This is a genomic window from Dyadobacter sp. SRI_021 (assembly GCF_057586235.1).
In genome coordinates, this window is the sequence record NZ_JBYCZM010000005.1 from 230,686 (window position 1) to 346,028 (window position 115,343).

At 50.5% G+C, this 115,343-nt stretch carries 94 protein-coding genes (2 of these 94 only partly in view); 45 read left to right on the forward strand and 49 right to left on the reverse strand.

Annotation, left to right across the window (positions count from 1 at the left end; genetic code table 11):
* Positions 1-652 carry the 3' portion of a hypothetical protein gene (locus tag AC2YIT_RS17080; protein WP_487279948.1) on the forward strand. The gene continues 35 nt to the left of window position 1, outside the view, so only the last 652 of its 687 coding nucleotides appear in the window; its start codon lies off the left edge, out of view; it ends in the stop codon at positions 650-652.
* Positions 653-654: 2 nt separating this feature from the next.
* Positions 655-2,859 carry a TonB-dependent receptor plug domain-containing protein gene (locus AC2YIT_RS17085; RefSeq protein WP_487279949.1) on the forward strand — a complete coding sequence of 735 codons (2,205 nt, stop codon included), beginning with the start codon at positions 655-657 and terminating at the stop codon, positions 2,857-2,859.
* Between the two features lie 11 nt (positions 2,860-2,870).
* Here AC2YIT_RS17085 and AC2YIT_RS17090 read toward each other — a convergent pair whose 3' ends face one another.
* Positions 2,871-3,059: a hypothetical protein gene (locus AC2YIT_RS17090; protein WP_430848969.1), complete on the reverse strand. Its 189-nt coding sequence runs from the start codon at positions 3,057-3,059 to the stop codon at positions 2,871-2,873.
* Between the two features lie 81 nt (positions 3,060-3,140).
* On the opposite strand from AC2YIT_RS17090, the gene AC2YIT_RS17095 reads away from it, so the two are divergent.
* Positions 3,141-3,317: a hypothetical protein gene (locus tag AC2YIT_RS17095; RefSeq protein ID WP_430848971.1), complete on the forward strand. Its 177-nt coding sequence runs from the start codon at positions 3,141-3,143 to the stop codon at positions 3,315-3,317.
* 69 nt (positions 3,318-3,386) lie between these two features.
* Here AC2YIT_RS17095 and AC2YIT_RS17100 read toward each other — a convergent pair whose 3' ends face one another.
* The 5 genes from AC2YIT_RS17100 to AC2YIT_RS17120 all read right to left on the reverse strand — a co-directional run bounded on the left by AC2YIT_RS17100 (position 3,387) and on the right by AC2YIT_RS17120 (position 11,364).
* A complete protein-coding gene (locus AC2YIT_RS17100) occupies positions 3,387-4,871 on the reverse strand; it encodes a SusD/RagB family nutrient-binding outer membrane lipoprotein (protein ID WP_487279950.1) in 1,485 nt (494 codons plus the stop codon).
* Positions 4,872-4,883: 12 nt separating this feature from the next.
* Entirely contained in the window at positions 4,884-8,099 is a 3,216-nt protein-coding gene (locus AC2YIT_RS17105) for a SusC/RagA family TonB-linked outer membrane protein (RefSeq protein ID WP_487279951.1), read from the reverse strand.
* A gap of 132 nt (positions 8,100-8,231) precedes the next feature.
* Positions 8,232-9,155, reverse strand: a complete 924-nt coding sequence (locus tag AC2YIT_RS17110; RefSeq protein WP_487279952.1) for a nuclear transport factor 2 family protein — start codon at positions 9,153-9,155, stop codon at positions 8,232-8,234.
* Positions 9,156-9,389: 234 nt separating this feature from the next.
* On the reverse strand, positions 9,390-10,238 hold the full coding sequence (locus AC2YIT_RS17115) for a CHRD domain-containing protein (RefSeq protein WP_487279953.1): 849 nt from the start codon (positions 10,236-10,238) through the stop codon (positions 9,390-9,392).
* A 136-nt stretch (positions 10,239-10,374) separates the two neighbouring features.
* On the reverse strand, positions 10,375-11,364 hold the full coding sequence (locus AC2YIT_RS17120; protein ID WP_487279954.1) for a hypothetical protein: 990 nt from the start codon (positions 11,362-11,364) through the stop codon (positions 10,375-10,377).
* 155 nt (positions 11,365-11,519) lie between these two features.
* Here AC2YIT_RS17120 and AC2YIT_RS17125 point away from each other — a divergent pair, with 155 nt between their 5' ends.
* Genes AC2YIT_RS17125 through AC2YIT_RS17140 form a run of 4 tightly spaced genes read left to right on the forward strand, consistent with a single transcriptional unit; the run spans position 11,520 to position 14,436 of the window.
* Positions 11,520-12,608, forward strand: coding sequence for a sensor histidine kinase (locus AC2YIT_RS17125; RefSeq protein ID WP_430848983.1), 1,089 nt, complete (start codon positions 11,520-11,522; stop codon positions 12,606-12,608).
* Between the two features lie 12 nt (positions 12,609-12,620).
* Entirely contained in the window at positions 12,621-13,127 is a 507-nt protein-coding gene (locus AC2YIT_RS17130) for a hypothetical protein (RefSeq protein ID WP_487279955.1), read from the forward strand.
* A gap of 16 nt (positions 13,128-13,143) precedes the next feature.
* Positions 13,144-13,704: a hypothetical protein gene (locus AC2YIT_RS17135; protein WP_487279956.1), complete on the forward strand. Its 561-nt coding sequence runs from the start codon at positions 13,144-13,146 to the stop codon at positions 13,702-13,704.
* Between the two features lie 24 nt (positions 13,705-13,728).
* Entirely contained in the window at positions 13,729-14,436 is a 708-nt protein-coding gene (locus tag AC2YIT_RS17140) for a LytR/AlgR family response regulator transcription factor (protein WP_487279957.1), read from the forward strand.
* Positions 14,437-14,510: 74 nt separating this feature from the next.
* On the opposite strand, the gene AC2YIT_RS17145 is transcribed toward AC2YIT_RS17140, so the two are convergent.
* The 4 genes from AC2YIT_RS17145 to AC2YIT_RS17160 form a co-directional block, all read right to left on the reverse strand.
* Complete coding sequence (locus AC2YIT_RS17145; RefSeq protein ID WP_487279958.1) at positions 14,511-17,015, reverse strand: glycoside hydrolase family 95 protein; 2,505 nt, start codon at positions 17,013-17,015, stop codon at positions 14,511-14,513.
* Positions 17,016-17,327: 312 nt separating this feature from the next.
* Positions 17,328-18,566 carry an RNA polymerase sigma factor gene (locus AC2YIT_RS17150; protein WP_487279959.1) on the reverse strand — a complete coding sequence of 413 codons (1,239 nt, stop codon included), beginning with the start codon at positions 18,564-18,566 and terminating at the stop codon, positions 17,328-17,330.
* Between the two features lie 59 nt (positions 18,567-18,625).
* A complete protein-coding gene (locus AC2YIT_RS17155) occupies positions 18,626-18,967 on the reverse strand; it encodes a YciI family protein (protein WP_430848995.1) in 342 nt (113 codons plus the stop codon).
* A 143-nt stretch (positions 18,968-19,110) separates the two neighbouring features.
* Complete coding sequence (locus AC2YIT_RS17160) at positions 19,111-19,452, reverse strand: YciI family protein (protein ID WP_487279960.1); 342 nt, start codon at positions 19,450-19,452, stop codon at positions 19,111-19,113.
* A gap of 180 nt (positions 19,453-19,632) precedes the next feature.
* Here AC2YIT_RS17160 and AC2YIT_RS17165 point away from each other — a divergent pair, with 180 nt between their 5' ends.
* Positions 19,633-20,820 (forward strand): DUF748 domain-containing protein, encoded by a 1,188-nt coding sequence (locus AC2YIT_RS17165; RefSeq protein ID WP_487279961.1) that lies wholly within the window; start codon positions 19,633-19,635, stop codon positions 20,818-20,820.
* On the opposite strand, the gene AC2YIT_RS17170 is transcribed toward AC2YIT_RS17165, so the two are convergent.
* A complete protein-coding gene (locus tag AC2YIT_RS17170) occupies positions 20,821-21,303 on the reverse strand; it encodes a low affinity iron permease family protein (RefSeq protein WP_430849001.1) in 483 nt (160 codons plus the stop codon). It lies immediately after the preceding gene.
* A 255-nt stretch (positions 21,304-21,558) separates the two neighbouring features.
* On the reverse strand, positions 21,559-24,414 hold the full coding sequence (locus tag AC2YIT_RS17175) for a PVC-type heme-binding CxxCH protein (protein WP_487279962.1): 2,856 nt from the start codon (positions 24,412-24,414) through the stop codon (positions 21,559-21,561).
* Between the two features lie 134 nt (positions 24,415-24,548).
* Between AC2YIT_RS17175 and AC2YIT_RS17180 the strand changes: the two genes are divergently transcribed.
* Together AC2YIT_RS17180 and AC2YIT_RS17185 are read left to right on the forward strand one after the other, a co-directional pair.
* A complete protein-coding gene (locus tag AC2YIT_RS17180; RefSeq protein ID WP_487279963.1) occupies positions 24,549-24,980 on the forward strand; it encodes an antitoxin Xre-like helix-turn-helix domain-containing protein in 432 nt (143 codons plus the stop codon).
* A 3-nt stretch (positions 24,981-24,983) separates the two neighbouring features.
* On the forward strand, positions 24,984-25,466 hold the full coding sequence (locus AC2YIT_RS17185; RefSeq protein ID WP_487279964.1) for an RES family NAD+ phosphorylase: 483 nt from the start codon (positions 24,984-24,986) through the stop codon (positions 25,464-25,466).
* Here the strand turns inward: AC2YIT_RS17185 and AC2YIT_RS17190 are convergent.
* On the reverse strand, positions 25,463-25,843 hold the full coding sequence (locus tag AC2YIT_RS17190) for an iron chaperone (protein ID WP_487279965.1): 381 nt from the start codon (positions 25,841-25,843) through the stop codon (positions 25,463-25,465). The two genes, AC2YIT_RS17185 and AC2YIT_RS17190, sit on opposite strands and share 4 nt — an antisense overlap.
* A 51-nt stretch (positions 25,844-25,894) precedes the next feature.
* Here AC2YIT_RS17190 and AC2YIT_RS17195 point away from each other — a divergent pair, with 51 nt between their 5' ends.
* Positions 25,895-27,610 (forward strand): arylsulfatase, encoded by a 1,716-nt coding sequence (locus tag AC2YIT_RS17195; RefSeq protein WP_487279966.1) that lies wholly within the window; start codon positions 25,895-25,897, stop codon positions 27,608-27,610.
* A 411-nt stretch (positions 27,611-28,021) separates the two neighbouring features.
* Here AC2YIT_RS17195 and AC2YIT_RS17200 read toward each other — a convergent pair whose 3' ends face one another.
* The 5 genes from AC2YIT_RS17200 to AC2YIT_RS17220 form a co-directional block, all read right to left on the reverse strand.
* A complete protein-coding gene (locus tag AC2YIT_RS17200; protein ID WP_430849014.1) occupies positions 28,022-28,348 on the reverse strand; it encodes a hypothetical protein in 327 nt (108 codons plus the stop codon).
* Positions 28,345-28,548 carry a hypothetical protein gene (locus AC2YIT_RS17205; RefSeq protein WP_430849016.1) on the reverse strand — a complete coding sequence of 68 codons (204 nt, stop codon included), beginning with the start codon at positions 28,546-28,548 and terminating at the stop codon, positions 28,345-28,347. The genes AC2YIT_RS17200 and AC2YIT_RS17205 overlap by 4 nt, the downstream gene beginning before the upstream one ends.
* 37 nt (positions 28,549-28,585) lie before the next feature.
* On the reverse strand, positions 28,586-29,260 hold the full coding sequence (locus AC2YIT_RS17210) for a response regulator transcription factor (RefSeq protein ID WP_487279967.1): 675 nt from the start codon (positions 29,258-29,260) through the stop codon (positions 28,586-28,588).
* Positions 29,261-29,262: 2 nt separating this feature from the next.
* Positions 29,263-30,723, reverse strand: coding sequence for a sensor histidine kinase (locus AC2YIT_RS17215; protein WP_430849020.1), 1,461 nt, complete (start codon positions 30,721-30,723; stop codon positions 29,263-29,265).
* 84 nt (positions 30,724-30,807) lie between these two features.
* The gene (locus AC2YIT_RS17220; RefSeq protein ID WP_430849022.1) at positions 30,808-32,451 is read right to left on the reverse strand and encodes a hypothetical protein; all 1,644 of its coding nucleotides are present in this window, start codon (positions 32,449-32,451) and stop codon (positions 30,808-30,810) included.
* A gap of 233 nt (positions 32,452-32,684) precedes the next feature.
* Between AC2YIT_RS17220 and AC2YIT_RS17225 the strand changes: the two genes are divergently transcribed.
* Positions 32,685-33,461 carry a GLPGLI family protein gene (locus tag AC2YIT_RS17225; protein ID WP_487279968.1) on the forward strand — a complete coding sequence of 259 codons (777 nt, stop codon included), beginning with the start codon at positions 32,685-32,687 and terminating at the stop codon, positions 33,459-33,461.
* Positions 33,448-36,216 carry a TonB-dependent receptor gene (locus AC2YIT_RS17230; protein ID WP_487279969.1) on the forward strand — a complete coding sequence of 923 codons (2,769 nt, stop codon included), beginning with the start codon at positions 33,448-33,450 and terminating at the stop codon, positions 36,214-36,216. The genes AC2YIT_RS17225 and AC2YIT_RS17230 overlap by 14 nt, the downstream gene beginning before the upstream one ends.
* Before the next feature lie 2 nt (positions 36,217-36,218).
* On the opposite strand, the gene AC2YIT_RS17235 is transcribed toward AC2YIT_RS17230, so the two are convergent.
* Positions 36,219-37,481: a T9SS type A sorting domain-containing protein gene (locus tag AC2YIT_RS17235; protein WP_487279970.1), complete on the reverse strand. Its 1,263-nt coding sequence runs from the start codon at positions 37,479-37,481 to the stop codon at positions 36,219-36,221.
* Positions 37,482-37,917: 436 nt separating this feature from the next.
* On the opposite strand from AC2YIT_RS17235, the gene AC2YIT_RS17240 reads away from it, so the two are divergent.
* On the forward strand, positions 37,918-38,262 hold the full coding sequence (locus AC2YIT_RS17240) for a winged helix-turn-helix domain-containing protein (protein ID WP_430849030.1): 345 nt from the start codon (positions 37,918-37,920) through the stop codon (positions 38,260-38,262).
* 85 nt (positions 38,263-38,347) lie between these two features.
* Here AC2YIT_RS17240 and AC2YIT_RS17245 read toward each other — a convergent pair whose 3' ends face one another.
* On the reverse strand, positions 38,348-39,889 hold the full coding sequence (locus AC2YIT_RS17245; RefSeq protein WP_487279971.1) for an alkaline phosphatase family protein: 1,542 nt from the start codon (positions 39,887-39,889) through the stop codon (positions 38,348-38,350).
* A gap of 8 nt (positions 39,890-39,897) precedes the next feature.
* Complete coding sequence (locus AC2YIT_RS17250; RefSeq protein WP_487279972.1) at positions 39,898-40,704, reverse strand: hypothetical protein; 807 nt, start codon at positions 40,702-40,704, stop codon at positions 39,898-39,900.
* Positions 40,705-40,962: 258 nt separating this feature from the next.
* Between AC2YIT_RS17250 and AC2YIT_RS17255 the strand changes: the two genes are divergently transcribed.
* A complete protein-coding gene (locus AC2YIT_RS17255) occupies positions 40,963-41,484 on the forward strand; it encodes a hypothetical protein (protein ID WP_487279973.1) in 522 nt (173 codons plus the stop codon).
* Between the two features lie 110 nt (positions 41,485-41,594).
* Positions 41,595-43,961, forward strand: coding sequence for a hypothetical protein (locus tag AC2YIT_RS17260; protein WP_487279974.1), 2,367 nt, complete (start codon positions 41,595-41,597; stop codon positions 43,959-43,961).
* A gap of 198 nt (positions 43,962-44,159) precedes the next feature.
* Here the strand turns inward: AC2YIT_RS17260 and AC2YIT_RS17265 are convergent, their stop codons facing one another.
* The 8 genes from AC2YIT_RS17265 to AC2YIT_RS17300 all read right to left on the reverse strand — a co-directional run bounded on the left by AC2YIT_RS17265 (position 44,160) and on the right by AC2YIT_RS17300 (position 58,113).
* Positions 44,160-45,365, reverse strand: a complete 1,206-nt coding sequence (locus AC2YIT_RS17265) for an ROK family transcriptional regulator (protein ID WP_487279975.1) — start codon at positions 45,363-45,365, stop codon at positions 44,160-44,162.
* Positions 45,366-45,406: 41 nt separating this feature from the next.
* Positions 45,407-46,627 carry a sugar MFS transporter gene (locus AC2YIT_RS17270; protein WP_487279976.1) on the reverse strand — a complete coding sequence of 407 codons (1,221 nt, stop codon included), beginning with the start codon at positions 46,625-46,627 and terminating at the stop codon, positions 45,407-45,409.
* 2 nt (positions 46,628-46,629) lie between these two features.
* Entirely contained in the window at positions 46,630-47,838 is a 1,209-nt protein-coding gene (locus tag AC2YIT_RS17275) for a n-acyl-d-glucosamine 2-epimerase (RefSeq protein ID WP_487279977.1), read from the reverse strand.
* A 44-nt stretch (positions 47,839-47,882) separates the two neighbouring features.
* Positions 47,883-50,597, reverse strand: coding sequence for a PQQ-dependent sugar dehydrogenase (locus tag AC2YIT_RS17280; protein ID WP_487279978.1), 2,715 nt, complete (start codon positions 50,595-50,597; stop codon positions 47,883-47,885).
* A gap of 228 nt (positions 50,598-50,825) precedes the next feature.
* Positions 50,826-52,430: a RagB/SusD family nutrient uptake outer membrane protein gene (locus tag AC2YIT_RS17285; protein WP_487279979.1), complete on the reverse strand. Its 1,605-nt coding sequence runs from the start codon at positions 52,428-52,430 to the stop codon at positions 50,826-50,828.
* A 10-nt stretch (positions 52,431-52,440) separates the two neighbouring features.
* Positions 52,441-56,007 (reverse strand): SusC/RagA family TonB-linked outer membrane protein, encoded by a 3,567-nt coding sequence (locus AC2YIT_RS17290; protein ID WP_487279980.1) that lies wholly within the window; start codon positions 56,005-56,007, stop codon positions 52,441-52,443.
* A 379-nt stretch (positions 56,008-56,386) separates the two neighbouring features.
* Positions 56,387-57,358, reverse strand: a complete 972-nt coding sequence (locus tag AC2YIT_RS17295; RefSeq protein WP_487279981.1) for a FecR family protein — start codon at positions 57,356-57,358, stop codon at positions 56,387-56,389.
* A gap of 77 nt (positions 57,359-57,435) precedes the next feature.
* Positions 57,436-58,113, reverse strand: coding sequence for an RNA polymerase sigma factor (locus AC2YIT_RS17300; RefSeq protein ID WP_430849055.1), 678 nt, complete (start codon positions 58,111-58,113; stop codon positions 57,436-57,438).
* Between the two features lie 69 nt (positions 58,114-58,182).
* On the opposite strand from AC2YIT_RS17300, the gene AC2YIT_RS17305 reads away from it, so the two are divergent.
* The 14 genes from AC2YIT_RS17305 (at position 58,183) to AC2YIT_RS17370 (ending at position 72,733) form a co-directional block, all read left to right on the forward strand.
* Positions 58,183-58,776, forward strand: coding sequence for an OmpH/Skp family outer membrane protein (locus tag AC2YIT_RS17305; protein ID WP_487279982.1), 594 nt, complete (start codon positions 58,183-58,185; stop codon positions 58,774-58,776).
* A gap of 232 nt (positions 58,777-59,008) precedes the next feature.
* Positions 59,009-61,477 carry a heavy metal translocating P-type ATPase gene (locus AC2YIT_RS17310; RefSeq protein ID WP_487279983.1) on the forward strand — a complete coding sequence of 823 codons (2,469 nt, stop codon included), beginning with the start codon at positions 59,009-59,011 and terminating at the stop codon, positions 61,475-61,477.
* Between the two features lie 71 nt (positions 61,478-61,548).
* Positions 61,549-61,698: a cbb3-type cytochrome oxidase assembly protein CcoS gene (ccoS, locus tag AC2YIT_RS17315; RefSeq protein ID WP_106596734.1), complete on the forward strand. Its 150-nt coding sequence runs from the start codon at positions 61,549-61,551 to the stop codon at positions 61,696-61,698.
* Positions 61,699-61,743: 45 nt separating this feature from the next.
* A complete protein-coding gene (gene ccoN, locus AC2YIT_RS17320; RefSeq protein WP_430849062.1) occupies positions 61,744-63,888 on the forward strand; it encodes a cytochrome-c oxidase, cbb3-type subunit I in 2,145 nt (714 codons plus the stop codon).
* A gap of 106 nt (positions 63,889-63,994) precedes the next feature.
* Complete coding sequence (locus tag AC2YIT_RS17325) at positions 63,995-65,032, forward strand: cbb3-type cytochrome c oxidase N-terminal domain-containing protein (protein ID WP_430849064.1); 1,038 nt, start codon at positions 63,995-63,997, stop codon at positions 65,030-65,032.
* Positions 65,033-65,082: 50 nt separating this feature from the next.
* Positions 65,083-66,504, forward strand: coding sequence for a cytochrome c oxidase accessory protein CcoG (ccoG, locus tag AC2YIT_RS17330; protein ID WP_430849066.1), 1,422 nt, complete (start codon positions 65,083-65,085; stop codon positions 66,502-66,504).
* A gap of 25 nt (positions 66,505-66,529) precedes the next feature.
* Positions 66,530-66,982: a FixH family protein gene (locus AC2YIT_RS17335; RefSeq protein ID WP_487279984.1), complete on the forward strand. Its 453-nt coding sequence runs from the start codon at positions 66,530-66,532 to the stop codon at positions 66,980-66,982.
* A 3-nt stretch (positions 66,983-66,985) separates the two neighbouring features.
* Positions 66,986-67,684: a sulfite exporter TauE/SafE family protein gene (locus AC2YIT_RS17340; protein ID WP_487279985.1), complete on the forward strand. Its 699-nt coding sequence runs from the start codon at positions 66,986-66,988 to the stop codon at positions 67,682-67,684.
* Between the two features lie 22 nt (positions 67,685-67,706).
* Entirely contained in the window at positions 67,707-68,072 is a 366-nt protein-coding gene (locus tag AC2YIT_RS17345) for a DsrE family protein (protein WP_487279986.1), read from the forward strand.
* An 88-nt stretch (positions 68,073-68,160) separates the two neighbouring features.
* A complete protein-coding gene (gene hemN, locus AC2YIT_RS17350; RefSeq protein WP_430849074.1) occupies positions 68,161-69,525 on the forward strand; it encodes an oxygen-independent coproporphyrinogen III oxidase in 1,365 nt (454 codons plus the stop codon).
* Positions 69,526-69,603: 78 nt separating this feature from the next.
* Complete coding sequence (locus AC2YIT_RS17355) at positions 69,604-70,839, forward strand: PAS domain-containing sensor histidine kinase (RefSeq protein ID WP_487279987.1); 1,236 nt, start codon at positions 69,604-69,606, stop codon at positions 70,837-70,839.
* A 17-nt stretch (positions 70,840-70,856) separates the two neighbouring features.
* The gene (locus tag AC2YIT_RS17360) at positions 70,857-71,921 is read left to right on the forward strand and encodes a response regulator (RefSeq protein ID WP_487279988.1); all 1,065 of its coding nucleotides are present in this window, start codon (positions 70,857-70,859) and stop codon (positions 71,919-71,921) included.
* A gap of 121 nt (positions 71,922-72,042) precedes the next feature.
* On the forward strand, positions 72,043-72,231 hold the full coding sequence (locus tag AC2YIT_RS17365) for a hypothetical protein (protein WP_430849080.1): 189 nt from the start codon (positions 72,043-72,045) through the stop codon (positions 72,229-72,231).
* Positions 72,224-72,733, forward strand: coding sequence for a DUF6169 family protein (locus tag AC2YIT_RS17370; protein WP_487279989.1), 510 nt, complete (start codon positions 72,224-72,226; stop codon positions 72,731-72,733). The genes AC2YIT_RS17365 and AC2YIT_RS17370 overlap by 8 nt, the downstream gene beginning before the upstream one ends.
* Here the strand turns inward: AC2YIT_RS17370 and AC2YIT_RS17375 are convergent.
* Positions 72,728-74,500 (reverse strand): hypothetical protein, encoded by a 1,773-nt coding sequence (locus AC2YIT_RS17375; protein ID WP_487279990.1) that lies wholly within the window; start codon positions 74,498-74,500, stop codon positions 72,728-72,730. The genes AC2YIT_RS17370 and AC2YIT_RS17375 overlap by 6 nt on opposite strands.
* 108 nt (positions 74,501-74,608) lie before the next feature.
* On the reverse strand, positions 74,609-75,004 hold the full coding sequence (locus AC2YIT_RS17380) for an iron chaperone (protein ID WP_487279991.1): 396 nt from the start codon (positions 75,002-75,004) through the stop codon (positions 74,609-74,611).
* Between the two features lie 171 nt (positions 75,005-75,175).
* On the opposite strand from AC2YIT_RS17380, the gene AC2YIT_RS17385 reads away from it, so the two are divergent.
* A complete protein-coding gene (locus AC2YIT_RS17385; protein WP_487279992.1) occupies positions 75,176-76,540 on the forward strand; it encodes a hypothetical protein in 1,365 nt (454 codons plus the stop codon).
* 11 nt (positions 76,541-76,551) lie between these two features.
* Here the strand turns inward: AC2YIT_RS17385 and AC2YIT_RS17390 are convergent, their stop codons facing one another.
* The 5 genes from AC2YIT_RS17390 to AC2YIT_RS17410 all read right to left on the reverse strand — a co-directional run bounded on the left by AC2YIT_RS17390 (position 76,552) and on the right by AC2YIT_RS17410 (position 84,674).
* A complete protein-coding gene (locus AC2YIT_RS17390) occupies positions 76,552-78,669 on the reverse strand; it encodes an ATP-binding protein (RefSeq protein WP_430849091.1) in 2,118 nt (705 codons plus the stop codon).
* A gap of 162 nt (positions 78,670-78,831) precedes the next feature.
* On the reverse strand, positions 78,832-79,599 hold the full coding sequence (locus tag AC2YIT_RS17395) for a LytR/AlgR family response regulator transcription factor (RefSeq protein WP_487279993.1): 768 nt from the start codon (positions 79,597-79,599) through the stop codon (positions 78,832-78,834).
* 26 nt (positions 79,600-79,625) lie between these two features.
* A complete protein-coding gene (locus AC2YIT_RS17400) occupies positions 79,626-80,657 on the reverse strand; it encodes a sensor histidine kinase (protein ID WP_487279994.1) in 1,032 nt (343 codons plus the stop codon).
* A 50-nt stretch (positions 80,658-80,707) separates the two neighbouring features.
* Entirely contained in the window at positions 80,708-83,083 is a 2,376-nt protein-coding gene (locus AC2YIT_RS17405) for a TonB-dependent receptor (protein ID WP_487279995.1), read from the reverse strand.
* Between the two features lie 328 nt (positions 83,084-83,411).
* On the reverse strand, positions 83,412-84,674 hold the full coding sequence (locus AC2YIT_RS17410; protein WP_430849099.1) for a YdcF family protein: 1,263 nt from the start codon (positions 84,672-84,674) through the stop codon (positions 83,412-83,414).
* An 896-nt stretch (positions 84,675-85,570) separates the two neighbouring features.
* Between AC2YIT_RS17410 and AC2YIT_RS17415 the strand changes: the two genes are divergently transcribed.
* From AC2YIT_RS17415 to AC2YIT_RS17425, 3 genes are all read left to right on the forward strand, one after another.
* A complete protein-coding gene (locus AC2YIT_RS17415; protein WP_487279996.1) occupies positions 85,571-86,290 on the forward strand; it encodes a LytR/AlgR family response regulator transcription factor in 720 nt (239 codons plus the stop codon).
* Positions 86,291-86,296: 6 nt separating this feature from the next.
* Positions 86,297-87,520 carry a sensor histidine kinase gene (locus tag AC2YIT_RS17420; RefSeq protein WP_487279997.1) on the forward strand — a complete coding sequence of 408 codons (1,224 nt, stop codon included), beginning with the start codon at positions 86,297-86,299 and terminating at the stop codon, positions 87,518-87,520.
* A 342-nt stretch (positions 87,521-87,862) separates the two neighbouring features.
* A complete protein-coding gene (locus tag AC2YIT_RS17425; RefSeq protein ID WP_487279998.1) occupies positions 87,863-88,501 on the forward strand; it encodes a response regulator in 639 nt (212 codons plus the stop codon).
* Here the strand turns inward: AC2YIT_RS17425 and AC2YIT_RS17430 are convergent.
* Positions 88,483-88,842 (reverse strand): winged helix-turn-helix transcriptional regulator, encoded by a 360-nt coding sequence (locus AC2YIT_RS17430; protein ID WP_430849107.1) that lies wholly within the window; start codon positions 88,840-88,842, stop codon positions 88,483-88,485. The genes AC2YIT_RS17425 and AC2YIT_RS17430 overlap by 19 nt on opposite strands.
* Before the next feature lie 151 nt (positions 88,843-88,993).
* On the opposite strand from AC2YIT_RS17430, the gene AC2YIT_RS17435 reads away from it, so the two are divergent.
* The gene (locus AC2YIT_RS17435; protein ID WP_487279999.1) at positions 88,994-89,857 is read left to right on the forward strand and encodes an NAD(P)-dependent oxidoreductase; all 864 of its coding nucleotides are present in this window, start codon (positions 88,994-88,996) and stop codon (positions 89,855-89,857) included.
* Between the two features lie 118 nt (positions 89,858-89,975).
* Here the strand turns inward: AC2YIT_RS17435 and AC2YIT_RS17440 are convergent, their stop codons facing one another.
* Positions 89,976-90,443, reverse strand: coding sequence for a carboxymuconolactone decarboxylase family protein (locus AC2YIT_RS17440; protein WP_430849111.1), 468 nt, complete (start codon positions 90,441-90,443; stop codon positions 89,976-89,978).
* A 406-nt stretch (positions 90,444-90,849) separates the two neighbouring features.
* Here AC2YIT_RS17440 and AC2YIT_RS17445 point away from each other — a divergent pair, with 406 nt between their 5' ends.
* Entirely contained in the window at positions 90,850-94,056 is a 3,207-nt protein-coding gene (locus tag AC2YIT_RS17445; RefSeq protein WP_487280000.1) for an outer membrane beta-barrel protein, read from the forward strand.
* Between the two features lie 382 nt (positions 94,057-94,438).
* Positions 94,439-94,879, forward strand: coding sequence for a methyltransferase family protein (locus AC2YIT_RS17450; protein WP_487280001.1), 441 nt, complete (start codon positions 94,439-94,441; stop codon positions 94,877-94,879).
* A gap of 12 nt (positions 94,880-94,891) precedes the next feature.
* On the opposite strand, the gene AC2YIT_RS17455 is transcribed toward AC2YIT_RS17450, so the two are convergent.
* Positions 94,892-95,083: a hypothetical protein gene (locus AC2YIT_RS17455; protein ID WP_430849117.1), complete on the reverse strand. Its 192-nt coding sequence runs from the start codon at positions 95,081-95,083 to the stop codon at positions 94,892-94,894.
* A 31-nt stretch (positions 95,084-95,114) separates the two neighbouring features.
* Positions 95,115-95,561, reverse strand: coding sequence for a DUF6934 family protein (locus AC2YIT_RS17460; RefSeq protein WP_430849119.1), 447 nt, complete (start codon positions 95,559-95,561; stop codon positions 95,115-95,117).
* A gap of 327 nt (positions 95,562-95,888) precedes the next feature.
* On the opposite strand from AC2YIT_RS17460, the gene AC2YIT_RS17465 reads away from it, so the two are divergent.
* Together AC2YIT_RS17465 and AC2YIT_RS17470 are read left to right on the forward strand one after the other, a co-directional pair.
* On the forward strand, positions 95,889-96,350 hold the full coding sequence (locus AC2YIT_RS17465; protein ID WP_430849121.1) for a (2Fe-2S)-binding protein: 462 nt from the start codon (positions 95,889-95,891) through the stop codon (positions 96,348-96,350).
* An 8-nt stretch (positions 96,351-96,358) separates the two neighbouring features.
* Positions 96,359-98,530 (forward strand): xanthine dehydrogenase family protein molybdopterin-binding subunit, encoded by a 2,172-nt coding sequence (locus AC2YIT_RS17470; protein ID WP_487280002.1) that lies wholly within the window; start codon positions 96,359-96,361, stop codon positions 98,528-98,530.
* A 2-nt stretch (positions 98,531-98,532) separates the two neighbouring features.
* On the opposite strand, the gene AC2YIT_RS17475 is transcribed toward AC2YIT_RS17470, so the two are convergent.
* On the reverse strand, positions 98,533-101,295 hold the full coding sequence (locus tag AC2YIT_RS17475) for a DUF6797 domain-containing protein (RefSeq protein WP_487280003.1): 2,763 nt from the start codon (positions 101,293-101,295) through the stop codon (positions 98,533-98,535).
* Between the two features lie 158 nt (positions 101,296-101,453).
* Here AC2YIT_RS17475 and AC2YIT_RS17480 point away from each other — a divergent pair, with 158 nt between their 5' ends.
* Entirely contained in the window at positions 101,454-102,746 is a 1,293-nt protein-coding gene (locus AC2YIT_RS17480; RefSeq protein WP_487280004.1) for an NCS2 family permease, read from the forward strand.
* A 7-nt stretch (positions 102,747-102,753) separates the two neighbouring features.
* Positions 102,754-103,560, forward strand: a complete 807-nt coding sequence (locus AC2YIT_RS17485; RefSeq protein WP_487280005.1) for a 5'-methylthioadenosine/adenosylhomocysteine nucleosidase — start codon at positions 102,754-102,756, stop codon at positions 103,558-103,560.
* Here the strand turns inward: AC2YIT_RS17485 and AC2YIT_RS17490 are convergent.
* The 5 genes from AC2YIT_RS17490 to AC2YIT_RS17510 form a co-directional block, all read right to left on the reverse strand.
* Complete coding sequence (locus AC2YIT_RS17490; protein ID WP_487280006.1) at positions 103,535-104,845, reverse strand: chloride channel protein; 1,311 nt, start codon at positions 104,843-104,845, stop codon at positions 103,535-103,537. The genes AC2YIT_RS17485 and AC2YIT_RS17490 overlap by 26 nt on opposite strands.
* 107 nt (positions 104,846-104,952) lie before the next feature.
* On the reverse strand, positions 104,953-105,672 hold the full coding sequence (locus tag AC2YIT_RS17495) for a LytR/AlgR family response regulator transcription factor (RefSeq protein WP_430849133.1): 720 nt from the start codon (positions 105,670-105,672) through the stop codon (positions 104,953-104,955).
* Positions 105,673-106,833, reverse strand: a complete 1,161-nt coding sequence (locus AC2YIT_RS17500) for a sensor histidine kinase (protein WP_487280007.1) — start codon at positions 106,831-106,833, stop codon at positions 105,673-105,675.
* 167 nt (positions 106,834-107,000) lie between these two features.
* Positions 107,001-107,237: a hypothetical protein gene (locus AC2YIT_RS17505; RefSeq protein WP_430849137.1), complete on the reverse strand. Its 237-nt coding sequence runs from the start codon at positions 107,235-107,237 to the stop codon at positions 107,001-107,003.
* Positions 107,238-107,384: 147 nt separating this feature from the next.
* Positions 107,385-108,017 (reverse strand): START domain-containing protein, encoded by a 633-nt coding sequence (locus AC2YIT_RS17510; protein ID WP_487280008.1) that lies wholly within the window; start codon positions 108,015-108,017, stop codon positions 107,385-107,387.
* 210 nt (positions 108,018-108,227) lie between these two features.
* On the opposite strand from AC2YIT_RS17510, the gene AC2YIT_RS17515 reads away from it, so the two are divergent.
* Positions 108,228-108,458 carry a hypothetical protein gene (locus tag AC2YIT_RS17515; protein WP_487280009.1) on the forward strand — a complete coding sequence of 77 codons (231 nt, stop codon included), beginning with the start codon at positions 108,228-108,230 and terminating at the stop codon, positions 108,456-108,458.
* Positions 108,459-108,528: 70 nt separating this feature from the next.
* Here AC2YIT_RS17515 and porV read toward each other — a convergent pair whose 3' ends face one another.
* Together porV and AC2YIT_RS17525 are read right to left on the reverse strand one after the other, a co-directional pair.
* The gene (gene porV, locus AC2YIT_RS17520) at positions 108,529-109,611 is read right to left on the reverse strand and encodes a type IX secretion system outer membrane channel protein PorV (RefSeq protein WP_487280010.1); all 1,083 of its coding nucleotides are present in this window, start codon (positions 109,609-109,611) and stop codon (positions 108,529-108,531) included.
* Positions 109,612-109,710: 99 nt separating this feature from the next.
* Positions 109,711-110,682: a phytanoyl-CoA dioxygenase family protein gene (locus tag AC2YIT_RS17525; RefSeq protein WP_487280011.1), complete on the reverse strand. Its 972-nt coding sequence runs from the start codon at positions 110,680-110,682 to the stop codon at positions 109,711-109,713.
* Between the two features lie 157 nt (positions 110,683-110,839).
* Between AC2YIT_RS17525 and AC2YIT_RS17530 the strand changes: the two genes are divergently transcribed.
* The 3 genes from AC2YIT_RS17530 (at position 110,840) to AC2YIT_RS17540 (ending at position 114,471) form a co-directional block, all read left to right on the forward strand.
* The gene (locus tag AC2YIT_RS17530; protein ID WP_430849147.1) at positions 110,840-111,682 is read left to right on the forward strand and encodes an AraC family transcriptional regulator; all 843 of its coding nucleotides are present in this window, start codon (positions 110,840-110,842) and stop codon (positions 111,680-111,682) included.
* Positions 111,683-111,787: 105 nt separating this feature from the next.
* A complete protein-coding gene (locus AC2YIT_RS17535) occupies positions 111,788-112,435 on the forward strand; it encodes a 2'-5' RNA ligase family protein (RefSeq protein ID WP_430849149.1) in 648 nt (215 codons plus the stop codon).
* 164 nt (positions 112,436-112,599) lie between these two features.
* Positions 112,600-114,471, forward strand: a complete 1,872-nt coding sequence (locus AC2YIT_RS17540; protein ID WP_487280012.1) for a gamma-glutamyltransferase family protein — start codon at positions 112,600-112,602, stop codon at positions 114,469-114,471.
* Positions 114,472-114,523: 52 nt separating this feature from the next.
* Here the strand turns inward: AC2YIT_RS17540 and AC2YIT_RS17545 are convergent, their stop codons facing one another.
* Positions 114,524-115,343: the 3' portion of a GNAT family N-acetyltransferase gene (locus AC2YIT_RS17545; protein ID WP_487280013.1), read on the reverse strand. It continues 17 nt past the right edge of the window; 820 of the gene's 837 nt are visible here — the last part of the coding sequence; the start codon falls outside the window, past its right edge — the gene reads right to left on this strand; its stop codon occupies positions 114,524-114,526.

A 115,343-nucleotide genomic window follows, 5' to 3' on the forward strand; every position in this document is an offset into this window, starting at 1 on the left:
GGGTGTGCAGCATTCCTTCGAACCCGACCATATGGCTGCGGTTTCGGTTCTTGCCACGGAAGAAAACAATAGTGCGGCCCCAGGAGCGGTCCGGCCGGGAGCGGCCCAGCCGGGGGTGACCCCACTGAACCCGGCCATTCGATGGAAACTCATTTGGCGATCCTCCCACTGGGCGCTGGGGCATTCACTCACACTAATTCTATTCGCCGTTCTGGTGCTTTTGCTCAAATCTACGATGTCGCTGCACATTGCCGACCAGGTTGAGCTATTAGTCGGCCCGCTGATGATCTGGCTCGGCATTATGGCGATCCGCCGGAATTTCAAAACAGACGCTCCCGTACCGGCGCCAGTCGAACGCAGGGTGAGCCGCTCATTCTGGGTAGGCATGGTGCACGGTCTTGCCGGTACGGGCGGGGCGTGCGCAGTGGCACTTACACTCGCGGCCCGCGATGCCATGACCGCCGTTTGGATCATTGTACTGCAAAGTATCGGCATTATCCTCTCCATGTCAGCGTACGGCTATTTTTTCGCCTTTTCCATCGGCCGTTTCGCCGGGAAACGCGAACGTTTTCTGATGATCGTCAACTACGCGGTCGGTGTATTCTCGATTCTGATCGGCGGTATCACTCTTTTTGAATCATTTCAATTCTAACAATGTATACCCAATTCTACCGCCCCGCCCACATTTCAGTCGGCGGCTTATTGCTCTCACTACTAGCCATTTCAACCGTAGCGCAGTCGGCAGCATCCGCCCAGGAAAGCAACGCGGATTCGACGGCTAAAAAGCTGCTCGATCCGATCGTGGTAACTGCCACCCGTTTTGAAACCAAAAAGGAAAAGATCGCTCAGAAGCTGGATATTATTTCCAAAGAGGATATTCAGATGACGCCCTCCGCCGACCTGACCGATATTGTCCGAAAAGCAGCCGCGGTGGATGTGATCCAGTACCCCAATCTGTCTTCCGGCATCGGTATCAGGGGATTTCGTCCGCAGTTTTCAGGATTAAACCAGCGGACGCTGTTGCTCATCGATGGCCGCCCGGCGGGTGCAACCAACCTTTCCCAGATCAATCTGAATGGTGTTGAACGGATTGAAGTACTGAAAGGCCCCGCGTCGTCACTGTACGGCTCGCAAGCCATGGGCGGTGTGATCAACGTCATTACCCAACGCTCCAAAGGTACGCCCGGCGGCAATGCATTTCTGGAATATGGAAGTTTCAAGACATTACAGGCCGGCCTCAACACAGGCGGCAATATTACTTCCAAACTGGATTACGATTTGTCATTCAGCTATCTGGAAAGATCCAAGGATTACAAAATCGGTGAGGATAACTGGCTCCGCAATGCATTCGGCTACAAACATGCGCAAAAGAACTACACCGACCGTCCCGTCGTTGAAACTAACGAAACAACCGGTGACGGCAACCGGCGGCCGTTCACCAAGCTGCATTATTTTTCCGGTGCGTTAAGGTTGGGTTATCAGATCAACGATCGCTGGCGGGTGGATGTGCGTGGGGAGCAATTCCAGGCGCGGGATGTAGAATCACCAGGAGAGCTGTCCTCGGGCAGTACAGAAGCCAGTACCAAGGATATTGATCGTCAGGCGCTTGATATCTCATTAACCGGGCAAGTCGGGCAACATAGCCCGAGCGTGAAAGTGTATACTTCGGAAGAGAACACCAAAAACTACACCCAGAATGTGTCGGGTAAACCGGTGGTGCCATTCCGTTCCGCACAAGGACATAATGCATGGAAAGGCATACAGGTGAAAGACGTCTGGAAGCTCGGCCGGCATTCGGTGATATGGGGCTACGATTATCTCAATGCATCCACTAACAGCCGCCGCTGGACCAACGACACTACCGAACGTGCTCCTACTCAGCCCGAATATGCATTGATTTCCAGTGCATTCTTCGCACAGGCATTATTGAGTTTTGGAAAACTTACGTTACAACCAGGAATCCGCCTCGACCACGTTACCTTCGACGTACGCGAAACGCCGTTGCTGCCTACCTACAAAGCCGGTAAAAAAACAACGCCTTTCGCCAGCCCGAGCCTGGGAGCTACCTATGCCCTTCTGCCATCGCTCCGCGCGAAAGCCAACATCGGCCGGGCCTTCGTCACCACCGACGCATACAGCGTAGCTGGTTACAACGAAGTACGCGATTCCAAGGGCCGCATTGCCGTCACAGCCGGTAATCCTGACCTGAAAAACGAAAGCAGCCTGAGTTGGGACCTGGGCCTGGATTTCGCCAAACCACAATCCGGTTTCGCGGCCAATGTGACGTTCTACAGTACCAACGTCGATAACCGCATTGCTAAAATCATCAGAGTCGTAAACGAGCCTTTGGAAAACGGCGACGTGATTGTTTCCCGCGCCACATTTGTTAACGCAGCAGATGCTGAAATCACAGGTCTTGAAACCGAGCTGTCTTATGATTTTGGGGCAAAAAGCGATTATCGCTATTCATTGAAGGCATTCTGGAACGGTAATTCCATAATTAAAGCGAAAGAACTCATCGTAGGCACCGATGCCTCCGAAATACGCCGCGACATTCAGAATGTCGCCCGCAATACTTTCAATTTTGGATGGGCTTATGACAACTTGAAATGGCTGCAAGTACGGCTCTCAGGAAGGGCGGTTGGGGTAAGGAAGGATATCGACTACACTGATCCCATCAATCCTGAGATCGAGTATCCACAATATATGGTGTTGGATTTCGCCGCACAATTCAAAATCCCCGGCGGCCACACTATCGCATTGAAACTAAACAATGCGACCGACGAAAATTACTACGAGAAGCGCGGCTATAACCTTCCTGGGAGAGCGCTTTCCGTGCGGTATTTGAAGAGTTTTTGATATAATAGCGCCTAATCGGTTTTACCGGCCGATTGGGCTTTTTCTTTTTCTAGCTCGATTTTTCTTGCCATCGCCCAATTGCTCATAAATTCGACATCCTCCTTCGATCTCGGGCCATTCCAGACCATCATAGGACCTTTCGGATCTTCATCTTCCCACGAGACCTCTTTGTAGCTTCTATTTTTCACTGTTCGTTCCATATATCTAAAATTAAGCATTTTTAAAGTACAAATCAACTAACGTTTTTGCCGCGAGTCGGCCTGAAAGCAACAAGTCCATGAATGACAGGATCTGATCCGACTTGGAGTTTGTACACCGTATACTCCTTCAAAAGAGAAAGGAAATTAAACTGGAAAGCGCCTCTCGAAGCCACTATCTCCGAACGGCTGGCAGGCGACGCCACCGCATCTACTTTTTCACCCGTCGCATTAAAAGTAAAGGCTGATGATAGTGTGTAAATTTTTGTCATGCAACAAAATTACCAAACCCGGTCGCAACGAACGGTTACCGTTGCGACCGGCTGATAATTAGTACTTATCCCACCAATTCTTCGTCCCCTTACTATTTCTACCGCCCAGTTTCTCCAACGCGGTCCGGTAATGCGCGCCGTTGAGTGAGGCTTCGACGAGTGGATAGGTCATACGCTTGGAGATGTCGGTAACGTCCGGATCGAGGGAACCGTCCGCAGGGAGAGCGAAAATGGCCTTGCCCGTGATCGGGTCCTTGAAGTCCAGCCGGAGGCGTTCGAGCCAGCCCTGAATGCCCTGGGTGTACATGGCTATCCATTTCTGTGAGCCGATGCTGTCCTTCCATTTAGCGACATTGTAAGGCACTTTTTTGAGGTAAACTGTAACGCTTTCCTCGCGTACGCCAGCGAAGCGCATAGAGGCAGTGATACCCTCCTGGTAATATTGGGCCGCGGTGCCGGTAAGCCCGACTTTCAGCTCCCTGGCCTGGATTTCAGCGAGCATGAATTTCACTTCGGCCAGATCCAGCCAGATAGTCGGGGCAGTAGCGCCTACTGCATAGTTCGATGGTAAACTCACCAACGTCGGGTCGCCGTTGGAGCTTGCATCACTGCTTTCCTGCCCGTACACTTCGCCTACATAATCATTGGTATTCAGGCGCGGTTGCGCGAAAACAGGCAGCCGGGGATCGTCGTAGAGTTTGAGATAATCAATAAACGGCTTCGACATCGAGAAATCCACACGCACTTTGAACGACTGGTTCATCGGGTTGTTGTTCGGCGGCGAAGGCAACCAGCGGAACAGGGCACTTTGTTCCTGCGTACTGATAATGCCTCCATTGGCCGAATCCAGCGATTTTTTGATCGCTTCTGTGGCTTCTGCAGGTTTCGCGTCGATCATGCGTAACGCGATGCGTAGCCGAAGCGAGTTGGCGAAGCGTTTCCAGGCATTCACGTCGCCGCCATATAAAACATCGCCTGTGGCGTAGCTCGGTTCGGCAGCATCGAGATTCTCGATGTGCTCGTCCAGGCTGGTCAGCAAGCCGGCGTAAACCTCCTCTCCCGTATTATATGCAGGCGTGACGTCGTCGGCATTCAACGCCTCGGCATAAGGAATGGGGCCACCGTAAATATCGGTCAGGAAATGGTAGGTATATGCCTTCACGATCCCGGCGATGGCAATGCGGTTTTTATATCCCGCCCATTGCGATTCCTGCTCCACTTTTTGCGCTTCGTGTAACTCACTCAGTACATCGGTGTAAAAGGAGTTCCACATGATCTGGTTGGTACTTTCACGGATCTGGTAGCGGCTCTCATCCGAGTAGTAGGTCGACGACCAGTATTGGGCATAATACATTCCAAAGCGGCCATTGTTCCACTCATCGGTAATGTTGGTGGAAAAATTGTATTGCGCATTCGTGAGCAACTGCGCCGAAGTAGCATGTTCTGCACGGTTAGGGTCCTTGTTCATTTCCTCAAAACCGTCGGTACAGGCCAACGCCGAGGTTAGCAGTAATGCGCTGGTTATTTTCCTGATATTTTTCATAGCTGTTCTCATTTAAAATCCGAAAGAAACATTCACGCCCATCGAGCGGACGGACGGCAGCGCGCCGCCTTCGAGCCCCTGCCAGTTGGAAATGGAATTGGTGATCGCAGTAGGATCGACGTGTTTGGAATTCGATTTGATCAACCACAAATTCCTGCCGGTGAGCGCCACACGCACTTTGCTGAACGGCGTTCTGGAAACCCATCCCTCAGGCAGGTTATATCCCAGGCTGACCTCGCGCAGGTAAATATAGCTGGCGTCAATTACGTCGATCGAGTTGATATTATAGCCACCGTTCCCGTTGCTGCTATAATGATCACGCGCTGAAATAACTACGTCGTTAGGCGTGCCGTCCTGCTTCACGCCTTCGGCGATGATACCATCTTCACGAATCCTCCCCGCTGCGGTTTCTTCCAGGATACCCGTCTCACGGCCAAACATTTGCGTAGTCGAGAAGAAGCTGCCGCCTTTCTGAAAATCGACCAGCGCCGAGAGGTTAAAACCTTTGTAGCGGAACGCATTGATCACCCCGCCGGTAAATGACGGCAGCACTGAACCCAGCACTTTCTGCTCGTCGGATCGCAGGTACACCCCGTCCTCATTCACTACTTTCTGGCCTTTTTCGTTGTATACAAAATCATAACCCACAATGGAGCCGAACGACTCTCCTTCGCGGGCTTCCAACTGCACAGCGAACGGCGCGCTGGCTAACACCATCGTCTTCTGATCGGTGGTAAGGCGCACGATCTTGTTATGATTCTTCGCCCAGTTCAGCGTAACGTCCCATTTGAAGTTGCCGGCGGAAACCGGTGACGCATTCAGGCTCAGCTCAATACCTTTGTTTTGAAGCAAACCTGCATTCACATACTTATAGGTGGCACCCGTAGCAGCCGAGCGGCTCAGCGGGATAATCTGGTTCCGGGTGCGGCGGTTGTAATACGACAAATTCAGCCCCAACCGGTTGTTGAGCACTTTCAGCTCGGTACCAAACTCGTATTCTGAGGTAATTTCCGGTTTCAGATCCGGGTTGGGCAACGTATTGGGCACCGAAACGCGCGAATCCGTACCGAATGGCTGGTAAAGCAGATATGCCAGCGTCACATTGTACGGATCGGTGTCGTTGCCCACCTGGGCGAGCGCCGCGCGGACTTTCAGGAAATTCAGCCAGTTTGCGTCGATCAGCCCGGAGGCGATCCACGATACCGAACCGGAGGGGTAGAAATACGAATTGTGCTTCACCGGCAATGTCGATGACCAGTCGTTTCGCGCACCCAGATCGAGGAAAAGCATGTCCTTGTATCCCAATGAAGAGCTCGCGAATACGGAATTAATGCGTTTTTTGGTTTTCAAGTCCGTAATATCCGGCCGGCCCATCGATGCTTCCAGGCTGAAAACATTCGAGCTCAGCCCGTCCACCGTTTTCGAAATGAGCGTAGAGCCGGTGCGGGTCATACGGTTCACACCCACGTTGGCATTCCAGGAAAAGTCTTTGGTAAAAAGCTTATTATAGGACAGCAATCCCTGAATATTGTTTTCCAAATGCCCGTATTTACTCAGCCAGTATTGCGACGTGTACTGCGAGCCAATGGCAACCCTCTCTTCCTGCGTTTCAAAATAAGTGTCCGTCATATATTTCACCTCTGCGGTGAGCCCTTCGGCCAGTTTGTAACTCGCAGCGAGGTTACCAAAAACGCGCGTGCGGCCGTCGGTTTCGTAGTTTTTGTGCCTTACCCAATACGGGTTGTTCGAATACCGGGGCGTGGGGTTGAACCACGATGAGCGGTTCCAGGTAAGCTGTGTGCCGTCGGGCAGTTCGTATTCCTTCATTTTGTTGAAATCGATCTGCCGCTGGCCCCACTGAGTAAACTGTACCATCACGTTCGCACCATCGTCGCCATAACCGGTTCCGGGCCTGCCTTTGGCCGAATGTGTCACAAAGTTCGCGGCGCCTGAGATCGTCAGGTTCTTGATGGCCTCATAGCTGGCATTGATGCTCGCATTATGGCGCGTTAGCTTGGAATTCGGCAGGATGAATTTCTGGTCGAAATTGGAATAGGAAATACGGTACGAGCCTTTATCGGTAGCGCCGTCGAGGGAAATGTTGTGGTTAAAGGTGCTTCCGGTCTCAAAGAAACTCCTGATATTGTTCGGCTGCGCTTCCCAGGGTACCACTTTGCCGAAATCCGGATTCTTGCTATCTCTGTCCCAGCTCCAATACGGCCTGTAAAGCTGCCCCTCGAATTTCGGACCCCACGATTCGTCGGTGGCGTATTGCGGAAGCAAATCATAGCGACCTTTCCCGTCGTTATCGTCATAACTGCCCTTGCGGTCATCGGGGAAAGCCTCCGGGTTATCATTGTAATACAGCTTCTGAAAACGGTAGCCGCCGCCATATTTATTCTGGTAACGCGGCAGTTTATACACCTTGTCGATATTGTAGCCGAAAGTGTAGCTCAGGTTAGGCTTCCGCGATTTGCCGCCTTTTTTAGTAGTAATCACAATCACCCCGTTCGAACCCCGGCTGCCATACAATGCCGTGGCTGCCGCTCCTTTGAGCACCGTCACATTCTCGACGTCGTTCGGGTTTAAGTCCTGGATGGAATTCCCGAAGTCATAGCCGCCCGCCCCGCGTTGTTGTTCGAGCGAGTTGGTATTCCGGTTTTCCATCGGCATTCCGTCCACAACGAAGAGCGGGTTATTGTTACCGTAAATCGAATTGATACCCCTGATATTGATCTTCGCCGAGCCGCCCATCGAGCCCGTGTTACCCGCTACCTGCACGCCCGCGAGCTTGCCCGAGAGCGAATGCACCAGGTTTGCCTCCCGTACATTGCTCAGCTCTCCGCCGTCGAGTTTCTGAGCCCCGAAACCGATCGACTTTTCTTCCCGCCGGATGCCTAATGCCGTTACCACCACTTCGCCCAGTTGCCGCGTGTCCTGCGCAAGCGAAATGTCGAGTTTCGAGCGGCCGCCTACCTTTATTTCCTGTGTTTCAAAACCGATATAACTAAAAACGAGCACGGTAGTATCACTTCCCACTTTAATAGAATACTCCCCATTTCCGTTGGTCTGCGTACCGATGTGGGCATTCCTGACCTTGATATTAACCCCCGCGAGCGCGGTACCGTCGTCCTTCGCGGTCACCGAACCGGTCACCGTCCTGTCTTGTGCGATCGCATGAATTGCCGGCAGCAATAGCATGCACCAGAGTGAATAGATATTTTTCATGGTATATATGGATTGGTAAAAAATACGCACGTGTTGCCTGCGCGAAGGCGCGGCAAAGGCTTGAAGCAATGCAGCGGGCACAATGCTCCCATTCTCCGGTTTTGGCCGGCGTGAAAATGAATGCGTTAGTTTTTAACGAAACAGGTTAACCTGCTCGGCAACGATCTTCCAGCCTTCGGGCCGGTGCTGCCAGACGCGGGTAAAGAACCCTTCCACAGTTTTGTCGCCCTTCACAGCCTTAGCTTTGCCGAAACAATAAGCGAGGTCACCTGCTTTGGAAATAACTTGTCCTGACCTGATAAATTGGTATGATTGAATTGACTGCTGCGCTAGTGTACCAAGTGCTTCCGCTTTGGTTTTACCAAACGGTCGGTCACTCCTCAATAACACGACTTCATCGGCCAAGAATTGCTTGTAGGCTTGATCGGCGTCTTTTCCGGCCGCTTCGGAAAATGCATCTTCCGCCTTCCAGGGCTGAGGAGAGCGCTCATTTACCTTCGGAATCGGCGAAATATACGCGTATGCCGCATTGCTTTGCGGTTCAGGATCGCGCTGGAATGCTTCCGTCGCATTACCGGAATGGATCACGCCGCCGTCGAGCATTACCTTGAACCGCCCGGCAGTATTCTTCTTCCAAACCGAAAAAAAGTAACCCGAACCCACTGCCTCCTGCGCCCGATCAGACAAAAATTGAAACGGACCGGATGTAAAACCCATGTCACCATCCTGCGAAACATGGCCGATAGTGGGATACCATTTCAACAGGTCCTTGCCGCCTTTCGGGACATTGCTGTATTGCGCTATGCCGTTCACGGCCCCTTCCCCATTGAATATCACGCCTGCACTATCCAGGTATGCCAGAAAGGCGGTCGGCACATCCGTTCTCTCCGCTTTGGCCGCAAATGCTTTTTCCTCTCGAATCAATGTTGCCAGATCGGGGTCGATCTGCTGTGACCTTACGCTATATACGCAGCCCAAACCCAACGCGAAACAAAGCATCCAGCGCCACCGGAAAAACCGCGCGCTTTGATGCGGAATATGTACAAGTCGGGACATTGCGAACGATCTAGTCAGGAGTTATAACACAATGATACAGCATCTTAAGCAATAGTAAAAGCAGCGGACAGTACCATCGACGAACGACCCAAAGTATCGGCAAAATGCCTTTGTAGAATAAAATCGTCGTATCAATACCGGACTATGCCGTTCGTCAGTTCTTAGGTGTATTTAAATAAAACAATCCCGCCCCATGCATAAGGAGCGGGATTGCGTTTAAATGCTTGAAAAAGATCAGAACACAATCTGCGCGCGGATTTCTCCGGCCGGATGCAGCACGTTATGAATGTTGAAATAATACAGCCCATTGAGCAGCTCCGCTTCCTTGATCTTCACCTCATCCACAATCACTGAGTTGGAGAATTCCCCTGATAGTGTTTTAGGAAAATTGGTAAAAAAGTCATGCTGAACCGGTGCATTGGAGCCCGGGGCCGCCGTTCCGTGAATATGAGAGCCTGTCGGCGTAGCTTCCAGGTCTTTCCATTTGATGAAATAGCTCAGCAATTTTGTCGATTTGTTGTACATCACATCTACCGTTCCCGCCGCAGCTGAAACAACAGGCGGCACTTGCTGCGTCCCCTGGAGCATCAGACCTTTAGCGACAACAATATGCGGCTGATCGTAAAACTCGATTTGCCCGCGGATCTCACCACCGGGATTGGTCGGAGTGTGAATATTGAAATAGTACAGCCCGTTCAGCAGGTCGTTTTCGTTGATCATCGTTCCGTCCACGACTACTGAAGTCGAATAGGTGCCCGTCGTAGTCTTTGGAATAGCCGAAAAGAAATCGAATTTGACAGCAGCATTGGTTCCACGCGCCGCGATCCCGTGTATATGCGCGCCTGTGGGAATCCCTGTCAGATTGGCCCAATTGAGCGTAAATGTGAGCAAGTGGGTCGTTTTGTTATACGATACATCGGCCCAGCCGGTAGCCTGAGTTTCCTTTGCCGGCATCTCCTGCGAACCGCTCAGCGGTAAACCATTCTGCCTGACAACATCCTGCGGGGTATCGTGGTCATCACATGCCGTAAACAGCGCGACGAGCAGCCATACCAGTCCAAACTTACATAGAACTTTCATCATTTGGCTTTGTTGGATTGAGTTGAAAGATTTATATAAAGCATTCCTCTAAAATTACAATTAAATACCCACAGTTACGGATAACCGAAATGAATAAAATATTAAGGAATAATTTATCAAACCACAACTGACCAAGGTGTTACTCCCGTCGTATTATCTGTAATAAGGCTTCCCGAAACGGCGCCACCAGAGCAAAGATAAAATGATAGGAAAACAATAGGCTACCCAGAAAAAGCGGCCATCGGTATGGGCGGAAAAAAAGCGTGTAAAACCAAAGCAGGTAGCCTCCTATGGTACCTACCCATAACGGCAGTTCGTCTTTCCAGGCACTTTTTACAGCGTTCCCGAATTTTAACAGGTAATAACAGCATAAAACCCCCGGAATGCCGAAACTCAGAATCGAGCTTAGATAGGCATGTGAGCGGGTGAAGTTATCGACAATGCGCCACGTAATTGGCTGCCAAAAAAGCACCGGCGTGCTGCCATGGCCATTGGGAATGTACTTCTTTACCAGGCCCCATGCTACCAGGTAAAGCAATAATCCGGCGATGGCCGAATAATACCATCGGTTATCCTTTTTGGTAAATCCATAGGCAACCGCAACGGGGATTAACAGCACAATCCCTTCCTTGGCAATGGTCCCCAAAACCACGGCAAGCAGAAACAGCAGGTGGTTTTCCTTATAAATAGCGTAGGTTCCGGCAAAAATCATCAGCAAAACACCTGAGTCGACATAGCCGATCGTACTATAATAAAATGTCGGAAAAGAAATTACGAACAGGTATAAACCTGTCCAAATAAGCTTGTTGTCCAGCTTGAAATGTTCCAGAAGCTTGTAAAGAAGCCAGATCGCCGCAAGCAGGAAGATAACGTTAATGATATTGATGGATGTCATCGGATCAAACGGTAATTGTGATGCCGCAATCGTCACAAGCAAGCGTTCATTAAAGGGGGCCTGTAAGTAAAACGCTACATGCTCACCTCTCAGAAACTGCACGTTTCCGATATAAAAAGCGGCATCTCCCAGCGAGCGCTTTACCAGCAGATCGTTCCGGTTGAAACGTACCGCCACAACAAGAAAAAAACAGATCAGCAACGCAGCAGGGCTTCGCCAAAAATTAGAAGGCATGTGTGTAAATTAAAATTATAAATACAACCAAATAAGCGGATCCGAAATTAACGCAGTTACCATTACTTTCCTCTACTTTTTCATGCGTTGGTCGATATAATTTCATTCCCGGCGATCTTTTCCATTCATTTACCACATCATTTCAAAACACGCCTATGGAAACGCCCTTCCTGGAAAAGCAAGTAAGGCTTCCGTTCTCAAACCGAACGGTTTCTGTCAAGTATGCGCTGGTACATGCCTGCTACTGGCTGCTGGTGACGGGCTTTTTCCTGTATGAAAAACGCTACCTGATTTTCAAGGCAAGCCTCAACTATTTCGCGATCTGCGTCGCCGCCCGCGTGGTCCTGCTGATCGTCATTGCGTACTTGAACCTGCATTACTTTTTACCTAAATACCTTTCAAGGAAAAAGTACGGCCAGTATTTCGGAATGGTGCTGCTGTCAATCCTGGGGTACCTCTTCATTCAATCTTTCTTTGATTACTATCTGTACGGGTACGTGATCGGTCCGATGCGGAACAGCAATATCGTGGAAGCACTGTCCTATAACTTTTTCAGCACACTCTGGTACCTGGCGCTGATGGTCGCGCTCAAACTAAGCATCGATTGGTATGAGCAACAACGCATCCTGCAACAGATCGTGGTCGAAAAACTGAATGCGGAAGTCAATTTCCTCCGCTCGCAAGTGAACCCGCATTTCCTTTTCAACATACTCAACAACCTGTACGCATTAACTTTAAAGAAATCGGATCTGGCGCCGGAAATGGTACTGAAATTATCCGAAATGATGGAGTATATGCTCTACGACAGCGACGACAGCACGGTTTCGCTCGACAAGGAGATCAGCTATTTGCACAACTACATTGAGCTCGAAAGGATCCGCTACGACAATAACCCGGATATTTCGCTGGAAATTGCCGGCGATCCCGACGGAAAAGAAATCGCCCCGCTCCTGCTACTGCCGTTGGTCGAAAACGCATTCAAGCACGGTGTAAGCCGTAAATCCGAAAAAGGCTGGCTGCATGGAAAGATACACGTCGGCCCGTCGGCCCTGAAAGTAACGATTGAAAACAGCAAATCGAATCCTGCGGGGAAAGCTGCGACGAATGATAGCAAAGGAGGCATCGGCCTTGCCAACCTCCGCAAGCGGTTGGAACTGCTGTACCCGTCACGCCACAGCCTGCAAATCGATGATCAAAAGGAACGTTTCAGTGTTTTTATGGAAATCAATTTGGCCAACACATAATCAGAACTTGCCATGAAAAAGTACATCCTGCTTCCGCTTTTAATATCCACAATTGGCGCTGCAATAAGCTGGGTCACACCCGGCCTCGTATCGCCCGAACCTGAAATATTCGTCGCCGCCACACCCTGCGACGCCGTCCCGAGGCATCTGCTGGCGATCCCTGCTAACCTGGATTGCGAAATGATCAAATGGCGCCTCACGCTCCGCCGCGATCCGCGCAACCTGGGCCGCGACGATTTCAAACTGCAATACACCTACGGCATGACCAAGCCCGGCACGCAGGGCTTCATGAATGATGGGTTCAGTAAGGAGATTTCGGGGAAATGGGTTATCTCCAAAAACACCGGCAAAATACCAGGCAAGCAGATCTTCACCTTGCAGCCAACTGCCTCGGAAGGTGCTATTACCCTTTTGCAGATGAGCGATCGTATGCTGCATTTATTGGATACGCAAGGTCATTTAATGATCGGCAATGCGGGTTTCAGTTATACTTTCAACAAACAGAACGCTAATCTGTAATAAACGTCCGTCAGCCATGAAAGCATTGTTTTTCCTCTCCGCTTGCGTCATAACGCTGCAAAACGTGTCGGCACAATCTACAATACCCGCCAATGTGCCTTCCCAAACGACCACTCGTAGTCCCATCGCCGAAGGGCCGGATGTATGGGGCGTATTCCATGGCCGCGTGCCTTGCCAGACGATGGCGTCCATCATGCACATTTCTGTCCAGTCCAACTGCGAAAAACTGAAATGGGGGTTTACGTTCTACCAAGACCCTCAAACCAAAAATCCGACTACTTACCAATGGAATGGCTCACTTTTCCGGGACAAACCGCGAACCGGTAAATGGACGCTCGTGAAAGGCTCCGCCGAAAACCCGGATGCAACCGTCATCCAACTCGATCCCGATCAGCCCGAAAAATCGATCTTCCTGCTGAAAGGCGACGAAAATGTGTTATTTATACTCGACGGTTCGAAAAAACTCATGGTCGGCGGCGACTATCTGAGCTACACCTTCAACCGGGTTTCCAACCGGGTCTCCAACCGGGTCTCCAACCGGGTCTCCAACCGGGTCTCCAACCGGGCCACTGACTGATTTTCCGGACAAAAATCCTGACGTATGCTGCAATGCGTGATCATCGATGACGAACCTCTCGCGAGGGGAATACTGGAAGAATACCTGTGCAAATCGGGCATTACGGGTGCCGTGCAGTTCGGCAATGCCCGTGACGCGCTCGGGTACCTGCAAGCGCACGAGCCGGATGTCCTGTTTCTGGATATTGAAATGCCTGAAATGAACGGCATCGACTTCCTGAAATCACTACCGCAACCGCCCATTACCGTTTTCACCACCGCCTACCGCGACTATGCCTTCGAAGGTTACGAACTTGGCGTCATTGATTTTCTCTTAAAGCCCATTTCATTTCCCCGTTTCCAGCATTCCCTCGAAAAAGTGCGTGATTTCCTGCAATTGAAAGAACAGAATGCCGACCTGGAACAGAACCTGTCGGAAGAGAAACCAGACTTTGTATTTGTCAAAAGCGGCGTCCAGCGCGTCCGCCTTGCTTTCGACGATATTTCCCATATCCAGGGACTGAAAGATTACGCCATTATCCATACCAGCACCGGTAAAGTCGTCATCAAAGGCTCCGTGAAGGCCATGCTCGATATCTTTCCGCCCGCCCGCTTCCTGCGCGTGCACAAGTCGTTCATTATGGCCATCGACAAAATCCGGCGGATAGAAAGAAACCGGATTATCTGGGGCAGTCATCAGATTCCGATCGGGAGGAATTACAAGGAGGAGGTGATTCAGTTGACAGGCCGCTGATATTCGCCGGCCATAGTTAGTATTTGGTCAGATACCTTTTGAGAATCACAGAGCCATTCATAATAACGGTTAGGTCAGCGGGTAAAAGTGTAAGTCTTTCCTTTTTCTGTTTTGAAATCGTACAAAGCCGTTTCCGGCAACTTTAAAGCGGTAATCTGGGCAGCAGGAGAAACTATTGGCTTGGGAATATCCATCAGTTGATAAAATGGATTGCTATTCGGGTTGCCTCCGGCGAGCGCCAGCGAATGGCCTTTCAGTGCATTAGGCAATCTCAACCGGCAGTTTCCACCCAGATTTGATTTAATAACCAACTTTGAAACCTTTCCCTCTTTCCATTCCAATGTCACAATTTCGAAACCGCCACGCGCCCGCAAGCCGCTGATCGACCCGTTTTTCCAGCTGTCGGGAATGGCTGGGAGCAAATGAATGGCGCCGTCGTGGCTTTGCATAAGCATTTCGGCAATGCCGGCCGTACATCCGAAGTTACCGTCAATCTGAAAAGGCGGGTGTGCATCGAATAGGTTGGTGTAAGTACCGCCACCGCCTTTCTTGCCAGGCGCGTTCACGGGTGAAAGCTGGTCGGTAATGAGTTTGTAAGCACGGTTGCCATCGAGCAGGCGGGCCCACCAATTCACTTTCCAGCCCATCGACCAGCCGGTAGAAACGTCTCCCCGGTGTTCCAGCGAAGTCCTCGCCGCGCTGAAAAGCTCAGGCGTGCGGTAAGCCGAAAGCTGATGCGAAGGGTACAATCCGTATAAATGCGAAATATGGCGATGCTTGTCCTCGGGGCTGTCGAGGTCTTCGAGCCATTCCTGCAACTGTCCGAATTTCCCGACTTGCATGGGAGGCAGCTGCGCGCGTTTGGTTTTCAATGTTTTGACAAAATCGGAATCGGTTCCAAGCGCCTCCGCCGCACGGATCGTGGCAGTAAAAATGTCGTACACGATCTGGTTATCCATCGTATTCCCTGCACCGATCGTCGTCTTCGGGCGAATCGCCGGGGCATTTTCAGGCGACATCCCAGGTACCACTACCAGCCATTGATGTGTGGGCTCGGGCACCAGGAAGTCGACAAAGAACTGCGCCGATCCTTTCAGCGCCGGGTATACCGATCTGAGGTACTCCTTATCACCCGAATAGCAATATTTTTCCCACAAATGCGTACTCAGCCAGGCTCCGCCCATCGGCCACATGGCGTAAAAAATCGGGTCAACCGGGCCGGTAATGCGCCATAAGTCGGTGTTGTGGTGTGCAAGCCAGCCTTTCGCGCCATACATTACACGGGCCGTCTCCTGCCCCGTCTCCGACAGTTCTTTCACCATTTGAACCAGCGGTTCGTGCAGTTCGGTGAGGTTGGTAACCTCCGCGGGCCAATAATTCATTTCGGTATTGATATTGATGGTATACTTACTGCCCCACGGCGGGTTCATTTGCTGGTTCCAGATGCCTTGCAAATTAGCCGGCTGCCCTACCGGCATTCCATTGCCACCCGGCTGCGAGGAAGAAATCAGCAAATACCGCCCAAACTGGAAGTACAATGCCACCAATTGCGGATCGTACCCCGAAGCGAATTTCACAATACGCTCATCCGTAGGCCATTGAGCGGCTTCCGAAGTCCCCAAATCGAGTTTTACCCTATTGAAATAATGCTGATAGGCAGCAATGTGGCTTTTCAGAATTGTATGAAATGGCTTTGCGGCGGCTTTGCCCAGGTACTGGTCCGCTTTGGCTTGCGGGTTCGCCGTCAGCGTTTTGTAATTCACGAAATTGGTGGCAATAGAAATGTAAATCGTGGCCGCATTCGCCTTACTTACCGTCAGCGAGGTATCTCCCCCGCTCATTTGCCCGCCCTCGGGCGCTACCAGCACATGCGCGCGAAACGCTACCTGGCCCTTAATTCCTTCCTTATCTCCGCTGATTCCTGCAAAAATCATCCTTCCTCCTTTCTCCATCCTCCTTTCTCCCTTCTGCGGACTGTTCAAAAACGAAGTGAATGTGAGTTTGCCAGGTTTATCGGCCGTCAGCCGAATTGCAATCACCTGATCCGGCACCGATGCGATGACCTGCCGGGTATATTTCACGCCGTCGACGGTGTAGGAAGTGGTCGCCACTGCTTGCTCAATGTCGAGTTCGCGGTAATAATTTGTGAAATTGTCGTGACCCGGAAAGGCGATATTCAAGTTACCGACGGGTTGGTACATCATCCCGTTCGTTGTCTTCGACTCGATTTTCTCCGCGGCGAGCTTGGCAGCCTCATCGTGTTTGCCTTCGAAGATCAGCCTGCGCACCTCGGGTAATGCGGCAAGAGCATTCGGGTTGTCGTTCCGGTTGGGACCACCTGCCCACACCGTCGATTCGTTGAGTTTAAGTACCTCTTTTTCGGGATTACCATACACCATGGCGCCCAGCCGGCCATTCCCCACCGGCAATGCGTCGGTCCAGGTATTTCCGGCAGGCTTTTTATACCAGAGCTTCAATGCGTCGGGCGTCGCTACGTCGGGCGTCGCCACGCCGGGCGTTTGCGCAAAAATCTGATTGGTGAAAACAAAAAGAGTGAGACTTAGTAGTAGGTGTTTCATGCAAAAGTGTATTTGTTATCCTTTGCGTTAAGAGGACACAAATGGAGATTTTTAATGCTCTCGCTTGTTAAAGTTTGGTTAACCGGTCTCAAACACAGCTCGGAAATAGCTGATGCGAGCTAGCAGAGTAAAACGATGGGCAAATTAGGCGGGCAGGATTAACAGGGGTATTAATAAAAGCTTAATGAGGCGGGTGAATGTGAAAAAGGTTGATCTAATCCAGTATTTTGCCGGTAACATCAGGATCTGCATTCAAATATGCTTCGCTCACCACCGAAAAAAAGATACTATCTGCATGCATTAAAATAGATGTTATCCAACCTCGCTTACCTTCCTTATCTTCTCCACCAATAGCTGACGGTCCGCGCGCGACTTCGCCAGACCAACCGCCGCATTGAAATATCCCAGCGCTTTCGCATCGTCGATCCCCAAATACAATTCTCCCAACAGCGAGTGGTATAAATGGTTGTCGGCAAGATTCAGTTTCTCGGCTTCACGGATGGCCTCGGCTTTGGACCGGGCTTTGGCCAAAGCATAGGTGCGGTTCAGCGCGGCGATGGGCGAATATTCCAGAATGAGCAACTGGTTGTAGTATTGAAGAATACGCTCCCATTTTTCAGGAGTGTCGGCCTTGATAGTGTGCCAATAGCCGATCGCGGCTTCGAGGTGGTAGCGGGAAAGCTGCTGGCCAATGGATGCGCGGTTGAGGTAGCACTCGCCCCGGTTGATCAACGCCGCGTCCCAGAGGCTATCGTCCTGATCCTGGTAGAGCACGGTTTCACCCTGGGGATTAATGCGTGCCTCGAAACGCGATGCATGAAAACACATCAGCGCAAGCAGTGCGTTAACGGGCGGCCGGTCGGTGCCCGGATTTTCTGTCAGCATTTTTGTGAGCCACATGGCTTCAATGCAAACATCCTTTCGCAACGTGACATCTTTTCCTGCCGAGTAAAAACCTTCGTTGAAAAGCAGGTACAACGTTTTTAAAACCGCTTCCAGGCGCGCCTCAATCTCGGTTTCATCGGGAAACTCCATTTTCACCTGCTCGGCACGCAGTTTTTCCCTGGCCCGGTAAAGCCGCTTATTGATGGTCTCCTTATTAGTCAGAAACGCGCTGGCGATCTCGTTAATCCCGAAGCCGCACAAAACATTGAGCGCGAGGCCAATTTGCGATTCGACAGGGAGAGACGGATGGCATATGGCGAACATCATCTGCAACTGGCTGTCGGTAATGTTCCGGGCCGATAGATCGACATCTATTTCATCACCCACCGGGCTGTTCCGCACCACCTGACCACTGACTTTCTCTTTAAAAAGCTTGTCACGCCGAAGGTAATCGAGTGTTTTATTGCGTGCCACGGTGTAAAGCCACGCCACGGGATTATCCGGTATTCCCTTAATCGCCCACATTTCGGAAGCGAGCAAAAATGTATCACTGGCGATATCCTGGGCAATTTCGATGTGCTCCAAACCGAATGTCTTACCTAATACCGCCGTGATCTTGCGGTATTCTGTCCTGAACAAGTGTGGTATCAACTCCTGGTTTTCCATGGCGTTAAATTAAAAAAGCCTTTGCTGGTTACAAAGGCTTGTGGAACATGCGGGTACGGTTATATACGGTCTATCTCTCTCACTTCGACATTGCCGCCGAAGAGCAGGATCGGACAGCCCTTGGCCATTTCGGTTGCTTCGTCCAGCGACTCCGCCCGCACCATTGTGTAGCCGCCTACTGACTCCTTCGTTTCGATATACGGACCGTCGGTGATGGCCAGCGAGGGTTTTACCACCTTACCTGCCGGATTCAACCGGTTGCCCCGGTCGATCAGCTTGCCTTGCGCAGCAATTCCTCCGATCCAGTCCATCCATTTCTGCATGCTGGCCTGCATTTCCTCGGGTGAGCGATCGGCCAAAGTGGAAGGATCATTTCTGAAAACAAACATGAAGTCTTTCATTTTGATCTAAAGTTTAAGTTTTAAAGCTTGTTGACGAACAGCCGGCACCAGACTGGACAGAAGTTTAATTTTTTATTGAAAAAATTTCGGATGCTTGTAAAAGACCCTTGCTGGTAAAAGGACTTATCTCCGTTCCGACAAAGTTATACTTTGATAATCGGTCGTACTTCGACATTACCTCCGGCAACCAGGATCGGGCAGCCTTTGGCCATTTCGGTTGCTTCGCCCAATGATTCCGCCCGCACCATGATGAAGCCTCCGATGGACTCCTTTGTTTCGATATAAGGACCGTCAGTGACGACCTTCGCCGGCCTTACCACATTGCCCTCGTTCGCCAGTTGGTTTCCGCGGTCCACGAGTTTGCCCTGGGCCGCAATGCCACCAATCCAGTCCATCCATTTCTGCATGCTGGTTTGCAGTTCGTCGGGAGACATTCCAGCCATTATCCCCGGATCATTTCTAAAAACAAACAGAAAATCATTCATTTCGATATAAGGTTTAAGTTTTAAAGCCTGTTGACGAATGGCCGGCGCAAGGCTGGACAAAAATTTAACTTTTTCTCAAAAAAAATTACGAAACCTGCAAAAGTGTGTAGCTGCCTTGGTACGATTGTTTCAATAAGCGGCCTAAAAATCAATCGCATCTCATTGCAAACAGAATTTGGAATGACCACCACACGCACGCATTCAAAAAAAAGACGCACGACCAAAATATTAATCGGGATTGTAATCGCCATTGTAATAATCCGACTGATTCTACCGTACGTCGTCCTCCATTTTGCCAACAAAAGCCTCGCCAATATGAACGGGTATTACGGACATATTGACGATATCGACCTTGCCATTATCCGTGGAGCTTACCGGATCGACAGCATTTACATCAACAAGATGGATGGCCCGGGCGAAGACTCCGTTAGCCAGACGCCCTTTTTCGCATCCAAAGAGATCGACCTGTCGATCGAATGGAAGGCACTGCTCAAAGGTTCCATCGTGGGCGAAATGGTTTTTCAGAGACCTTACCTTCGCTTCACCAAAGATAAAGTCGAGCCGAAAGAGGTGGTGAAAGACTCCGCCGATTTCCGTAAGATACTGGACCAGTTCATGCCTTTGAACATCAACCGCTGCGAGCTGCGGGGAGGGGCGATCCAATATAAGGATTTCAGCTCCAAACCAAATGTCGACATTGCCATGACCAACGTGAATCTGCTTGCCCAAAACCTCCGTAATAGCTACGATTCATCGGCTGTACTGCCGGCAACCATTCACGCAACCGCGGATGTGTATGAGGGGAAGCTCCGTTTTGATGCCAGGCTCAACCCGCTGGCCAACGCTCCCACCTTCGATATGAGTGCCGAACTGACCCATACCAATCTGGTAAAGCTAAACGACTTTTTCCAGGCATATGCCAAAGTGGATGTCAACGATGGGCGCTTCGGGCTGTATACAGAGGTGGCGGCGAAAGACGAGGAATTCAAGGGATATGTAAAGCCGGTAATCAAAAATCTGGATATTTTGGGTAAGGAAGACCGGAAGGACAACCTACTGAGGAAGCTGTGGGAAGCCGTTGCGGGAGGCGCAGGCAAGTTGTTTGAAAACAAAAATAAAGACCAGGTAGCAACCAAAATCCCCTTTCAGGGCAGGCTCGACGATCCCAAAACGAATGTATGGGTGGCCATCGTCAATATTCTGCAGAATGCATTTATACACGCTATCCAGCCTTCCATCGACAATGAGATCAGCATTGCGTCGGTGAAGGAGGATAAAAAAGAGAAGAAGACCTTTTTTCAAAAGATCTTCTCCAAAGATGACGACGAAAACAAGAAGGGAAAAAAGGGCAAGAAAAAAGATAAATAGCTATTCCTGTGAGCCGGTATCGCCATTTGTGAGTCCAGAAAATCCGCCCTGCTTGTGCTTATGCAGTCGTTGAGCGGCATCGATGGAATGCGAAGTATGAATGTCGCCGTCCTCTTCCGACATTTCCGCCAGTTTCTGGTAAAACTTACGCAGCACGTCGAGTTCCGCCTCACTCAGGTCTTCAATATCGACCATCCGGTTGCTTGCATAACGGCTGGCTCCAATCAGTTCATTCAGTTTCAATTGAATGGCTTTCGAGTCTTTGTTCTGTGATTTTTGGATCAGGAAAACCATCAGAAAAGTGACGATCGTCGTACCGGTATTGATCACCAGCTGCCACGTATCGGAATACCCAAAGATCGGTCCGGTAATCCCCCAGACAAGTATGATCCCGAATGCTACGCCGAATGCCGTTGAACTACCCGTCCATGCTGTGATGCGGGTAGCCATTTTCTCAAAAAAATTAATTTTTCCCCTTTCCATAAATAAGCAATGTTGATAAAGGCAATCTCCGATCTTTCGGGCGGAAATTCTATTTCTCTGCCTGGTTTTCCAATAAAAAATATGCCAGTCTGACGAGTAGTTAATGCGCCATTGTTCATCCATAGACAATTAAAATCACCATTATGACTTTCGTCATGTTTTTAAATAAATTTCTTCGCATATATTTGTAGTATTACTTCACTATTCTACTCAACGTTATTAAAAAAGGGCTTCTACGTGAAGCCCTTTTGATTCTCAATGGTTCATTGCGGTTCCGGTTGCATGGTCAACGTGAGGATGCAGGCTTTCGGTTTTACCCACCTTTTGATAGTCTTTCAGCACTTTTTTAGATTCCTCAGTACCAATCGCTTCCACGCGCTGGATCATGTAAGGCAGCATCTTCGGAAACCTGGATTTTTCGGCCAGCTGCAATGCCCGTTTGGCATCAATCGGCGCCAGAGGCTCGGCGGCATACCACTCCATGAGCGGCAGGTTGTGGTCGTCCTTATCATCGGTCTTTTGTACCAATGCATCCAGCACGTCCCAGCGTTGGGAAGGGTCGAGACGGAGCATTCCGGAGGTTAAATACAGCCTCACCAGCTTCGAATTATCTTTTTGCGCCATTTCAACAAACTTTTTCAACGTTTCCGGCGAGACCGATTTACTTTCCGTCAGCAGTTGTATCGACCAGCTGCGAATGTATTCGCTGTCATTTGAAAGCAAATCGGCCAGCTCCTTTTCGGTGAGCCCTTTGGTCACGTGGAGCGTCCATAATGCGCGGAGCTTCCTGGTTTCATCCGGATTCTTCGCGAGTATTTCTTTCAATGCCTTGTGCACCTTTTTATTTGGCCCCCGCTCCTGCAAAATGGTCCGTGCCTGCCGAACGTACCATTCATTGGGGTTCAATTGATGATTCACCAGCTCCATATCGGATGCTTTGGATAAGTCCACCTGTACCCATTTATCGTTGTCATGGCTTATTTTAAATATCCGGCCCATGGTTTTGTTGTGCACGTCGGGATTCGGGCTGTGGCACTGGTTCTTGTCGTACCAGTCGATCGCCCAAACGGATCCGCTCGCGTCATACTTAAAGTTCAGCCACTGCGACCAGGAATCGTTCATGGCCATGAAGTCCTTCTTGTGGGTTGCTTCATAACCGGATCCCGAGCGGGTAAGGTGATCTATATTGAGACGCGCGCCGTTGATATTGTTCATGAAAATATCATTGCGGTACTCCTTCGGCCAGCTGTTGCCGAGGTAGATCATCGCTCCCGCATGCGCGTGCCCGCCTCCCGCGGATGCGGAGCGGAAGTTACCCGCATGCGGCCCGCGCTCACCTACCCAATGCACGTGGTCGGCGATGGTCTTAATGTCGTCGTAAGTGTAGGGATTGAAGTGCTTTCCTGCCTGCCGCTGGTAGCGTGCCCCCTGTATCACATGATACATATGCGGGATCACGCACACGGTAATGAACGGGTGCCCGTAGTCATTGAAATCAATACCCCACGGATTGCTCGATCCTTCCGCGAAAACTTCGAATTTGTGCGACGTCGGGTGATAGCGCCATACGCCGGCATTGATTTTGGTCCGTTCCGAGTCCGGCGCTCCGGGCTTGCCTACATTGGAATGCGTAAACACGCCGTGTGTGCCATACAGCCAGCCGTCTGGTCCCCAGCGAAGGTTGTTGAGGACTTCATGCGTATCTTCCAGGCCCCAGCCATCGAGCAATATCTGCGGTGGACCAGCGGGCTTGTCATTTTTAAAATCCGCAGGAATAAACAGCAGGTTAGGCGCCGAACCCAGCCACACCCCTCCCATTCCCACTTCGATACCGCTGATGAGGTTCAGGTTTTCCGCAAATACCTTGCGTTTGTCGAGCGTACCGTCGCCGTTAGTATCTTCAAAAATCAGGATTTTGTCCCTGCCCTGCCCTTCCGCAGCGCGTACCGGGTAAGTATGTCCTTCAACCACCCAAAGCCTTCCTCGGTAATCGACAGTGAAGCTGATGGGCCTGATAATATCCGGTTCTGCGGCTGCCAACGTGATCTTGAAGCCCTGCGGAGGCGTCATGGCCCTAGCCGCATCCGTTCCCGACAAGCCCGCGTTCAAGACAGGATCCAACGGCGGAAGAATGATGATATCCTTCTGTTTCAACTCATTGGGGAAATCAGGCCGGCTGGGGTAAAAGCGAAAATCATCAAAATTAATATGCGCCCATTTGTCGTTGGGAATGTAAGGAATCTGAGAAATGCCGGTCTCGTTATCGACGATGCGGATAAAAATCTCCTTGTTCAGGTACGGTTGCAGGTCCACGACCGCTGGCTGCAATGTAGCCCGGCCCTGGCCGGTAATGTGGTAAATGACCTTGTTATCAGCGGCCGTCACGATTTCCACGCGGGTATCCTGCAACGCGCCGCCCGATACCCGAAATGCCGCGAATGGATGCGTAACCTGAAATGGCACGGAAGTCAGGGTACCGGTTTGCTTGTAGTTAAGCGTACCACCGCTGCTGAGGAAATACTTCCCTTCATAGCCTATGTTCATTTCCTTTTCATGGACCGGGGAAGGATCGGAGCTGAAAAGCGCATTCGCGAATGCGTCGCCCGTTGCCGTCCAGTTTTTCAGGTCGCCTGTTTCAAAACCCAGGTTCAGTGGCTGCCCGTCTTTCACAGGAAGCTGTCCCGCCACCGTTTCGTTGGAGATAACCCCTTCTACCACTTCAAAACTGCCAACCATCCCCGCAGCACGGTGCCCGGGCACTGAACAGAAATAGGTATCGCTCTGCTCGGCTTTGAACGTAATGCTGGTACTGGTCCCTTTTTCAATAATCACTTTGCTTTTGATACCCAGCTTTTCGAGCGCGATATCGTGTGTCATCAATTCGCCATTCGTGATGGTGATCCGCACGCGGTCTCCTTTGTTCGCTTTCAATGTGGGGTTCCGGGAGCCATCCTTGGCAAAAAAACCGAGCATGGTCGCTTCCAGGGCATAGTCCCGATCGAACTTCTCAGTAGGTTGTGTGGTAGTTGTTTTTTGCGCGAGGAGGTCCTGCGCCGGGAGGGTCACGATGGCCAATGCCAACGGAACGAGCATGTGTGTCAACCTGATCATACTTAACTGTTTAGGAATTTCGGTTTTAAAAGTTGAGGAATAAAGGAGGACAACACTATGTTTATACTTACTGGAAAAAATTCAGTTTTGATTTTGAAAAAATTCCTATATTTGAGTACCTAATCTTCTTTGCCATGAAAGCCTTTGCTCAACCCGGGTCCAATTTGAAATCCAAATTCAATCACATCGCCATGGACAGCAATTTTTCCATTGCGCTCTCTGCCCGAAAAGGTCTACACACCAAAGTTTTCTATGATTTCGCGGAGGCAATCAAAATGCCGGAACGGAGATTGGCAGCCATCATGAACGTGTCTGCCCGTACTATCAGCAACTACAAAGAGGCTCAAAAACCGTTGGAACCGCTTTATGGAGAGCATCTTTTGAAACTGATCGCGCTTTTTGAAAAGGGGGAAGAGTTTTTCGGAACGATCGACGAGTTCAACTACTGGCTGCAAAAACCATTCTGGAATTCGACGGAAAAACCCGCGGACTGGCTGACGACAGGCGGTGGTGTGGATTTTCTAAGCGAGGAACTCGATAAAATGGCCGAAGGTTATCCGGCGTAAACGATGCTAGTATTCCGGATTGTCCACACGCTTTATGCGAATACGTTGTTCGCTTCCGGCATGCGCGGCAGATGGAACAGTGCTGGCAATAAAGTGATTTACACATCTGAAACAGTCACGCTGGCACTACTCGAAAACTTGGTCAGAAGGCAGGGAGTCGGATTCAATAGTGATTTCAAGATCATGTTTATTGAAATACCCGACGATGCCGTGATCGAATCGATCGCGCCAACCGACCTTGAAGCCGGTTGGCGTGACCCGAACGATTACTCGCAATGCCAGCCATTAGGGGATCGGTGGTTCAGCGCGGGCGAAGCACTTGTGCTGAAAGTACCTTCGGCATTGATACCTCTTTCATACAATTTTGTCGTCAATACCCTCCATCCAGACTATCCGCGTGTGTCGCTCGTCGGGGTCACCGATCTGATGCCTGATCCACGGATTGAGGATATCTTAAAGAAGTATGGTTTCAAAACAGGCGCTTAATCCGCACCTTGTTTCGCAGCATTCGCCTGATTTTCGGCAATCCGCAATTCCGTAATCTTTCTGATCAGGTCAAGCGGCATGGGTTTGTTCAATGGGAAGTGCACCGAGCCTTTGGTCCCCTTATAACCCGAAAGTTCAGTAGCAAGCGTCTCGGAGATCTTTCCTGTAACCGGGTAAAGTGCAACGTGCCTTTTCCAGCCGGCAAAATAAATAAGGTACGTCCCGTTCAGATTGAATGTGGGCATGTCGTATGAAATCGTCTCCGCGGCCTCAGGCGCAGCATTCCTGATTACCGTCCGAATTTCCTGTAATACTTTCTGTACATCGTCCGGAAAAGTAGCGATGTATTCGTCTACTGAGTGGTGTTTCGTGGCCATTTCCAAGTCTTTTACGGCTGAATAAGTTAGCGAAAATTTCTACTTTCGGAAATGACTAAAACCAAACTATCCTTGATCTCTCTCGCATTCATGGCGGGCATGGGCCTTGTTGCCCTCAAAAGCGGGAACGTTCCTGTAAAATCTAATGCTGCCAAACGTCCCAATATCATCGTGATACTTGCCGATGACATGGGCTATTCGGACATGGGCTGTTACGGAGGCGAAGTGCACACGCCAAACCTCGACTACCTCGCTCAAAACGGCCTGCGTTACCGGCAATTTTACAATACGTCGCGCTGCTGCCCCACGCGCGCATCCCTGCTCACGGGCTTGTACAACCAGCAGGCGGGAATCGGAAAAATGACGGAGGCCGAAAACCAGCCGGGTTATCGGGGCCATATCACCGAAAATACCGTCACGCTGGCCGAAGTCCTTAAAACCGCAGGTTACCAAACAGGAATGACTGGCAAATGGCACGTCTCCAACACTTTTACGCAAAAGACCCCGCACGAACAGCTCGCCTGGCTGAATCATCAAAAGGAAGCGGGCCCTTTTTCTCCCATCGAGCAGTATCCGACGAGCCGTGGTTTCGATAAGTACTTTGGAACGATCTGGGGCGTCATCGATTTTTTTGACCCTTTCAGCCTGGTGAATGGCAAAGAAGCGGTCAAAAGTGTTCCCAAGGACTATTATCATACTGACGCCATCAACGACACAACAGTCGCTTACATCCGGGAATTCGCCAAATCCGACAGGCCATTTTTCCTCTATGTAGCGCAAAATGCGCCTCACTGGCCGTTGCAGGCAAAACCGGAGGACATTGAAAAATACAAGGATACCTACAAAGGCGGCTGGGAGGCAGTCCGCAAAGCACGTTATGAAAGAATGGTCAAAATGGGCCTGATTGACCCGAAGGTTACGCCATTACCGGAAACACCGGCCAACGCTTTAAAATGGGAAGACAATCCCGACCGCGAATGGGATGCCAGGGCGATGGCCGTCCACGCGGCGATGATCGACCGCATGGACCAGGGAGTCGGCCGCGTTATCGACGCATTGAAACAAACCGGCGAGTTGGATAATACGTTGATCCTGTTTCTGAGCGACAATGGGGCCAGCCCCGAAAACTGCGCCAAGTATGGCCCGGGTTTCGACCGTCCGAGCCAAACGCGCGACGGCCGAAAAATCACCTACGCTACCGAAAAGCAAGTTATGCCTGGTCCCCAGACGACCTATGCGTCCATTGGCGCGCGCTGGGCGAGCGTTGCCAACACGCCATACCGCTATGCTAAAGCCGAGTCGTTTGAAGGTGGGATCAATACGCCGATGATCGCTTTCTGGCCGGGGGGCATTACAGCCAAAAAAGGAAGTTATAGCGATCATACAGGCCATGTGATGGACCTGATGGCTACATTCTGTGAACTTTCGGGCGCGAAATATCCCCGGCAGTTCAATAACAACGATATTAAACCCACTACCGGAACAAGCCTTGTCGGCTCGTTTTCCGGCAAACCTTCAAAAGGCCATTCAACACTCTTCAACGAGCATTTCGGTGCTCGTTATGCCCGGGAAGGCAACTGGAAACTCGTGTCGACCGCTGCCGATTCCACCTGGCAGCTTTACGACCTTTCTACCGACCATTCGGAAACCAAAAACCTGGCTGCTGCCCATCCCGAAAAGGTCAAATATCTGGCAGGTCTTTGGCACCAATGGGCCAATACCCACCAGGTATTTCCCAAACCGGGTAAGCAGGACCCTTCAAAATAACAAACTGTTAACGTCCCAATTGCCGCCTGTGTAAATGCCGGATGTATATAGGCCGAAAAAGTCAATCGCATTTTGCCGCGATACCGCTGTTAAGCGCCTGGTGGGTTGTCCCCTGGTTCAATTTAGGGTTTGAAAACAGCATCGCGTAGTACGCGTGACGCATTGCTGCGAAGTGTTCTGATTACCTGGCCAGCAAGTATCGTTGAAGATCGTTGCTCTGTACCCAAGCTGGCAACGGCTTGTGATCTTCTGTTAGTTCGATAACAGCATCATAAGTTACGTCAACAAGAATAATACGGGGGAACAGGATTTTGTTTCGCTCAAATAGCGGCATGGTAGCGGCATACATCTCTTTGATCACATCCGCAGTGACTTCGTGTCCGCCATTCAAATGTCTGATTTTTGCTCTATCTAAGCATACATTGATATCATCTGAAAAAAGAGAATAAGATCGATCTGATTTTTATGGTCAAAAGCAGCAATCGAGCGCAGATAGTCGTAGTGGGATTCGAAGCCTAGATTTAGCTCTAACGCAAACGGCTCCTGACTAAACAATAAGTCGCGAATCCTATGATTGCTCTTTAGTGATGCAATATCCTGGTAGTTCGCAAAGCCAAGCTTTTTATACTGATAAGCCGCCAAATTCTGATCTACAATGGGGACTCCGAGGGGAATGAACGATTGGCTGTGTGTGCTTTTACCGATACCCGGAGGTCCCGCAACCAGGTAAATCGTCATCGGATTACTTGTATCCGGCCGTCCTTATGTTCCACTACTACGTGACCATCGCGTTTGTAAACCAATGGCTGTCCAATTGAAAAAAGGTAGTCGCGCGCATTTACAGCGAGTTGCTGCTGCCATTGAGAACGCTCTTCCCGCGTCATAGAACACGGATCATTCGTCCGGTGGCCAATTTTGAATTGAATATCCTCTTTCATTTTACCTAGTTTGTACAAAAATACAAAATACCGCTTCTCAAAGCACCAGCTTATACCCTCTTCCACGAATATTAATGATCTGGATCTTGGGATCCTCACGGAGGTGGCGGCGCAGTTTGGTGATAAAGACATCCAGACTGCGGCCGTTGAAGAACGAGTCGTCGCCCCAGAGTTCGGTAAGGACCTCGCTGCGGCCGAGAACCTCGTTCCGTTGCTGGTAAAGGCGACGGAGGAGTTCGGCTTCACGGTGGGATAGTGTTACCTCGTGGTTATCGACAGTAAGTTTCTGTTTGGCAGGATCGAAAATATAGCGGCCTATTTTGAGCGTTCCGTTCGTGTTCGTCCGCGACGCGCCGGTACGCAGGAGCGCATTGATGCGTGCGACCAGTTCGTCGAGGCTGAATGGCTTCTTTAGATAATCATTCCCGCCCAGTTCAAAGCCGCGGACGACATCCGAAGTCTGCGAACGTGCCGTAAGGAACATGATCGGCGTATGCGGGTCGTCGCGACGGATTTCCTCGGCCATCGTGAACCCGTCCATGTCGGGCATCATGATGTCGGCGACGACGATATCGGGATGGTGCTGGCGGTATTGTTCGAGCCCGTCGGTGCCGTTGGCAGCGTACAGCACCTCAAACCCTCTGTAAACCAGGCTATCTTTCACAATCATTCCCAGCGCGGGCTCGTCCTCGATGAATAATACCGTAGCCATTTTTAGAATTTTAAAACAAATGCACTCCCTTTTCCCGGCTCGCTTGCCAGACTAATGCTCCCGCCATGCTTCTCCACTACCTGCCGCACATAGGCCAGTCCGAGACCGAAACCTTTCACCTGATGCAAATCGCCCGTCGGCACTCGGAAGAAGCGATCGAAGACGGAGGCCTGGTAAGCTTTCGGAATGCCTATACCATTGTCGGCCACCGTGAGTTGCCAGCCATGCGGCTCCTGTTCGTAGTTAAACGATATCGTCACGCGGTCGTAAGAGTATTTGATCGCATTATCGATGAGGTTATTAATCACATTTCCAAAGTGCATCCTGTCCACCTGCACCATCGTTCCGAACGGGATATGCATATTAAAAACCACCGTTTTCGCGGCCTTAATGCGGTGGCTGGCCGCCAGTTCGCATAAGATCTCGGCCAGGCTCACCGGCTCCGTGTGAAATTCGAATTCCTGCTTCTCCTCCACTGCCAGGTTCAATACTTTTTCTACCAGATCGGACAGTCTTTGAAGGTTATTCTGTGAAATATGGAGGTACTCTTCTGTTTTGCGCGGATCGTTTAACGCCCCGAAGTTTAGTAGTGCGTCCACAGCTGCGTTGACCGTCGCAATGGGCGTTTTGAGCTCGTGGGTCATGTTATTGATAAAATCGTTCTTGATGTCGGAGAGCTTCTTTTGGCGAAGGATTGTCCGCAGCATAAACACGAAACAGCCCGTCGTAAGCAGCAGGAGCATCAGGGAGCAGCCGAGCAGCCACGCCATCCGTCTCAACAGGTATGGGACCGGGGTTTCAAAAGTAGCCTGAACGAACAGATGCCGCACCGGGTTGATCGGCAACGGCAATGTACTGAAACGGTCGCCCCCTTGCCTCCTCAAACCATTAAAAATGATCACATTATTGGCCCCGGTTTTGGGAAGTATATGGAGTGTATCGAGCAGAAACGAAGCGTGAATATCCCTTCTTGCCAATTCGGCCTGGTAGGCCGCATAGATCTTCTTCATGTCGACCCGGCCACCTTCCTTCCATTCCTGCATTACGAACCTGGAAATACGGCGCGCGAGCGTATCGGCAGGTGCTACTACAATGCTGTCGTTGTTGAACTGGTAATAAAACCGGGATGCTTCGCCGCTGCGAACGCCCAACCGCCTGACCACAACGCGTGCGTCGCGGGCGCCGCTGCCGGGAGCTTTCTTAGTGGAATTGCCGACAGGAGGTTCATCAGGGACATCGCCGCCAGGAGGTTTTGAGGGAACATTTTGTTCGCGTATCAGCACGCGTGCATGGTCAAGCTGTTGGCTCTCGACCACCTGAAACAATGCATCTTGAACCACATTTGCGAATTGCTGCCGGTTGAGCCGGTAGGTGGTCAAGAGCCAATATCCCTGGAATGCATTGATCGCGACAATGCAGGCGGTCATGAGCCAGAAAATCGATCGGATGCGGCGGTTCGTCATACCGCAAAGCTACGCTTTCCGGGTGGATGATTTCCGGCACTTTAACACTATTTAACACAAAATAGCATTGATTAATAAGGCCTTCTAGCGCAAGAGTGAAATAGCCGGCGTTTCCCTACGATGAAAAATCCGAACGCCGTTTAGTTCCCTTACCAGCCGGTAATGCCGCTGCACATACTCGCGAATGACCGGCACTTTGTCGTGAGGCAGAAAAAGATCTCCCCGTTCCGAATAGTCGCGGATCATCGCTTCTATGAAGATTTTCGGCTTGTTTTCCTCCATATCTTCCACGAAATCACGCGTCCAGCTTGGAACAAGCGGCGATTTCATCGAAAAATGAAAGGTATGCACATCGCGGTAACCCATGGGCCGCTGCGCGGCCACCAGCAGCCCGTCGCGCCAGCCCCATACTACTACCGGGTCCGACGAACAGCTGTTTTGTACAATATGTCCTACCACCTTCTTATCAATATCATCCCGCTTGTCGTAAGCAATATCCCCGTCGAGGTATTTGAGGCTCACTACCATTTGAACAATGCCTCCGAGCAACAGTATTCCCACCGCATATTTACGAAGTTCCAGCCGGGTTACGGACAGAAATAACGCATTGAAAATCAGCAATGGTACAAAAAGGAAGAGCTTATAATGCTCAAAATTGTTTCCCGATTGCAATACGGCGTAAACGCTCAGCAGCAAAAACAGAAAGTTAAAAACAAGCGGCACCCAGTTCGTTTTGAGCCCGGAGCTCCATTTTTTGAACGACAAAACCGGCAATACAACCGCCAGCGCGGCCAGCGTGAGGATGTAAATACCTGAGCTTGTGGCATAGAAAATAAACCGTACGACACGCCCGGGACTGAACCGCTCCGCAATGGGCATGGAGGAGAACTGGGTCGTAAAAGAATAATAAAAGTAATTCCAGAAATAGTTGTTCCAAAAAACATCCAGCTTGCCCCGTAAACCATAAAACACGTTAATCAGAACCGTAGGTAAAAGACAACCCACCAGCAATGCCGCCATATTCCGCCAATCCTTCCGTTGCGCCATCGCGAGCAATAAAAATGCCCCGGTGAGCAATCCCATCGGGGCATTTTGAAATTTGGCGTAGACAAGACTTCCCAGCAATATACCCGTAAAAGCGGCTACCATGGGACTCGACCATCGGCCATAGACATATAAAAAGAACAACGCGATACCGGCTGTCACCATAAAAATGCTGCTATGCTCGGAATTATAGGCGGCGAAAATAGGACAGATTGTGCCCAGAAAAAGCGCAAGACTCCAAGTCACTACCAAACTGAGGCTTTTCCCTGCAAACAATTTACATATCTGATACAGAAGCAGTACCGTCCCGGTCCATAGCAGTAAACCAATGATTTCAGCGCTGCTGTAACTGACCGGCATTCCCGCCCATGAGCCGGCTAGCAACGGAAACACGGTCAAAGGCCGCGCGTCGGTGTAGTTGAGTAATGTCCAGAGTTTGTTGGGGTAATGGTTAATCGCTATGACGGCACTGAGCCAGGTACTGGTATCGATATCATATTCCTGATCGCGCAAAAACGGGACCCTTACGGCCCATATCAGCACCAGAATAACGGCAATTATCGCTGCAGCGTCTTTTCCGGAAACCTTGCGTTTGGGTTCATTGATATACACCTTATAAATCCACAAAGTTGATAGAAAAAAGACTACAAACAGGAAGAGTTTGAAGTAGAGGCTATAAATCATTAGTATACAGAGGGTTGCTTGGGTTGAGTTGGTTAAACCAATATAAGCCCAGGTTCCTGATAATGTGCTATGGAATGTGACTTTTTTTAGTTTTCGGCAAGCAACTGGTACGAGGAGTATTTTTTATTGAACTCTTCCCAGATTTAGCGTTAACACTACTTAACACTAAATAGCAGAACCTTACAAACCGTCGCCTGACCTTTGATCCATCAAATCAAAAACATGGTGACATTATGAAAAAGCTCCTTTCCATTATCGCGCTGCTCTTGGCGGCCGCGCCGGACATGCTCGCACAAACCTCCGGGCAGATCAATTACGAAGTCGTGCGAAAAATCGACCAATCGCGCTTACGCTTCATGGTAAACGGCGAGGAGGTAAAGCAGGGTGACCCCAATTTCCCGACGGATGTTCCCGACACCCGTACCATAGGCCAGAAAGTGTTGTTTGCCGGAAATTTCGTACGCGAAAGCCGCGATGAAGAGAATATGATGTTGAGGGTCAGACAAGAACCAGGCGGGATTCCGCAGACCACCAATGCCGGACGGCCATTCGAAGAATATGTGGTGGTAGACATTGCTGGCCAGAAAACCCTCACTTTTGTGACCGTGGGCAAAGATAAGGAAGCGCATACCTACAAAACCGAAGCGCCGATTGAGCCAACCAGCGGATGGCAGCTCACGCAGCAGACGAAAAAAATCGCCGGGTATTTGTGCCAGAAAGCGGTGGTCAATTTTAAGAAAGAACCCTATTCCGTATGGTTTACGACCGAACTGCCGTTCCGCTACTCGCCGGTGCCTGCTCTTACGCCCGAAAAAGGGGTAGTACTGCTTGTGGAAGGTAGCCGTGAACAGTTCAGGGCCACGAAAGTGAGCCTGGGTAAGGTTGACGACAAAACCGTAATGCCGGATGTACAGGCAGAGAGCGTCACCCAGGAGCAGATGACAGACATCCGCCAGCGGGCAATGGCGGATTTTCACCAAAAAATGGGGCCGGGCGGTGGAGGCATTTAAACTGATATTCTGCCTGCTGCTGCTCTCGCTGTCGCCCCTGCTTGCGCAAAAAGTTACGCCGACGGGCGAAATCAGCGGTGCCGTGCTCGACTCCGCCTCGCACAAGCCGCTGAGGATGGCGTCCGTCTCGCTCCTGCACGCACGGGACTCTGCATACGTAACCGCGACCACGACCGGCGGCGATGGCGATTTCCATTTCCGGAAGGTTACTCCCGGCTCCTACCGACTGCTGGTCACGTTTATGGGTTACAAAAACATTTCCCTGCCCGTTACCGTTGCCAGCGATACCCCCGCCAATGTCGGTACGCTATTTATGACTGAGCAGGGCACGCAACTGAATGAGGTAGTGATCCGCCAGGAAGCCGCGCCGATCACGATTAAACAGGACACCGTTGAGTTTAACGCGGGCTCCTTCAAAACGCAGCCGAATGCACAGGTGGAGGAACTGCTGCGCAAGCTGCCGGGCGTCGAGGTGGCACGCGACGGTTCCATAAAAGCCAACGGCCAGGCTGTGAATAAGGTACTTGTGGACGGCAAGCCGTTTTTCGGCAACGACCCCAAAATGGCGACCCGCAACCTACCTGCTGATATCGTCGACAAGGTTCAGATGTTTGACCAATCATCCGATCAGTCCCAATTCTCGGGTGTGGACGATGGCGATCGGGAACGGACTATCAACATTACCATTAAAAAGGACAAAGGAAAGGGTTATTTCGGGCAAAATGCACTAGGCGTCGGCCCGAGCAGCGGCGATCAATCGGCGCGGTACGAGGCGAAATTGAATGTGAACCGATTCAATAACCACAACGGCGGGCCCAACCGGCAACTTTCGGTGATCGGGCAGGCCAATAACCTCAACCAGCAGAATTTCACGATGGGCGAAGGCGGCGGCGGGCCGCAGTTTGTGGGCCAACCGGGCGGAGGGGGCGATGGCGGACCGGCTGCCCCATCCAATATCACTGAAGTCGCCGCGTTGGGCGCCAACTACCGGACCGAAAGCAAGGCAGTGAAGTGGGGCAAACGCTCCGAAATGGCCGCCAGCTATTTCGTCAACCGCGCCGTAACCACCACCGACCAGCAAAGTCGTCGCGAAAACATATTACCCGGCCAGTCGTTTCTGACCGACCAAAGCAACTATTCCAAAAACACATTGCTGACACACCGCATCAACGGCCGCTTCGACCTACCGATCGACTCGCTGACCAGCCTGCGTTTTACGCCTAATCTCAGCTTTCAGACCAAGGATGTGCTTAGTAAAAACAATAGTTTTTCTTACCGCTCGCTGGCCGACTCTCTCAACAAAGGGCTGACCAGCAACGATCTGCACGGCACGGGCTGGAATGGCTACAATAATCTGCTGTTCATGCGCAAATTCAAAAAGGAAGGCCGGTCGCTGTCGGCGAACCTCAATTCCGTTCTGACCACAGGCAATACGACGGCCTACAACCGCGCGACCAATACGTTTTTTGATACATTAACCACCGAACAAAGGATTGATCAGCGCAATGCACAAGACCAGTTTGCATTGCAAAATACAGTGAATGTCTCTTTTACAGAACCCATTTCATTTACCCAAAAACTGGAATTCAGGTATGCTTACAGCAACAGTTTTGGAAAACTGCTGCGCAATGTAGCCAGCAAAAGCGAAGAGACCGACCAGTACGACCAGCCTAATGCCGCATTAAGCCGGAATTTTGCCAATACCTTTGAAACCAACCGCCTGGGCGCCACATTCCAGACCCGGCGCCTGCGTTACACGGTCGCGTTGGGCGGCGATGCGCAGCTGGCATCCCTAAGGCCCGTCGACAGGTCTACCGACGCCGGTTACAGCTCCCGGTATGCATATTTCATGCCGAATGCGATGTTTTCCTACACATTCCCTGGAAACAAAAACCTGCGACTCCAATATCGAACGAGAGTCGTTTCGCCCGGCATTACGCAGCTGATACCCATCGCGGACAATTCCAATCCGCTCAATATCAGCATTGGCAATCCGGATTTGCGTCCCGAATACTATCATAACCTTACGCTCACATTCAGCATCTCGTCGCGCGGCGGAACTGATAACCTGTTTGTATTCAGCAGCTTCAACCAAAGTAACAACCGCATTGGGGTCTCCACTCGCACGGACGAATCCGGCGTGCAGTTTACGACGCCGATCAACACCCGGGGATTTATGTCGGGAACGGGATTTGTTTCTTTGGGCAAAAAGATCGAACCGCTGCACCTGACTGTCAACCTGAGCACTCAGGGAAGCCTTGCGCGTAATACGAACCTGATCAATGCGTCGGATAATGTAACCACCTCGACTTCTATCGGACAGGGAGTCCGCCTGCAGTCGGATTACAATGGCCGGATCGACTATGGACTGAGCGCGCGCATCACCTACCAGCAGGCGCGGTATTCGCTTCTATCACAGCAGAATATGCAGTATTGGTCGCAATATGCCACGGCGGATATACATTGGCAGTTACCTGGAAACCTGGTGCTCACCTCCGACCTCACCTATACCGGCAATACCGGCCGTGCCGAGGGGTACAACCAGCGTTTTATGCTCTGGAATGCGTCCGTTGCCAAACAGTTTCTACGCACGAAGCAAGCCGAGGTGCGGTTGCAGGTATTCGATCTGCTGAACCAGAACCGCAGCCTGGTTCGTAACACAGGCGACGCATACATCGAAGACGTCCGCAGCCGGGTCCTGAAACGGTATTTCCTGGTCAGCCTGGTCTACAATCTCCGGAAGTTCGGGATATGAAGCTACGGCCTTGCTATCTCCAACCGGCCTTTGCGCTCCCCTGCCCCGTTGCCTGTGAGCGTATAATAATAAGTACCAGGTGCCAGTTTCGAGATATCCAGCGGCTGGCTGTCGGAACTAACAATGCCCGACCATGCAACTTTTCCGTTGCCGTCATACAGCCGAAATTCGCCGCCACCGGCAGTCAGCCCATTTGCCAGTGTTACCTGGCCGATCGACGGATTAGGATACACAAAGAAATCTCTATACGGGATCTTCTGCCGGGGCACTTCAATGGATGGACCCGTAAAAGTGCTGATAAGCCCCTTCTGCGTGGCCACATACAGGCGCCCGTTTGCATACGCGAGGCCATAAGTGTAGTATCCGGCCAGGGTATCGACCGTCGTCCATGCCTCCGAAAGCGGCTCGGCAATGCGTCGCTTGTATACAATGGTATGGTTATCCCCAAAATTCACCGCCGCGTAAATGTGTGTGGCGGTAGTCGTTGCCCGCGAAACGCCCCCGTGCCGCATGCCAGCAGGCACGTATAGCCAGGTAGCACCGTTATCGCCGCTCACATAAGCTCTGGAATTGGTAAATGCCCAGACATGCTTTCCTGTTTGCACAAAATCGAAGGTAGTCAGCCCGGGAAGAATGCCTCCGCCGTGGTAGCGAATGTTCCATTGGGCCGTTTTATCATCCAGAATGGCGAGAGTACCATTCGCCCCCATTCCGCCGATGAGGCAACTGTCGGTGTTGATAATCGCATTGAAACTATAACTGGTCCTGAAATCGAGGCCCTTGTTAAATGCTGCCCAGCTAGTACCTGCCGCATTGAGCTGCTGTATACCCTGGTCGTCGGTGGCTACATATAGTCTACCCTTCCTTTCTGCAAACCGGATTGGGGATGTGCCCGAAAAGCCCTGAGAGGCAAAGCGCCAGGTTTTACCATTGTCGGTGCTTTCGTAAATGCCCTTTCCATAACCAGTGGCATACAGTTTGCCCTTGAAACTGACCAGATCGTCGATACCTGCCGGTGCGGGGTTAAATTCTGTTGATGCCGCCCACGAAGTCCCCCACCGGTCGGCAATGTAGACCTGGCTCGCACCGGCCGCATAGAGCCTTCCGCCGAGGTTGCGTATTGCGTAGATATCGCTTAGAGGCACCTGCCTCTCCAACCGCCAGACGACGCGGCCAGGACTTGCCGTGCCAACGGATATCTCATCGGACTGTGCAAATGCGTATTGAAAAGAAAACAAACTAAGAATGTAGCAAATGATTCTCATGGCTGACAAATGTTGTTGAAAACAGGATGTCGTAAATACCACAAAAATGGTTTGCAAGGATTGAGTGAACGGTGCAAATTGCTGGGCGTAAAAGACAAAAAGCGTGTTATGGCAGTTCCATGACACGCTTCTACACTACATGTTCGTTTATCGGCTTATTATTCTTTCTTGTATCTGGAAATTCGGTCGTGTGATGAGCCGCCCTGCTACCAGCATTCCGACTTTCGGACAACTGTAAGTTTAGCACCTCTGCACCAATGTAAAATTAATTCTATAATAGAAATAACAAATAATTCCACGTTATTTTTTTTAAGCCACCATGGCACAAATTAGCACGAACGCATTCGTGAAGCATTCGTGCCTTGGTGGCATTAAAACCTCATTTTTTAATCCTAGTTTGCGGCAAGAAAAGATTAATCGCTAAAAAAACTGCCGCATGGAAAGATATATCGAGATACGGCTCCGACATTGGGTGTTTGTAGATGAGGTCAAATTTTTCGGTCCCGGACGCTACGAGTTGCTCGAACGCATCGCCGAGACCGGCTCTATCGCACAGGCGGCCAAAGAGATGGGACTGTCCTATAAAAAAGCATGGGCGATGGTCGACGCGCTCAATACACTAGGCAAAGGACCATACGTAGTCACACAGAAAGGCGGTACCAAAGGGGGCGGTACGGTGCTTACCGACACTGCCCGCAATGTGATGGCGGCCTACAAACGTCTCAACGATAAGCTGAATGCTGCATTGGCCGAAGAATCCGAGCTTTTGTCACTCGTTTGAGTTCAAAGGCGTCGCGTTCCGCGAAGTGAGAGCATTCGAAATGCGTTTGCTAAAACTGATTCGGGCAACATACAATAACTGCTGGTCAGCGGGCCGGTGTTCTTTCTGTTCGGGCATAGTTGAAATATCGGTAATCGCCCAGGACAGACATTTCTGCGGACAATTTGTAGGTTCCCCACGGATAAACCGCCTCCGTTTTTACGAGATGTTTTTGGGAAATGCCGTTCGCTTTCCGCGCCTTTTGCAGCAGCTCAGTCACTGCCCTGCCATCCATTCCAGCCGGCTTTGGCAAGTTGTAAATGGCCAGAATCGTAGGAACGACATCGGCATTGGAAGTCGGCAACTCCGTGCTCGCGGCATGCTTAAAATCCGGCCCCGAGGCGAACAACGCAATATTGATCTCGTAAGGACTGGCCCCGCCGTGCCCTGCGACACCTCCCGCAAAGTCGGTACCGGCATAGCCCTTGTCGTTTTTGGCATCATTCCAACTGGGAGCTACAAGAATATCCCCGGAGCGTTTTGGGTGATCGTAATGGATCAGGTCAAAAGAAAGCGTTCCTTTTACGCGGCCCTGAGTGTCGCCTTTTTTAATTCCTTTTGTAAAAACCGCTCCCACCCATTCCTGCTTGTGCAATGCGGCTACTATGCCGGCAATGACCTTCTCGTCGTGATTTTTTACGTAAATCGCGCCCTCCGCTACTACGACATCGTCAGATTTTTGGTCTTGTTTAAAGCCTTCTTTGATCAGAAAATCAGCCAGACCCGGTTTCTCTTTGTGCGTCACAAAGCCGTGGTCGGTGGAAATAATGATATTATAACGCTCCCCGGTTCCTTTCGTCCGCAAGGCTTCTATGATCCGCCCGAATTGCCTGTCGACGTATTGAATCGCCTTCACCGCCTGCTCCGAGCCGATACCATGCTCATGCGCCGCACCGTCAGGGTCCGAAAACCAGATTGCGCTTACCAGCGGGCCATTCTTGACCAGGCCATACTTCAATAATGCGTCTGTAATCCATTTATGCCGGACCAATTCCTTACGTTCTTCCTCCGGCAGCGCGCCGATATCATTCAGGACCTGCGTTTTGAAGGTCTCCGGCAATATAAGGCCCGGGTTGACAATTGCCCCATTCACTGTATGGTTTTGCAAGAAGGCCTGTCCCGTCGTTCCTGAGCTGAAAACCATCATTTTCTGACCCGCATCCGCCAGCACTTCACCTAATGATTTCGCCGTGAGCAGCGGTCCGGATGTAGCTGCGGGAATTTTACGCAAATCTTCGTAGGTCGTCTCGATAGGCCTGTTCGTAGCGACTTCGGGAATGTAAATGGAATTACCCAGCAAGCCGTGTGTCCCCGGATACGAGCCCGTTGCATAGGAAGCTGAATTCACCCGGGTTACCGTCGGAAAGACGCTGTGATGCTGCTTACCCAGGGCCGAAGACTGTTTGAATGCAAACAGGTTAGGCATTTGCGCTTCCGTGATGTAGTCCGGACGCAAGCCGTCGAAAAACACGATCAGGGTTTTAGCATGAAAACGGCCACTAGCCGCAACCGTACCCTGTCCGTGCGCTTGTTGGAGGACAATCACCGAAAAAAGGCAGACCAGGTAACGGAAATGCGGCTTCATCATGCGCTGGGTTATCGGATTTCGGAAACTGTAACGGTGTGTTTACTACGCTGAATGCCATACAACGACATTTTGCCCGCCACCGAGCGGTCAATAGCAATACCTTGTCCTTCGATAGGTGCAGGTAATGTACTGATATGCTGCAAAGTGTAACCCGATTTCGGTAGTTTAAGCACATATATCTCCGCGCGGTCATGGCCGGTGCAGTACAGCAAACCGTCCGCGCCCCAGGCCCCGCCGGAATTGCTTTTTGGTGTGAACAAATCGACGAGGTTTTTCGGGAAAACCCATGCCTCGACCTGCCGCCATTCCAGGTCATATTTCACCAGCGATGTCCACCGCACATCCCTTCCCTCACTAGATTCCTTGCCCGCATAATGCGCAAAGCCGATAAACCAGTGCCCATCCTTCTGATCGAGCCAGGTGAGTGACCCGTGCTGCGCAATCCCGAAACTGTGTGTATCGACGTGCGTCAGTGTTTTCACTTCGAATATTTCGACCGAACTCGTCATCGGGGTTTCAGGATAATTGGAATTCGCGCAATACAACTTGCCTTTGATTACGACCCCGCTGTTCAAATGGATTATCCCATCCTTGGTTCCGTCCCAGGTCGCGACGAGCTTACCGTCGGTCTTGGAATGCTTGGTAATGGTGCTGTTGTTGATCACGTAGAAATGCTGCGCGTCGACCGCCACTGCCTGTTTGGCTTCCCTCACATCAAAAGTCTTCACGGGCACGAGCGTTTGTGCTAGTGCCGGTACATGCGAGAACCACAACAACGAAAAAGTGCAGAATAACAGCGATTTGAAAAGGAGCATAAGGGTTCAGGTGTTTTCAAATCTTAAAAATAGCGAAAGGTGGCTTTTTCTACTTTAACAGAATATGATCAATGGTTGCTACCGTTCGGACATCGGTAGTGGATTTCCTTGGAGCAAGGTTTCAAGCATTCGTATATTCGTAAAAATCAAAACGTTACTCAAAAATGGAAACGACAACCGCAATAAAATCGAAGGAGGCAGATCGCAGGGATGCTCAAAAAGCACTTTATCACAAACTCATCGAAAACCAGCACGCCGTTGAAGCGTATTTCCGCGGCGAATACACATTACAACAGCTTCATGCAAAAGGAATCAAATTTTTTAAACCCATATGAAGTAGTAACAGATGATCAGGAACGTTATTGGTTCCTGGCAGAGTCCGGTATTTGTTATAACGCCGCGTTTGTTAAATCACATGGCTACTTCTATCATTATCCTCAGTTTGACCATCAAGTAGTCAGCTTTTCCTTCAAGCCTTACGGAGAAGATCAGCTCCCTTTCAAAGACATTCCAAGCGAAGGCTATTCCAGCCAAACCAGAGTCAGGGACACAATTATCTGGTTACTTCTTGAATCTTTCCGTCTGCATCCTGAAATATCCATTATCTTATTTGCGAATCCTGCGACGAACTTGCCGCGTGCCGGCAACGGCTATTCGATCGATGGTTCCGACAAGCAGGCCGGCTTGTGCCGCATTGTATCTCCAAATACGACACCGACTTCGCCGGTGAAGGCTACGGCTCAATCTTTATCAGTGATTATAATCCACACCACGATTTGATCCGTGATGCTTTTCTGGGAATTTCCGGCTCGGACAAATAGCTGAACGAATTAGCCTAAAATCGGTGAAAGCCAGTAATGCAAATACAACAACATCGATTCCCATTTGTCATGTATTTCCAAACCCGCTTCAAGGCATTCATTACAACCCTATTTTTCCTGGCAATCTGTTTCCCAAGCATCGCACAGTCCATTGACCTGAAAAACGCGACGTGGGTTATTTCCCCGGGTATTGCGTCCCCCATGAAAGAAACGGCTCCGGCGGTGCTTACGGAGGAAATCGCAAAACGGACGGGTATAACGCTGAAAAATGCAGCAGCATGGCCCAAGGGTAATGCGCCGGTCATCGCATTTGCACTGGCATCGGACAAAACTTTACTGTCGCGCAATGTGCCTGCAGGCGACGGAAACGGCCCCGAATACAAGCCGGAAGGTTACCGGATCGCAACCGAAACAACGGGTGGAAACAAAACCGTCTGGATCATTGGAGCCGATGCACGGGGCGTGCTATTTGGTACCGGGTATTTGCTGCGGCATTTGAAAATGAGCAAGGCATTTATGGGCAAGCCGCTTCTGGAACTCGCCGGGCCCGTAAACATAGCCTCGTCCCCTGCCTACCCGATCCGCGGGCACCAGCTCGGTTATCGGTCCACCGCCAATACATACGATGCCTGGACGGTCGCACAATTCGACCAATACATCCGCGACCTCGCTATTTTCGGCAGTAATGCAGTGGAAGGTATTCCGTTCCATGAAGACGATAAGCCAAGCCCGCATTTCAAGATCCCCGCCAGGGAAATGCGCATCAAAATGAGTGAAATATGCAGGAAATACGATATGGATTACTGGGTGTGGACACCTGCCACATTTGAGCTGGCCGACAAAGCCAAACGTCAGGCCGAACTGGAAATGCACGAGCAATTTTACAAAGAGTGCCCTCGCCTCGACCACATATTCTTTCCCGGCGGCGACCCCGGCGACAACCATCCTTCCGAAGTATTGCCTTTCCTGAAAGAGCTGCAAACCATACTGGTGAAGTATCACCCGAAAGCTAAAATGTGGATTTCCCTGCAAGGTTTCGACACTGAGCAGATCGATTATTTTTACAAGTACCTGGAAACAGAAAAACCCACCTGGCTGCAAGGTGTGGTATCCGGCCCGGGCAGCCCGCCAATGGCCGAAACCCGTTACCGCCTGCCCAAGCAATACCAGCACCGCCAGTACCCCGATATTACGCACTCTGTACGCTGCGAATTCCCGGTGGAGAAGTTCGATCAGGCATTTGCATTGACACTCGGCAGGGAGTCGGTCAATCCGCGGCCCTTTGCATTTGCCAAAATCCACGCGAAATACGCGCCATTTACGGACGGATTTGTTTCCTACTCCGACGGCAGCCACGACGACGTGAATAAGGTGCTGTGGAGCATGCGCGCGTGGGATCCGCAGGCCGATGTGCATGGCATTATGGAGGAATACTCCGCCTTTTTCTTTAATCATACAGTAGCTGCCATAGCAGCGAGTGCGATCGAAGGACTCGAACAAAACTGGAAAGGTCCATTAACCGAAAATGGCGGCGTGGAAATGACTTACATCAACTGGCGGGTTCTTGAAAAAACAGAAGAGAGTCTCGCGAGCAATTGGCGCTGGCAAATGCTTTTGCTGCGTGCATATTATGACCAGTACACGCGCCAACGCCTCATCCGCGAACAAAATCTTGAAAAGCAAGCAAATGCAATTCTGGCCGCTGCCGACCGGAATACCATTGCAAAGTCCATGGATGCGGCATTGGCAACCGTCAACAAAGCGGATCAGGAACCGATTGAACGCGACATCTACAAGCATATCGTTGATTTAAGCGATGTACTCTACACTTCTATCGGCCTGCAAACAAGTACCGAAAAGCACAAACCGCGCAACCCGGAACGCGGTGTGGTGATGGATTTCGTTAATTATCCCCTCAATAACCGCTGGTGGCTGGCCGATGAATTCGAGAAAATAAAAAAAATGACCAGTCCCGACGAACAGTTAGCGAGATTGAAAACCATCGCATTCTGGGAAAATCCAGGTCCCGGAAGTTACTACGACGATATTTCGAGTGTAGCCAAGGGGCCCCGCGTCAAAACGATTTCAGAAGATGCCACCGACGTGGCATGGTGGGATAATGGTATGAGCCGGAAAAGGCTGTCGACACAGCTTTTCCAACGTGAGCCGGAACTCGATTATGACAACCTCGACCCCCGCGCACGCTACATCATACGCGTAGCGGGTGAAGGCGATGCGCTCCTGCGTGTGGATGGGAGAAGGCTTTCCCCTATTGTTTACAACAAAGAATCCGAGACATTCAAAGAATGGATCGTGCCGTTAAGCCTCACCCAGGACGGCAAGATCTCGGTCACTTTCGACGGCCCGGAAGAATCACAGTTGAACTGGCGCAAGCAATCGAAGATTTCGGATGTATGGTTATTGAAACAGCCTTAATGCGATCAATTGTGAATTTCTAAAAAGCGCTTACCGGTGCAAATCTCCAGATTTGCACACACTATTCGCAGGCCTCCGGCCGGTCCATACAACAAAAGCGACATCGCGGTGTCGACCGGCCGGAGGCCTGCGAATAACAGTCATGAAGGTAAACCTTCGCGCCATTTCGTTCCTACAAATAGGAAGCCACGCTGTGGCTTAATCGTGAATGCCCAGAAAGCGATTCCTTACGAGCAGGCAGGCCCCCAGTAAGCCGGCGTCTTCACCCAATTTTGAATGCACCAGTCTTGTATCATTATTAACCAGGCTAAGGGAGTATTTATTAATGGCTGTTTTAATGGGCAAACCAATGTAATCGCCCGTAGCAAGCAGGCCGCCTCCAAGGATTACCAGTTCTGGGTTGAAAACGTTGATCAGGGAAGCGATACCGCGGCCGATATTTTGGCCCAATTGCGCGATAAGCTCAATGGCAAGCACGTCGTCGGCTATGGCGGCTTCGATGATATCGTCCATCATAATGCGATCGGGCTCAGCTATTTTTGTCGTAATGAGTGACGAAGAGCCTTCCCGGACCTTTTCACGGAACATTCTTTCCAAAGCCCAGCCGGCGGCTTCCGTTTCCAGACAGCCTTTTTTCCCGCACCGGCAGATGTATTCATTATTGAAAACCGGCATATGCCCGAATTCGCCCGCATAACCCGATTTACCATAATACAACTCGCCGCCCATCAGGATCCCGACCGCGATACCGTAGTCCAGGTTGAGGAAAAGTACATCTTTTTCATTTTCAACAGCTCCGAGGCAAAATTCGCCATAAGCCATCGCCCGCGAATCGTTTTCGAGGAATACGGGGAAGCCTATTTTCTCTTCGACAATTTCGCTTAGCGGACGGTCGTCGAAATGAAAGTAGCTGTAACTGTGCCCAGTACGGTAATTAACCCGGCCCGACAGGTTGATACCCACCCCTTTGATCCGGTCTTTCGGAACAGATAGCCCGCCGATAAAATCGAGGATATGACCACACAGCGTATCGCGCGATTCGACGGTATTCGTCAGCTCGTAGTCCATTTTACCCGAATTCCTGACCAACGTTTTGTCCAGATTCAGCAACCCGATCGTGATATGGCTTTGCTTCACATCCACCCCGATAAAATAGGCGGCCTCCGCTGCTACACCATACAAATTGGGCTTGCGGCCACCGGAAGAATCGACCTTGCCGTAATCGCTCACCAAACCCTCGTTTCGCAGCTCATTCACCAGTACCGTTACCTTCGGGACGCTGATATTCAGCCGTTTTCCCAGCTCTGGTAGCGTCATGCTGCCATGATTGGCCAGATACCCCAGGATAATCCCGGCCGGATCTTTGGTTTTATAGTTGGCTGCAACGCGAAGTGGTCTGCTCATAGAGTGTAAAAACAAATGGGGCGGCTAAATTAAGGACATATTTACTTTGTTTTATACCCGTTCATGCCAAAAAAGAGGATGAAAACATAGCACAGCAGCGGTAGCATAAAAGCAACCTGCCAGTTGAAATGGTCAATCAGCACACCTTGTAAAAACGATATGACTGCCCCACCGACAATGGCAGTGGACAACCAGCCGGAAGCCCTGGTCGCATGCTCTTCCAGCCCGGCTACCGACAATGAAAAGATCGTCGCGAACATAATCGAATTACATAAGCCAACGGCCACCATCGTCCAGGCAGCCAGCATACCTGCGCCCGTCACGGACACGACGATCAATACGACGGCAGCAATGGCACAAACGCTCAATACCTGCGGCGCCCGCACGATTTTCAGCACACCAGCGCCTATGAACCGGCCCACCAGCATGCTTCCCCAATACAATGCGACGTAGGTAACGGCCTCATTCTCCACAATACCGGCAGTATCGGCAATATAGTTGGTCAGAAAAGAGCCAATGGAAACCTCCGCGCCCACATAGCAAAACAATGCCACCAGGCCGAACCGCAGGTTCCGGAAACCGAAAATTCCCGGTTGCTCTTCGTTGTCAGGTGCCTGTAAAACCGGAGAAGGTAACTTCAACTGACTGATCACGAAGGCGATCACAATCACCAGCGCGGTAATACAAAGATAGGGAAGCCGCACAGCCTCGCTGGATTGCATGCCATCGCGGACCTCCGAAAGAATATATGATGCGCCCAGCAGCGGTGCTACGGTAGTACCCAGCGATCCCAGCGCCTGAATGAGGTTGAATCTCGACGAAGCGGTTTCCGGCGGGCCCAGTAAGGTAATGTAGGGGTTTGCAGCCACCTGCAAGAGCACAATGCCGATCGCAAGAATAAAAAGCGCTGCCAGAAACAGGTAGTACTGGTGCATCAATGATGCCGGAAAAAACAGGAACGTCCCCACCGCCGCGATCGCAAAACCGGCCACCATACTCTGTTTGAATCCGAATTTACTGACCATAACGCCGGCAGGAATGGACATTACGCCATAAGTAACGAAGAAGTAAAACTGTACCAGCGCCGATTGCGTGTAGTTCAGTTGAAAACTGCTTTTAAAAAATGGAACAAGGGTATCATTGAGGCAGGTGATAAGCCCCATCATAAAATACAAAACCGCGAGCGTTATCAACGCGGGCCTGTAATTCTGCCCGTCGGCAATGCCCGCAGGCTGGGTGGCAGCAACTGGTACCTGGGCCATAATCAGACGTTTAAGGACACTTTCGATTGAATGGCTTCCAGCGTTTTCCAGCATTGGTACAATCCTCGCGGTACGTGGAAGCAGCCTTTCCATTTACCGCCCTTTAACGTCAGCAACGGCTCACCCTGGCGGTTGAGGTAACCGAACCACTCGCCGTACTCAGGATCAGGGAAATGACCCCATGTATATGTGTGCACGCGCTCGAACCAGTGCGCGCAACGCTCGTCACCCGTATGCAGGTAACCTTTCAAGAGCGTGATAAGCGTTTCCATATGTACCCACCAAAGTTTCTGGTCCCATTCGAGCTGCTGGGGCGGATTGCCTTTTACATCCATAAAATAGAAGATCCCGCCATGCTCATGGTCCCAACCGTACTCCACGAGCTGGATCGCGATATCAACCGCCCGTTGCGCCAACTGCGCGTCCGAAGTACGTTCGGCCAGATCCATCATAAACCACATCGATTCCAGCCCATGGCCGGGATTGACCAGCCTGCCTTCGAACGAATCCGAAAAAGAACCGTCCGGGCTGACATTTTCGAAGATCACACCCAGCTCAGGCTTGTAAAACTTGTTCATGACCGTGTCGATACCGCGTCCGATCACCTCATTCACCAATGCCGGTTCCAGCAGCGACTCGATTTCCAGTACCAGGTTACACAGGATCATCGGCAGCGCGAAACTTTCCAGCGGCCGCGCACCGGGCACGGCTTTGCTGTAAATACCTTTTGGATTTTCCTGCCTTGTCAGAATGTTATAAAAAGTGTCCGTGGCAATGGTTTTGAACTCCTCGTTGCCCGTAGCTTTGTACAACTGCCCGAATGCCATGGTAGCAAAGCAGTCCGAAAAAATGCTGTGCGGCTGCATAAGCGGGTTTCCGTGGCGGTCCAGCGAAAAATACCAGTTGGCGCCGGCGCGGACGTCCCGTCCGTGCCCATGGTCCCGCCCATGCTTCTGCAAAAACACTGCCCCCGAAAGTGCCATGTCCAGCCACTCCTGCCGTGCTTCCACCTGATTATACAACATGGCAAAGCACCATACCTGCCTGCATTGAAGCCACAGAAACTTGTCGGTGTCGAACACCTTCCCCTCGCGGTCGAGACACGTAAAAAAACCTCCCGATTCGTGGTCGGGAGAATTCTTCATCCAGAAAGGGATCACATCGTTCAGCAGTGCGTGTCGGTACTGGTCAATATACTTTTCGGGTTGCATGAAAGGTAGGTTTAGGTTCAGGAATAGTCCTGCATTTTAAAAGGTTAGGGATTAAAATCGTTTTCGAAATACATCCAATCAATATGGAACAGCGGGCCCCTGGCCTTTTCATTCCTGAAAACCAGGTAAAGGTCATGGATATCCTTGCCGTTTACCGGCAACAGCACTTCTTTCCAACCGGTTTTGAGGTCGTCCAGCCGTCCGCCGGGGACATCGACTTTACCCAGCAGCTGACCTTCACGGCCTCCCTGGCGTAACTCGATCGTACCGCCAGCGCCATGCTCCTGAATGCGAAATCGGATGTTCTTGATGTGTGTGAGGTCAATCTGGTTGAACCGCGTATATTTTCCATTGGTAATGTTGGCGATATAGGACACGTAGCCGGTGTTTTGCGTCGCGATCACCACGCCCACATTCCCTTCCTGGTAATCCTCCATTTGCACCAGCGGATTGCGCAGGACGATATGACTGGCCGTTTTTTGCGGGCCGATCCCATTTGCGCCTTTATCGGTATACGAGGCCAGCAAGACGTAAGCGCCTTCATTGCCTTTTCCAATATGCTCTGTCAGTTTCAGCTGAGCAGAAAGCGGCATTTGCTCCGCATTTTTACCTAATGAAAGAATGTAACCTGCTATTTCTTTCGCGTCTTTTTCGGGCAGGTCCGCGTGAGGGGGCATCGGGTAAGAGCCCCAGTTTCCGCTTCCCCCGGTAATGATCTTGCGCGCAAGCATATCCGCAGCGCCTGCGTTATCCGTGTATTTTTTTGAAATATCCTTCAATGCCGGACCAATCGACTTGGTTTCCAGTGTGTGACAAGCCTTGCAATCCAGCGAAGCATACAATTTCGCCGTCGCCGCATACCGGATATTCTCCCCTTCCGAACCCGACAACGCACCCGCAAGGTCCTTTCCGAAAGCCAGGTAATTGAAGCCAGCGTGAATTTTGGCTCGCTGGATATTCCCGTCTTCTTTATCCGTAACCTTGATATTGTAATCAAACGGGGCATTATCCCAGTAAAAACTGCGATTCGCCTTCGTCTCGATCTTCACATCCGGAGGCGTGTTTCCGATCTTGAACTCGGTAGTAGCAGTTCCCTTTCCGCCGTTCTGGTCGGAGACGGTCAATACTACATTGTAAGTACCGGGTTTGGTGAAAGTGTATTTGATTTCCTCCCCCGCCAGCTTTTTCGCCCCGATCTTCCATTCGTAGGTCAGCTTGTCGGCAGCATCGTAATCCTTCGAGCCTTTGGCAGAAAGCGTAGCCGTGAATGGTGCGGCCCCGATGGTCTTACCTGTCGTAACAGCTGCTATCGGATTGCGGTTACCCTCGGCATACTCCACCCGGATAATGCCGGAGTCGGTATTGCGTGCGAACCAGTTGGTACCGTAAGCGAGCAGGTAAATGGCGCCATCGGGGGCAATCTGCATGTCGATCGGCGCTACGACCTTCAATTGGGGAAGGAAAGGCTCCATGCTTACATAGTTGCCGTTCGCATCCATGGTCACAGCCATGATCCACTTCCGTATCCATTCAAAAATGAACAGCTTCCCATTGTAGTATTCCGGAAGTTTGTAGGGCGCATCCGGGTATAAATCACTGTAATACACCGGGCCAGCCATGGCGCTCGCACCGCCTTTGCCTACCAGCGGATATTTCTTCGACGGGCCTTTCCCGTACCAGATGAATGCTGGTTGGGCAGGCGGCAGCTCACGGATTCCCGTGTTATGCGGTGAATCGTTGATCGGCTTTTGCGGATCTTTTCCTTGTCCTTCCTTCTTGGTCGCGAAATCATAGTCGGGGAACACCTCATTGTCCCCCAAAAAATAGGGATAGCCGAAGAAACCCGGCTTACGCGCCTGGTTGATCTCGTCATAACTCATTTTACCCTCACTGCCAGGCACCTCCGTATCAGGGCCTACATCGCCCCAATAAAGGTATTTCGTCTTCGGGTCGACGGAAATGCGGAACGGATTCCGCACACCCATTGCATAAATTTCAGGCTTGCCCTGTGAACCGTCCTTCGGGAAGAGATTCCCGTCGGGAATACTGTAAGTACCATCCGCTTCCGGCTTGATCCGCAGGATTTTCCCCCGATAGTCATTGCTGTTGGCAGTAGCCGCCTGATCGTCCGAAAGCTCGCGGCCCGGACGCTCGTCGATGGGCGTATGCCCCTCGATTTCCTCAGCATTGGTATTGTCGCCGATCGAGAGATAGAGCAAACCATCCGAAAAAGTAAGGTAACCGGCCGAATGGCAGCAATATTTACGCTGGGTAGGCACCTCCAAAAGAACCTTTTTAGAATCCTGGATCAGGTTTTGCCCTTTCAGCTCGAAGCGAGCCAAATGACTGACACTCTTCTCACCTCCAACGCCATAATAGAAGTAAATCCAGTTATTACGTTTGAAGTCCGGGTCAACTGCTACGCCGAGCAGCCCGTCCTCGATGCCGCTGAAAACATTGAACTGCGCGATCGTCGAAAGCTCTTTGGTGGCATTGTTGAAATAGCGCACAGCCCCTTTCCGTTCAGCGATCACCATATCGTAATTCGGCAGGATCGCCATTTCCATCGGCTCATCGAGGCCCGACACCAGTTTGGTATAGGTAAACCGGCTCGAATCCGGCCCCTCCGATATTCCGGCCATGCGAACCGGGTCTGCATTCTGTACATCCCGGAAAACTGGTTTATCGTGCCGGCTCACCGAAGCCAGGCACAGCCCCCCGGCAAACAAAAGACCAATGGAAGATTTCAATTTTTTCACCCAATAAACTTAATAAAATGATTTATAAAATATAGCGATATGTGAAACTTTAATTTTGAATGACTGAATGACTGAATGACCGAATAAGGAGTATTAACCAAGTCATTATTCCGCCGAAGAACAATCATTCAGCCATTCAATCATTCAATCATTCAATCATTCAATCATTCAATCATTCAATCATTCAATCATTCAATCATTCAATCATTCAATCATTCAATCATTAATCTAATAGTTCGGATTCTGCACAATGGAGCCTCCTGAGCGGTCGATCTCCACCTGTGGAATCGGAAATACCTCATTTTTCCCTGCCGTAAAATTCCCGCCTTTGCCATTCGAGAACGGTTTGGCTGAGTAGGCCTTCATCGTCGGCACGAGCGTGTTCCAGCGCATCAGGTCGTACAAGCGATGGTATTCCATGGCCAGCTCCACGCGGCGTTCATGCCGCACGGCCTTACGCAGATCGTCGCCTGCCTTCACATCCGGCAGCTGCTTTTCAGCCACTTTCAAAACCCTCGATGCCGCTTCAATATCCTTTCGCGACGAAGCCGAGGCACGTTTGCGCACTTGATTAATGTAGCCAGCCGCCTCGCTCTTATCCCCTCCGCTTTCGATCAATGCTTCTGCGTACATCAGCAGCACATCGGCATAGCGGATCGGGTGGTAAGTCCAGGCGTCGTTACCCCATCCTTGTCCACGGCGTGACTCAGGCAAATACACTTTGCGGCTGTGGTAACCGGTATTCGGGTAGGTCGAAAAATCCAATACCTCTTTCGTACCATTTGTTTTCGGAAACTGGTCCCCAGATTGCAGAATAGTATACAACAACCGCGGATCGCCCTCTTCGAACTCATTTACGAGGTCTTGCGTGGGCAAATCAAAGCCCCAGCCGCCGGTCGCTCCACGAGGAGAACAGTACACATTAATGGTACTGCCATAGATAGGAATCGCCGGATCATCGCCCATGATAATGGAAAACACAGCTTCCTTGGTCTTATACCCGTTTTCCAAAAAAATCTCCTGATACTGAGGGTGCAAAGCAAATGCGCCCGAGTCGATCACCTTTTTCGCGGCATCGCGCGCCTTGGCAAAAAGTGCGGGGTCATCTTTAGCAAAAAACAGGTAAGCTCTCGCCAGCAATGCCCAGGCAGCCTCTTTGGTAGCCCGGCCCACTTCGGAAGCCTGCAACTTGGCGGCCGAAAGCATGGCCGGGTCATTCGCAGCAGCTGTCAGCTCGGCTTCAATAAACTGAAACACCTCTTTAGCCGATGCGCGGTTCAGTTTGGTACGATCGTCGACCGTAAGCGTTTTGGTCACCAGGGGCACGCCGCCGAAAACCTCCGCGAGCTCGAAGTAGAAAAACGCTCTCAAAAACCGGATTTCAGCCAGGTAGCGACTCTTCTGGACCGGATCCAACGGCGCGCCGCTGGCGTCGATAAGGCTGGCATCCGGCAACCGCTCCAATGCCACATTGCAGTTCCCGATCGCGCTGTAACGGGCTGTCCAGTAACCTGCAAGGGTTTCGTTGGACGAAAGTGCGCGCCCGAAACCGAGGTCTGTCACGAACGGGCGGTCGCCAGCATCGGAACCGCCCTTGTCGGCATCGTCCGTAGCCATATTGCCCAACTCAGCCCGGGCCGCCTCGTAGCCCCAGAAGTTACTGACAAAACCCCGGTAGCAAGTTACCAGCGACTTAAATCCAGCATCCGGCGATTTGTAAAATGTTTCGTCGGTAAGGTTGCCCGGAGGCGTACGGTCGAGGAACTCTTCGGAACAGGACGTCCCGCCCAGCACCAGGCACGACGCGAGCATTATGATTGATAACTTTTTCATTGTGAATATTTTAGAATTTTGCATTGATACCAAACATCCATGTACGCGCCTGCGGGAAATATCCCTGATCGATTCCCGTCAGCTTCGGATCGGCTGAGCCCATTTCGGGATCGAGGCCGCTGTATTTAGTGACCGTGAAAAGATTCTGCGCGCCTACATACAACCTTACCTGCTTGATTTTCGCCTTTTGCAGCAACTCTCCCGGCAAGCTGTAACCCAGCTGAATATTCTTCATGCGCAGGTACGAACCGTCCTCGACGAAATACTGGGACACATTGGTATTCAACCCCGCATTCTGCGAGATCTTGTAATATTGGTTGGTAGTTCCCGGGCCATTCCATGCCTTTTCGAGGAAACCTTTCGGTGCATTGTACCATCCGGTACCCGATTCGGTATCATACCGGAGGATGTTCATTACATCGTTCCCCTGCGAGCCCTGCACGAATGCGCTGATATCAAATCCTTTGTAAGCCGCATTCACCGTAAGCCCGTAAATGAAGTCCGGCCATGGGTTCCCGATTTTCGTACGGTCGTCAGCGTTAAGCAACTGGTCGCCATTGATGTTTTTGAAACGGATATCTCCTGCTGTCGAAAGGCCTTTCTGTGCACTGGCATTAACCTCATCCGGCGTTTGGAAAATACCGTCCGTTTGCCATCCGAAATAGTAGCCCACGGGCATTCCTTCTTCGGTTTTGGTGATGGTTTCACCCAAATGCGCGGTCGAATAAATCGGCTCACCGCCTCCGAGCGTGGTTACCTTATTGGAGAAAGTCGACAGCGTAGCTTTGATACCATATTGAAAACCAGCCACTTCGTCGTCATACCCGATCGCAAAATCCCAGCCCTTATTCACCATCTTGCCCGCATTCGACCAGGGGAAATTGGGATAACCCAACGTGGTCGGCAGAGGTACGATGAGCAGCATATTATCCACTGCTTTTTTGAAATAATCCGCAGTTAACGTCAGTTTGTTATTCAAAAACGCGAGATCTACTCCAATGTCGGTCTGATTGGACGTTTCCCATTGCAGCATCGGATTCCCTATACTGCCGCGGCCGGCACCCATGTACCAGGTTTTGTTATCCCCGAAAAGATAGCGGCTGTTGTTGCCGTAGGTCGACAGGTATGCACCATTGGCAACATTCTGGTTACCAATCTGCCCGTAGCTGGCCCGTAACTTACCTTCTGAAAGCCATTTCAAGCCTGCGTCTTTGAAAAATTCCTCATTGGTAAAATTCCAGGCGGCCGACACCGAAGGAAACGTACCCCAGCGGTAATCCTTCGCAAACCGGGAAGTACCATCACGACGCACATTGGCCGTCAACACATATTTTCCGCCAAACGAATAGCTTACCCTTCCAAAATAGGAGTTCAATGCATTGGAATAAGTATAGCCCGAGGCGCCCGGATTGATCGTAGCGGCGTTGATAATCCGCATATCTTCCTCATTATTAACGGCTCCTTGCTTGGAAGCGCCGTACTCCAATCCTTTTGTGAGCTCCGCCGAGGTACCCGCGAGGACATTCAGGCGATGCTGCCCCCAGACCTCGTCAAAGGCGAGCGTATTTTCCCAAACGAAATAGTTGGACCAATAGGAATAGTTGCTGATCGTGTTGTAGGTCGCGTAATCGTACCCATTGAGGTAGTATTGGGGGGTGAAGCCCTTAGAAAGGCCCCGGTGAATATCGAGACCAAAGTTGCTTCGGAATTTAAGCGGTTCCAGGATTTTCACTTCCAGGTTCGCGCCGCCCTTCATACTGATCCCCTCCCAGATACTCTGCCGCATCCGCTCGATTTGCCCTACCGGATTTGGCTTGTTGGAATACAATACACCTGCGTACCGCGAAAACGGGTTGCTGGCATCGTAGCCCTGCATGATCGTCTGGTAAAAAGATGGAATATCACGAAGATTATCACGGTAAACAGGCGTGATCGGATCGGCAGTCATGGCACTGAAAATCGTTCCGGAATACGGGTTGTTTTCATCGATATTGCGGCGACTTTCGTACACCACGGCAATGTTGCTACCCAGGCGTACCCGCTCGTTGATATCCGCATTCACATTGTTACGCCACGAAATCCGGCGATAATCGGAACCACGAACGATCCCTTTTTGATCCATATAGCCCAATGCCGAGGCAAAATCAACCTTTTTGCTGCCGCCGGAAACGGTGATATTATAACTCTGTACCGGCGCATTTTCATGGATAATCTGCTTCCACCAGTCGGTACCGTTGGCGCCTGTGTTCGTCCGCACGAAGTTGAGCGCCTGGGTTTTCATGTCCGGGGAGATCGGCGGGGTAACGCCCACAGCCTCGGCCGCGCGGTTCTTATAGTTGATAAATTCCTCTGCATTCAGCATATGCGGACGCTTCCATGGCGACTGCAAACCGTAGTAACTATCAAACGAAACGCTCATTGCTTCCGATTTGGAGCCTTTTTTGGTAGTGATAATCACCAGACCATTCGAGGCGCGCGAACCGTAAATGGCAGCCGCGGATGCATCCTTGTGAATATCCATGGTCTCGATATCATTCGGGTTCAACCATCCTATACCTGTCTGGGGGAGCCCGTCGACAATGTAGAGCGGCTCATTGGAGTTATTGATCGAACCGATCCCCCGTATACGCACGATACCCGCGGAGCCCGGGCTCCCGCTCGACTGCGTCACCATCACGCCCGCAGCCTTCCCCTGCAAAGCGTCCGTTGCGGATCGCACGGGCATATTTCGGATCTCATCACTTCCTATCGAGGCCACCGAACCCGTCACATCCTTTTTTGAAACGGTACCATATCCTACCACGACGACTTCCGAAAGCGACTTCGAATCCGTCGAAAGTTTCATATCTACTACTGAGCGGTTATCCACCGGCGCCTCAGCCGACAGGTAGCCAATAAATGAAAAGACCAAGGTCGCGTTCTCAGGCACATTCGAAAGTTCATACCGACCTTCCCCATTGGTAGTTGTGCCTGTACCAGAACCTTTTACAATCACACTGGCGCCCGGTAACGGCTCGCCGGAAACCGCGTCGACCACTACCCCGGAGACCGTCAGCGCGACATTCGCTACCTTGCGTTCCGCCGCTCCCTTTAACAAGGATGCTAGGGTATTCACCGGCTGTGTCACCTGCAATTGACCGGTCGGCTGCGATTCCAGCGGTGCTTTCCGCTCCGAGTCAGGCCGGTCACCAGTCTTTTCAGTAGATTCATCTTTAATGTAGATCACATAAAAATTGTCACGCAATTTCTTAAAAGCCAGATTATTCGGTTCCAGGATCTTACGCAGTGAATGTTCCAGCGAGCCAGTCTTGCCGGATTCCTTTACGGTTTTACCGTTGACATAGCCTGAATTATACAAAAAGGACACATTGAACTGCTTTTCCAGCTCACGAAGTTTCGATTCCAGGGTTACTGCCTGGCGTGGGCGCGAGTCGACACCGGGGCTGACGCGGCCTGAGGCGACCCCGGCTAGCACGCTCCCGTCGAGTCTCGATAGCGCGACGTTCTGCGCATGCACCACAAACACGGCGCAGCAGCAAATGGCGATCAGGTTAAGAGTAGTGATCAGTCGTTTCATAGGCAAAAGGGCTTTAACAGGGTTTGTTTAAATGGCCAAAATCCGAACGCGTACCATATTATTTCGCGATTCTAAACATAGAGTACCGTTTCATTCGGCTTACCGCCACGCGGAATGCAACTTTTTTCTAAAAATTTTTAACAGTGCAAAATCATCGAATTAAGAAGTATCTATTTATCTCAATTTCAAATATAAAATTTGATTTTTAAGACAATTAATAAATTAAATTATAAACTTCTCATAGGAATATATGTCAGTTTTATACCTTCAGTTCTCGATTACAGCTCCTGATCTAAAAACTTTCCTGACCTGTTAAATACAACACCTGACCTTTTGACCTAATGACTTTCCTGACTCTGCGATTTCATAACTATGTGCCTTATTCGGATCTGGGTGCAATGACTAACTGGTCGCCGTCGCGCGTGATGGTTACAGCGGATGCCTCGGCAATACCCTGCAGAAGCAGGTCGACATTGTCCGTCGGGACGGAGCCAGAAATCTGGCGATCGAGCAGTTCGGGCCGGCTGGCTTCTGTTTCCAGGCCATAGGTATCCCGCAATATCCCCGCGACCTCCCGGAGTGAAGTATTTTTAAAAACAAGTTTATGGTCTTTCCATGCAGAATAGAGACCTTTTTCTACACGCTCTCGCTGGTAATCAGATGGTTTTTTATGAAACTGGATCATTTCGCCTGGCCTAAGGACCAGCGTGTCACTTTCTGAGTCACCCAGGTTGCAACGGACTTTCCCTTCGTCGAGGACGATTCGTGTGCCGCTCTCACGCTTGCTGATATTGAACTGGGTACCCAGCACGTCGAGGCTGAAATCAGCTCCTGTACGTACGCGAAACTTCCGGTGGTCTCTGGTATGAACTACCTTGAAGTACCCCTCGCCTTCCAGCCGTACCTCGCGCAATTCCGGCCATTCAGTATCGTATGAAAGCACTGAGTTTCCATTCAAAGTCACTTCCGAACCGTCGGGCAATATCAGTACCCGCGTTTCTCCAAAGCCGGTGCGTTCGGTAACGCGGCCTTTTTGTTGCTGAAACACATACAAGCCGATTCCAGCGACAATCAGCAATAGCACCGCTGCCGCGATTTTTCCCCAGCCAAACCAGCCGGACTTACCAGCCGGCGATTCTTCCAGCCATTCGTGAGATTCTGCATTCGCGGTCAGTATCCGGGCAAAAATTTTATCCTCTAATGCCGACAAGCCATCTGCAGACAGCCTATCCGTTAACGCCGGGCGCGCCTCCGCCGAGCGGTACCAGGCTTCCAGTTCCTCTGCCTCCGCGGACGAGTTCTGTCCCCTCTTGTCATTTTCCAGTAAATACAGCAAGCGATCTTTGTCCATTCGTCTATATACTTCTCCGCTTTTGATATAGTAACATTCCGGCGCGGTTACCGCCACGGCCAGCGCAGTTTTTTCTTCTAGGGGTATAAATCCCACATTTCCAGCACAATCCACGCCCAGGCAAATTCTTTCAGATTTTCACGCAAGATTTTCAGTGCCCGCCCCATTTGCTTTTCGACTGTATCGACGGGAATTTGTTCCTGTTCGGCAATCTCCTTGTAGGTTAGATGCTCCTTCCTGCTGAGCAGGTACACTTTTCGCAATTTCTCCGGCAGTTTCTGAACACTACTTTCCAGCGCGCGGGCGAGCTCCTCATAATGCAGGCGATCTTCGATATAGTTGTTTTCGTCACCCGGCATTTGTAGTAGATGCTCGAGATAAGCGTCCCTGATTTTGCGGGAACGGATAAGGTTATAAATGCTATACCGCAGCGCGCCGAACAGGTAGGCTTCGAGCGATACCGAAATTAGCAGCGTTTCGCGTTTGACCCAGAGATCCACGAAAATTTCCTGGATCATTTCCTCGCTTTCTTCACGCAACAGGATCCGCCGGTACGCGGCGTCGAAGAGCCTGCGCCAGTATTTACGGTACAAGGCGGCAAAAGCCTCACTATCGCCTGTTTGCATACGGGCGAGCAAAATATCGTCGGTGCTATTTGGGTTTTCGGGAGCGATGGTTGTAAGAAAGGGTTTGGAGCCCGCAAGTTCGCTGATCCGTCGGTTAAAACCGATGGTAGTTGGTGAGAATTTTAACAATTTTTGGGACAACAGGATCTTTATGTAACCGTTATTGAAGTATTACAAACCTCAAACAAACCTTTCGAAATGAGAACATTATCTGCACTTTTTGTGATGGTACTTTGCTGCACCGCGGCCAGTTTTGCACAGGCTCCCGACCAGAAGATCGGCTACGTCGACCAGCAGCACATTCTTGAAAATATGCCCGAATTCAAGAAACTAAATGAAGAGATCGTCGTCAAGAGCGATCAATACGATAAGATTCTGAAAGGGAAATACGAGGAATTCAAACTCAAATCCGATGCCTTCGACAAACTCGTCGCCAGCAAGGCCGATCAAGCCATTCTGCGGGACAAGGCCATCGAGCTCGAAAACCTGAAAAAGTCCTATGAAGATTTCGAGGCCAATTCCATGGCCCAATTGCGCGATTATTACGCCAAACAGTTTGAGCCCATCAAACAAAAAGTCAATGAGGCCATCATCTTCGCCGGTCGGCAGAAAGGTTATGCCTTCCTGCTCCGCATGGACCTCAACCCCAATGGCGGCGACCTCTGGCCCGTCGTCCTCTACGCCCGCGATTCCACCTCCAACCTGACATCCGATATCATGAAGAACCTGGGAATAAACGCCGCGGCCGCATCCACACGCAAGGTGGGGCTCCCGCAGCTGTTGAAGCGATGAACGCCGGATAACATTACATTAAAGAGCCTTCTTTACCGAAGGCTTTTTTCGTTTCCGATAAATAAATATAAAAGCTTACGGTTGAAAAAATCAATTATCACTACGCTTTCGAGCTCAACCAGGGTATAGATTACAATTCCTGACCAAAGTCAGTTTTTCACACGTCTTTCCGTCATCCGTTCGGCTGATCGTATGCTCCAATTTTGGACAAGGTTTAATCCAGACCATGACCATGAGCATATTGACGGCCCCGGAGGCCATTTCCGATACACGACATGCCTGCTACCATTGCGGCGAGGAATGCCGCGATGAAGTCCTGCACGCCGACGACCACGATTTTTGCTGCGACGGCTGTCTGACCGTCTACAGCGTTTTGAAAGACAGTGATCTTTGTCAGTATTATGCGATCGAAGGTGCGCAGGGCATTTCGCCGGATCCGACTTTTTACAAAGGCAAGTACGACCATCTCGATCAGCCCGAAGTGCATGACAAGATGATCGAGTTCACGGACGGGCACCTGACCACCGTGTACTGGTACCTTCCGAAAATGCATTGCAGCTCGTGTATCTGGCTGCTCGAACACCTTTATCGCCTCAACCCAGCAGTGCGAAGCTCGGTGGTGAACTTTCCCGAAAAAAAGGTTAGAATTACATTCGACGCGCCCGCATTGCGGCTAAGCGAACTGGCCGCGCTGCTTACGCGCATCGGGTATGAGCCTTACCTGAGCATGGATGATTTGTCGGGTAAGAAAGCCGGCAAATGGAACCGCACCCGGCTTTACAAAATCGGCATTGCAGGCTTTGCATTCGGGAATATTATGATGCTCAGCTTTCCCGAATATTTCCATTTGGGGCAGAATACTTCGGATCAAAATCTTCGTACACTTTTCGGTATTCTTAACCTCGCGTTGAGCTTGCCGGTTCTGTTTTACTGCGCGGCGGACTTCTACAAATCGGCCTGGTCGGCACTGAAAGGGCGTTATCTGAACATCGACGCACCGATTGCCCTCGCATTGAGCTGCGTTTTTCTGATCAGCATTTACCAGCTCGCCACGCAAACCGGCCCCGGATATCTGGATTCATTTGCCGGAGCCGTGTTTTTTATGCTCGTAGGCCGGTATTTCCAGGACAAGACTTACGCCGGCGTTTCGTTTGACCGCGACTACAAATCGTATTTCCCGATCGCCATTTCCATCCTGAGCGACGGCATTGAAGAACGCAAACCTATTACCGACCTGCAAAAAGGGGACCGGATGCTGGTCAGAAATGAAGAACTGATCCCGGCCGATGCCGTGCTGCAAAGCCCGGTGGCGATGGTCGATTACAGCTTCGTCTCCGGCGAATCGCAGCCGGTCGAAAGACGGAAAGGCGATACTATCTACGCAGGAGGCAAGCAAAAAGGTGCGTCCATCGAACTGGAAGTATTGCGGGAGGTTTCCCAAAGCTATCTGACGCAACTTTGGAATAATGAGGCATTTGCCCGTGAGAAAGACGATACCAACAAATCGCTGGCGGCACGTATTAACCGCTACTTCTCGCTGATCGTGCTGGGTATTGCGGCAGTCACTTTTGCGTTCTGGTTTTTTGTCAATAACAACCCGGAAACCGCATTCCTCGCGTTCACCACCACGCTGCTGGTGGCTTGCCCGTGCGCATTGCTGCTTTCATCCACCTTCACAAACGGGAATCTGCTGAGCGTTTTCAGCCGTAACCGTTTTTATCCTAAAAATGCGCACAGCATCGAACGGCTGGCGCAGATCGACGCGGTAGTTTTTGACAAAACAGGCACTATTACCCTGCCCGACGACGCGGAAATCGATTTTACAGGTGAACCATCGACGTGGGATGAGCTGGTGATGATCAAAACCCTGGTAGGCCAATCCTCCCATCCATTGAGCAGACTGATATCGAAGCATTTGGCCGATGTGCCCGCCAGCCGGCGCGTTCTGACAGGCTTTTCGGAAGCGAGCGGCAAGGGCATGGCCGCACAATGGGGGGTACGAATGGTGAAAGTGGGATCCGCTGGCTGGGTTGGAGCGGTCAGCGACGAGGAAAGTACCGGGCAGTCGAGCCGGGTATATGTGGCTATCGACGAGATCGTAAAGGGTTATTTCACGATCCGCAGCAAATACCGGCCCGAGCTGCCCGAAACGCTTTCCGCATTGCGTCAAGCAGGTATCCGCACCTACCTCCTTTCCGGCGACCGCCCTACCGACCGCGATTTGCTCGCCCCGCTCTTCGGGGAGAACGCATTGCTGCTTTTTAACCAGAAACCGGAGCAAAAGCTGGATTTCGTGCGCGGATTGCAACAAGAAGGCCGCCATGTGCTCATGGTGGGCGATGGACTGAACGACGCCGGCGCATTGCGCCAGAGCGACGTCGGACTGGCCGTTTCGGATGATATCAACAACTTCTCCCCTTCCTGCGACGCAATCGTCGAAGGCAACCAGCTCAGGTTGCTGCCGGGATACATCGCCCTTGCCCGCAGCGGCCAGCGTATCATCCGTGAAAGCTTTGCTATTTCATTGATCTACAACATAGTGGGACTATCCTTTGCGGTAACAGGCCACCTCTCGCCGGTCATTGCTGCCATTCTGATGCCGGTCAGTTCCATTACGATTGTGGCGTTTACCACGGTTGCAAGTAATGCCGCAGCGCGGCGACATCTCAGAAAACTGACCAATGTCATAAAACGGACGTAGCAATCATCATCCTTTACCAGCCGCACCGCCGGTAGTTTTGACCTATCAAAAACACCTAACCAATCCTCATCATGAGTGCATTATATCTATTGATCATCGCCAGTTTACTGGTGGCGCTGGGATTCCTGGGCGCATTCATCTGGTCGGTGCGGAAGGGCCACTACGACGACGATTACACGCCTTCCGTCCGCATCCTGCTCGACGACTCCGAAAAGCCATAACCCCCAGAACCTGAACTGATTTTTACCATTTATCACCACCAAGTTATGTCAAACGTTCCCCATCCCGGCCTCGCCTCCGTTGAGTTGGATGAATTTCAATACGACAACCGCATTGTCCGGGATTTCGCCATCGCCACCATCCTGTTCGGACTCATCGGCATGCTCGTGGGCTTGCTGGCCGCATTGCAGCTGGTTTTCCCAAACCTGAATTTTGATCTGCCCTTCCTGACATTCAGCCGCATCCGGCCACTGCATACTAACGCGGTGATTTTCGCATTCGTCGGAAACGGCTTTTTTACCGGGCTCTACTATTCTGTTCCGCGCGTGTTGCGGACGCCCATCTGGAGTCCTGTCCTGAGCCGCTTCCACTTCTGGGCGTGGCAGGCTATCATCCTTGGCGCGGCCATTTCGTTGCCCATGGGTTTTACCACTTCCAAAGAGTACGCGGAGTTGGAATGGCCGTTTGACATTGCGATTGCCGTAGTTTGGGTTTCCGCATTGGTGAACATCATCATGACCACCATTAATCGCCGCGTGGAGCATATTTATGCCGCGGTATGGTTCTACATCGCCTCTTTCGTAACCGTCGCCATGCTACACGTTGTAAACAGCGTGGAGCTCCCGATCTCATTTATGAAAAGCTACTCTGTGTACGCCGGTGTGCAGGATGCATTGGTACAATGGTGGTACGGACATAATGCGGTCGCATTCTTCCTGACAACCCCTTACCTGGGCTTGATGTACTACTTCCTGCCCAAAGCGGCCAACCGGCCAATTTACTCCTACCGGCTTTCGATCGTACACTTCTGGGCACTGATATTCCTTTACATCTGGGCCGGCCCTCACCACTTGCTATACACCGCATTGCCTGAGTGGGCCCAAACGCTTGGTACGGTGTTCTCGGTAATGCTTATCGCGCCGTCGTGGGGCGGTATGATGAACGGACTGATGACGCTCCGTGGTGCCTGGGACAAAGTACGTGAAGACGTGGTACTGAAATTCATGGTGGTAGCGATTACCGCTTACGGTATGGCCACTTTCGAAGGCCCGATGCTGTCTTTAAAAAATGTAAACGCCATTGCCCACTACACCGACTGGATCGTGGCACACGTACACGTAGGTGCGCTCGGGTGGAACGGTTTCCTTACTTTCGGTATTCTCTACTGGCTTTTTCCGCGCCTGTATAACCGCCCGTTGTATTCTACCAAAGCTGCTAATTTCCACTTCTGGATCGGTACGCTGGGTATCATTTTCTATACCATCCCCATGTATTGGGCTGGCTGGGTACAGAGCTCGATGTGGAAAGAGTTTACTCAGGAAGGTCTTTTGAAATATCCTAACTTCCTTGAAACCGTAACGGCTCTCAAACCACTGTATTTCCTCCGCGGCGTTGGTGGCTCCTTGTATCTGGTGGGTTTTGTAGTGATGATCTACAACCTCTGGATGACCGCCCTGAAAGGCAAGCTCGTAGCTACCGAAACCGCCAAAGCCATGCCATTGAATGCGATCTGGCATGCCGAAAAGAGCGAATACTGGCACCGCCGCTTAATGGAGCGCAAGCCTTTGGCATTAACCATATTCTCCCTGATAGCCGTCGCAATCGGCGGGATGATCGAGATGATCCCTACGTTCCTCGTGGAATCCAACGTGCCTACCATCGCGAGTGTAAAACCTTACACGCCGCTGGAATTGCAGGGACGCGACATTTATGTCCGTGAGGGCTGCTACGTGTGCCATACGCAGATGATCCGTCCGTTCAGATCCGAGATCGAGCGGTTCGGGGAGTATTCCAAATCCGGGGAGTTTGTCTATGACCACCCGCACCAATGGGGCTCCAAACGCACCGGCCCGGATTTGCAGCGCGTAGGCGGCAAGTACCCCGATTCCTGGCATTACAACCACATGGAAGATCCTACATCGATGTCGCCGGGCTCCATTATGCCGCGCTACGGCTGGCTGCTCGAAAACGATCTGGATACGACCACAACCCAAGCGAAGATCAAAGCCATGCAAACACTCGGTGTCCCTTATGAAAAAGGATACGAGCACCAGGCCAATGCCGATCTCGTGAAGCAGGAACAGGAAATCCAGGAACGCCTGAAACAAAGCGGCATCAAAACCGCAGCGAATAAGGAGATTATCGCGCTGATTGCGTACATGCAACGACTTGGGACTGATATTAAAAAATGATTGAATGACCGAATGACTGAATGACTGAATAACATATTGTCGATGTCCTCATTCAAATTCCTTCATTCGGTCATTCAGTCATTCAATCATTCAAAATTGACTATTCATGAAATTCCGGAATTACCTCGAAACCATAGCGGGTGTAGGCATTTACCCCCTCATATCCCTGCTGATCTTTTTTGTTTTCTTCGTCGGCCTGCTCATTTATGTGTGGGGCCTTGATAAAAGAAAGCTCGACAAAATGCGGAGCATTCCGCTGAACGACGGCGTTGCGAAAAAGACAATATTATCTCTGCTTTTGCTCGCGTGCATCGCATTACCTGCCTCAGCGCAGGAGACCACCGAGCCGGTACGCGCTATCACCGGGTTCGACCTCCTCCTCTGCGTGGTGCTTGCGGCACTGGTTTTCATCATGATCCAGCTGGCGGTCCTGCTGGCCTCTGCCATGCGGTTGCTCAACAAATCCGCACAGGCATCCAACCAGGAGCCGACACACATTTTCAGCGCGCATTGGTGGAAGAAATTCAGGGGTATCGGTGTGGCATTGCATGATGAAAAGCAAATCCTGATCGACGGCCATGACTACGATGGTATCCAGGAACTGGATAACCGGATGCCCCCCTGGCTGCAATTCCTGTTCTATACTACGGTGTTCTTTGCGGTGGTTTATTCAGCTTATTATTTCAGCGGCCTGGGCGACTTGCAAATCGCTGAACTTGATAAGGAAATAGCTGTCGCCGAGGCCGAGAAAAAGGCTTACATGGAAAAAGTAGGTGCCAGCATGGATGAAAACTCCGTTACGGCCCTGACCGACAAAGCGGGTGTCGAAGCCGGTATGAAGATATTTCAGGAAAAATGTACCGCCTGCCATGGAACCGAAGGTGGCGGTGCCGTAGGTCCCAACCTCACCGACGACTACTGGCTGCACGGCGGCGGTATTCAAAATGTATTCAAAGTGATCAAATATGGTGTACCCGAAAAAGGGATGATCTCCTGGGAAAAACAGCTTTCTCCAACCGACATCCAGAAGGTAGCGAGCTTCGTGCTGTCCCTTAAAGGCACCAAGCCAGCCAATGCTAAAGAACCGCAAGGAGAATTGGATGGAACTTCGGCTGCCGGCAATCAGCTGTCGGCGGCTGAGTAGGACTTCGGCGGTCGGCGGTAAGCAATGATGGCATTAAAAATAAAGTTCAAATGGGAAACCTAACCATTAACGAGTCGGATCAACAATCGCACAGCGAGCACCCAAAGGCAAAAGCCGAAGGCCGAAAGCCGACAGCTGAAAGCCGTCCGCTTTATCCCCAACGCCCGGCAGGCAAGTGGCATAACCGCCGCGTGGTATTCAGCATTGTGATCATCGCATTGCTGTTCGTCACGCCGTTCATCCGTATCGGCGGACAGCCGCTGGTGCTATTGAATGTGCTTGAAAGGAAAATTATCCTCTTCGGCATCTTTATCGGGCCGCAGGATTATTGGCTTTTTGGACTTACGATGCTTTCGTTTTTCGTATTTATCGTGTTGTTCACCACTGTTTTCGGACGGTTATGGTGCGGTTGGGCTTGCCCGCAGACCGTTTTTATGGAAATGGTTTTCCGCAAAATCGAATATGCCATAGAAGGCGACGCCGGGAAGCAAAAGCTGCTGGACAAAGCACCATGGAATTCGGAAAAAATCCTGAAAAAGGGCTTAAAATACGCCATTTTCCTGATCATCTCCTTTGCCATCGCCAACCTGCTATTGGCCTATGTGGTAGGTACCGACGAGCTCTACAAAATCATTTCAGAGCCTATTGAAAATCATATCGGCCTCTTTTCAGGCATTGTCATTTTCACCGCGGTGTTCTACTGGAACTTCGCGTGGCTGCGCGAGCAGGCCTGCACCGTGGTATGCCCATATGGCCGCCTGCAAAGCGTGCTGCTCGACCGAAACTCCATCAATGTGGCGTATGACCACGAACGTGGCGAGCCGAGAGGAAAATTGCACAAAGGTACCGACCGCACCGAAGGCGATTGTATCAATTGCTTCCAATGCGTGGCCGTATGCCCGACCGGCATCGATATCCGGAATGGCACCCAAATGGAATGCGTGAACTGCACTGCTTGCATTGATGCCTGCGATGCAATAATGGATAAAGTGGGATTCGACAGGGGACTCATCCGCTACACTTCCGAGAATGCGATCGAGAAGAAAACAGCCAAAGTGATCACCCCGCGGACATGGGGTTATGCGGCCGTGCTGCTATTGCTCTGGTCGGCATTGGGATTTGTTGTGGCTACCCGTACGGACACACAAACTACTCTTTTCCGCGCCCCAGGCAGCCGTTACATCGAAAACAGCGACGGCACGATCAGCAACCTGTACACTTTCAAGATATTTAATAAAACGAACCATATCATCAAACCCTCCCTCCACCTCGACACCCCGCAAGGAAAGCTTCTTTTCGCCGGATCACCTGATCTGACGCTCGAAGCTGCGGGGATGTCCGAGGGAACCGTGTTTGTGATTATTCCAAAATCTGAATTAAACACCCGGAAAACAGTACTAAAACTCTCGGTTTCACAGGGTAACCAACAGCTGGAAACCTTCGAAACGACATTCATCGCACCGGAAGAATAATATATTAACCTGTTTTATAAACACCATGAAAGTCAATTGGAAAGCACTTATTGCCGCCGTTTACATCAGCTTTGTATCGATGATACTGCTGCTGGTAGGAATGAGCGCCGGACAAAAAATCGATCTTGTCACAGATCACTACTACGAGGAAGAGCTGAAATTCCAGGGTAAGATCGACAAACTGCAGCGCGCCGCAGCATTAACGGAACCATTATCCTGGCAAATCAAGGATAATGCCTTACAAATCCGCTATCCGGCCATCTTCGCCGATTCAAGCATTTCGGGCCAGATCCGCATGTATTGCCCGTCGGACAACCGCAACGACCGCCAGTTCACAATCGACTCAAATGGTAATGGGCAGACCGTCGCATTGTCAGAGATTCCCGCGGGACGCTACAAAATCCAGGTCGACTGGAAAGGCGGCAGCGAGACCTATTGGAGCGAGGGTGTAATAGTAGTCGATCATAACAACCTTTGAACGATGATCACCGTTCTGCCCTACCTCGCCATTTCAATGGGGCTCGTCAGCAGCTTCCATTGCGTAGGCATGTGCGGGCCTATCGCGCTCGCATTGCCCGTGCATGAGGGCACGCGTACGCGCCAGATCACGGGTGTGCTGGTCTATAATGCAGGACGCACGCTTACGTACGCGGCGTTCGGCGTTATTATAGGTACTTTGGGCGCTTCACTGGCCTGGCTAGGCATACTGCGATATGCTTCCATGGCGGTCGGTATGGTTATGCTTGCTTACGTGTTCTGGCCATCGGTACTGGGTCAGCAGCTACATATGCCGTTGTTCTGGCAAAAAACAATCCATCGTTTGAGGCAAAAAATGGGACTCTATCTCAAAAGGGCCAATTTACCGGGTATGCTGCTGCTCGGCATGCTTAACGGCGCTATCCCTTGCGGAATGGTTTATATGGCGCTCGCGAGCTCGGTCGCCACCGGCAGTACCTGGGGCGGCGGCGCGTTTATGGCACTATTCGGACTGGGTACCATGCCTGCCATGCTCGCATTGGGCATTGTGAAGCAGCAGTTCACGCCCGCGCTGAGGACGCGCATCCGCAAGCTTACACCGCTGCTGGTGGCCATCGCAGGCATCTGGCTTGTAGCGCGCGGGGTCATGACCTCCTACCCCGATCATCCCAAGCCTTCCGCCGGAATTACAATCTGCCGCTGAACTGCTTGAACCGGCAGGCCGAATGACTTACCTTGCCGGCATGAAAACGTACAAAGCCATTATCCAGCTTACCTCGGACGATCCCAAAGTCCATCGCAGCATAATCCGGCAAATCGGTAACCTGCTTGCACATTTGGGCAAAACAGTTGATGTTCGTATCGTTTGCCACGGCTCGTCGATGCCATTTTGTACCGCAGGGAATGCGCTCGCCAGCGATATTGCGGCATTACTCAACCAGCATGTTACCATCGCCGCGTGCCGCAATATGCTTCTCGCCAACGGAATGGAAGCAACGGGCTTGATAGAGGGTATAGAAGTTATTCCATCCGGCATTGCCGAACTCGTAGTGTTGCAACAAGAAGGTTGGAGCTATATAAAAGCCGGTTAGAAGTCTGTTTTTTGCATGACCAAAGTCATGTTTTTCCCCTCCTGTCCTGGGTAGTTTTGGTCAATGATCTACATCAAAATTTTGACTAATGGACAAGGACCTGCTCTTTAAATATAACATCCCGGGGCCGCGCTACACCAGCTACCCGACCGTTCCTTACTGGCAGAAGACACCTCCCGCCGTCAGCAAATGGAAAGAGCTGGTACAAGATGCATTCTCGGTTTCGAACCAGAAAGAAGGTATCAGCCTGTACATCCATCTGCCATTCTGCGAGAGCCTTTGTACCTATTGCGGCTGTAATACGCGCATTACGATCAATCATGCGGTGGAAAACAAATATATCCAGGCCGTCTTGAAGGAATGGAAGATGTATTGCGAACTCTTTGGAGCAGAAAAACCGGTGATCCGGGAATTGCACCTGGGCGGCGGGACGCCTACTTTTTTCAGTCCGACCAACCTGGTGAAACTGGTGAACGGCCTGCTTTCCAATGCACTCGTACACGATGATGCCCGCTTCGGTTTCGAGGCGCATCCGGGGAATACCACTGATGCGCACCTGGAAGCACTGTATTCGGTCGGATTCCGCCGCATCAGCATTGGTGTGCAGGATTTTAATCCGGTGGTATTGGCCATCATCAACCGTCACCAGACTTTTGAACAGGTCAAACACCTCACATTGAAAGCGCGCGAAATTGGTTATACGTCGGTCAACTACGACATCGTGTATGGCCTGCCGCAGCAAAAAAACTGCTCCATGATGGAGACTATGCTGCGTGTAATCCGGCTGAAACCAGACCGTATCGCATTTTACAGCTATGCCCATGTACCCTGGATCAAACCGGGCCAGCGCAGCTACACTGAAAAAGACCTTCCCGATGCAGACCATAAAATTGCAATTTATGAAACGGGCCGGAATGCCCTGGAACTGGCCGGCTATGAGGACATCGGCATGGACCACTTTGCGCTCCGATCCGACGAACTTTACAAAGCAGCCAGGGAAGAACGGCTGCACCGGAATTTCATGGGCTATACCGATACCCGGACCCAGCTATTAATCGGCCTCGGTGCGTCGTCTATTTCCGATTCGTGGTGGGGATATGCCCAGAACGAAAAGAAGGTAGAAGACTATTACAAAAAGCTCGCTGCCAATGAGCTGCCTATTTTCCGCGGCCACGAGCAGAGCCGCGAAGATCTGATCCTGAGAAAGCACATTCTGCGATTGATGACCAATTTCGAAACCTCCTGGGGCAGCACCTCAGAAGTTTGTATGGAACTATACCAGGCGCTGGAAAGGCTTTCCGAAATGGAGTTCGACAGGCTGGTAGAAGTAGAACCTTTCCGCCTGAGGATCACCGAGAAAGGCAAGGCCTTCGTGCGTAATGTGTGCATGGCCTTTGATGCTCGCCTCTGGGCCGATTTACCCCAAACGACTCTTTTTAGTCAAACAGTTTAATGATAAATTCTTGCGGTGTTCACCTGTGTCCTGTACTTTGGTATGTTTGATACGGATATTTTAATTCATACGCAGGTAATGACACGGCACATCGAGATGCTGGATGCCCTGTTCAAGCACGCGACCGAAGGGATCGTGGTGGTGGACAAACAGGCAAACATTGTAATGCTTAACCCCAAGGCCAAAGAGCTTTTCGGCTACTCTGATCGCGAGCTGATCGGCAAGAAAGTCGAGACGCTGATCCCGCAGCGGTTCAACAGAAACCATGTGGGCTATCGCGACGAATACCTCGAAGCCCCTCGCGCTCGGGGTATGGGGCATATGATGGATCTTTTCGCCCGGCGCAAGGATGGCAGCGAGTTTCCCGTGGAGGTCAGCCTCAGCCCTTTTAAAACCAGCGACGGCGAGTTTGTCGTGAGTTTTGTGATTGACATTACTGAGCGCAAAAAGCAGGAAAGCCGTATTATCGAGGCTAATCTTGAAATACAAAAACTGAATGCCGAACTGGAAGTCCGTGTGCAGCAGCGCACGGAGGAACTGGCAGCGGCGATCAGGCGTATCGAGCAGTCGCAGGAGGAGGTCGTCCGGGCATTGACGAAGGAACGCGAGCTGAACAATATGAAAAGCCAGTTTGTAACCATTGCGTCGCACGAGTTCAGGACACCGCTCGCGACCATTCTGTCGTCGGCCTCGCTCATCGGCAGGTACTCGCGTACGGAAGATGAAGACAAGCGTCAGAAACACGTTCAGCGCATCAAATCGACCGTTACGAACCTTACCGAGATTCTCAATGACTTCCTGTCGATCGGCAAACTCGAAGAAGGCCGCATCCACTGCATTCCTGTGCTAACCGACTTGAACGCATTTTGCAAAAACCTGATTGAGGAGATTCGCGGGCTTTGCAAGGATGGCCAGGAGATGTTTGTAATCTATGACGGCGAAGCCCAGGCATGGCTCGACAAGCAGCTTTTGCGCAATGTCCTTTTCAACCTGCTTTCGAACGCGATCAAATACTCGGATCCCGGCAAATCCATCTTTTTGAGGGTCAAGAATTGGAGCGGACTGATCCGTATAGAGGTACAGGATCAGGGCATAGGCATTCCCCAGCAAGACCAGGGTCATATTTTCGACCGGTTTTTTCGCGCCAACAACGCCGGCAATGCGCAGGGAACGGGTCTCGGTCTCAACATCGTACAAAATTATATCGAGCTCATGGGCGGCACCGTCCGGTTCCAGAGCGAAATAGGCATGGGCACAACGTTTTTCGTAGAACTACCTAACCGCGAGCCGGCATCCGTTAAAATCGAATCCTGACACAAACAGTATCCAACTTGGAAACGAGAAAAATACTTTTAATAGAAGATAACCCCGAAATGCGGGAAAATACGGCCGAGATCCTGGAACTCGCCAATTACGAGGTGATCACCGCCCAAAACGGCAAAGAAGGCGTGCAACAGGCAGGCCAGCATAACCCCGACCTGATCATCTGCGACATTATGATGCCCGAACTCGACGGCTACGGTGTGCTGCATATGCTCGGCAAGGACGAGCGCACGGCCTCAATTCCGTTTATCTTCCTGACAGCCAAAGCAGAAAAGGAGGATTACCGCAAAGGCATGACCATGGGCGCCGACGATTATCTTACCAAACCTTACGACGACGTAGAGCTGCTGAATGCCGTCGAAATGCGCCTCAAAAAGAGCGACCGGCTGAAAAAGCAGTTCGAGCGTTCCGCGGAAGGCTTCGACCAGTTCATCAAGGAAGCCCAGGCCTTCGATCCGATCGTGAAACTTGCGGAGGACAAAAAGGTGAAAGTGCTACGAAAAAAAGAGACCATTTATACCGAAGGCAGTTTCCCGTCGCATGTGTATTTCCTGCAAAAAGGGAAGGTCAAGGCCTATAAATCCAACGAGAATGGCAAGGAGTACATCACCGACCTGCTCAAAGAGGGCGAGTTTTTCGGCTACCTCGATCTGCTGCAAGGTGCGCCTTATGAGGAAACAGCCATTGCGTTGGAAAAGTCGGAAGTTGCAATGATTCCGAAAGACGATTTTTTCAATCTGCTCCAAGGTAACCGGGAAGTCGCTTCCAAGTTCATTCGGATGCTTTCCAATGAGATCAAAGAGCGCGAAGAGCGGCTTTTACAACTCGCCTACAACTCTGTGCGGAAACGCGTGGCACAGGCACTGGTAATGCTTGTACAGCGTTACCAGGAAGACCGATCGAAGCCATTTTCCATGGCCGTTACCCGTGAGGATATTGCCTCGATGGTAGGAACCGCTACCGAAACCGTCATACGCACGCTTTCAGATTTCAAGGACGAACGCCTGGTGGATATGAAAGGCAGCCAGATTACGGTTTTGGAATATGAGAAGCTGGCGCGGATGCGAAATTAGAAATCTTTTTTCACCGTTGATAACTCATTGGTTCCGGCTGATCATTCCCTGGTTTTGGGGCAGAAATAGTTCATTTGCTTTTCCTAGTTTTGACAAGAACTTCATATAAATCTTTCAAACTATGGAACAAACAACCCCTACCAACGCACCAGAACCTGCGGAAGTACCTACCCCCGAAGAACGTCCGGAGAAGCTGACTTTCCCGATTCTGATCGCCAGAATGATGCAGACGCATCGTGACATCGAGGCGTATGAAAGAGGCGAAATGACATTAGAGGAACTTCATGCATTAGGCGTAAGGCTTGGTTGAAATTTATCCATACCAGCAATTTGGAGAATTATACCAATTCACCACGGCGCAAAATATCGCCGTTACTGTCCACGCGCCTTTGGACGGAAGGTGGTTCCCTAATAATCCCGAAATAGCGGGCGTTCATAGTTTTCTCATTAAAACAAACAAACCGTCCGCTGGCCTGGATGTCCGGCTCAGAAATACTGTGCTGGACATCCTGACTAATTTCCTGAATGAGAACGACGCCATAATTGTCTACTATTGCGATCCGTTTGACGGCAAAGGATACAAGCGATACCTTAAATTCAACAGATGGTTTGGCTTAATTGATGACTTGTCGATCGAAAAACAGGATAGACGAGTCATTGTCAAGGATTTGAAGATCGATGAGAGTGATCATCTTATCAAATCAGAACTAACCGTGTATGCTTCCATCCTACTCCGGAAGACCCATCCTGATTATGATGCTGCGATCAGTCTCTTCCATTCGGGTGATCTGGACAAAACAGGCAAGCTATGAAAGCCTGGCCTCAATCGCTTCCAACTGCGCCATCATCTCCTGCCGGTAAGCCACCGTTTGATTGGTAATTTCAGGGATCAGTTTTTTGTAGTAATTGATCCCTTCAAGCAAGTTGGCCCGGAATTTCGAGAAATATTTAGCCTTCTTATCGTTTAGCGCAGCAGCATGCCGCTCGACATCCTTCTTGAGATAATCCACATACAAATTCAGCTCGTTGATGAACATATTCGGCCGAAGTTGCTTGGAGAGCAGGTCTATTTTCCCATAGATATGTCCTACCATTTCGTCCAGCGAATAGATTCCCGAGAACCATGCCAGATTGGGTCCAGGGCAAATGGCTACCGCACTGTTCTCCCGCGGTTTAATCAGATGGTTTTTAATAAGGGCAGCCGTACTCAGTCCTTCACAAAGGCATAGCTTCTCGGTTACTGCGTTTATTTGCATTTGCAGGTCGGTTGGCTGCGGGTCGAGTGCGAGCAACTGTTTAATTTTCAGATTCTGATACTCACGCGAAGCCGTGCAGATCGGTTCACCGGTGAATTCGGTGTTTGAAACGAGATACCGCTTGTTGCACGGACTGCCAGGCCGGCCTTTTGCAATGCGTTCCAGACGCTGCTTTTCGGCCGTGCTGTTTTTGAAATTATTGAAAAGCACACCTAATGGCGATGAATCGCTCACATAATAGGCATCGCTATCTGCATTGGCCAGCTCATTCAAGGTGGTCTTATCTACGTTGGTAACCTCGGGAACCAGCAGGAACGGGCTTCCCCAACCTGTGGCTTCGATGCCGTAATGTTCCAGCAAAAAGGCATTTTCGGCTGCGGTACCAATGCCGCCCTGCACTGATATGCGCGTACGTGGCGCATGAATGAGCGTAATACCCTTACTTTGCAGCGCGGGTCCATACAGTGCGAGCAACTCGGTAAACATTTCATCGCGCCGGTTTTTGAACTCTTCCAGTACAGGCCCGAGCAGATTACCTTCCGTAGCAAATGCATGTCCGCCGCAATTAAGTCCCGATTCAATCCGGAATTCGGAAACCCAGATACCTTTCTTAGCCAGGAACTTCGCCTGAATCAATGCTGAACGGTAGTCGCTCACTTTCAGGATCACTTTTTTGCGAAAATTGCCCTCAGCGTCTGGGAAGAAATCGGCAAAAGCTTCGAGATAGCTGTACAAATGCGGGTTCATTCCCGCCGAGAGAATGATCGACGACGACAACCGGCTCAATGCAAAACCGCGCAGTGCAGCGAGCGCATCTGTATAAATATCATCGAGCAGATTCCCCTCGGAATCGGTGTTCATTTTATCCACCTTCGACATGATGTTCACATCGACACTGCCTGGCATAAGTAGAGCCCGTAGCGCGGACGCTTCTGCTTCCTTCTCCATACCGTCGGGCATGGCAAGCAGTGTTTCATACCTGGCTTTCAGCTCTGAATCTGCTGGCAGCAGACTGAAATAGCGATCGATATCACTCCCCGCGCCGAAGGGCTGGCTTTTCAGGCTTTCAAATTCCTCTTCCACAATATTTTGCATCAGGTCGAGGTAGGCAGTGATCCGACGGCTGCGATAATCCGGTTCGGATTTGGGGATGGGCGTATCATCGTCGCCGCGCTGGCGGGCATAATGTATGCGCATACGCTCGATCAGCTCGTCATCGACAATGGACGCGACAGAGGATATGCCGTATTTGGCGACCTTAATGGGAGTATCTATGGAGTATCCCAGCCCGAGGACCGGGATATGAAAAGTATGCGGCGTCATATCTGGATGAGGTCTTGATAATTCATCCAAAAGTACATGCCCACCGCTGCCGGAAAACTGACGCCGCTTAGTTATGATACTGAGAAACGTCATGCCCGTTCGGTCAGCTCATTTCTTTTTGGCCTTTTGCGGCCTGGAAGCCTCGGCCAGCTCATTCTCTTTCATCCTGTATGCAACTATACGTCCGATGAGGTCAAGCGGCAATGGATCCTTATCGGGCAGTTGAAGCGCCGATTTACTCATTTTATACTTCGAAAGCTCTGTTTTGAACTCATCCAGCAGCGCCTGACTGTAAGGGTATGACAGCGAAATGTGATGGGTAGCAGCCGAATAGTAGATCAGAAACCCAAAATACTTATAAGCCGGGATCTGGTAACTGATCACCTCCTCAGCATCCGGCGCTACTTCCCTGATGGCTTTGCGGATCGCATCCAACCGTGCTCTTTTCTCTCCCTGGAACGTGTCATGATACTCGTCTACGGATTTAAAATCTGTTTTTGCCATGCCGATTGTGTTGTTTTGATGAGTGTTTCCGTTGTTAAAAAGCGTGCAGGCAGTGGAATTTACCATTACAACCTTTTATCCAAGTAACTGAATTGCGATTATTTTATATTTTTAGAAATTTTCAACCAAAAGTCACAACACTAGCTACTAGTCAACGAGTTATAATATACAATGAAAAAATTTTGCTTTTACCTCTTCGCCCTGGTGATCTGCTGTTTGGCAGGTTGTAAAAAGGAAAAGGATTTAGATCCGGAAAAAACGTTGAAGGAAGACTTGTTTCTGAGATCGATAAAAGTCGCCGGCGCACGGGAGGTAACCATAGACACGGCCCGCAACTACATTCAGATCGTTCTTCCCGAAGGATACACGGATGATATTGTCGACTTGCAAGTCGACGCCGCACCCGGGGCTGAGCTGGTTTTAGACCCATGGAAAACGCTTTATAGTGCCGGCCATGTAAAATACCATTTCAGGGCCGCGTATCCTGAGAATTTCACCATGGTTGCCAAGAGCAGTAGCCGCACCAAATCGTACAAAGTTTTTGTGGAACAGGAAGGACCTCTGACTGCTGAATTAACTTCAGACTTGGATCTCCAGGTCGGCGACGCAAACACGGCGGCTGCTGTGGCCAAAATCCGTCTGAAATCCGGTGTGGGATCAGTACCAGAGCGTCCGGACCTGCAAGAGCAGATTGTACCATTCCTAAGAAACAGCTCTAAAAATGTCAACGTAAAGGGAAGTTTCGACAACGGCCTGGGCGTTATCTTTTTTGAAGATATTTTGAGTCTAATGGAAGCGGAAGGCACGGCTTTAAGTATTGAATATGGCGAAAAGGCCTTCTCCTTCCCGCAAAAGCTAAAACTGAAAAGAGCGAAGGTCTCTTTGTTTGTCGTTCAACCCGATCGCCTTTTCAGGGTATTTCAAACCGGCAAAACCATTGAATTTGATGGCGGCATATTTCTGAATTCTCAAAAGTATACATTAAAACTGCACAACGACGCGAGCTCGTCGGAAGTAACTCTTCCCGCTACGATTACCGACCTTTCTACGCTTAAAACACAATTTCCGGCCTCGATTGCTGATGGTCAATACAAAGTATCATTTTTCGAAAACACGCAGTTGATCACCCAGGCCGCAATCGTGATCGCACGGGATTCGACTGTCAAGGCAATCGGACAAATGTGGACGGGAGGCCAGGGCATCCCATGGGAGGAAATCTGGAAAACTCAACCCATGGCTATCTCGCGCGGACAAGAACTTTACGTAAATCCTTTTCCGGCGATCATAGATGCATCGGCCCAGCCGTTCGACAACAAGAAAAAGGTCCCCGACCTAGCATTGAAGCTAAACGGCAAGATTACAGTTCTGAAAGCAACTGTAAAAGAAGATCCTAAATACGCGGATAACTCGATAAGGATCTACTACGGTGCGTATCGCATTCCCGCCGATTTACTGCCTGGGCGGTACGAAGCAACGATGGTACTGGATAACAAGCAATACTCACTCCCTTATTGGAGCCGGGTCGAAATCCGTTAGCGCCTTGTTACTCACCTGCCAGCACCCAAAACGGACGCCAGTACCGATAAAAATTCCCTCTCGGAAAATGGCTTGCCCAACACTCCGTTGATGCCCAGATTCGCATAAAAGTCCTTGTCACGGTCGGACAGATCACCGGTAAAACCTATCACCGGCGTGGCAGCTTTTTGAGGATCCGGGTTGGTGCGGATTTGCCGGGTGAGTTCAGAACCATCCATACCGGGCATGTTGATGTCGGTAATCACGAGATCGTAGGGTTGCTTCTCAAACAGCTCGAGCGCATCGTCACCCGAGCCGACGAGGTCGTAAGAAAGCCCATGCTTTTCGAGTAATCTGCTCATTAGTACGAGGTTCAGCTTGGTATCGTCGGCAACGAGTACCTTTTTGCCCCGCAGCTCCACCTGCGTAGCTACTTGCGACCGGCTTCGGACAGCTTTCTGTTTTTCGGCCACCTGCATCGGAATCGCTATTTTGAACTCCGAGCCTTTCCCTAACACACTTTCGACCCAAATCTTCCCTCCATGCAACTCCACGATCCGCTTACATATCGCCAGCCCAAGCCCGGTGCCCTGCTTGCCTACCGAGGCGCCGTCTATCTGGCTGAAATCTTCAAAAATCTCCTTCAAATGCTCTTGCGCAATGCCAATACCCGAGTCCTTGACCCTTATTTTCAAGTACTTCTTCTGCCCGTCAGCATTTTCTAAACCGGCCTCCACCAGCACTTTACCATGGGCCGGCGTAAATTTGACCGCATTGCTCAGCAAATTGATCAGCACCTGTTTGATCCGGAACTCGTCCCCCGAAAGGCATACCGGCTGCCCAATATTGATTTGCGATACAATTTCAATATCCTTTTCACCCGCCAGGACGCTCATCATGGACACTACCTCATTCACAAGCTCCACCGGATTAAAAGCCTGATAATGCAGTGTCAGTTTACCTCGTTCCAATTTGGAAAAATCGAGCAGATCGTTCACCAGCGTCAGCAAAATCCGCGACGAACTCTGAATGGCTTCGACGCTTTCTTTCATCTGACCTTCGAGGCGATCGGTATCCATCAGTTGGGAAAAACCGATGATCGCGTTAAGCGGCGTTCGGATTTCATGCGTGACCTGCGCAAGAAACTCCCCTTTGTTTCTGGCCGCCTCGGTCGCCAACGCGGCATATCTGACGATCGTAACGTCGTTGCGGTACAGTTTGATGAGATTGCGGATGATGATGATCGTCATCAGTAATACCACGAAAGCACTGGCCCAGAAAAGGTGATTCACTTCCTCAATCTTGTCGGATGTTTCCGTCAGCAGCACCCCTCTGAACTTCCTGGCTTTTTCTTCTTCGGCAGCTTTCAGTGATTTGAGGGTCAATTGCAGGTTCGCAAACAGCTCTCCATTCAGGAACAATAACCTCTGCTCAGCCTCGTTCAATTCCCTTTTGACCCGATTGTACTCATCGTACCGGCTCAGATCGAGCTCACGCGCCATCAGGTACGGCATTACCAGCGAATCACGCTGGGTGATTACCTTCGTTTTTTCCTGGACCACTTCATCGCCCTGCTTGTTCGTAATCGCATCAGCCAGCCTTTTGAAAAGTCCCCGCTTCTTCTTTTGAGGATCCGTCAGTATTACCGAATCAACTTTGGAAGTCTTTTTTACGCGAATCGGCGCTGGCTTCGGCTTGGATTGTTCTTGCTGAATCTGCTCGCTGCGTTGCACCGAAAGTGCAAAAAGGCTGTCGACCATGATCTTCATCCGGATAAACTCTTCGTTGCTTTCCCGCTTACTTTCCATAAGCCCCGATAGTGCCGATGGCTGATGGGCACGTTCGCTTTCGAACTCATTAAGGATCCGGGAAACCGTCTGAAGTTCGCTGGTAAATGCCTTGAGGTAAGTAGAATCCTGTGTAATAATAAAGAGCCTGCTGTTGTTCTCGGCTACATAAAGAAGCGAAATGCATGTATCGACCTTCTGATAGCCATTCATATCCTTACGGAGTTCCTGAATGTTCGCTCGGATGGTTTGCGATTTGCCGCGCGTGAGCAACAGCATAAAAACGAAAGAGCCCAGTATGACGACCAGCAGGATGGTCCAGACAAAAAATGCCCTGGATAAGGTTCGGAAAGGAATTTTCATGATGTGTAAGTCTGTCGATTCTTCCCTGCTTCCCTGGAAAACCGATATTTTGAGGGTTGATAGCACAAAGGTAAAAAAGCGGACACAAAACACTGCCATGCCCTGCCACCTATTATTTAGTCTACAAAACCACTCGAATGAGTTACACACTCATACCAATGCCTAAGTTTCAAGCCATGCTTTGAATGCCGGGGCCTTATCCCGGCTGACGACCACCTCCTGCGAAGTCTTCGGGCGGAGCTCTATTTTCAGTTTACCATTAAAATAGGTGTGAATCTTCTGTATGGCGTCGATACGAGCGATAAACTGACGATTAAGCCTGAAAAAATTCAGCGGGTCTACCAGCGATTCCAGCTCTTCCAGCTTGTAATCCACCAGATATTGTCGTCCGTCCGTGGCTACCAGGCACGCCATTTCATTGGCTGTGTAAAAATAGGCGACGTGTTCCTGATTGATCGGGATAAGCTGTTCTCCATTTTTAACGAGGAAACGCGTTTTGAAAGGCTTTTTCGTCATTTCCAGACTATCGAGGAGCGTTTCTATCTTTCTCGCATAAGCTTTGGGTGAAAAGTCCTCGCGAAAGTTCTCGTACTTGCGGATAGCCTCTGCCAGTTCTGGAGCCTTGATGGGTTTGAGAAGATAGTCAATGCTTTTCACACGAAATGCCTTGATCGCATACTCGTCGTACGACGTCGTGAAAATAATAGGGCTATGCGCCGGAAATTCCTCGAATATCTGGAAACTCAGCCCATCGGCGAGCTGAATATCGGAAAAGATAAGATCCACTGGCTCCGCGTTCGCGAACCATTTCCGCCCCGCATCGACACTTTCCAGCACCGCGCACACTTCCACGCGCGGATCGAGTTTCTTAATCAGCTTTTCCAGCCTCTCCGCGGCAGGGTATTCGTCTTCAATAATCAGTATTTTCATAACAATCGGCGGCAACCACCCCGGTATCATTCATTTTCTGCCAATAGTCCCAGTAGCGGAATCTTTACGATAAAGCGTGCTTCCTCACGTTTCACCTCCACCTCCCTGTCGGTCAGAAGGTTATATCTGTTGATAATATTCTGTAATCCTACCCTAGTCGATTTTTCGAGAATAGTCTTTTCCGAAATATTGTTTTCGACCACCAGATAGCCGTCTATGTCGTGGATCACGATATGCAACGGATTCTGGCGCGAAGCGGCGTTGTGTTTAATTGCATTCTCAATCAACATTTGCAGGCTCAGCGGAGTAATGTAGTGCTCCAGTGCCACCGTAGACAAGCGCTTTTCGACCTGCAAGTTTTCCCGGAAGCGGATCTTATTCAAATACACATAAGCGTCCACGAACGCTATTTCCTCGCTAAGCAAAACCGTGTTTTTGTTCCTGCTCACGAGCACGTACCGGTACACGTCCGACAGTTTTTCGAGGTAATCCTGCGCAGCGGTATTCTCGTCGTCGATCAGCGCCGCCAGGGTATTCATGCTGTTGAACAAAAAATGCGGGTCCAACTGATTTTTTAGCACTTCCAACTGAGATTGCACATTCTCGCGCATCAGCGCCTCCGTCTTCCGTACATTCATTTTCCAGGCATCAAAAAAATAAACGGCTTCATAAACCAGGTACACGATCACCGTTGGCACAATGCTGATCCTGAAACCGATCGCGAGCACGCTCACGTGGTAAACCGGTTTGTAGTAAATCTCGTCGAGCAGCAACGACACCAGGAACACATAGGCAACCGCCAGCACAGCCTCCGCGGCCACTCGCCGGCCTGTCTGGCTGTATTCAGGAAAAATCCGGCGCATCCAGATGATAATGTACCGGTTACCCTCCCAAAATGTGAGCGTAAGCAACGTCGAAAAAAGCACACTGAGAAAAAAATGCTGGCTTAGTTTCAGAAATTCCTCAAAAGCAATCATCATGGCAATGACTGTCCCCATGAGTGGGATGCCAATAATGCGCCATTTCCAGTCATTGAGTGTATAAGCCTTTTCCTTCATTGCGAGTTGATATTGACGGGCAAACTACTCGTTTACCCGTCAATATTCAATTAAAACGTGTATCTGAAATACGGCACCGGGAAGAACGGCTGCTGATATTGGTTCACCAGTTCGTATGTTCTCGGGTTATAGGTTTGCTGGAAAATGTTCTTGCGCGCCGTGACGTTCTGTAAATCCATCGAAAATTCCATCGTGCTCCGGCGCATTTCCCGGCGATAGGAAAAACGGATATCCGTTCTGAAATAGGCGCTTTGCCGCAACGAATAAGCCCGGTTTTCGTCGTAAACAGCCGCCCCTCTGGCCCGCGACGCAGCCAGGTTCAGCGGCGTAATATACTTACCGCCTACCCATGAGGTTTTGATGTTCGCGCTCAGGATGTTGTTGCTGCCAAACCGGAATTCCTTTCCGCCGAGCACATTCAATACATATTTGGTATTAAATGCGGTATTACGCTCGACTTTGTCGCTGCCTTCGTATTTCGAATCAAACAAAGATGTCGTAAGCAGGAAGTAATAGCCTTTGTTGAAATACCTTTCCAAAGTAAGTTCAACACCCATATTACGGCCCGTGCCGCTATTCATCAAACTGTCACGGTCCGACGGGCCAAAAGCGGCTCCCATATTCAAAGCAGAGTAGGTCGACGCCCGCCGCTCTACCGGCACGTCGAACAGCTGCTGATAGTACGGCTCAATTTTCAGCAAGAGATTCTCCGTCAACCGGTTCTGATAACTCAGCACAAAGTGATGACTTTTAGTAAAGCCCAGATCCTTGTTGGTACGCACAGGCCCCGACTCGCCGGGAGTTTGTACAAAATAGGAATAAATGTTCTGAGCCTGACTATTCATACCATACCCGACACTCACCGACTGCCCTTTTCCGAATGCATATTGCAAACCGGCCCGCGGCTCTACCGCTGCATTGTTGTTCAGGTTATAATGCTGGAAATGGAGCCCGGTTGTAAAGATCAATCCCTGCGAAATCCTGTACCTCCATTGTGCATAAGCCTGGGTCAGCACCGTTTTCTCCCCGCTCACATTCGCGCGAACGGTATCGACCTTTCCGCCCTGGTAAATCGAACGGCTGTACAGGTCGAAGTCGAGTAAATCCGCGGTAATGCCTCCGTAAAGGCTGCTTTTCGCATTCATTTTATGCCTGACATTCAACACAGCCGAATATTTGGAAGTGTTGTATTTCGCCTCGCCGCTGAGGAAAGCTTCGCGCGCCGGGTTGCTGATCGAATCACCGCTGAACCGCTCACGAGTGGTGCTCATACCCAAGGTCAGCTTGGCGAAAGTTTTGGGTGTGAGGTTATGCTCATAGGCCAATCCAAAAATATGGGTCCCATACTTCACGCGGGTGTTGGTGTTTTCAGTGCCATACATGTTCGAAAGCGTGGTATCGACCTCATTACCCAGGAAATTCACGTCACTGCTTCCGGTTATGCCAAAGAGCGTCAACTTCCCCTTGTTACCAGTCGGGACAGCCACTTTAAAGTTCAGGTCCTGGTAATCCGGAATGGCTGTTCCGGTTCCGAACTGCAATCCAAGGGCTTTGAACAGGCCGAGTGTGGAATAGCGATAGTTCAGAAGAAAAGATGCTCTGGAGCTTTTTGCGAATGGTCCTTCGGCTCCCAATTCAAAACCATTGAACCCCACCTGCCCCATTAGTTCATGTTTCTGATTATTCCCTTCGCGAAGTTGCAGGTCAAACACCGCCGCAAGAGCATTTCCGTACTGGGCGGGGAAAGCGCCGGTAAGAAAATCGGATTTGCCGAGCACGTTGTTGTTCAGCATACTCACTGGTCCTCCTGTCGCTGCAAACGAACCGAAATGATTGGGATTGGGAATATTAAGGCCTTCGAGTTGCCATAATGTGCCTGACGGCGAATTCCCCCGGACCACGATGTCGTTACGCGAATCATCGCCGGACACCACTCCGGCAAAATTGGCCGCCATCCGCGACGGGTCGCCCAATGCACCGGCATAGCGTTTGGTATCATCCACATTAAACGATCGTCCGCTCACCAGCGACAGCTCGTTATTGGTTTTGGTCTTATCGTTTTTGCGATCGGCGGTTATCACCACCTCGTCCAGGTTCTGAACCGCCTCAGTCAAGGTTACGTTCAAAAATACCTCTTTGCCGGCTGTTACCACGATATTGGACAATCGCTGCGGTTCATACCCGACCATCGTAATCTGAAACGACTGGCGACCCATTGGCACGCCCGTGATCACGAAATCACCCCTGATGTCGGTAACCGCACCCACCGGACCGGCATCGGCTTCCCGGATGAGCAATATCGACGCCCCGATCACGGGCGATTTAGAAACTTCGTCACGGACTGTCCCGCGGATCGTCTGCGTGCCGTCTTGCGCATATACGCTGGCGGCGAAGACAAATGTCATGGCTAATAGTAATGCTTTCATTGGCTATTTTATGGATTGATGCGCCAAATTCAGCATAACAAGCTGTGTTTAAAATGAGATGGGAGGTCAACTGTACAGATCCGAGGGCGAAACGGTGACTGGGCGCGGGGAATCGTTCGCACAATTCCCGTAGTTAGCAATCCAACTTATTGGAACTTATATAAACAAAGGCCCAGACCGCTTCGGCGCTGCTGATTTCCGAACGGGGCCTGAAACCAACGACAACACCACCCACAACCGCGAATGGATGTTCCAGGGCGACTACTCCTGCCACGCATGTGGTCGGGCAGCCATGCATTGGAAAAACGTGAAACAAGGCGGTTAACATCTAAGGATCAAGCGGCTCATCAGCATCAATATGCAATGCGTCCAGCACCGGATAGAATTCGACATCCGTGTCACTGAGCCGCTTACCCAGTTTGTAAGGGACATAATTCATTTCCCGCATGCAACGGCTTACAAATGCATCGCTCGAAATAGAAAAGCTTTGCGACCGCATTGTGGAAACGAGGCACGGCTTCTCCACCGGCATGCCGTAACGATACAATAACCTCACCGCGTTGCGCATATTGGTGGTCGTGTGCCGCGCGTGCGGGTCCATGATGATCGCATTTTCGGGAACTTTCAAGGTTTCCATCAAAAACTTCTTCATTTCAAATGCCTCGCTGTATTTCGTTTTAAAAGGGTGCACCCGGCCACCCGAAACCAGGATGTACGGTGCCAGTCCTTCAAAATACCGCAATGCAGCCACGCGGCAACGCAGCATCCCGCCCTCGCTCAATGCACGGTCGTACGTATCCGGGCCCGCGCCCGGGACGAGGATCAGCGTGTATTTGAATTTGTTCCAATCGATTCTCTTTACGCGATCGACAGCCGCTTTATTAACCGTCGAAACCATTGGCTCATAGTCCGCTGCTTCGTGTCGTTCGTTTACTTCAAGAAATTGGAGCGCATAATACATGGAAGGCCCGAAAAACAGCTTTGCACCTTTCTTTTCCTGACGAACAATATCCGTGGCATCGTACACCAGGACCGGGTAGCTCCTATCCGTAGTTTTGAACTCGATGGAATCTATGGCGGGATAATTGGGCTTTTTGCCCTCGGCATAAACTTCTATGGCGTGATTAACGCCCCTGGCATCCTGCTCCCAGGCTTTTCGCAGCAACACCTTTTCGCTTTGGTCCTTCAACAGGATATAAGTCCCGGAGGGAATCAGGTGCTGCTTTACCAACTTGCCCAATGCATTATTCTCACTGTAAAGTACTTCCAGTCTTGCTCCGATTGCATCGATTTCTTGGGCAGAAAACTTCATTTTGCCCGTATAGCACAGAAAATCGCTTTTACATTCCTTGACGGATGCTTCCAGGTTCATGGACTTCGAACCTGCAATTGCGGCGAGCTCGCTATCCTTTTCCAGCAAGGACTTCACTTCGGGAAGCGATTCGAACAGGGTCAGCAAATACCAGTTCTTAGATTGGATAAAAGAGTTGCCTGTGATCAGTTGATAGTCCTGTCTCGGAGCTTGGCCGATTTGAGCAAAACCGGTCATATTGATCAACAAAACGAGAAAAAAGGTTAAAGGTTTAGTCATAGCAATAAAGGGTATCGAAAAGGCTTGCAAACTAAGCCAATCCGGTTGAAGAGATCATTACCTGAAAGTTAAGAAACAAAAACAGGGTGCCCACGCTCCGCAGCAACAACCCGGGGCTTCCCGGACATTCCAGCCGGATTTCTGCTGCTTGTCAGTATACCCCATTTGAACGTCAGCAAATATACGCAAATCAACAGTCGAAGCGGAAATATTCATGCTTCCCACAAACCAGCTTGTCAATATTCAGCTACAAAAAGAATACTAATTAATCGTCAAAAGCGAACCAATTAATTGATTTAATTTCGGGTAATTTCAAACAAAAAAGCCCCTGACAAAATGCCAGGAGCTTTTCAATTTTTAAGCACCCATTTTACTTATAAAAGTTATCGTTTTCCAGTACCAGCCCGGATCGTTGTTTTCTTAGATAAAAATTGTGTTTTTCCAGCTTAAATCCAAACTAAACAACCTATTCAATGACCGAGAGTACCTGGAAGCAGGAAGTCACCTGTTTAATTCCGTCGAAATCAAACCGTGCAGAGCCGGAATAGCGGCAATCGTTGCAAATGAAGTGTAATAGTGTTTTGTATGAAACAGGGCGGGGTGTCCGTTTGACCCTCCTTTAAATCCAATTCCAGTAAGTGTTTTTATCATGGCCAATAGCAACTTTTATTCTTTCACAAACCATTCATTCCTTAGCGAGTTTAAAGTAATCCTAAATAGCTCTCGAACTAAAATAATTTCGCCGAATTATGCATTTATTTCGACCAATACCTATATTATTGCAGACGAATGAAATTTAGTACAGTAGTTAAGGTCAGAGTATGTTGTCTCCCGGCAGGTTGCGGTGTATAATAGTAGACGATGAGGCTGATGCACGCCGATTGATTGAAAAATATGTGCAGAAAGTTCCCTTTCTCGAACTGGCCGGCATTGCGGAGACCGCTACCGACGCCCTTTTTCTGATCAGGGACATGAAGCCGGACATTGTATTTCTGGACATTGAAATGCCTGAAATGACCGGATTTGAGCTATTAAAGCTTCTTCCTCCCGCCCGTCCGGCAATGATCATGATTACCGCCGACCCTTCCTATGCGCTGGAAGGTTACGAACATGAGCTAACGGACTACCTCCTCAAACCTGTCTCGTTCGAAAGGTTCCTAAAGGCCGTCAACAAGGTCGATGGCGCTCGCTTTCCGAAGCACTTACCGGGCACAGCCGAGCTGATGGACAAAGTTGTTTCCTCGATAAAAGAACCACACCAGCAAGTAGCGGATACGGAGTTCTCAGGTGCACGAAACGACTTTCTTTTATTGAAAGAGAATAAGAAACTCATTAAAGTAGCGCCTAGTGAAATACACTTTATTGAAGGGATGCGCGATTACTTGAAATTATATTGGTCGGACCGGGTTGCGGTTATTCATATGACGATGGCCAAAATCGAAGAAGCATTGCCTTCGGCACAATTCCTAAGAGTAAACCGTTCTTACATCGTCAATAAAAAAGTAATACGGGAAATTGAAGGAAATGAAATCACCACGAACAGTGGCCGAAAAATTCCGATTGGCGTAACGTATCGCGCCAATGTGCTCGCTGCGTTACAAAGGAACAGAATCTGACAGGTTATGCGTTTCAATCCTATTTCATCTGAGAAAAGCGCAAAAATAACCAGGATTATTTATCACATACTGGCATGGATTGCGCTATGGTGCGTCGCACATTATTACAGCATTCCGGCACTCACCAAAGACAACGTCTCCGTTGTATGGCATGCATCGGCTGCGGTGTTCCTTCAATCCGTTTCCGTATTCTATCTGCTGGGATATGTGGTCTTTCCTCGGTTTTTATACACCAGGAGAATACTGCCACTGGTTATAAGCCTGGTTATCGTGTTCCTCCTGGTGCATGTCACCAACTATTATGAATTCAGGCACCTGGCATCTCTTACGAATGGTTCGGAGGAAAATTCTTTTTATGTTTCCAAATTGTGGGATTTCTTCCAGGCCCGCGGCCGGTGGATCAGCTGCTTCACTGATTTTGACATCGCGTATACCGACTACGCATGGAGCCTGTATTACATCACGCCATTGCTCGCCATCAAAGTAATGCGTGACATTATTAATTCCCGCACCAAGAATATGCAACTGGAAATGGAACGGTTGCAGCTCGAAAAAGCAAATCTGAATCTGCAAACACAAAGTTTACAATTACAAAAGAATAACCTTAATCTCGAACTCAGTTTCCTTAAATCGCAGGTCAATCCTCACTTTCTGTTTAACACCCTCAACGCTATTTATACCAAAACAGTGGATGTCGACGAACAAGCTGCCGACCTCGTTCTTAAATTATCGGACCTGATGCGATACAGTCTTTACGAATCGAGCAAAGAAAATGTAGTACTGTCCAAAGAAATCAGTTACATCGAAAATTACCTGGACCTCGAGCGTGCCCGTTTCTCCGACAAAGTGACTATTAATTACCAATTAACCGGCAACCCTGAAGAGTATCTTATCGCTCCCCTCCTGCTGGTTTCATTTGTAGAAAATGCATTCAAACACGGTACTGCCAAGAGCAAATATGCGTCTTATGTCGACATTTCCATCGTGCTGGACCAAAATACACTGTACTTCAAAATAAAGAACAATATACCGCAGCATGCACGTCAAAATCCACCCAGGGCCAAAGAAGATAAAGTTGGCGGATTCGGGCTGAGCAACACTTCAAAACGGCTCCAATTGCTTTACCCCGACAGGCACCAATTGTCGGTACAGCAGTCCGAATCCGAATTCAGCGTCGATCTCAAACTGGAACTGGATTCTGCCAACGTGGTACGGTATTTCAGTTCCTGACCTCCGCATACTGTCGCCTCCGTATATATGCGAGCGTCAGGCGCTTGCGCTGCCAAAGTCACCGAACAGGTTCCTTTTCAATTGCTTGACGACAAGTCGTGTCACTTTCACAAATCGGAAAGAAGGTACAATTCGTGTCAAATTATTTTATCAGAAGTTATTTTGCTTTTATTTTCAGATTTTACTTTTAATATTGAAATATCCGTTGAAAACGGCCCAAAATTAGCCCTCAGCTATCCAAAGATTTTTGAAAAGAGCATCGACCATGTTCATACTCAGCCATTCATTTATTCTCTGGACCTTCCACAAGGAATTTAATTTTTTGAATTAGAAAATGTCCGGATGAAAAACATTTTAATTGTAGAAGATTATCAGATTATCAGACTTGCAACCAAAATACTCGTTCAGGATTTGTACAAGGCCGCGGTGATACGCGAGGCTACTTCTTTTAGTGAGGTGTTATCCGAACTCGCCATACATCCCCAGGACCTCGTCATTCTGGATGTTCAGATTCCTGAGGGCCAGGGATTTGAAATGATCGGGGCAATGCGGGCCGTTCAAAAAAATGTGAATATCCTTATTTTCTCTGCCATTGAGGAAAGAATTTACGGGATACACTATCTCCGTGCAGGCGCAAACGGTTTTGTATCCAAAAATTCTGAAACCGGAGATATTCGTACGGCGATCCTGTCTATCGCAGATACCGGCAGGTATGTGAGCCCGAGAATTAAAGTTGAGCTGCTGAACCAGCTCGACAAACATAATTACCGGGCCGACAATCCGCTCCTGGACCTTTCAGCCCGTGAAATAACGATCATGGACATGCTGATAGACGGGTTCTGGATCAAGGAAATAGCGTCAAAACTGGACCTGACCGAAAGCTCCGTGAGTACATACAAGGCACGGCTTTTCGAAAAACTTCAGGTAACCACGCTGATTGAACTGTTCCAGAAAGTAAGCCACTACAAGGATATGGATTGAAGACTTTCTCGGGCAACAACGTCTTTGTACTGCAATCCCCATTCGTTGATCCGGTCGATAATGGGCATGATCGTGCGCCCGAGGTCGGTCAGCGTATATTCGGTATAAAGCGGAAAACCGGTCGACTGGCATTTCTCAACGATCCCGCTTGTCTCCAGCTCGCGCAGCTGCATATCGAGCACGCGCGGGGTCGCGCCTTTGATTTCCCGGTGCATTTCGCTGGGCCTGCGAAACCCGCGCTGGATGGCGTCGAGCAAGCAAGGCTTCCATTTTGCCCCGAAAACTTTCATGGCAATGGTAATGCCGCATTCGAGGTCTTCGGGTGTTTTCCGCTGATACATGGTGTTGATGAATGAGTTGATCGGATGTCTTTTATTCAGCCCAATTTACTCAATACCGAATAAATTTTCGGTTACCGAATCTTTTTTCGGTAATTGATTGCCGGCCCCCCGTCCCCGATTTTTGTGCTCATGAATTCAAAACGAACAGAAAATGAACACAAAACAAATTACCGTCATAGGGCTGGGACAAATGGGAACACGGCTTGCCGAGTTGCTGGTTGCACAAGGTTATTCCATCTCCGTCTGGAACCGCACCCGGGCAAAAGCAGACGCGATTGCCGGCGTAAAAGTATTTGAGAACCTCGAAGAAGCGATCCGTCAGAATCCGCTGATTGTGATATGCGTCCTGGATTACGAAGCTGTACATCTTATATTCGAAAATATCACGGATAAATCCATCCTGACCGGCAAAACGCTGATCAACTTCACGACCGCCGACCCCCAGGAGGCCGGACAGCTTGAAACCATGTTAGCCAACCTGAATGCAGGGTATATCAATGGCGCTATCCAGGTGGCACCCGACCAGATGGGCCTTCCCGAAACCACCATCATCGTTTCGGGCAATCAGAAGCATTTCGAACGCAGCCGCGATGCCTTGACGATATTCGGGGGAAATATCAAATACCTCGGCGACCGTGCAGCGCTGGCTTCGGCGATGGACCTTGCCACACTGACCTGGCTTTACGGCTCTTATTCCGGCCTGATCCACGGCATCGTACTTTCACAAAAAACCGGGTTGTCGCTCGGCGCATTCAACGAAATATTGGGCGAGATTACTCCTGGATTTACCGAGTTTTTTAAACATCAGATCGGTGTGGTAGAGAAAGGTGATTTTACAATCAGTCAAAGCCCGCTGTCGATCAGTGTGGCCGCTACCCAGCGCATTCACAATGCATTCCGGAATGCGGGTATACAACCTGCTTTTATTAAAACCATCAGCGACTTGTTGCAAAAGGCTGAGTCCGATGGCCTGGCAGATCAGGAGCTTGCCGCATTGGTAAAAGTAGTGGAATAACCGAATTACCACCTTCTCCGGGCTTAAAAGCTATGGAAAAATAAAGCATGCCCCAGGGCACCGCATCGTATTAACGAAATACCGATGCGTGCCTGGGGCTCGTCCATTGATGAAGTGCTTAATGAACCGCAAACTGGCCCGGCTCGTAACTTCCGGCTTCGGTGCGGAATGCGATGTTGAAGCGGTTATAGGAGTTGATAGTCGTGATGGCGAGCGTCAGATCAATGATCTCCTCGTCGGTAAAATGCTGGCTGACGGCGTCGAATACCTCGTCGGTAACTTCGCGGTCTTTCAGCAACGTCACGGCTTCGGCGTAGGCCAATGAGGCGCGTTCGCGTTCGGAGTAAAAAGGTGCTTCCCGCCATGCATTCAGCAAATACAGCCGCTGCTCGGTTTCTCCCTCCGCGCGGATATCTTTGGAATGCATATCCAGACAGAATGCGCAGCCGTTGAGTTGCGATACACGGAAGTAGATCAGGTTCAAAAGGCGTCGCTCTACCTGCGATTTCGCCAGGTAACCGCCTATGCCATACATGGCCTTCAATGCTTTTTGTCCTTTTTCCTGAAGATTGATTCGTTGCTCCATGTTGATTTTAATGATTGAATGATTGAATGAGTGACCGGGTCGCCGGTGCGATGATTGAATGGTCGGTTTTTTTGTCAAGATTTGTCAGGTTTTGTCGAATATTGTTTTGCTTGATAGGGATTTCAGGTACGCCAATGACCATTCCTGACTACCAATGACCACACCTGACTAAAACCCGATCATTCGTTGATCGCATCTACGACCCGGTCAAAACTCATGTTAAAGACGAACGCCCCCCTCTGGATTGGACAATGCGATGAAAAAAAATCTGCGTTTTTTTGGGCGGCGTGGCGTGGGTAGATTCAGATGTTAATGCGACTTTACAATTACATAACACTCCAATAACATCCTGGACAAGTAGATCCTCTTCTTTTGCGGCAAATTTTGTTTAACCAACAACATGCTCATGCATAAGAGATTTTTACTACCTATTATCCTGACATTGCTTTGCTGCTTCGGTAACATCGTGGTGTTGAGGGCTCAAACAACGCAGGCGTCGATCTCCGGTACGGTAACCGACGACCAGAATGCAGCACTGGCGGGCGCTACCGTTCAGGTGAAAAACGAATCAACAGGCTTTACGACTGGAACCGTTACCAACGCAAAGGGTGAATATGCCTTTAAGGAACTTCCATTAGGCGGGCCTTACACGGTTACAGCTACTTACGTCGGCTTTGGTGAACAAAAGCTGACGGGTTATCTCCTGCACCAGGGCGATGCCGTGAAAGTCAGAATGAGTATGAAAGAAGCCGGCCAAACGCTGGAAGTTGTAAGCGTTGTTGCATCGGGTATCAAGAACAAAATTGAAAACCTGGGCGCTTCCACGGCTATTTCAGCACGGGACATTACCCGTCTGCCGGTAAACGGACGAAACTTCACGTCGCTGATGGACCTTTCTCCATTGAGCCGCGGCGGTAATATCTCCGGCCAATTAGGCTCGTCTACGGGCTACACGATTGATGGTATGAGTTCCAAAAACCCGACTTCCGCAGGCGCTACCACCAGCCGAAGCGGAGCACCCTACTCGATTTCGATTGAGGCGGTACGCGAGTTTCAGGTGGTTACCAACCAGTACGACGTCACTTACGGCCGCAGCGGCGGTGGTACGATCAGCGCGGTAACGAAATCGGGAACCAACCAACTGAGCGGTAGCGCATTCAATTATACACGTGCCGACTGGTTGTCGAGCCCTTATGATATTCGTGGCAACAAAATCAATAACAAATTCTCCACCAATCAATTTGGATTCTCCCTGGGGGGACCGATCCTGAAAGATAAGCTGCATTTCTTCGTAGCCTGGGACCACCAGCAGGACAGCCGCCCATTGATCATCGCGGATATCCTCAGCCCGGTGGATGAAAACCGTTTTAATGTAACCCGCGCTACGCTGGACCAGTTCGTCAATATTGCCCGCAGCAAATACGGCATGTCCGACACCCAGCAGTTTGGCACTTTCGATAAAAAACGCGGTTCCGACGCAGCATTTCTTCGTCTCGATTGGCAGTTGAACAACCGAAACCTTTTAACGATCCGCAACAACTACACCAACGACCGCAACAAGCTCGGCCTGGCGGATAACACGACGATCAACGCCTACGAGTCTTACGGAAACGACTTTAACCAGGACAACAGCCTGCTCGCATCGCTCCGCTCGACACTCAATTCGAAAGTGACCAATGAACTGAAAGTGCAGCATTTGTTCGTGAAACAGAAAAGTGCGCCGGGCGACCAGCTTCCGGCTGCCAACATTCCAAGAGCGATCGTGGAAAACGTAAACTCGGTACTGAGCGACGGCAGCTCGCGCTCGACCAACATTCAGATGGGTGGTCACCGATTTGCACAGGAGCGTTTTACCAACCATGTGGTTCAATTGGTGGACAACCTGTATTACAACACCGATAAAGTTGAGTATACTTTTGGGGTGGATATGATGATGACCCGTTCGCATTCGACCTACGGCTCGGAAGTGAACGGCCGTTTCCATTACAATGTGGACGCCGCAGCAGGCAAAACGTCTCTTGACCAGTTCAATGACCTGAAACCTTACCGCTACTACCGTGAAGTACCGTTGATGGACGACTGGTCGGTGAAAGGCACGATCTGGAATGCAGGTGTTTATGGTCAGCTAAAAACAAGCCTCGCTACCGGCCTCGACGTAGTGGCAGGCCTGCGCCTTGACTACGCGCATTACCCGAGCTCGCCTCTGAATCAGACTTTGTATGATGCTCTGAAAATCCGCACCGACAACAAGATCAAGTCGTTTGTCGTACAGCCGCGGGTGCAGTTCACCTGGGATGTGAATGACAAGCATACCGATATCTTCCGTCTCGGTGCCGGTGTGTTCGCTTCGGACATCAACAACTACGTGGTGATCAACAACCTGACATTCGACGGGAAGCACCTGGCGACCGTCGACGTACGCAACCCAAATGTCCCTACACCGGATTTCGCAGCTTACCGTGCCAACTACAACAGCATTCCGACTTTGTCGCAATTCCAGTTGCCGACGATCAATACCAATGCCAAAGATGCACGCGTACCTATCATTTACAAGGCCAACATTTCCTACAACAAGTACCTGACCGACAAATTAAAAGTGGGTATAGCGGGGTATATGAGCCTGGGCCGCAACAATTATATGTACGTGGACAGAAACATGGTCGACGAGCCATTCTTCCGTCTGGCTAACGAAGGTAACCGTGGCGTGTTCGTGCCTGCGGACAAAATGCCGGCCAACGGCGCTGGTGACTGGCTCCTGGGACGTAAATCGACGCAATTCGGCCGCGTGCTGGAACTAAATAGTGAAGGAAAAGTGAATGCGTTCTCTGTTGTGGCGGATGTGAAATATCAGTACTTCCGCGACGGAGAAATCACTTTGAGCTACACTTACAACGATGTAAAAGACAATACCTCATTCAACGGTAACGTAGCGAACAGCGCTACGCTTTCACTGCCTGTAAGGGACGATCCGCGCAACCTGAGCCTGATGTCGTACTCCGACAACCAGTTCCGTCACAAAATCGTATTCTACGGCTCGCTGCCCAGCTTCTGGGGTATCAATGTAGGCGTGCGCTATTCAGGAATCGGTGGTACCCGTTATACCCTGCTCTCGGGTGGTAATACCAATGGCGACTTTGTAGGTACCAACGACCTTGCATTTGTTTTCGACCGGAATGATCCGAGCGTACCAGAAAACGTGCGTAACGGTCTCCAGGCGATCCTCGACAACAAGGACGCAAGTCAGAGCATCAAGGATTACATCATCAAGAACTCAGGTAAAATTGCGGAAAGAAACGGGGGTATCAATGGTTTCTACGGTGTGTTCGACGTTCGCGCGTCGAAACGCATCCGAATCGCGGGCACCCATGCCATCGAAGTTTCCGCCGATGTATTCAACTTCGCGAACTTCCTGAACAAGGATTGGGGCCGCAACAAGTCGCTGGGTACACAAGCACTTTACGCATTGGGCATCCCTGCTGCGAATGGCAAGCCTGCCGTTGCCGCATTCGACAAAGCGAAAAATCAATTTGTATACCGTGTAAATACCGCCGGTGTGGTAACCCCTTCGGGTAACCCTTACCAGGTGCAGATTGGTTTGCGGTATAGTTTCTAAGGTTTCATTTAATAAGGATACAAAAAACCGGCTGCTTAGGCAACCGGTTTTTTTGTATCCAACTGGTAATTAGCGGAATACCCTCACCAGTATGACCGGCGATGTTTCTTGCAGATTAAAAAATGATGGATTTGAAGAAAACAGGAGCGTAGCCAAACTCGCGATTAAACACTGATTAACTCAAATTTCCTGCAACTTATTGACAGATTTCTGCGAAATAGACGTTAACGAGGGAACAGACTACACCTGTTTTGGACCGGTTTAACCCCTCGTTTGGGCAGTTCATCACAATGGCGTTCTGTATGTTGAGTCTTCAACACTAATTTAGAGCATGTTTCATTCAGTGGAAGCACATCTTCCGGAACATTAACTTCATTTAGCCATGAGTACAATTGAAATTGAACAAGAGCAGGAAATCACTCCAATCAACATCATCCGGATCGGAACGGGGTTCTGGTCTGCCAAACCGCTGCTGACGGCCATCCGTCTCGGCCTTTTTACTGAACTGGCTAACGGCCCGCTGTTCGTATCCGAGATCCGGCAAAAACTGGGACTACAAAGCCACAGCTCGCTCGACTTCCTCGACGCGCTCGTAACCTGGGGCCTCATTGAGCGCCATGGCAAAGGTTTTACCGCCACTTACCACAATTCGCCGGAAGCCAACGCATTCCTGAACCGCCGCAAACCCGACTACCTGGGCAATTTGCTCGAAATGGTGAATGATGAGAAATCTCAGCTAGCCACCAATCTAAAAAAAGTGGTCAGTGAATCGGGCGTCCGCAATTCCTGGGACCTGAACAGGTTGTTCACCATGGTTGCCTGATATTAAGTATACTTATTTCCGGGGAGCGGTTTTCCGCTCCCTTAATTTGCGCAATGCTGCTTTGAACTCAGGCGTCCAGGCTGCGACTAAGCGATCCACCTTCTCTTGTGCAGCTGCCTCAATGGCTGGGCGAAACTCCTCCAACTTTTCCGGGGTAAACCAGTCCGGTACATTCCTTTTTTCGACTTTAATTTCTGTTCCCATTAGATTTTTGTTGAATATTCTTAATTTAAAACTATAACCTATCTTCTCTTAATGAAATGACAAACTTCTTGTAGTTTTTGCCACTCTGTAAAACTTCTGGCTTTTCATTATCAAATCCATAGGCCACAAGGTACTCCCCGAGGTCATCTAGTCCCCTTTTAATCGCAATCTGATAAAGACGTGCTCTGGAATCACTGTTCGCCTCAATCACTACCTGTGCCTCCATATGATCACTCAGGAAAAACAGCAACGCCTTGGCAACCGTGGATAACACCTCCTCCGTATCACCGTTGTCACTTCTTTTATCTAAGTCAATCGAGCCATCCGAATTCAAGTCCCCCAGTGCTATTTCGTAAATATCGGGTTCTTCGGTTGGCTTGAATTGTATCACCTTTATAATTGATTCCTTTCCCATACTGGTAAACCAAAACATAAGTCGTTTACCGTTCAGGATACTTTCGTAAAATGCCGCATTCATGTTGAGAAGAGTTTTAATTTCCTCTCAATTTGTACCCATGTAACTATTACAAACCAATCCGATGTCCGTGTGGCAGCAACGGATTATCAAGCGCCTTGTTTATCTCCTTGCAGGCCATTTTCCCTAAGCTGAAACAAGGATATTTACAAGTAGCCCCAATTTATCACTCAGAAGTCCTCATTTCATAATTCATTGTCCGACCGGCATTGACGAATTATCCAAAACCCGCATTTCATCCCTCCAAAACGGCACCTCGTCAATCTGATTTGCAGGCGGCTGGTGCCTGGTTTACCTTCGAAGTATTCAAAACTTTTAATCCCACCGCCTATGCCTTCCTACCCGCTTTTAGTGAACGGTAAGTCCTACACTGTCGAAGCCGACGAACAAATGCCATTGCTTTGGGTAATTCGTGACCTGATCGGACTTACGGGGACCAAATATGGCTGCGGAATTGCGCAGTGCGGGGCTTGCACCGTCCATTTAAGCGGTGCGCCGGTGCGGTCTTGCTCTTTTCCTGTATCAGCGGTGGGTGAGCAACCTGTAACGACCATCGAGGGGCTTTCGGAGGATAATTCTCATCCGGTGCAGCGTGCGTGGATCGCCGAACAGGTGCCGCAATGCGGCTACTGCCAGAGCGGGCAAATCATGTCCGCAGTAGCGTTGTTAGCAGGTAACGCCAATCCCGACGATGAGGCCATAAACGCTGCTATGAATGGTAATATTTGCCGTTGCGGAACCTATCCACGCATTCGCAAGGCCATTAAAACGGCCGCCAGCTATTCGCATTGATCGATGCCATGAAGTCACAGGACATTTCCCGCCGTAATTTTCTTCGTCAGGCTACGTGGTCGGGAGCGGCGCTGACGCTCGCGGCATACATACCTGCGAACAGCCAAGCGGTTCCGCTGATTATCAACCCCATATCCGACGAAGCCTTGCAGGGCACCGAGCTGATGTCCTGGATCTCGATAGGTCGCACCGGCAAAGTGACGCTGATGTGCAACCGCTCCGAAATGGGCCAGGGGACGTTTCAGGCACTTCCGCAAATACTCGCGGAAGAACTGGAAGTAGCGCTGAACGATGTCGAAATTGTTTTTGCGCCCGCTAACCCCGCGAAATATGGCCCGCAGCCGCAGGAGGGCAGCTTTTCCGTTCGCGGATGGGCACCCCGGCTTCTGCGCGCAGGAGCCTGCGCACGTGAAATGCTGATCGAAACCGCCGCTGCCGAATGGAACGTGTCGAAAAATGATTGTTATGCAGAAAACGGCACGATTATCCACCGGAAAACGCTAAATACATTGCCGTATGGCGCACTGGTAGAAAAAGCTGCGAAACTCAAACCGCCTGCCGAAGTCATTCTGAAAAAGCGTTCCGAGTATAAAATCATTGGCAAGTCTGTACCTCGAAAGGATATCCCATTGAAAACGAACGGGACCGCCCTATTCGGCCTGGACAAAAAATTACCCGGAATGAAATACGCCGTAATCGAGCGCGGCACGCGGTTCAGGGAAACCATAAAAAGCTTCGACGACACCGAAACCCGAAAAGTGCCGGGGGTTACACATGTTTTCAAGGTAAGCAGGCCTGTGTTTTCCCAATACTGTGAAGGAGTTGCCGTCGTTGCCGATTCCCTCTGGGCGGCAATGCAGGGAAGAAAATCATTGAAAGTAGATTGGAATGATCCTGATTTTAGACTTCCGGACACGACATCGCTCGAAAATCAAATGCGGGGAAACCTTCAAAAGATCGGCAGCCATCCCCGATTCGAAGCCGAGTATGAGCAGTGTACCCAAAAGTTGGAAGCATCGTATGAAACGCCCTACCAATCACACAGCTGCATGGAGCCCCTCAATTGCATTGCCGACGTCCGCGCCGACTATATCCAGATATGGGGGCCGATACAGGAAGCAAATTGGATACAGGCCGATTTGAGCCAACGATTCAACATACCCATCGAGCAAGTGGCTGTGCATATGACCTTCCTCGGTGGCGGTTTCGGCAGAAAAGCTTTTCCTGATTATCCTTACGAGGCTGCATTCATTTCCAAAGAAATACAAGCACCCGTACAGGTAGTATGGACGCGTGAAGACGACATGACCGCGGGTCCATTCCGCCCAGGCGCATTCTACTCACTGAAAGGGGGCCTGGACGCCCAGGGCCGTATCCATGCCTTTCAGGCCAATACGGCAACCCAATGGATCGGTCAGGAATGGTCACCTACCCCGTCCGGCTCACCAGATGCAGCCGGTTACAACACAGGCGATTTCGAGGGATTATTGCCCCCCTACCGGCTGGGAATCCAGCATTACAGCTTCGGAGGCGCAGGTATACACTCACCCATACCGGTGATGTGGTGGCGCTCCGTGTATGCGTCCACGCATGGGTTCGCGTGTGAGAGCTTCATTGATGAACTGGCCCACTTGGCGGGTAAAGATCCCATGGCATTCCGGCGAGCGCATTTGCCCGCCCCGCGCTACCAGGCGTTGATCGACCGGATGACGGAACTGACCGGCTGGCAATCCCGCGGTAAAAATCAGGGTTGGGGCGTTGCATTCACAGAATGCTTCACCGGCATTTGCGGCCATGCGGTAAAAGTAATGCGGAATGCGGAAGGGAAAGTCAGGATTGAAAAAGTGGTAGCGCTGATGGATTGCGGGTGGTACGTCAACCCCGACACCATCCGTGCACAAGTGGAAGGCAGTATTGTGATGGCGCTCGGCGCAGCCACGATCCACGCAACCACATTCAAGGATGGGAAAGCTGTTCAGGAAAATTTCGATACCTACCCCATGCCGCGCATCGCGGATATCCCGCCTATCGAAGTACACATCATGGAAAACGACGAGAAACCCGGTGGCGTGGGTGAGCCGGGGCTGCCTCCGTTTGCCCCGGCCCTCGCCAATGCCATTTTCGACCTCACGGGCCGACGCATTCGCCGGCTTCCGTTCAGTCTCGATGAAATTTCGTAACGTTATTTCCCCGAAAGTGATTTGATAAACAAAATCACCGATTCGATATCGTTATCAGAAAGTACGCCTACGAACGAAGGCATTTCTTCATTATAACCTTTAATAATGCGTTTCGAAGGCGTCAGGATCGATTCACGGAGGTATGCCTCATCGGCGATTACCTTGGTGCCGTCGTCAAAAGTACGCTCCGATTTGTACAGGTTCTGAAACGGCGGCCCATACATGCCCTTTGTGCGGGTACCTTCCGAATGGCAGCCAGCACAGGCCATTTTCTGGAATATTTCACGACCCTTCTCCACCGAAGCCGCCGTCTCCGCCACAGCTGCGGTGGAAGTCTCAGGGCGCTTGACATTCAGCAATGCAAGATCTACGCCTTCGAAGCCCTTCAAATCCACGTCTGTCGACTGGTTAATGGTAAACCAGAACTGGTCGTTCACCTTCTTACCATCCGCTGCCTGCATACGGTAGGTCACCTCCATTTGCATTACTTCGGTCATTTCAGGAACGAGCAGCAGCACACTTTTACGATCGGCCGACAAATAAGATGCCGCCACGTGCATAATTTCCTGGCCAGTCGAGCCGTCGAGCTTGAAATGCCCCGAACCATATTCTTCGGTGCGCTTGTAATTCCACCTTTTTACTTCAAAGTTTTTCGGATCGCTCGCAGTAGCTTTATCCAGCGGCGAATCGAAACGTAGCACAATGCCCTGCTTGCCAGCCCGGAAATGGTTGGGCAAATAGCTCGGTTTACCGGTATACCGGAGCCTCAGCAATGCACTGATGCCGTTTGAACTGGAACCCCATAGGTTAAAACCGGCCACATACAATTGCTCATCCACCGGGTTCATCGCCCCTTTCGAAGTGGGTGCGGGATAATGGGCATTAATGACAGATACACCACCCTGAACAACACTGGTAGTACTGTCGATCAGCACGCGGAATAAGCCGGGCCGACCGAAAGAAAAATGGATCAGGTTATCATTCAATGGCCCCATTTTGGAACTGGTAGCCCAAACCTGGCTGATCGCCGAACGGTCGACACTGTGAGGGATCCAGGTCAATGGCGGGGTTACAGTTGGATTATCTTTGCGATGCAATGTGGGTTCCACACCGAAATAATCGCCTTGATGAATCACAAAAATCGGTGTAGACGGCACGAAGTTGCCCTGCTGATCGGAGGCGGTGAGAATGCCTTTGGTAGGGTGCATTCCCAGGTAGGGGCCACGCAAACCGGTTGCAACAACCTCGGCACTGCGCCCGTCCGGCGAAATTTTCATAACGGTACCGTTCTGGTCAGAACCTGCGCGGAAACCCTTGCCGGTAATTTTCGTCATACCCGGCCCGTTGCTCAAACTACCGCCTTTGGCAATGTAAAAACTGCCATCGGGCGCGGTCACAAGGTCTCCCGCCCACTCGCGCGACTCGGCCGATTGTTCCATGACATTCGAAAAGTTCTCATAGTAATCGGCCACACCGTCGGCATTCAGATCATGAAAATGAACAATGCCGTTTCTGTCGAAAACATAGATTTGTTCCTTCACGATCTCAATGCTCATCGGCTCGTGGAGACCCGAGGCAAAGCGTCGCCATTTCAGGTTTTGGAGGTTTTTATCAATGCCTTCAACGGTCCAAACATCACCCTCGAAAGTAACAACCGCCGCTCTGCCATCCTTAAAAAAAGCGACATCAGCCACGCGCACATTTCTTTTCCACGGGTTATTCAGAGGCAATGTAAGCTGATCGGTCACGAACGCGGCAGTGTCTGGGGCAAGCTTTCCTTGCGTCACCACCGTTTCCTTCCATAATGCAGGGCCGCCTTTTTTGAAAGCCGGCAGCGGCATATGTTTGGTTTTTACAAACTTTTCAAACGCCTTTTTGTCCTTCGAAAGCCCTTTCCAGATCGCGACTGTCGCCTCACCGGATGCGGGCACTTTTACAGTCAGATATTTCCCCTCTTCCACACCAGGCTGCCAATTGGGTTTACCTTTGCCCAAAACCGCCACTGCTGTAACAGTATCTTTGTTCGCCCCCTGATACACGTAAGCTATGCGGCCTTTTACTTCGCTGCCGGAGGCATTATCGATTTCAGCGGCTGTCAGGAATAATTCAGTGGAAACGTCGCCGGCCTGTATAGTGCGTGTAAATGCCACACCGCCGTCGAATTTAGCGCTGCCCGGCAGCTCATAAATACGCGCCTTTCCTACCGAATAATCGAGAATGGATTGCTTGCCGTAAACATACACGCCATTGTAACGTCCCTTTTCGGCCGGAAGCGGTTTCCAGGTAGGCGGTAGCGACTGATCGGTGCGGTACTGGGGCTTGCCTGTCGACCACCCCGCGTAGGCGCCTGTTGCGAGCACGGGCGAGCCCGGAACTGTGGCTATGTTATTGTTCTTGTTGAAAAAATCTTTGTATGAAACCTGCGCCATCAGTACCATCGGCAGAAACTTGCCCGTCCAGGCCACCGACCAGCGAAGCAGATCGGTATCGAAACAGGCATAGGCGCTGTCGCCCAGCTGCAATGCGAGCGTGCGCGCAGCCTGATTGTCTTTCGGGAAACCGCCGCCCAGCTTCCGGGCGTCAACGGAGGTTGAAATGTAGGGGAACCCGGGTTCGACGAATGAAGCCAGTTGCAGCGAATCGGGTCGATCGGAAGCAGTATTGCGGGTATAGGTGTAGCCCGTCATCAGCACGGACGCCAGGGTAATACCGCCCAGCAAGGCTATGCCCCAGCGTTTGCCCTGGTACTTTGGAATGTTAAGCATGTATGGTTCAGGTGATAAAAGAACAATTTTTAAAGTAATGCAAAATAGCAACTTACTGGATTACTTATGACCAATTTTCGGCACTCTATCCCTTACAGCTTATGAAAAAGCCCTTCCATTGAAACTAAATCGATATATTTGAAATAAACCTGAACGATATGACCTTATTCTCCGGACTTCGCAAAGAGCAGATCTCCACCGAAATCCTGGCCGGGATTTCCTCATTCCTGGCAACGGCGTATATCATCGTCGTCAACCCGTCGATCCTCAGCCAAACCGGCATGCCGTTCCCGGCGGTGTTAACAGCCACGATACTGGTGTCGTTTTTCAGCAGTCTGATGATGGGGCTTTACGCGAACAACCCCATTCTCGTTGCCCCCGGAATGGGCCTCAATGCATTTTTCACCTACACTGCTGTACTTACCGACGGCCTTTCCTGGCAAGTGGCGCTCGGGACGGTATTCTGGTCCGGGGTATTCTTTCTGATCCTATCCGCATTCAATATCCGCTCTTACATAGTTAAAGCTATTCCAAAACCTTTGCGTTTCGGCATCGCGGCGGGGATCGGGCTGTTTATCACACTCATTGGTTTCGCCAATGCCAAATTCATTGTGCCTAACCCGGCGACGATGATCAGCCTGGGGAATCTCAATGCGCCGACGCTCACATTTATCGCTGGACTGCTCGTGACGGTCATCCTGCTGATCCGCAATGTCAAAGGCAGTATTCTGATCGGCATCGTCGTTACCAGCCTGCTTGCCTGGCCGATCGGGCGGTGGTGGGGCGGTCAGGAAACGGTGATTACCATCGATCACATTGTTTCGAAGCCCGATTTCAGCCTGCTATTTCAGCTCGATTTCGTCAATTCACTGAAATGGAGCCTGGCACCGATCATCCTTGCATTCGTATTTACCGATATGTTCGACAGCCTTTCTACGTTCGTCGGGCTGGCCGAAGCCTCCAACCTGCTCGACGAAAACGGAGAACCGCGTAATATCCGCCGTTCACTGATGGTGGACGCCGTTTCGACCACCATCGCCGGGCTCACGGGCAGCAGTCCGGGCACCGCCTACATCGAATCGGCCGTAGGGATCGAGCAAGGGGGCAAAACGGGCCTTACCGCTGTTACCGGTGCCGTGTTATTCCTGCCATTTTTGTTTCTTTCCCCACTGCTGAGCGCGGTACCTTCCATCGCCACCGCACCAGCATTGGTGCTGGTGGGTGTTTTTATGATGAAACCGGTGATCCGCATTAACTGGAATGACCTTTCGGAAGCATTTCCGGCATTCCTGGCCATGGTACTGATCCCATTTACCTATTCCATCACCCAGGGCATTATCTGGGGATTCCTCAGCTGGACTGCCCTGAAATTGCTCACGGGACAGGCCCGAGACATTAGTTTAGCCCTCATTATCATTGATATTTTCGCCATTCTGGCTTTGATTTTTTAAACTCAACATGAAGAAAAATTCACTACTCACGTTCCTCTTTCTACTCATCGTTCTTTCCGTAAAATCCCAAAGCATTACCGGCATTCTCGGCGCATTCCCGCCTGAACTGGTACTGCTGGAAAGCGAGATGGCACAGAAAAAAGATACCGTTATCAGCCAGATCCGGTTCATTACCGGCCAGCTTCGCGGCAGACGTGTAGTACTCGCAGAGACCGGCGTCGGAAAAGTGAATGCAGCCATTACGACCGTGATGATGATCCAGCATTTCCAACCGCGTGAGATCGTGTTTTCAGGGATTGCAGGAGGTGTCGATCCGGCGCTGGCGCCGGGCGATCTGGTGATCGGGACACAGATCGCTTACCACGATTTCGGGCAGATCGACGATGCCGGAATGCACTACTGGGCCACGAAAAACCCCTTCACCCAAAAAGAGAATCCCCTGAAATTTCATTGCGACTCCGCATTGATTTCCCGAGCGCTTTCGGTTTCCAAAAGTCTGAAACTGGCAAAGGTGGAGCGGAACAACGGCAGTTTTGTCCCCGCTGTCAAGAAAGGTATTATAGTCACCGGCGACCAGTTTGTTTCATCCGAAAAAACCACGCAACGGTTACTGAAAGACCTGAATGCGGCCGCTACGGAAATGGAAGGCGCCGCCATCGCACAAACCTGCTACCAGCAGAATATCCCATTCCTGATCATCCGAAGCCTGAGCGACAAAGCCGATGGCAAAGCGAAAGCGGATATGGACCAGTTTTACAACGTCGCCGCACATAATGCAGCCACGCTGGTTATGGCCGTGATTGAGGAAAAGTAGCCGTGTGTGCGACGGCGCCCGACGCATGTTTGACCTGATAAGTATAAACCGAATACGGAAAGATCGCCGCGGCCACCCATTTGGAAACAAGGCTCGCGACTACGATCGGAACGAACAGGATATAGTTATCGGCCAGCGCGCATACCAGGAAAATGGAGGTAAACGGCGCATGGATACTACCGCTGAGCACGGCTGCCATGCCTATCAGTACAAAATTGACAGGGATAAGGCCGAGGCCAAAGAAATGGTTGAGCACAACGCAAACGATCAGCCCCAGGAAGGCGCCTATAAACAGGCTCGGTGCAAAAACGCCCCCGTCGCCACCTGCCCCAAGAGTCACCGACGTCGCGACCGGCTTCAATAGAAGTACGGCGAGTAACGGTAGAACCACGGCCAATGTAGGTGCGTCGGCATGCCGGAAAACGTCCTTAATGCCCTCATACCCTTCTCCGTAAAGATTTGGCACGAAGAAAATCAAGGTCGAAATGAGCAGCGACCCGCCGATAATACGCATGTAATCGTTTTGCAGCGAACCGAAGAATTTCTTGAAAAACAGCACGCATTTGGTGAGGTAAACTGAGTTAAGCCCCGCCAATACCCCTAGCAAAACCATGTAAGGCAATGCTTCGGTACGCCAGTTGGTCACGCTGAAATGGAACACTTGCTTATAAAAGAAGAACCGGGTAATGAGGTAAGATGAGAGAACCGCGGTAATCACAGCTGCCGTATGAAGTTTGCTTTTTCTTCTTGTAAAAACCTCAAAGGCAAATAAGAAACCTGCGACAGGCGCGTTAAAAAGGGCTGTCACACCTGCGGCCAGGCCCGCGCACACAAGGTCCGTGCGGTACTTACGCAGATAGCTCACTTTCCGGCTCGACAATGCACCGATCGCCGCGGTCGACACCACTGTGGAAACCTCAATTCCCGTGGAGCCGCCGAAAATCACCGTCAACAGGCCGTTGAAATAATGAGAGGGAATCTTGTAAGCGGGCAGGGTGTGGGCATTTTTATTGATGGTGTCCAGCACCTCCTTGATCCCTTTATTTGCTTTGTTATGAAAGAGAAAATAGCGGAGCAAATGGATGGTCGTGAGGCCAATCAGCGGAATAGTGAATATCAGGTACCGATTATGCCGCAAATTTTCCAGGAATGCTTCCTCGTAATGCTCCGTGATCACTTTGAGGGTATCTGCCACCAGTGCCGAAAAAACGCCGGTTGCCGCCGCTGCGAGCACTACCGCTACTACCCTTTGGGATTTTTTTACTTTGTATGAACTCAATTCCATTGTCTTATCTCGAATCGGAGTATTGAGCTCCGCCCGTCAAAGGTAACGCGGATCAAGCGCTTTTTGTCCCTTTCATGGCACGTTTTGTGCTGCCGCTTCCGTATGACCTAACGGTTCTTGTCCATTAGCCTCCGGTTCACTACCTGCTCAATGACCTGCTCACGGTAGTTACGACTAATGGGAATTCGATGGTTTTGAATAAAGATTTCATTCCCGTCGATCCCCTCGATTTTACCAATTGAGACAATATAAGACTTATGGATACGGATGAAATGCCGACTATCGAGGTTTTGTTCGAGGTGTTTGAGGTTGAGCAGCGTAATGTATTTGCCTTTGCCTGTATGGATCGTCACGTAATTTTGGAGACCTTCGATATACAGAATATCGTCGAAGAAAATTTTCTCGTATTTGCTTCCGCATTTGATAAAAAAGTAATCTTCGTCGGCCTTCGACGTGGTAGATTTGGTCAGCAGTTTGTGATAATCCCTGGCTTTGCCCGCCGATTTGAAAAATCGCTCGAAAGTGATCGGTTTAAGCAAATAATCCATCACATTAAGCTGAAAACCTTCAAGCGCGTAGCTTGGATACGCGGTGGTAATAATAGCCATTGGCGGGTTTTGTACAATTTTAAGGAAATCGATGCCGCTCATTTTCGGCATTTGAATATCCAGGAAAATCAAATCGACCGGCTCCCGGTCCATCAGGCTCAGGAGCTCCACGGGATTTTCGCAAACGCCTGTCAGTTTTAAGAAATCCACTTCTTTTACATAATCCGCCAGCCCTTCGCGCGCCAGCGGCTCATCATCAATTATCACGCAGTTGATCATCTATCCAAACTGATTTAAAGGTATATGAGCAATTTCCGTCGTTGCCAACGTTTCGAGTTCCACTTCAAAATGTACAACGAACCGGTCCGCATCGCCCCAGGTATCCAGCCTGTATTTTCCGGGATAGATCAGGTCCAGCCGCCGGCGCACGTTTTTCAAACCAATACCGCCGTAGTGGACCACTTCCGTATTGGTCTCTTTCGAAATACTGTTGCTGAGATTGAATATCAATCTTGCCTGGTCAAGCTGCAACCCGCCGCGAATCCAGTTACCCTCCTGCCGATGCCTTGTAACATGCTTGAATGCATTCTCCATAAAAGTCATGAGAATAAACGGCGCAATACCCGGTTGTCCTTCAAGCCGTTCCTGCACTTCAAAAACGACTTCGAGGTTGTCGTTCTGGCGCAGCTTTTCCAGCTCGATGAAATTTTCGAGATAAGCTATTTCCTTGCTCAGCGGGATCTGGTGGTCGTTGCATTCATATAGCTGGTGCCGCAGCAGCTCCGAGAACTTAGCCAGCGATGCCGAAGCCATGTCGGGGTTTTTATGGATCAGAAAAAAAATGGAGTTGATGCTGTTAAAAAGGAAATGCGGATTGAACTGGTATTTCAAAAAATTCAACTCGGTTTCCAGCTTTTCCTTTTCCAGCATTTGTTGCCTGCGTTGCGTCTGGAGCCAATTTTTGGCCAGTTTAATACTCATTGCAAATGTCATCGCCGCGACTGTCGACGACAACGGTCCACCAAGCAGCATGTGAAAAAAACCGTAATTCCCCGGCCCGAAGAATTCTTCCACTGTTTTCCCCGAAGCCCACGCCACGATGTAATACCCGGGAACGATCAGCCCGGCGGTGGCAACGATGGTCAGCAACAATAATACGAGAAAAAGCAGATACTTGCCCTTTTCCAGGTAGTGCGGAACCAGGAAGTACAGGTTGAAGTACACGGCCAACGCCTGCCATATCACATAAAACAGGAACTTGATCACCGACGGCGTAAACAGCGCTTCCACCACCTTGACCGGATTCCCCAACGCCACAACCCACCACACATAGTGGTACACGATCCAGAAAGGAATGTGGTAGAGTTTGTACCTGAAAAACCAATGCGCCCGGGTAGGCGAAGGAGCAAAATCCGGATCTGAATGGGGCTGGACGGTCATGCGGCAACAGGCGATACAACCTACAATTTACGGTAATAAGCGCGAAATAGGAGCCGGCTGGACCAAACAGCCTAAATAATTGATGAACTGCCGGTGCTATTATACAACAAGACCTGGCGGGGTTGATCTCCCTCCGCCAGGTCTATACTGAATGTTTTCCTCGAAATCTACGTCAATGTAACGCCGCAGGGGCATGCCGAGCTGTTTTTTGCATTGGTATTGTATTCCAATTTCAGCTTTTTGCCCTTCTCATCTGCCTCTTCGAGCAGCTCAAATGTGCGGCGCTCGCCAAGCATCAGAAGCGACTGGAAAAGAACGCCGGCATATTTACTTTCTTCGCTACCCGGGCCCTTTTCCTTCGCGAGGTCATTGTAGTGTCCGAAAAGATCTTTTCCTTTTCCCATGATTGTATTTTTTGCTTTGAATTTCAGAACCTTCGTTTTGATGCAGCAAAACGCATCGAATTTCTCTCTTGCCAATTTAGGAAAATAATCATAAAAAATCTCAAAAAAGGCATGACAATATCAGTGAATTCGGACTACCTTCGACGATCAGTGAGCAGTAGCCGGCTTGCGCTTCCGCTCCGCCAGCACCTGCCGCATATTCTGAAAGGTCTCGATCGGGGCACGGCAGGCAAACATATTGACGACATGGGCAGGTAAGTGCCCGCCCGGATCGACTTGCAGTGTGTATTCGACCCGCACCCGTGCATTGGGCAACGGATGCAATACCCAACGGTTGATGGAAGTACTGATGCGCACAACGCCTTCGCGCACCAGCATAATACCCGGTATAGCCGGTGCTTCAATAGTCATAATAGGACTGTTTTCGATCCTTATCACTCTCAAATGCGTTACAAAGTCGCGATTATCCAGCGGCCAGGGCAAACTTACCTCGGTATAATAAAGCAGCTCGGTATCGGATATCTTTTTGATGAGCTTGCACGATTTGGTGTGACATACCCATCGCTCGGCGGCATCGACGTCCAGTAGCAATGCAACTACCTCGTCGACTTCCGCATCCAGGACACATTCCGCCTTCATCGCCTTGATCTTCGAATCGGGCACCGTTTTCGCGAATACTTTTATCCCGTCACGTACGGCCACGCGCCTCCACTCAACCTGCGCGTGCGCATTTGTAACACACAGTAAAAGAGCCGTTAAAACGAGCATTATGTACCTCATAACGGCACAAAATTCTCATTTCAAACACCATCATGGAAGCCAATTCCGCTTCTGACGCCGGAAAGCATGTTCCAACTGACAGAATGCATGTTTGAAATGATGAAAGTTCGCCGCCGCTGGATCATTGGATTGCAGTGAATGCGCTTTCAAGGAATATTATTGAAAACAGAATTCGGCGGTATGCTCCAAATGCGAAATTCAACCACATTAATGCAGAAACAATCTGAACAACGGAAAAGGTACAATGGTATGCTTCTCGTTCACCTGATCAGCGAATACGAGAAAGGTTTCCGTCTCGACGTCGAAGTCGATCCGGTCGAGGTCATCAAGATCAGAATGGAAGATTTCGGCTACAAACCGGCCGACCTGGCGCAGGTATATGGTGACAAAGGGACTGTCAGTAAAGTTTTAATTACAAACAGGCCCTTTCACTCTCGATGATCCGGAAATTTAGTCAGTTGCTGCGTATTCCGGCTGAAATGTTGATCCGGGAGTATGCACTGAAAGGCGTTTAAAAATCCACCGAAGCCGACACCTTGTACATGTTCTTCATGGCACTACCCGAGTCCGTGGGTATGAGATATGCGAAATCGAGCGAGTAGTGTTTCAGAAAGCGGGCACCTGCGCCGGCTGTAAAAAACTTGCGGTTGCCTTTCTCTTTGTTTTCGGCATAGTAACCGCCCCGGAGCGCGAACAAGTTTTTATACCAGTATTCGGCACCCATTGCCAGGACTATTTCCTGCATTTCCTCCTTGAAACCGCCCGGAGCGTCCGAAAAGGATTTTAAAATGCCTTCCAGATAGGGCTGTTGGTTCACATTACGCCCCGGTGCGGGAGTTGGTACCAGCAGTTTTCCTGCTTCCGCGGTTACATTCAGCTTATGTTGCCCATCGGCGGTATACGAAAAGCCCCCTCCCAGCCGGAGCATGGTCGGTAAGAAGTATTCATATCCCGCCCCGTAATTCATTTTCGGACCGATATTGGCAAGTGTGGTGCCAACCGTCCACACGATATTTTCACGACCGTCCACATCCGACGAATGGCTTTTATAATAAAACCCGACGTCGCCAGCCACTGCCCGGGCAGGTTTCAGCACCGCACCGGACACGACAGCATTACCGATATCCGACGACACATATTTGAGCGTCACGCCCGCCGAAAAATGGTTTCCTAGTTGTTTGGCATACGATCCGCTGAACGCAACGTCTCCGCCCGGGGATAGTGTCGGGGCCGAAATAATCGCCGGGTCGCTGAAATATTGAACAGAGGCACCCACTACCTGCCCGTTACCTAACTTCTTATAACCGGCCGCATAACCCTGCCAGGCATTATTGATAATGTAGGGAAGCCAGGGCGAATAGGTCGCTGAGGCGCCGAAACTCCCGGGCGCGTCGGAGAGCTTGCCCACGTTCCAGAATGCTGAATTCGCATCGGCGCTGGTGGCCGTTCCGGCAAACCCCATTCCACTCGCCCGGGCATCCGGCGCTTTGATCAGAAACTCGCCCGCTGTCTCGGAAACGCGGTAGATTGTTTGAGTAAATCCATTCGTCATAGTGCACGACAAGCATGCAAGCGTGACCAGAGTCGCTTTCATAGGGGTTCAGATTTACGTTAAGAAAGTTTGTTAGCGGTTACAAACTCAAAACGTGCCCCATTTTAGATTATTACCCGATTTACCAATATTATTCGGATTCTAATCCCATCGTTCCAGTCCCAGCAGCTTTCGTCCCAATTCGCTTAATTCAGCCGTTTGATAACGTGTTTGTTCCCAATTTCTGGGGTCTCCTGGAAAAGCATACCCTTGAGGCGCCTCCCGTTCCCGCCAGGAGCGGATTCGCCATTGCCGCAATGCCTCGTCGTCTTCCTGAGCCGGCATCATGGCAATGTATTGCGCAAGGCGGACCTTGTCTTTGCTTCGGTTGGCGCGGATGCCATGCGGCTGAGAACTGTTGAAAATGAGCAGATCACCGGCATTCATCTTTACCTTCACAATTTCAAAACCTGTTACGTCTGGCTGGAAATGGTTTCTATCCTCGGGCTGCGTTAATTTCCAGGTATCATAGGTCCTGAATAGCTCCGGCACGCATTGAAATCCACCCATATTCTCATCGTCCTGATCGGCAAGTGCCAGTACCCCCTGTACATTCTGCGGTTTGGTTTCCGGATCGTAATCCCAGTGAATGAACCCCTTGTACTCAAATCCGGGACGGAGCGGGAGGTTCAGATTGGCGCGGTCGATGGTCACCCATAGTTTTTCGGTTCCCCAAATGTCGGTAAATGCCTCATGCACTTTCGGGAACTGCCGGTTGTCCCACAGATATTGATGGTTATATACCTCCACCATCCCCGTGTTGGTGAGTTCTTTCATCTTCATCTCGGCCCGTGGAGGCGCATACCAGGTTTCCGGGTCGTTCGGATCCTTCTCTTCGAACTCCCATAGAAAATCCGCCAGTCTTTTGACCTGCTCTTTCGGAACCGCGTCCTTGACGACGATATAGCCATTGGTTACCCAGAAATCCCAGTCTGCCTCGCTCAGCAAACGGAGCGGCTTGCCATTGCTCCTGTCATTAAGCCTCACATTGCTCGACTTCGCGGTCGAAGGATTTCCCGGAATGTCCGTATGCGCATTGGCAGGTGCCATGGTAGCCATTGTTTTCGTTTCCATATCAATAATATTTTTTTATGATTGAATAAAACAAAACTAATGCATCACTCCCCCCTCCGACTACCGCTACAATTGCTTACTTTTGCTCTATATTGACAAAATGTGATCCTCTCTACATAAACACCGGCAAACCAGGAGCAATTAGTATTCCATCAAGATGAAAATCATCCGAGAAGATATCCAGCCCGACCAGGGAAGTTCTTTCAAAATTCTGCTTACTCCCGGCCTGAACGACACCTTTCTCTGGCACCTTCATCCCGAGTATGAGATTGTGTACGTCGAGGGGTCGGGCGGGACACGCCACGTGGGTACGCATACCTCCGTATACGAGGGCAGTGACCTGGTTTTCATCGGCCCGAATATCCCCCACCTCAATTTTGATTACGGCGTGCGGACCCAATGCGAGCAGGTGATCATTCAAATGCGGGAGGACTTTCTGGGTAAAGAGTTCCTGCTCGCACCCGAGCTGCAAAGCATCCGGAAGCTGTTTGAGCAGTCCCATCATGGCCTGTCATTCTCCGGCGAGACCAAGCGCACGGTAGGTCAGAAACTGAAACAAATGCCCGCGCTCTCACCTTTCGAACAGTTATTGGCCCTTCTGAACATCCTGAAAACAATGGCGGAGTCGACCGAGGCCATTGTACTGAATCCTAAACCCATCGGCAGTAAATCCTTCCATAAAGAGCAGCTCCGTATGCAACATGTTTACACTTATGTGGAAACCCACTTCGACCGTACGCCCGATGTGAATGAAGTCGCGGCGGCCGTCAACCTGACAACCCCTGCATTCTGCCGCTTTTTCAAAGCCAACGCCCGCATGACTTTCACCGATTTCGTAAACCAATACCGGGTCAATCAGGCCAAGAACTTCTTACTCCAAGACCGCTCAGTTTCAGAAACATGCTTCGCCGTCGGGTTCGAAAGCCTGTCTTATTTCAATAAACTTTTCAGGAAAGTTGTGGGCGAAAACCCGTCAGAATTCAAAAAACGGCACTTGTAGTGCTTTTAATGATATTTTCAAAATCAATTGTTTGGTATTTAAAATATCTTTACTATTTTTACCAATGAAATTTTCATTCTGGAAATTTTATTACACTTCATCATCATGAAATCTATTCACTTCAACAACAACGATTTGAGTACGATCAGGAACATCCGGGAGCATCTTTATGAGTATCTCCTGGTTTTTTCCTGTGATCCGGTGACCGAAGCCGCGATCGGGAGCGTCAAACAGTATTTCCAAAAGGCTTATGGCTGTGAGCAGGCAGCCCAGCTCCGCCCTCACCTTACGCTCTTCAATTGTATTATCCACGAGTACAAACTCGAGCGGGTTGTTCACGGATTTGAAAAAGTGGCGCGGCACATTGCACCATTCCGCATCGAGCTGGATGGTTTCAATAAATATGAAGGTGGTACCTTCTACGTGGATCTGGAAGAAAGCTCATCGCAGCGGGTCAACGATTTGGTTAAAAGGCTTAAAAACGAAACGGTTGACCATCTTTCTAAATGGGCTTCCGGCGAATTCAGATTTTGCACCGATCCCCACGTTACCGTCGCCCGTAAAATGACACCTGTGCAAGTAAACAGTGCCATGAAAGAATGGATGTACAAGAAGTTCCGTTCATCCTTCCGCGTTACTGAAATGATCCTGCTGAAACGATCGCTCGTCAGCGGTTCCAAATGCCGGGAAATTGCCCGGATGCCGCTGCTGGGTTTGCCCGGCGAAGCGTTTGTGCAGGGTAGTTTGTTTTGACTAAGGTAAAACGTATAGGGATACCCGACTAACAAAATGATGAGGGGCCTTTTTTACGATCGGCCTGACGCGCTTATTTTGTATCTTCGGCTATCGGGCTGCAGCATTTCGGAGCGAAGTAACCTTCGATGCAACGACAGCCTAAAAATTCCTAACCACGTTTTATGAAATCAAAACTCCTTTTACGCTCAACGATCGGACTGCTGTTTTGCAGCTTTGCGGCCTTTTCACAGTCTTTCAACAACTTCCCCGTCACCACTCAAAAGCCGCCGCTGCATGGCAGGCATTGGATGGGCATTACCGGCAAGCCGTTGGCTGCAACCGCGGGAACCATGATTTTCAGCAAAGGCGGTAATGCCGTCGATGCCTCGTGCGCGATGCTTGCGGCTACCTGTACGATGTGGGATGTGTTAAGCTGGGGCGGTGAAACACAGGCATTGATTTATAATCCCAAAACCAAAAAAGTGATCGCCATCAATGCAATGGGCGTCGCCCCGACGGGTGCCACAGCGGATTTCTTCAAAAAGAAGGGCATGAAATACCCCCCTGAATATGGTCCGCTGGCTGCCACTACACCCGGTACACCAGGAGGCCTGATGACCATGCTCGCAGAATACGGCACCATGAGCCTGAAAGAAGTCCTCGCTCCTGCGATGCAAATGGCCGAAGGCTATCCGATCGAAGCGCAAACGGCCAATTCCATTGAAAGAGGTAAGAACCAGATCAAAAAGTGGCCGTATTCAACCAAGGTGTTCCTGCCGCACCTGGGCCAGAAACGGGAAGCCCCGGACGCCGGGGAGATATTCGTTCAGAAAGACCTTCAGGCGACCTTGCAAAAACTGGTAGATACCGAGCAATTGGCACTCAAAAATGGCAAAAACCGCAAGGAGGCCATTTATGCGGCCTACGACCGGTTCTACAAAGGAGATATCGCCAAAGAGATCGCGCGCGGTTGCCAGGAGCAGGGCGGCCTTATCACAGAGCAGGACATGGCTAACTGGAAGGTCAAGATTGAAGAGCCCTTGATGACAAACTACAAGGGAATCGAAGTTTATAAAATGCAGCAATGGACGCAGGGGCCAGTGATGCTGCAAGCCCTGAATATGCTCGAAAACCTCGATTTGAAGGGCATGGGATACAACTCGTCACGCTATGTGCATGCATTATACCAGGTCATGAACCTGGCCTTCGCCGACCGCGACTTTTACTATGGCGACCCGGCTTTTGCACCGGAAGAGCCGATGAAGGGCTTACTTTCGAAAGAATATGCGAAAGAAAGGTTAAAACACATCAATTGGGAACGCAACGACGCGAAGGTATTGCCAGGTGACCCCTACCCTTTTGAAGGCAAAAAGAATCCCTTTGCAGACCAGATCAAGAACTGGGGTAATTTTCAGGCGTCCCTGAACCGCAATGCGAACGGGCTCGACGAAAAGTTCATGGAGGAATTCACCGCGGGTACGACGTCCGTGGAAGCGGCCGACGAAGAAGGCTGGGTCGTAAGCATTACGCCGAGCGGCGGCTGGGTGCCTGCGTGCATTGCGGGTAATACCGGTGTTGGATTGAGCCAACGCATGCAGTCATTCGTGCTCGATGCGCGTGAGAACCCATTCAATGTAGTGGAACCGGGCAAACGGCCAAGGGTTACACTTACGCCCAGCCTGGCAATGAAAGACGGAAAACCGTTTCTGTCGTTCGCCAAGCAGGCCGGCGATGAACAAGATCAGTTGCTGCTTCAATTCTTTTTAAATGTCGTGGAATTTGGAATGACGGTACAGGAAGCGACAGAGGCACCCAGTTTCAAGACTTTGCAGATGTACGCGAGTTTCGGCGAACATGAAAAGGACCCGGGTGGATTGATACTCAATCAATCTATGCCCGACTGGACGCGAAAAGAGCTCTCGCGGATGGGTTATAAGCTAAGCTACCAGCCACGCACCAGCGGCCCGATTAATGCCATTTACTTTGACTGGCAGCACGGAAGCTTTTGGGGAGGATCGAGTAACCATGGGGAAGATTATGGTTTCGGATGGTAATGTTCCGAAACGGGTCTGATATACCGGGCAGGGTTGTTTTCAATGAGCAACCCTACCCCAATTGCGATCGGTCGATAATGCGGATCATTCCGAATGCCTCGCCAAAGCCAGTTTGCTGATAGAATCGGGCTAATCCGTGCCCTGTAAAGAGTCCTACCAAAGCCCCCTCGGGTGCATGCGCATCGAGCCAGCGTTTTACCTCTCTCATAACTGCCGACCCAACTTGTTTTCGTTGCCAGTCGCGATGCACCATGACGTCTTTAATATAGTAAAAGCTAAGACCATCCCCCAATACCAACGCGCAGCCGATCACCTCGCCAGTTTCGGTATTTTCCGCAACCGCTGTGAAAAGTGCGGCATCGAGCTTCTGCTGGAGTATATCTTCCGCCTGTGTACCCGACCATCCTACTGATTCGGCAAGTTTACGGTATTCGTCTGTTGTGAGCGCGCGGCCCAGCGTCCTTACATGAGCCGGCAGCGGCTGCGACTTGCTCTCGTTGCCAGAAGTAGCTGGCGCAGCGAAGGTAACATAGTTCCCATTGAGGTCCTTCACTACATATTCATCGAAACCCCAGGGCTGCTTCTCCAAATGCATAACAATTTCAGCCTCTCGGTCGCGATGCAACTGGTACAGCTCCCGGATATTTTTAACCCTGATCCACACACACTGACCACGCATCCGATCGGCGGCGTCGATGTCCTGCGAGAACTGGATGAATGCGCCATGCCATGAAACGCCTCCATGATTTGGCGGGGTACCCCAAGTCCAATGACCGGGGAAGCCAAGCACTTCATGCCAGTATTTGACAGTTTCGGCCACATCCTTCACCGATAATACCGGTTCGGCATGGGATATGAACGGCTCAGGCTTG

Excerpts from the sequence above, each read along its gene's own strand:
- AC2YIT_RS17085 (WP_487279949.1), top strand. The coding sequence starts at position 655 with ATGTATACCCAATTCTACCGCCCCGCCCACATTTCAGTCGGCGGCTTA.
- AC2YIT_RS17090 (WP_430848969.1), bottom strand. The coding sequence starts at position 3,059 with ATGGAACGAACAGTGAAAAATAGAAGCTACAAAGAGGTCTCGTGGGAA.
- AC2YIT_RS17095 (WP_430848971.1), top strand. The coding sequence starts at position 3,141 with ATGACAGGATCTGATCCGACTTGGAGTTTGTACACCGTATACTCCTTC.
- AC2YIT_RS17100 (WP_487279950.1), bottom strand. The coding sequence starts at position 4,871 with ATGAAAAATATCAGGAAAATAACCAGCGCATTACTGCTAACCTCGGCG.
- AC2YIT_RS17105 (WP_487279951.1), bottom strand. The coding sequence starts at position 8,099 with ATGAAAAATATCTATTCACTCTGGTGCATGCTATTGCTGCCGGCAATT.
- AC2YIT_RS17110 (WP_487279952.1), bottom strand. The coding sequence starts at position 9,155 with ATGTCCCGACTTGTACATATTCCGCATCAAAGCGCGCGGTTTTTCCGG.
- AC2YIT_RS17115 (WP_487279953.1), bottom strand. The coding sequence starts at position 10,238 with ATGATGAAAGTTCTATGTAAGTTTGGACTGGTATGGCTGCTCGTCGCG.
- AC2YIT_RS17120 (WP_487279954.1), bottom strand. The coding sequence starts at position 11,364 with ATGCCTTCTAATTTTTGGCGAAGCCCTGCTGCGTTGCTGATCTGTTTT.
- AC2YIT_RS17125 (WP_430848983.1), top strand. The coding sequence starts at position 11,520 with ATGGAAACGCCCTTCCTGGAAAAGCAAGTAAGGCTTCCGTTCTCAAAC.
- AC2YIT_RS17130 (WP_487279955.1), top strand. The coding sequence starts at position 12,621 with ATGAAAAAGTACATCCTGCTTCCGCTTTTAATATCCACAATTGGCGCT.
- AC2YIT_RS17135 (WP_487279956.1), top strand. The coding sequence starts at position 13,144 with ATGAAAGCATTGTTTTTCCTCTCCGCTTGCGTCATAACGCTGCAAAAC.
- AC2YIT_RS17140 (WP_487279957.1), top strand. The coding sequence starts at position 13,729 with ATGCTGCAATGCGTGATCATCGATGACGAACCTCTCGCGAGGGGAATA.
- AC2YIT_RS17145 (WP_487279958.1), bottom strand. The coding sequence starts at position 17,015 with ATGAAACACCTACTACTAAGTCTCACTCTTTTTGTTTTCACCAATCAG.
- AC2YIT_RS17150 (WP_487279959.1), bottom strand. The coding sequence starts at position 18,566 with ATGGAAAACCAGGAGTTGATACCACACTTGTTCAGGACAGAATACCGC.
- AC2YIT_RS17155 (WP_430848995.1), bottom strand. The coding sequence starts at position 18,967 with ATGAAAGACTTCATGTTTGTTTTCAGAAATGATCCTTCCACTTTGGCC.
- AC2YIT_RS17160 (WP_487279960.1), bottom strand. The coding sequence starts at position 19,452 with ATGAATGATTTTCTGTTTGTTTTTAGAAATGATCCGGGGATAATGGCT.
- AC2YIT_RS17165 (WP_487279961.1), top strand. The coding sequence starts at position 19,633 with ATGACCACCACACGCACGCATTCAAAAAAAAGACGCACGACCAAAATA.
- AC2YIT_RS17170 (WP_430849001.1), bottom strand. The coding sequence starts at position 21,303 with ATGGAAAGGGGAAAAATTAATTTTTTTGAGAAAATGGCTACCCGCATC.
- AC2YIT_RS17175 (WP_487279962.1), bottom strand. The coding sequence starts at position 24,414 with ATGATCAGGTTGACACACATGCTCGTTCCGTTGGCATTGGCCATCGTG.
- AC2YIT_RS17180 (WP_487279963.1), top strand. The coding sequence starts at position 24,549 with ATGAAAGCCTTTGCTCAACCCGGGTCCAATTTGAAATCCAAATTCAAT.
- AC2YIT_RS17185 (WP_487279964.1), top strand. The coding sequence starts at position 24,984 with ATGCTAGTATTCCGGATTGTCCACACGCTTTATGCGAATACGTTGTTC.
- AC2YIT_RS17190 (WP_487279965.1), bottom strand. The coding sequence starts at position 25,843 with ATGGCCACGAAACACCACTCAGTAGACGAATACATCGCTACTTTTCCG.
- AC2YIT_RS17195 (WP_487279966.1), top strand. The coding sequence starts at position 25,895 with ATGACTAAAACCAAACTATCCTTGATCTCTCTCGCATTCATGGCGGGC.
- AC2YIT_RS17200 (WP_430849014.1), bottom strand. The coding sequence starts at position 28,348 with ATGACGATTTACCTGGTTGCGGGACCTCCGGGTATCGGTAAAAGCACA.
- AC2YIT_RS17205 (WP_430849016.1), bottom strand. The coding sequence starts at position 28,548 with ATGAAAGAGGATATTCAATTCAAAATTGGCCACCGGACGAATGATCCG.
- AC2YIT_RS17210 (WP_487279967.1), bottom strand. The coding sequence starts at position 29,260 with ATGGCTACGGTATTATTCATCGAGGACGAGCCCGCGCTGGGAATGATT.
- AC2YIT_RS17215 (WP_430849020.1), bottom strand. The coding sequence starts at position 30,723 with ATGACGAACCGCCGCATCCGATCGATTTTCTGGCTCATGACCGCCTGC.
- AC2YIT_RS17220 (WP_430849022.1), bottom strand. The coding sequence starts at position 32,451 with ATGATTTATAGCCTCTACTTCAAACTCTTCCTGTTTGTAGTCTTTTTT.
- AC2YIT_RS17225 (WP_487279968.1), top strand. The coding sequence starts at position 32,685 with ATGAAAAAGCTCCTTTCCATTATCGCGCTGCTCTTGGCGGCCGCGCCG.
- AC2YIT_RS17235 (WP_487279970.1), bottom strand. The coding sequence starts at position 37,481 with ATGAGAATCATTTGCTACATTCTTAGTTTGTTTTCTTTTCAATACGCA.
- AC2YIT_RS17240 (WP_430849030.1), top strand. The coding sequence starts at position 37,918 with ATGGAAAGATATATCGAGATACGGCTCCGACATTGGGTGTTTGTAGAT.
- AC2YIT_RS17245 (WP_487279971.1), bottom strand. The coding sequence starts at position 39,889 with ATGATGAAGCCGCATTTCCGTTACCTGGTCTGCCTTTTTTCGGTGATT.
- AC2YIT_RS17250 (WP_487279972.1), bottom strand. The coding sequence starts at position 40,704 with ATGCTCCTTTTCAAATCGCTGTTATTCTGCACTTTTTCGTTGTTGTGG.
- AC2YIT_RS17260 (WP_487279974.1), top strand. The coding sequence starts at position 41,595 with ATGTATTTCCAAACCCGCTTCAAGGCATTCATTACAACCCTATTTTTC.
- AC2YIT_RS17265 (WP_487279975.1), bottom strand. The coding sequence starts at position 45,365 with ATGAGCAGACCACTTCGCGTTGCAGCCAACTATAAAACCAAAGATCCG.
- AC2YIT_RS17270 (WP_487279976.1), bottom strand. The coding sequence starts at position 46,627 with ATGGCCCAGGTACCAGTTGCTGCCACCCAGCCTGCGGGCATTGCCGAC.
- AC2YIT_RS17275 (WP_487279977.1), bottom strand. The coding sequence starts at position 47,838 with ATGCAACCCGAAAAGTATATTGACCAGTACCGACACGCACTGCTGAAC.
- AC2YIT_RS17285 (WP_487279979.1), bottom strand. The coding sequence starts at position 52,430 with ATGAAAAAGTTATCAATCATAATGCTCGCGTCGTGCCTGGTGCTGGGC.
- AC2YIT_RS17290 (WP_487279980.1), bottom strand. The coding sequence starts at position 56,007 with ATGAAACGACTGATCACTACTCTTAACCTGATCGCCATTTGCTGCTGC.
- AC2YIT_RS17295 (WP_487279981.1), bottom strand. The coding sequence starts at position 57,358 with ATGGACAAAGATCGCTTGCTGTATTTACTGGAAAATGACAAGAGGGGA.
- AC2YIT_RS17305 (WP_487279982.1), top strand. The coding sequence starts at position 58,183 with ATGAGAACATTATCTGCACTTTTTGTGATGGTACTTTGCTGCACCGCG.
- AC2YIT_RS17310 (WP_487279983.1), top strand. The coding sequence starts at position 59,009 with ATGAGCATATTGACGGCCCCGGAGGCCATTTCCGATACACGACATGCC.
- ccoS (WP_106596734.1), top strand. The coding sequence starts at position 61,549 with ATGAGTGCATTATATCTATTGATCATCGCCAGTTTACTGGTGGCGCTG.
- ccoN (WP_430849062.1), top strand. The coding sequence starts at position 61,744 with ATGTCAAACGTTCCCCATCCCGGCCTCGCCTCCGTTGAGTTGGATGAA.
- AC2YIT_RS17325 (WP_430849064.1), top strand. The coding sequence starts at position 63,995 with ATGAAATTCCGGAATTACCTCGAAACCATAGCGGGTGTAGGCATTTAC.
- ccoG (WP_430849066.1), top strand. The coding sequence starts at position 65,083 with ATGGGAAACCTAACCATTAACGAGTCGGATCAACAATCGCACAGCGAG.
- AC2YIT_RS17335 (WP_487279984.1), top strand. The coding sequence starts at position 66,530 with ATGAAAGTCAATTGGAAAGCACTTATTGCCGCCGTTTACATCAGCTTT.
- AC2YIT_RS17340 (WP_487279985.1), top strand. The coding sequence starts at position 66,986 with ATGATCACCGTTCTGCCCTACCTCGCCATTTCAATGGGGCTCGTCAGC.
- AC2YIT_RS17345 (WP_487279986.1), top strand. The coding sequence starts at position 67,707 with ATGACTTACCTTGCCGGCATGAAAACGTACAAAGCCATTATCCAGCTT.
- hemN (WP_430849074.1), top strand. The coding sequence starts at position 68,161 with ATGGACAAGGACCTGCTCTTTAAATATAACATCCCGGGGCCGCGCTAC.
- AC2YIT_RS17355 (WP_487279987.1), top strand. The coding sequence starts at position 69,604 with ATGACACGGCACATCGAGATGCTGGATGCCCTGTTCAAGCACGCGACC.
- AC2YIT_RS17365 (WP_430849080.1), top strand. The coding sequence starts at position 72,043 with ATGGAACAAACAACCCCTACCAACGCACCAGAACCTGCGGAAGTACCT.
- AC2YIT_RS17375 (WP_487279990.1), bottom strand. The coding sequence starts at position 74,500 with ATGACGCCGCATACTTTTCATATCCCGGTCCTCGGGCTGGGATACTCC.
- AC2YIT_RS17380 (WP_487279991.1), bottom strand. The coding sequence starts at position 75,004 with ATGGCAAAAACAGATTTTAAATCCGTAGACGAGTATCATGACACGTTC.
- AC2YIT_RS17385 (WP_487279992.1), top strand. The coding sequence starts at position 75,176 with ATGAAAAAATTTTGCTTTTACCTCTTCGCCCTGGTGATCTGCTGTTTG.
- AC2YIT_RS17390 (WP_430849091.1), bottom strand. The coding sequence starts at position 78,669 with ATGAAAATTCCTTTCCGAACCTTATCCAGGGCATTTTTTGTCTGGACC.
- AC2YIT_RS17395 (WP_487279993.1), bottom strand. The coding sequence starts at position 79,599 with ATGAAAATACTGATTATTGAAGACGAATACCCTGCCGCGGAGAGGCTG.
- AC2YIT_RS17400 (WP_487279994.1), bottom strand. The coding sequence starts at position 80,657 with ATGAAGGAAAAGGCTTATACACTCAATGACTGGAAATGGCGCATTATT.
- AC2YIT_RS17405 (WP_487279995.1), bottom strand. The coding sequence starts at position 83,083 with ATGAAAGCATTACTATTAGCCATGACATTTGTCTTCGCCGCCAGCGTA.
- AC2YIT_RS17410 (WP_430849099.1), bottom strand. The coding sequence starts at position 84,674 with ATGACTAAACCTTTAACCTTTTTTCTCGTTTTGTTGATCAATATGACC.
- AC2YIT_RS17420 (WP_487279997.1), top strand. The coding sequence starts at position 86,297 with ATGCGTTTCAATCCTATTTCATCTGAGAAAAGCGCAAAAATAACCAGG.
- AC2YIT_RS17425 (WP_487279998.1), top strand. The coding sequence starts at position 87,863 with ATGAAAAACATTTTAATTGTAGAAGATTATCAGATTATCAGACTTGCA.
- AC2YIT_RS17430 (WP_430849107.1), bottom strand. The coding sequence starts at position 88,842 with ATGTATCAGCGGAAAACACCCGAAGACCTCGAATGCGGCATTACCATT.
- AC2YIT_RS17435 (WP_487279999.1), top strand. The coding sequence starts at position 88,994 with ATGAACACAAAACAAATTACCGTCATAGGGCTGGGACAAATGGGAACA.
- AC2YIT_RS17440 (WP_430849111.1), bottom strand. The coding sequence starts at position 90,443 with ATGGAGCAACGAATCAATCTTCAGGAAAAAGGACAAAAAGCATTGAAG.
- AC2YIT_RS17445 (WP_487280000.1), top strand. The coding sequence starts at position 90,850 with ATGCATAAGAGATTTTTACTACCTATTATCCTGACATTGCTTTGCTGC.
- AC2YIT_RS17450 (WP_487280001.1), top strand. The coding sequence starts at position 94,439 with ATGAGTACAATTGAAATTGAACAAGAGCAGGAAATCACTCCAATCAAC.
- AC2YIT_RS17455 (WP_430849117.1), bottom strand. The coding sequence starts at position 95,083 with ATGGGAACAGAAATTAAAGTCGAAAAAAGGAATGTACCGGACTGGTTT.
- AC2YIT_RS17460 (WP_430849119.1), bottom strand. The coding sequence starts at position 95,561 with ATGAATGCGGCATTTTACGAAAGTATCCTGAACGGTAAACGACTTATG.
- AC2YIT_RS17465 (WP_430849121.1), top strand. The coding sequence starts at position 95,889 with ATGCCTTCCTACCCGCTTTTAGTGAACGGTAAGTCCTACACTGTCGAA.
- AC2YIT_RS17470 (WP_487280002.1), top strand. The coding sequence starts at position 96,359 with ATGAAGTCACAGGACATTTCCCGCCGTAATTTTCTTCGTCAGGCTACG.
- AC2YIT_RS17475 (WP_487280003.1), bottom strand. The coding sequence starts at position 101,295 with ATGCTTAACATTCCAAAGTACCAGGGCAAACGCTGGGGCATAGCCTTG.
- AC2YIT_RS17480 (WP_487280004.1), top strand. The coding sequence starts at position 101,454 with ATGACCTTATTCTCCGGACTTCGCAAAGAGCAGATCTCCACCGAAATC.
- AC2YIT_RS17485 (WP_487280005.1), top strand. The coding sequence starts at position 102,754 with ATGAAGAAAAATTCACTACTCACGTTCCTCTTTCTACTCATCGTTCTT.
- AC2YIT_RS17490 (WP_487280006.1), bottom strand. The coding sequence starts at position 104,845 with ATGGAATTGAGTTCATACAAAGTAAAAAAATCCCAAAGGGTAGTAGCG.
- AC2YIT_RS17495 (WP_430849133.1), bottom strand. The coding sequence starts at position 105,672 with ATGATCAACTGCGTGATAATTGATGATGAGCCGCTGGCGCGCGAAGGG.
- AC2YIT_RS17500 (WP_487280007.1), bottom strand. The coding sequence starts at position 106,833 with ATGACCGTCCAGCCCCATTCAGATCCGGATTTTGCTCCTTCGCCTACC.
- AC2YIT_RS17505 (WP_430849137.1), bottom strand. The coding sequence starts at position 107,237 with ATGGGAAAAGGAAAAGATCTTTTCGGACACTACAATGACCTCGCGAAG.
- AC2YIT_RS17510 (WP_487280008.1), bottom strand. The coding sequence starts at position 108,017 with ATGAGGTACATAATGCTCGTTTTAACGGCTCTTTTACTGTGTGTTACA.
- AC2YIT_RS17515 (WP_487280009.1), top strand. The coding sequence starts at position 108,228 with ATGCAGAAACAATCTGAACAACGGAAAAGGTACAATGGTATGCTTCTC.
- porV (WP_487280010.1), bottom strand. The coding sequence starts at position 109,611 with ATGAAAGCGACTCTGGTCACGCTTGCATGCTTGTCGTGCACTATGACG.
- AC2YIT_RS17525 (WP_487280011.1), bottom strand. The coding sequence starts at position 110,682 with ATGGAAACGAAAACAATGGCTACCATGGCACCTGCCAATGCGCATACG.
- AC2YIT_RS17530 (WP_430849147.1), top strand. The coding sequence starts at position 110,840 with ATGAAAATCATCCGAGAAGATATCCAGCCCGACCAGGGAAGTTCTTTC.
- AC2YIT_RS17535 (WP_430849149.1), top strand. The coding sequence starts at position 111,788 with ATGAAATCTATTCACTTCAACAACAACGATTTGAGTACGATCAGGAAC.
- AC2YIT_RS17540 (WP_487280012.1), top strand. The coding sequence starts at position 112,600 with ATGAAATCAAAACTCCTTTTACGCTCAACGATCGGACTGCTGTTTTGC.